The sequence below is a fragment of the Rhodobacter capsulatus genome, from assembly GCF_005144475.1.
Lineage (GTDB): Bacteria > Pseudomonadota > Alphaproteobacteria > Rhodobacterales > Rhodobacteraceae > Rhodobacter > Rhodobacter capsulatus_C.
On record NZ_SWJZ01000008.1, the window covers coordinates 54744 to 165266 of the forward strand.

Annotated in this window: 108 protein-coding genes and 2 tRNA genes (2 of these 110 running past the window's edge); 52 read left to right on the forward strand and 58 right to left on the reverse strand. The window is 66.3% G+C overall.

Annotated elements, in window-relative coordinates; translation table 11 throughout:
- Positions 1-560, reverse strand: the 5' portion of a protein-coding gene (gene map, locus FBT96_RS01485) for a type I methionyl aminopeptidase (RefSeq protein WP_169583116.1). Its footprint begins 250 nt before the window's first position; only the first 560 of its 810 coding nucleotides appear in the window; the start codon lies at positions 558-560; the stop codon falls past the left edge of the window.
- A gap of 111 nt (positions 561-671) precedes the next feature.
- Here map and FBT96_RS01490 point away from each other — a divergent pair, with 111 nt between their 5' ends.
- Genes FBT96_RS01490 through FBT96_RS01500 form a run of 3 tightly spaced genes read left to right on the forward strand, consistent with a single transcriptional unit; the run spans position 672 to position 3042 of the window.
- Positions 672-1400 carry a competence/damage-inducible protein A gene (locus FBT96_RS01490; RefSeq protein ID WP_136904630.1) on the forward strand — a complete coding sequence of 243 codons (729 nt, stop codon included), beginning with the start codon at positions 672-674 and terminating at the stop codon, positions 1398-1400.
- On the forward strand, positions 1397-2110 hold the full coding sequence (locus FBT96_RS01495) for a GNAT family N-acetyltransferase (protein WP_136904631.1): 714 nt from the start codon (positions 1397-1399) through the stop codon (positions 2108-2110). Before FBT96_RS01490 ends, FBT96_RS01495 begins: the two co-directional genes overlap by 4 nt.
- Positions 2107-3042, forward strand: a complete 936-nt coding sequence (locus FBT96_RS01500; protein WP_136904632.1) for an OmpA family protein — start codon at positions 2107-2109, stop codon at positions 3040-3042. The genes FBT96_RS01495 and FBT96_RS01500 overlap by 4 nt, the downstream gene beginning before the upstream one ends.
- 38 nt (positions 3043-3080) lie before the next feature.
- On the opposite strand, the gene FBT96_RS01505 is transcribed toward FBT96_RS01500, so the two are convergent.
- Positions 3081-3986 (reverse strand): LysR family transcriptional regulator, encoded by a 906-nt coding sequence (locus FBT96_RS01505; RefSeq protein WP_136904633.1) that lies wholly within the window; start codon positions 3984-3986, stop codon positions 3081-3083.
- A 282-nt stretch (positions 3987-4268) separates the two neighbouring features.
- Between FBT96_RS01505 and FBT96_RS01510 the strand changes: the two genes are divergently transcribed.
- Positions 4269-6281, forward strand: a complete 2013-nt coding sequence (locus tag FBT96_RS01510; protein ID WP_136904634.1) for an NADPH-dependent 2,4-dienoyl-CoA reductase — start codon at positions 4269-4271, stop codon at positions 6279-6281.
- A gap of 101 nt (positions 6282-6382) precedes the next feature.
- Here the strand turns inward: FBT96_RS01510 and FBT96_RS01515 are convergent, their stop codons facing one another.
- The 3 genes from FBT96_RS01515 to FBT96_RS01525 all read right to left on the reverse strand — a co-directional run bounded on the left by FBT96_RS01515 (position 6383) and on the right by FBT96_RS01525 (position 8315).
- Complete coding sequence (locus FBT96_RS01515) at positions 6383-6730, reverse strand: hypothetical protein (RefSeq protein WP_136904635.1); 348 nt, start codon at positions 6728-6730, stop codon at positions 6383-6385.
- 9 nt (positions 6731-6739) lie between these two features.
- Positions 6740-7519: a DUF6478 family protein gene (locus FBT96_RS01520; protein ID WP_346655930.1), complete on the reverse strand. Its 780-nt coding sequence runs from the start codon at positions 7517-7519 to the stop codon at positions 6740-6742.
- A 166-nt stretch (positions 7520-7685) separates the two neighbouring features.
- Positions 7686-8315: a hypothetical protein gene (locus tag FBT96_RS01525; protein WP_136904636.1), complete on the reverse strand. Its 630-nt coding sequence runs from the start codon at positions 8313-8315 to the stop codon at positions 7686-7688.
- Positions 8316-8447: 132 nt separating this feature from the next.
- Between FBT96_RS01525 and FBT96_RS01530 the strand changes: the two genes are divergently transcribed.
- Positions 8448-9272: a BadF/BadG/BcrA/BcrD ATPase family protein gene (locus FBT96_RS01530; RefSeq protein ID WP_136904637.1), complete on the forward strand. Its 825-nt coding sequence runs from the start codon at positions 8448-8450 to the stop codon at positions 9270-9272.
- The gene (gene nagA / locus FBT96_RS01535; RefSeq protein ID WP_136904638.1) at positions 9260-10420 is read left to right on the forward strand and encodes an N-acetylglucosamine-6-phosphate deacetylase; all 1161 of its coding nucleotides are present in this window, start codon (positions 9260-9262) and stop codon (positions 10418-10420) included. Before FBT96_RS01530 ends, nagA begins: the two co-directional genes overlap by 13 nt.
- Here nagA and serB read toward each other — a convergent pair.
- Complete coding sequence (gene serB, locus FBT96_RS01540; RefSeq protein WP_136904639.1) at positions 10396-11268, reverse strand: phosphoserine phosphatase SerB; 873 nt, start codon at positions 11266-11268, stop codon at positions 10396-10398. The genes nagA and serB overlap by 25 nt on opposite strands.
- A 156-nt stretch (positions 11269-11424) precedes the next feature.
- On the opposite strand from serB, the gene FBT96_RS01545 reads away from it, so the two are divergent.
- The 4 genes from FBT96_RS01545 to FBT96_RS01560 all read left to right on the forward strand — a co-directional run bounded on the left by FBT96_RS01545 (position 11425) and on the right by FBT96_RS01560 (position 16464).
- Positions 11425-12570 (forward strand): phosphoserine transaminase, encoded by a 1146-nt coding sequence (locus FBT96_RS01545; protein ID WP_136904640.1) that lies wholly within the window; start codon positions 11425-11427, stop codon positions 12568-12570.
- A 71-nt stretch (positions 12571-12641) separates the two neighbouring features.
- The gene (serA, locus tag FBT96_RS01550) at positions 12642-14237 is read left to right on the forward strand and encodes a phosphoglycerate dehydrogenase (protein ID WP_136904641.1); all 1596 of its coding nucleotides are present in this window, start codon (positions 12642-12644) and stop codon (positions 14235-14237) included.
- 63 nt (positions 14238-14300) lie between these two features.
- Positions 14301-15032 carry a metallophosphoesterase family protein gene (locus FBT96_RS01555; protein ID WP_136904642.1) on the forward strand — a complete coding sequence of 244 codons (732 nt, stop codon included), beginning with the start codon at positions 14301-14303 and terminating at the stop codon, positions 15030-15032.
- 256 nt (positions 15033-15288) lie between these two features.
- Positions 15289-16464: an acetyl-CoA C-acyltransferase family protein gene (locus tag FBT96_RS01560; protein ID WP_136904643.1), complete on the forward strand. Its 1176-nt coding sequence runs from the start codon at positions 15289-15291 to the stop codon at positions 16462-16464.
- 70 nt (positions 16465-16534) lie between these two features.
- Here the strand turns inward: FBT96_RS01560 and pbpC are convergent, their stop codons facing one another.
- Positions 16535-18589, reverse strand: a complete 2055-nt coding sequence (gene pbpC, locus FBT96_RS01565; RefSeq protein WP_136904644.1) for a penicillin-binding protein 1C — start codon at positions 18587-18589, stop codon at positions 16535-16537.
- Entirely contained in the window at positions 18586-24030 is a 5445-nt protein-coding gene (locus FBT96_RS01570; RefSeq protein ID WP_136904645.1) for an alpha-2-macroglobulin family protein, read from the reverse strand. The genes pbpC and FBT96_RS01570 overlap by 4 nt, the downstream gene beginning before the upstream one ends.
- A 138-nt stretch (positions 24031-24168) precedes the next feature.
- On the opposite strand from FBT96_RS01570, the gene FBT96_RS01575 reads away from it, so the two are divergent.
- Positions 24169-26400 carry a response regulator gene (locus FBT96_RS01575; RefSeq protein ID WP_136904646.1) on the forward strand — a complete coding sequence of 744 codons (2232 nt, stop codon included), beginning with the start codon at positions 24169-24171 and terminating at the stop codon, positions 26398-26400.
- Here the strand turns inward: FBT96_RS01575 and recQ are convergent, their stop codons facing one another.
- Both recQ and FBT96_RS01585 read right to left on the reverse strand, forming a co-directional pair.
- Complete coding sequence (gene recQ / locus FBT96_RS01580) at positions 26401-28464, reverse strand: DNA helicase RecQ (protein ID WP_136904647.1); 2064 nt, start codon at positions 28462-28464, stop codon at positions 26401-26403.
- Positions 28465-28468: 4 nt separating this feature from the next.
- On the reverse strand, positions 28469-28756 hold the full coding sequence (locus tag FBT96_RS01585) for a YggT family protein (RefSeq protein ID WP_081024449.1): 288 nt from the start codon (positions 28754-28756) through the stop codon (positions 28469-28471).
- Between the two features lie 162 nt (positions 28757-28918).
- Here FBT96_RS01585 and FBT96_RS01590 point away from each other — a divergent pair, with 162 nt between their 5' ends.
- The 8 genes from FBT96_RS01590 (at position 28919) to dxs (ending at position 36770) form a co-directional block, all read left to right on the forward strand.
- Positions 28919-29458 (forward strand): acyl-CoA thioesterase, encoded by a 540-nt coding sequence (locus FBT96_RS01590; RefSeq protein WP_136904648.1) that lies wholly within the window; start codon positions 28919-28921, stop codon positions 29456-29458.
- 54 nt (positions 29459-29512) lie between these two features.
- Positions 29513-30853 (forward strand): MFS transporter, encoded by a 1341-nt coding sequence (locus tag FBT96_RS01595; RefSeq protein WP_136904649.1) that lies wholly within the window; start codon positions 29513-29515, stop codon positions 30851-30853.
- Positions 30854-30868: 15 nt separating this feature from the next.
- Positions 30869-31771 (forward strand): penicillin-insensitive murein endopeptidase, encoded by a 903-nt coding sequence (gene mepA, locus FBT96_RS01600; RefSeq protein ID WP_136904650.1) that lies wholly within the window; start codon positions 30869-30871, stop codon positions 31769-31771.
- Positions 31744-32667, forward strand: coding sequence for an esterase-like activity of phytase family protein (locus tag FBT96_RS01605; RefSeq protein WP_136904651.1), 924 nt, complete (start codon positions 31744-31746; stop codon positions 32665-32667). Before mepA ends, FBT96_RS01605 begins: the two co-directional genes overlap by 28 nt.
- A 96-nt stretch (positions 32668-32763) precedes the next feature.
- Entirely contained in the window at positions 32764-33384 is a 621-nt protein-coding gene (locus FBT96_RS01610; RefSeq protein ID WP_136904652.1) for a queuosine precursor transporter, read from the forward strand.
- 356 nt (positions 33385-33740) lie between these two features.
- Complete coding sequence (locus tag FBT96_RS01615; protein WP_055210160.1) at positions 33741-33983, forward strand: exodeoxyribonuclease VII small subunit; 243 nt, start codon at positions 33741-33743, stop codon at positions 33981-33983.
- The gene (locus FBT96_RS01620; protein ID WP_136904653.1) at positions 33983-34849 is read left to right on the forward strand and encodes a polyprenyl synthetase family protein; all 867 of its coding nucleotides are present in this window, start codon (positions 33983-33985) and stop codon (positions 34847-34849) included. Before FBT96_RS01615 ends, FBT96_RS01620 begins: the two co-directional genes overlap by 1 nt.
- Before the next feature lie 10 nt (positions 34850-34859).
- A complete protein-coding gene (dxs, locus tag FBT96_RS01625; protein ID WP_136904654.1) occupies positions 34860-36770 on the forward strand; it encodes a 1-deoxy-D-xylulose-5-phosphate synthase in 1911 nt (636 codons plus the stop codon).
- 104 nt (positions 36771-36874) lie between these two features.
- Here dxs and FBT96_RS01630 read toward each other — a convergent pair whose 3' ends face one another.
- The 4 genes from FBT96_RS01630 to mbfA all read right to left on the reverse strand — a co-directional run bounded on the left by FBT96_RS01630 (position 36875) and on the right by mbfA (position 40400).
- Entirely contained in the window at positions 36875-37792 is a 918-nt protein-coding gene (locus tag FBT96_RS01630; protein WP_136904655.1) for an ornithine cyclodeaminase family protein, read from the reverse strand.
- On the reverse strand, positions 37789-38406 hold the full coding sequence (locus tag FBT96_RS01635; RefSeq protein ID WP_136904656.1) for an HAD-IA family hydrolase: 618 nt from the start codon (positions 38404-38406) through the stop codon (positions 37789-37791). Before FBT96_RS01635 ends, FBT96_RS01630 begins: the two co-directional genes overlap by 4 nt.
- Positions 38403-39320, reverse strand: coding sequence for an AEC family transporter (locus tag FBT96_RS01640; RefSeq protein ID WP_136904657.1), 918 nt, complete (start codon positions 39318-39320; stop codon positions 38403-38405). Before FBT96_RS01640 ends, FBT96_RS01635 begins: the two co-directional genes overlap by 4 nt.
- A gap of 102 nt (positions 39321-39422) precedes the next feature.
- Positions 39423-40400 (reverse strand): iron exporter MbfA, encoded by a 978-nt coding sequence (gene mbfA / locus FBT96_RS01645; RefSeq protein WP_136904658.1) that lies wholly within the window; start codon positions 40398-40400, stop codon positions 39423-39425.
- A 154-nt stretch (positions 40401-40554) separates the two neighbouring features.
- Between mbfA and FBT96_RS20520 the strand changes: the two genes are divergently transcribed.
- The 3 genes from FBT96_RS20520 to pncB all read left to right on the forward strand — a co-directional run bounded on the left by FBT96_RS20520 (position 40555) and on the right by pncB (position 42731).
- Positions 40555-40713: a hypothetical protein gene (locus tag FBT96_RS20520; RefSeq protein WP_157851434.1), complete on the forward strand. Its 159-nt coding sequence runs from the start codon at positions 40555-40557 to the stop codon at positions 40711-40713.
- Between the two features lie 103 nt (positions 40714-40816).
- On the forward strand, positions 40817-41422 hold the full coding sequence (gene pncA, locus FBT96_RS01650; RefSeq protein WP_136904659.1) for a bifunctional nicotinamidase/pyrazinamidase: 606 nt from the start codon (positions 40817-40819) through the stop codon (positions 41420-41422).
- A 1-nt stretch (position 41423) separates the two neighbouring features.
- The gene (gene pncB / locus FBT96_RS01655) at positions 41424-42731 is read left to right on the forward strand and encodes a nicotinate phosphoribosyltransferase (protein WP_136904660.1); all 1308 of its coding nucleotides are present in this window, start codon (positions 41424-41426) and stop codon (positions 42729-42731) included.
- Here pncB and FBT96_RS01660 read toward each other — a convergent pair.
- From FBT96_RS01660 to dapF, 7 genes are all read right to left on the reverse strand, one after another.
- Positions 42728-44200 (reverse strand): inorganic phosphate transporter, encoded by a 1473-nt coding sequence (locus tag FBT96_RS01660; protein WP_136904661.1) that lies wholly within the window; start codon positions 44198-44200, stop codon positions 42728-42730. The genes pncB and FBT96_RS01660 overlap by 4 nt on opposite strands.
- A gap of 97 nt (positions 44201-44297) precedes the next feature.
- Positions 44298-44744: an NUDIX hydrolase gene (locus tag FBT96_RS01665; protein ID WP_136904662.1), complete on the reverse strand. Its 447-nt coding sequence runs from the start codon at positions 44742-44744 to the stop codon at positions 44298-44300.
- Positions 44741-45715, reverse strand: coding sequence for a phosphotransferase enzyme family protein (locus tag FBT96_RS01670; protein WP_136904663.1), 975 nt, complete (start codon positions 45713-45715; stop codon positions 44741-44743). The genes FBT96_RS01665 and FBT96_RS01670 overlap by 4 nt, the downstream gene beginning before the upstream one ends.
- Entirely contained in the window at positions 45712-46974 is a 1263-nt protein-coding gene (locus FBT96_RS01675; RefSeq protein ID WP_136904664.1) for an aspartate aminotransferase family protein, read from the reverse strand. The genes FBT96_RS01670 and FBT96_RS01675 overlap by 4 nt, the downstream gene beginning before the upstream one ends.
- Positions 46967-47389, reverse strand: coding sequence for an alternative ribosome rescue aminoacyl-tRNA hydrolase ArfB (gene arfB / locus FBT96_RS01680; protein WP_055210191.1), 423 nt, complete (start codon positions 47387-47389; stop codon positions 46967-46969). Before arfB ends, FBT96_RS01675 begins: the two co-directional genes overlap by 8 nt.
- A gap of 93 nt (positions 47390-47482) precedes the next feature.
- On the reverse strand, positions 47483-48742 hold the full coding sequence (gene mtaB, locus FBT96_RS01685; protein ID WP_136904665.1) for a tRNA (N(6)-L-threonylcarbamoyladenosine(37)-C(2))-methylthiotransferase MtaB: 1260 nt from the start codon (positions 48740-48742) through the stop codon (positions 47483-47485).
- Positions 48739-49572, reverse strand: a complete 834-nt coding sequence (gene dapF / locus FBT96_RS01690; protein WP_136904666.1) for a diaminopimelate epimerase — start codon at positions 49570-49572, stop codon at positions 48739-48741. The genes mtaB and dapF overlap by 4 nt, the downstream gene beginning before the upstream one ends.
- A gap of 106 nt (positions 49573-49678) precedes the next feature.
- On the opposite strand from dapF, the gene FBT96_RS01695 reads away from it, so the two are divergent.
- The 3 genes from FBT96_RS01695 (at position 49679) to msrA (ending at position 50795) form a co-directional block, all read left to right on the forward strand.
- A tRNA-Lys gene (locus FBT96_RS01695) sits at positions 49679-49754 on the forward strand.
- A gap of 92 nt (positions 49755-49846) precedes the next feature.
- Entirely contained in the window at positions 49847-50293 is a 447-nt protein-coding gene (gene msrB / locus FBT96_RS01700; RefSeq protein WP_136904667.1) for a peptide-methionine (R)-S-oxide reductase MsrB, read from the forward strand.
- A gap of 4 nt (positions 50294-50297) precedes the next feature.
- Complete coding sequence (msrA, locus tag FBT96_RS01705; protein ID WP_136904668.1) at positions 50298-50795, forward strand: peptide-methionine (S)-S-oxide reductase MsrA; 498 nt, start codon at positions 50298-50300, stop codon at positions 50793-50795.
- Here the strand turns inward: msrA and fliP are convergent.
- Genes fliP through fliF form a run of 4 tightly spaced genes read right to left on the reverse strand, consistent with a single transcriptional unit; the run spans position 50786 to position 54089 of the window.
- Complete coding sequence (gene fliP, locus FBT96_RS01710) at positions 50786-51508, reverse strand: flagellar type III secretion system pore protein FliP (RefSeq protein WP_136904669.1); 723 nt, start codon at positions 51506-51508, stop codon at positions 50786-50788. The two genes, msrA and fliP, sit on opposite strands and share 10 nt — an antisense overlap.
- 1 nt (position 51509) lies before the next feature.
- Positions 51510-51782 carry a FliM/FliN family flagellar motor switch protein gene (locus FBT96_RS01715; RefSeq protein WP_136904670.1) on the reverse strand — a complete coding sequence of 91 codons (273 nt, stop codon included), beginning with the start codon at positions 51780-51782 and terminating at the stop codon, positions 51510-51512.
- Positions 51775-52380 (reverse strand): FliH/SctL family protein, encoded by a 606-nt coding sequence (locus FBT96_RS01720; RefSeq protein ID WP_136904671.1) that lies wholly within the window; start codon positions 52378-52380, stop codon positions 51775-51777. The genes FBT96_RS01715 and FBT96_RS01720 overlap by 8 nt, the downstream gene beginning before the upstream one ends.
- Positions 52377-54089, reverse strand: a complete 1713-nt coding sequence (gene fliF, locus FBT96_RS01725) for a flagellar basal-body MS-ring/collar protein FliF (RefSeq protein WP_169583117.1) — start codon at positions 54087-54089, stop codon at positions 52377-52379. The genes FBT96_RS01720 and fliF overlap by 4 nt, the downstream gene beginning before the upstream one ends.
- A gap of 78 nt (positions 54090-54167) precedes the next feature.
- Here fliF and FBT96_RS01730 point away from each other — a divergent pair, with 78 nt between their 5' ends.
- From FBT96_RS01730 to FBT96_RS01755, 6 genes are all read left to right on the forward strand, one after another.
- Entirely contained in the window at positions 54168-54662 is a 495-nt protein-coding gene (locus FBT96_RS01730) for a flagellar basal body-associated FliL family protein (RefSeq protein ID WP_136904673.1), read from the forward strand.
- 10 nt (positions 54663-54672) lie between these two features.
- Complete coding sequence (locus FBT96_RS01735; RefSeq protein WP_136904674.1) at positions 54673-55068, forward strand: hypothetical protein; 396 nt, start codon at positions 54673-54675, stop codon at positions 55066-55068.
- Entirely contained in the window at positions 55065-55679 is a 615-nt protein-coding gene (locus FBT96_RS01740) for a MotE family protein (protein ID WP_136904675.1), read from the forward strand. Before FBT96_RS01735 ends, FBT96_RS01740 begins: the two co-directional genes overlap by 4 nt.
- A gap of 62 nt (positions 55680-55741) precedes the next feature.
- Positions 55742-56611, forward strand: coding sequence for a flagellar motor stator protein MotA (gene motA / locus FBT96_RS01745; RefSeq protein WP_013069182.1), 870 nt, complete (start codon positions 55742-55744; stop codon positions 56609-56611).
- Positions 56608-58848 (forward strand): hypothetical protein, encoded by a 2241-nt coding sequence (locus FBT96_RS01750; RefSeq protein ID WP_136904676.1) that lies wholly within the window; start codon positions 56608-56610, stop codon positions 58846-58848. Before motA ends, FBT96_RS01750 begins: the two co-directional genes overlap by 4 nt.
- A 128-nt stretch (positions 58849-58976) precedes the next feature.
- Positions 58977-59876, forward strand: a complete 900-nt coding sequence (locus FBT96_RS01755) for a ChuX/HutX family heme-like substrate-binding protein (RefSeq protein WP_136904677.1) — start codon at positions 58977-58979, stop codon at positions 59874-59876.
- A 3-nt stretch (positions 59877-59879) separates the two neighbouring features.
- Here FBT96_RS01755 and hemW read toward each other — a convergent pair whose 3' ends face one another.
- The 4 genes from hemW to rph are packed head-to-tail and all read right to left on the reverse strand — an operon-like array spanning position 59880 to position 62745.
- Positions 59880-61037, reverse strand: a complete 1158-nt coding sequence (gene hemW / locus FBT96_RS01760; protein WP_136904678.1) for a radical SAM family heme chaperone HemW — start codon at positions 61035-61037, stop codon at positions 59880-59882.
- A 9-nt stretch (positions 61038-61046) separates the two neighbouring features.
- On the reverse strand, positions 61047-61427 hold the full coding sequence (locus tag FBT96_RS01765) for a RidA family protein (protein WP_136904679.1): 381 nt from the start codon (positions 61425-61427) through the stop codon (positions 61047-61049).
- Entirely contained in the window at positions 61424-62035 is a 612-nt protein-coding gene (rdgB, locus tag FBT96_RS01770) for an RdgB/HAM1 family non-canonical purine NTP pyrophosphatase (protein WP_136904680.1), read from the reverse strand. The genes FBT96_RS01765 and rdgB overlap by 4 nt, the downstream gene beginning before the upstream one ends.
- Positions 62032-62745, reverse strand: a complete 714-nt coding sequence (gene rph / locus FBT96_RS01775) for a ribonuclease PH (protein WP_136904681.1) — start codon at positions 62743-62745, stop codon at positions 62032-62034. Before rph ends, rdgB begins: the two co-directional genes overlap by 4 nt.
- Before the next feature lie 111 nt (positions 62746-62856).
- Between rph and hrcA the strand changes: the two genes are divergently transcribed.
- Positions 62857-63918: a heat-inducible transcriptional repressor HrcA gene (gene hrcA, locus FBT96_RS01780; protein WP_136904682.1), complete on the forward strand. Its 1062-nt coding sequence runs from the start codon at positions 62857-62859 to the stop codon at positions 63916-63918.
- A 5-nt stretch (positions 63919-63923) separates the two neighbouring features.
- Entirely contained in the window at positions 63924-64472 is a 549-nt protein-coding gene (locus FBT96_RS01785) for a nucleotide exchange factor GrpE (RefSeq protein WP_136904683.1), read from the forward strand.
- 54 nt (positions 64473-64526) lie between these two features.
- On the opposite strand, the gene mutS is transcribed toward FBT96_RS01785, so the two are convergent.
- Complete coding sequence (gene mutS / locus FBT96_RS01790) at positions 64527-67172, reverse strand: DNA mismatch repair protein MutS (protein WP_136904684.1); 2646 nt, start codon at positions 67170-67172, stop codon at positions 64527-64529.
- Positions 67173-67283: 111 nt separating this feature from the next.
- On the opposite strand from mutS, the gene FBT96_RS01795 reads away from it, so the two are divergent.
- Both FBT96_RS01795 and FBT96_RS01800 read left to right on the forward strand, forming a co-directional pair.
- On the forward strand, positions 67284-69551 hold the full coding sequence (locus FBT96_RS01795; protein ID WP_136904685.1) for an NADP-dependent malic enzyme: 2268 nt from the start codon (positions 67284-67286) through the stop codon (positions 69549-69551).
- A gap of 55 nt (positions 69552-69606) precedes the next feature.
- A complete protein-coding gene (locus tag FBT96_RS01800) occupies positions 69607-70485 on the forward strand; it encodes a ribokinase (RefSeq protein WP_136904686.1) in 879 nt (292 codons plus the stop codon).
- Here FBT96_RS01800 and phoB read toward each other — a convergent pair whose 3' ends face one another.
- From phoB to tsaD, 11 genes are all read right to left on the reverse strand, one after another.
- The gene (phoB, locus tag FBT96_RS01805; protein WP_055210238.1) at positions 70486-71178 is read right to left on the reverse strand and encodes a phosphate regulon transcriptional regulator PhoB; all 693 of its coding nucleotides are present in this window, start codon (positions 71176-71178) and stop codon (positions 70486-70488) included.
- Between the two features lie 3 nt (positions 71179-71181).
- The gene (gene phoU, locus FBT96_RS01810) at positions 71182-71892 is read right to left on the reverse strand and encodes a phosphate signaling complex protein PhoU (RefSeq protein WP_136904687.1); all 711 of its coding nucleotides are present in this window, start codon (positions 71890-71892) and stop codon (positions 71182-71184) included.
- Between the two features lie 11 nt (positions 71893-71903).
- Complete coding sequence (gene pstB / locus FBT96_RS01815) at positions 71904-72692, reverse strand: phosphate ABC transporter ATP-binding protein PstB (RefSeq protein WP_394347649.1); 789 nt, start codon at positions 72690-72692, stop codon at positions 71904-71906.
- 15 nt (positions 72693-72707) lie between these two features.
- Entirely contained in the window at positions 72708-74039 is a 1332-nt protein-coding gene (pstA, locus tag FBT96_RS01820; protein ID WP_136904689.1) for a phosphate ABC transporter permease PstA, read from the reverse strand.
- Positions 74036-75496 carry a phosphate ABC transporter permease subunit PstC gene (gene pstC / locus FBT96_RS01825; RefSeq protein WP_136904690.1) on the reverse strand — a complete coding sequence of 487 codons (1461 nt, stop codon included), beginning with the start codon at positions 75494-75496 and terminating at the stop codon, positions 74036-74038. The genes pstA and pstC overlap by 4 nt, the downstream gene beginning before the upstream one ends.
- A gap of 55 nt (positions 75497-75551) precedes the next feature.
- Positions 75552-76607 (reverse strand): substrate-binding domain-containing protein, encoded by a 1056-nt coding sequence (locus FBT96_RS01830; RefSeq protein ID WP_136904691.1) that lies wholly within the window; start codon positions 76605-76607, stop codon positions 75552-75554.
- Between the two features lie 109 nt (positions 76608-76716).
- The gene (locus tag FBT96_RS01835) at positions 76717-77379 is read right to left on the reverse strand and encodes a CbiX/SirB N-terminal domain-containing protein (protein WP_136904692.1); all 663 of its coding nucleotides are present in this window, start codon (positions 77377-77379) and stop codon (positions 76717-76719) included.
- A gap of 341 nt (positions 77380-77720) precedes the next feature.
- Positions 77721-78140: an EVE domain-containing protein gene (locus tag FBT96_RS01840; protein WP_136904841.1), complete on the reverse strand. Its 420-nt coding sequence runs from the start codon at positions 78138-78140 to the stop codon at positions 77721-77723.
- Positions 78140-78409, reverse strand: a complete 270-nt coding sequence (locus FBT96_RS01845; RefSeq protein WP_136904693.1) for a YciI family protein — start codon at positions 78407-78409, stop codon at positions 78140-78142. Before FBT96_RS01845 ends, FBT96_RS01840 begins: the two co-directional genes overlap by 1 nt.
- On the reverse strand, positions 78410-79366 hold the full coding sequence (locus FBT96_RS01850) for an NAD(P)H-dependent glycerol-3-phosphate dehydrogenase (RefSeq protein ID WP_136904694.1): 957 nt from the start codon (positions 79364-79366) through the stop codon (positions 78410-78412).
- Positions 79363-80448: a tRNA (adenosine(37)-N6)-threonylcarbamoyltransferase complex transferase subunit TsaD gene (gene tsaD / locus FBT96_RS01855; protein WP_136904695.1), complete on the reverse strand. Its 1086-nt coding sequence runs from the start codon at positions 80446-80448 to the stop codon at positions 79363-79365. The genes FBT96_RS01850 and tsaD overlap by 4 nt, the downstream gene beginning before the upstream one ends.
- 70 nt (positions 80449-80518) lie before the next feature.
- On the opposite strand from tsaD, the gene FBT96_RS01860 reads away from it, so the two are divergent.
- From FBT96_RS01860 to FBT96_RS01875, 4 genes are all read left to right on the forward strand, one after another.
- Complete coding sequence (locus FBT96_RS01860) at positions 80519-81217, forward strand: uroporphyrinogen-III synthase (RefSeq protein WP_169583118.1); 699 nt, start codon at positions 80519-80521, stop codon at positions 81215-81217.
- 154 nt (positions 81218-81371) lie between these two features.
- On the forward strand, positions 81372-82466 hold the full coding sequence (locus FBT96_RS01865; RefSeq protein WP_136904697.1) for a COG4223 family protein: 1095 nt from the start codon (positions 81372-81374) through the stop codon (positions 82464-82466).
- A 10-nt stretch (positions 82467-82476) separates the two neighbouring features.
- On the forward strand, positions 82477-83919 hold the full coding sequence (locus FBT96_RS01870) for a heme biosynthesis protein HemY (protein ID WP_136904698.1): 1443 nt from the start codon (positions 82477-82479) through the stop codon (positions 83917-83919).
- A gap of 43 nt (positions 83920-83962) precedes the next feature.
- Positions 83963-84038, forward strand: a tRNA-Thr gene (locus FBT96_RS01875).
- An 85-nt stretch (positions 84039-84123) separates the two neighbouring features.
- Here FBT96_RS01875 and FBT96_RS01880 read toward each other — a convergent pair.
- Genes FBT96_RS01880 through FBT96_RS01920 form a run of 9 tightly spaced genes read right to left on the reverse strand, consistent with a single transcriptional unit; the run spans position 84124 to position 88734 of the window.
- Positions 84124-84678, reverse strand: a complete 555-nt coding sequence (locus FBT96_RS01880; protein WP_136904699.1) for a flagellar basal body-associated FliL family protein — start codon at positions 84676-84678, stop codon at positions 84124-84126.
- 7 nt (positions 84679-84685) lie between these two features.
- Positions 84686-85411 carry a flagellar basal body L-ring protein FlgH gene (gene flgH / locus FBT96_RS01885; RefSeq protein WP_136904700.1) on the reverse strand — a complete coding sequence of 242 codons (726 nt, stop codon included), beginning with the start codon at positions 85409-85411 and terminating at the stop codon, positions 84686-84688.
- An 11-nt stretch (positions 85412-85422) separates the two neighbouring features.
- On the reverse strand, positions 85423-85848 hold the full coding sequence (flgA, locus tag FBT96_RS01890; RefSeq protein ID WP_136904701.1) for a flagellar basal body P-ring formation chaperone FlgA: 426 nt from the start codon (positions 85846-85848) through the stop codon (positions 85423-85425).
- On the reverse strand, positions 85848-86633 hold the full coding sequence (gene flgG, locus FBT96_RS01895; RefSeq protein ID WP_136904702.1) for a flagellar basal-body rod protein FlgG: 786 nt from the start codon (positions 86631-86633) through the stop codon (positions 85848-85850). Before flgG ends, flgA begins: the two co-directional genes overlap by 1 nt.
- A 12-nt stretch (positions 86634-86645) precedes the next feature.
- Positions 86646-87359, reverse strand: a complete 714-nt coding sequence (locus tag FBT96_RS01900) for a flagellar hook-basal body complex protein (RefSeq protein ID WP_136904703.1) — start codon at positions 87357-87359, stop codon at positions 86646-86648.
- Positions 87360-87362: 3 nt separating this feature from the next.
- Positions 87363-87629: a flagellar biosynthetic protein FliQ gene (locus FBT96_RS01905; RefSeq protein WP_013069213.1), complete on the reverse strand. Its 267-nt coding sequence runs from the start codon at positions 87627-87629 to the stop codon at positions 87363-87365.
- A 1-nt stretch (position 87630) separates the two neighbouring features.
- Positions 87631-87927 (reverse strand): flagellar hook-basal body complex protein FliE, encoded by a 297-nt coding sequence (fliE, locus tag FBT96_RS01910; protein ID WP_136904704.1) that lies wholly within the window; start codon positions 87925-87927, stop codon positions 87631-87633.
- Positions 87928-87949: 22 nt separating this feature from the next.
- Positions 87950-88345 (reverse strand): flagellar basal body rod protein FlgC, encoded by a 396-nt coding sequence (gene flgC / locus FBT96_RS01915; protein WP_136904705.1) that lies wholly within the window; start codon positions 88343-88345, stop codon positions 87950-87952.
- Positions 88346-88347: 2 nt separating this feature from the next.
- Positions 88348-88734: a FlgB family protein gene (locus FBT96_RS01920; RefSeq protein ID WP_136904706.1), complete on the reverse strand. Its 387-nt coding sequence runs from the start codon at positions 88732-88734 to the stop codon at positions 88348-88350.
- A 93-nt stretch (positions 88735-88827) separates the two neighbouring features.
- On the opposite strand from FBT96_RS01920, the gene FBT96_RS01925 reads away from it, so the two are divergent.
- Positions 88828-90150, forward strand: coding sequence for a FliI/YscN family ATPase (locus FBT96_RS01925; RefSeq protein ID WP_136904707.1), 1323 nt, complete (start codon positions 88828-88830; stop codon positions 90148-90150).
- 21 nt (positions 90151-90171) lie between these two features.
- Here the strand turns inward: FBT96_RS01925 and FBT96_RS01930 are convergent, their stop codons facing one another.
- From FBT96_RS01930 to FBT96_RS01955, 6 genes are all read right to left on the reverse strand, one after another.
- Positions 90172-90999: a DUF1217 domain-containing protein gene (locus tag FBT96_RS01930; protein ID WP_136904708.1), complete on the reverse strand. Its 828-nt coding sequence runs from the start codon at positions 90997-90999 to the stop codon at positions 90172-90174.
- The gene (flbT, locus tag FBT96_RS01935; protein ID WP_055210282.1) at positions 90996-91400 is read right to left on the reverse strand and encodes a flagellar biosynthesis repressor FlbT; all 405 of its coding nucleotides are present in this window, start codon (positions 91398-91400) and stop codon (positions 90996-90998) included. Before flbT ends, FBT96_RS01930 begins: the two co-directional genes overlap by 4 nt.
- Entirely contained in the window at positions 91397-91774 is a 378-nt protein-coding gene (flaF, locus tag FBT96_RS01940) for a flagellar biosynthesis regulator FlaF (RefSeq protein WP_055210283.1), read from the reverse strand. The genes flbT and flaF overlap by 4 nt, the downstream gene beginning before the upstream one ends.
- Before the next feature lie 87 nt (positions 91775-91861).
- The gene (locus FBT96_RS21405; RefSeq protein WP_136904709.1) at positions 91862-93058 is read right to left on the reverse strand and encodes a flagellin; all 1197 of its coding nucleotides are present in this window, start codon (positions 93056-93058) and stop codon (positions 91862-91864) included.
- Positions 93059-93267: 209 nt separating this feature from the next.
- Positions 93268-93612 carry a hypothetical protein gene (locus FBT96_RS01950; RefSeq protein ID WP_136904710.1) on the reverse strand — a complete coding sequence of 115 codons (345 nt, stop codon included), beginning with the start codon at positions 93610-93612 and terminating at the stop codon, positions 93268-93270.
- Positions 93602-93898, reverse strand: coding sequence for a rod-binding protein (locus FBT96_RS01955; RefSeq protein WP_136904711.1), 297 nt, complete (start codon positions 93896-93898; stop codon positions 93602-93604). The genes FBT96_RS01950 and FBT96_RS01955 overlap by 11 nt, the downstream gene beginning before the upstream one ends.
- Before the next feature lie 155 nt (positions 93899-94053).
- On the opposite strand from FBT96_RS01955, the gene FBT96_RS01960 reads away from it, so the two are divergent.
- Both FBT96_RS01960 and FBT96_RS01965 read left to right on the forward strand, forming a co-directional pair.
- Positions 94054-96846 carry a flagellar hook-length control protein FliK gene (locus FBT96_RS01960; RefSeq protein ID WP_169583119.1) on the forward strand — a complete coding sequence of 931 codons (2793 nt, stop codon included), beginning with the start codon at positions 94054-94056 and terminating at the stop codon, positions 96844-96846.
- Positions 96847-96857: 11 nt separating this feature from the next.
- Positions 96858-97544 (forward strand): flagellar hook capping FlgD N-terminal domain-containing protein, encoded by a 687-nt coding sequence (locus FBT96_RS01965; RefSeq protein WP_136904713.1) that lies wholly within the window; start codon positions 96858-96860, stop codon positions 97542-97544.
- Here FBT96_RS01965 and ubiB read toward each other — a convergent pair whose 3' ends face one another.
- Both ubiB and ubiE read right to left on the reverse strand, forming a co-directional pair.
- Entirely contained in the window at positions 97545-99068 is a 1524-nt protein-coding gene (gene ubiB, locus FBT96_RS01970; protein ID WP_136904714.1) for a 2-polyprenylphenol 6-hydroxylase, read from the reverse strand.
- Between the two features lies 1 nt (position 99069).
- Positions 99070-99822, reverse strand: coding sequence for a bifunctional demethylmenaquinone methyltransferase/2-methoxy-6-polyprenyl-1,4-benzoquinol methylase UbiE (ubiE, locus tag FBT96_RS01975; protein ID WP_055210291.1), 753 nt, complete (start codon positions 99820-99822; stop codon positions 99070-99072).
- A 75-nt stretch (positions 99823-99897) separates the two neighbouring features.
- Here ubiE and mutM point away from each other — a divergent pair, with 75 nt between their 5' ends.
- From mutM to FBT96_RS02025, 10 genes are all read left to right on the forward strand, one after another.
- Positions 99898-100743: a bifunctional DNA-formamidopyrimidine glycosylase/DNA-(apurinic or apyrimidinic site) lyase gene (mutM, locus tag FBT96_RS01980; RefSeq protein ID WP_136904715.1), complete on the forward strand. Its 846-nt coding sequence runs from the start codon at positions 99898-99900 to the stop codon at positions 100741-100743.
- 81 nt (positions 100744-100824) lie between these two features.
- A complete protein-coding gene (locus FBT96_RS01985) occupies positions 100825-101601 on the forward strand; it encodes an enoyl-CoA hydratase (protein ID WP_136904716.1) in 777 nt (258 codons plus the stop codon).
- 149 nt (positions 101602-101750) lie between these two features.
- The gene (gene rpsT, locus FBT96_RS01990) at positions 101751-102017 is read left to right on the forward strand and encodes a 30S ribosomal protein S20 (protein WP_013069230.1); all 267 of its coding nucleotides are present in this window, start codon (positions 101751-101753) and stop codon (positions 102015-102017) included.
- A 450-nt stretch (positions 102018-102467) separates the two neighbouring features.
- Positions 102468-103841: a chromosomal replication initiator protein DnaA gene (gene dnaA, locus FBT96_RS01995; protein ID WP_136904717.1), complete on the forward strand. Its 1374-nt coding sequence runs from the start codon at positions 102468-102470 to the stop codon at positions 103839-103841.
- A 103-nt stretch (positions 103842-103944) separates the two neighbouring features.
- Positions 103945-105063: a DNA polymerase III subunit beta gene (gene dnaN, locus FBT96_RS02000; RefSeq protein WP_136904718.1), complete on the forward strand. Its 1119-nt coding sequence runs from the start codon at positions 103945-103947 to the stop codon at positions 105061-105063.
- A 46-nt stretch (positions 105064-105109) separates the two neighbouring features.
- A complete protein-coding gene (recF, locus tag FBT96_RS02005; RefSeq protein ID WP_136904719.1) occupies positions 105110-106177 on the forward strand; it encodes a DNA replication/repair protein RecF in 1068 nt (355 codons plus the stop codon).
- A gap of 73 nt (positions 106178-106250) precedes the next feature.
- Positions 106251-108701, forward strand: a complete 2451-nt coding sequence (gyrB, locus tag FBT96_RS02010) for a DNA topoisomerase (ATP-hydrolyzing) subunit B (protein WP_136904720.1) — start codon at positions 106251-106253, stop codon at positions 108699-108701.
- Between the two features lie 33 nt (positions 108702-108734).
- On the forward strand, positions 108735-109286 hold the full coding sequence (locus FBT96_RS02015) for a flavin reductase family protein (protein WP_136904721.1): 552 nt from the start codon (positions 108735-108737) through the stop codon (positions 109284-109286).
- Between the two features lie 96 nt (positions 109287-109382).
- Positions 109383-110234, forward strand: coding sequence for a flagellar motor protein MotB (locus tag FBT96_RS02020; RefSeq protein ID WP_136904722.1), 852 nt, complete (start codon positions 109383-109385; stop codon positions 110232-110234).
- 107 nt (positions 110235-110341) lie between these two features.
- On the forward strand, positions 110342-110523 hold the 5' end (the start) of the coding sequence (locus tag FBT96_RS02025; RefSeq protein WP_136904723.1) for a flagellar hook protein FlgE. The gene runs 1177 nt beyond the window's last position; only the first 182 of its 1359 coding nucleotides appear in the window; its start codon is at positions 110342-110344; its stop codon lies beyond the right edge, outside the window.

The following is a 110523-nucleotide window of genomic DNA, read 5'->3' on the forward strand; positions in this document are numbered from 1 at the left end:
GCGTGGAACACCCGGCCCAGCCCGTGACCGCAGAAATCGCGCACGACGCTCATCCGTTGCGCCTCGACATAGGCCTGAATCGCGTAACCGATGTCGCCAAAGGTATTGCCCGGCTTCACCTGTTCGATCCCCAGCATCAGCGCGTCATGGGTGACCTGAATCAGCCGTTCCGCCTTGCGGGTCAGATTGCCCGCCACATACATCCGCGAGGTATCGCCGAACCAGCCGTCCAGGATCACCGTCACGTCGATGTTCAGGATGTCGCCATCGGTCAGCACCTTGGCCCCCGGGATGCCGTGGCACACCACATGGTTCACCGAGATGCACGACGCATGCTTGTAACCGCGATAGCCGATCGTTGCCGACACCGCCCCGAGTTCCGTGACCCGGTTGCGGATGAAATCATCCAGCGCCCCGGTCGTCACCCCCGGCACCACCAGCGGCGCGACCTCGTCCAGGATCTGCGACGCGATCTTCCCGGCCGCCTGCATCCCCGCGAAATCGGCACGGTCGTAAATGCGGATGCCATCCTTGGTCAGGCGGGGTCTTGCGTCGTTCACGGGCACTCTCCTGTTCGCTGGCCCCTAGATAGTCACAAATCCGCGGCTTGGCCAGACCCGGGCTTTTCCGCAAGGCCCGCGCCCCTTATACGTGGCCCAAGGAGGAGCCCCATGCCCAATCCCACCTGCGCGATCCTGATCATTGGCGACGAGATCCTGACCGGCCGCACCCGCGAGGGGAACGCGCATCATCTGGCGGGGGAACTGGTCAAGGCGGGCTTCGATCTGCGGCAGATCCGGGTGATTTCGGACGATCACCCGACCATCGTCGCCGCTGTGCAGGAGCTGTCCGGGGCGCATGACCATCTGTTCACCTCGGGCGGCATCGGGCCGACGCATGACGACATCACCGCCGATGCCGTGGCCGAAGCCTTCGGGCGCAAGATCGGCGTGCGCGAAGATGCCCGCGCGATCCTGGCCGCCCATTACGCCGCCCGTGGCGTCGATTTCACCGAAGCCCGTCTGCGCATGGCCCGCATCCCCGAGGGTGCCAGCCTGATCGACAACCCGGTCTCGGGCGCCCCCGGTTTCAGTGTCGGCAATTGCCACGTCATGGCGGGCGTGCCCAACATCTTTCAGGCGATGGTGGCGGGGCTTCTGCCGCGGCTTTCCGGCGGGCAGCCGCTTTTGTCGCGCACCTGGCAGATGATGGTGGCCGAAGCCGCGATCGCCGATGCGCTGCGCGATCTGGCCGCGGCGCATCCTGCCGTGTCCTTCGGCTCCTATCCCTTCGTCACCGAGGGGCAGTATGGCACCAACCTTGTCGCCCGTTCGACCGAGCCGCAAGCGCTGGACGCCGCCTTTGCCGCGCTGCAGGCCGCTTTCCCGGAGGGTCGATGACCGATCCGCTGTTCGAGGTGATCGACGCCACCTGGCCCGCCGTCTCGGTGCGGCAAGCCGGCGGCTTCGTGATCCGCGAAGGACAGGGCGGCGGCTCTCGGGTCAGCGCGGCCAGCCTGCTCGGGCGGTTTGAAACCGCCGACATCGACGCCGCCATCGCTGCGCAGCGACGCCTTGGGCAGGAACCGAAATTCATGCTGCGCCCCGGCGACGAGGCGCTGGATGCGGCGCTGGCCGACCGCGGCTTCGAGGCCTTCGATCCGGTGGTGATCCTGACCGCCGATCTGGCCGCCCTGCCCCGCGAGGTGCCGCCCGTCACCGCCTTTGCGCATTGGCCGCCGCTGGCCATCGCGCGCGAGATCTGGGCGGAAAACGGCATCGGCGCGGCGCGACAGGCGATCCTCGACCGCGCGGGCACACCGAAAGCCGTCGTTCTTGGCCGCAGCCGCGACCGTGCCGCCGGGGCGGCCTTTGTCGCGACCCACGGCGACACCGCGATGCTGCATGCCCTTGTCGTCGCCCCCGAGTTCCGCCGTCAGGGCCTGGCCCGCGCGATCCTGGCGGAGGCCTGCCGCTGGGCCGCGACCGAGGGCGCCGAGCGCCTGACGCTTGTCGTCACCAAGGCGAATGTCGCAGCCCTGGCGCTGTACCAGGCCCTCGGAATGACGCCCGTCTGCGCCTATCATTACCGCCGCGAGACCCGGACATGAGACGATTTTTCTGCGCAGCATTTTTTCTGGCCGCCCTGCCCGCGCAGGCCGATCCGCCGTCCCTGACCCTGCCGCAAGGCGCCGCGATCTCGGCCGCGCGGAGCCAGGCCGCCACCTCCTACGGGCTGCCGATCGGGCCGTGGCGCAATGACACGATGGCGCGCAGCGGGCTCGAAGGGGCGCGGTCAGACACCGCCTGGCGGTTGCGCGGCAATCAGCAGACGACGCTGCAGATCCTGGCGCCGCTGCGCGACCAGATCGCGGCAGCGGGCTATATCCTGATGTATCAATGCGAAACCGATGCCTGCGGCGGCTTCGATTTCCGCTATGCGCTCGATCTGATCCCGGAACCGGAAATGCATGTCGATCTGGGCGACTTCCGCTATCTTGCGGCGCAGAACGGCAATGACTGGATCGCGCTCACGGTGTCGCGCTCGTCGGAATCGGGCTTCGTGCATCTGACGACGATGACCGCCGAGGACACCACCCCGGCGACGCCCGGCAACGATCTGGCCGCGCCGCAGCCCAGCCCGGAACCCGAAAGCCCGGCCGCCGATCTGGCCAAGGCCCTGGACGGCACGGGCCGGGTGGCGCTGGATGATCTGGTCTTTGCCAGCGGCGCCTCGAAACTGGCCGAGGGCGATTTCGCCTCGCTTTCGGCTTTGGCCGATTATCTGGCCACCCGGCCCGAGGCGCGGATCGCGCTGGTCGGTCACACCGACAACTCGGGCGCGCTGGCTACGAATGTCGCGCTGTCGAAAGAGCGCGCGGCGGCGGTGCGCAAGCGGCTGATCGAGAAGCTGGGCGTTCCGGCCGGGCAGCTGAGTGCCGAGGGGGCGGGCTGGCTGTCGCCGCGGACCTCGAACCTGACGCCCGAGGGGCGCGACAAAAACAGAAGGGTCGAAGCGGTGCTCGCCTCGACCCCAAGGTGACGGCGCCGGACGGAAGGGCGCCGTGGGAGGAACAAAACTCACCAGTTGTCGGGGCCCTTGTCGGCAAAGGTCTCGGCCAGAAAGTCGATGAAGGCCCGCACCTTGGGCTGGGTGAAGCGACCCGGCGGATAGACGGCATAGATGCCGAGCGTCTCCATCGGCAGATCGGGCATCGCCTCCTCGACCTGCCCGTTTTTCATTGCATCGGCGTAAAGGAAGCTGGGCAGATAGGCGATGCCAAGCCCCGCGATCGCGGCATGAAGCAGCGATTGGCCATCGTTCACCGTCAGCCAGCCCGCAGAGCGCACCTGCCGCCGCTCGCCCGAGGGCGCGGTGATCTTCCAGACATTGCCGTTCGACTGGTTCGAATAATGCAGAAGCTTGTGATCGTTCAGATCGTCGATCTTCGTCGGGCGGCCGTATTTCTCGAAATAGCGCGGCGAGGCGATCATCCGCTTCGCCGTCTCGGTCAGCTTGCGCGCCTTGAGCGTGCTGTCTTCGAGTTCGCCGACCCGGATCGCCATGTCGAACCCTTCCGAAATCAGCTCGACGTAGCGGTTGTTCAGCACCATGTTCACGGTGACGTCCGGATATGCCTGCAGAAAATCGCCCAGCACCGGCGAAAGCAGGTTCACCCCGAAATCGGTGGCGACCGAAATCCGCAAAAGCCCTGACGGCGCCACCTGCATCGAGGTGACGAGCGCATCGGCCTCTCCGGCGTCATTCAGCACCCGCCGCGCCCGGTCGTAATAGGCCAACCCGATTTCCGTGGGCGAGACCCGCCGCGTGGTGCGGTTGAGCAGCCTTGCGCCCAGTCGCGCCTCCAGCGCCGAGACATGTTTGGAAACGGCCGATTTGGAAATCCCCATCTTCTTGGCGGCATCGGTGAAGCCACCTTGATCCACCACGGTGGCAAAGGCTTCCATTTCGGTCAGACGGTCCATCGGTCACCCATCGGGAATGTTTCGCGGTTGCCGAAGTCATCGGATTGAATTCGGGCGCAATTTGGACGCTCACGGGACAATACGGGGGAAATTGCAAAGTTCGGCCAAGACGGGGAAACGATTGTTGCCCGTCTTGGCGGGAAAGGGGCTCTGCCCCTCGCCCTTGCGGGCTCACCCCGAGGTATTTCGGGCAAGATGAAGACAATGACGTCGCGTTTGCCGTGACAGGGGGGGCGGCGCTTGTAAGGTGGCCCAAAACCGGAGCCAAAACGCGAGGACGTGATGAGCCATTATCCGCATCTGCTGGCGCCGCTGGATCTGGGCCATGTGGTGCTGCCCAACCGCGTGCTGATGGGCTCGATGCATACCAACCTGGAAGAGACCGGCGACTGGAACCGGGTGGCCGAATTCTACGCGACGCGGGCGCGCGGCGGCGTCGGGCTGATGGTGACGGGGGGGATGGCGCCGAACCGCGAAGGCGGGGTGTTTCCCGGCGCGGCCGGTTTGTTCACGCCGCAGGATATCACCAACCACCGGCTGGTGACGGACCGGGTGCATGCGGCGGGCGGGCGGATCGCCATGCAGATCCTGCATGCGGGCCGCTATGCCTATGGGGCGGAATGTGTGTCGGCCTCGGCGGTGAAATCGCCGATCTCGCCCTTTGCGCCGAAGGAACTGGATGCGGCGGGCATCGAAAAGCAGATTGCCGACATCGCCACCGCTAGCGCCCGCGCCCGCGAGGCGGGCTATGACGGGGTCGAGGTGATGGGCTCGGAGGGCTATTTCCTCAACCAGTTCCTGGTCCGCCACGTGAACCGCCGCACCGACGACTGGGGCGGGTCTTACGAAAACCGGATGCGGCTGCCGGTCGAGGTGATGCGCCGTGTCCGCGCCGCGGTCGGCCCGGATTTCATCGTGATCTTCCGCATCTCGCTGATCGATCTGGTGCCCGAGGGCTCGACCTGGGACGAGGTGGTGCGGCTGGCAAAAGCCATCGAGGCCGCGGGGGCGACGATGCTGAATACCGGGATCGGCTGGCACGAGGCGCGGGTGCCGACCATCGCCACCTCGGTGCCGCGGGCGGCGTTTTCCTGGCTGACGGCGCGGCTGCGCCCCGAAGTCGGCATCCCGGTCATCACCTCGAACCGGATCAACACGCCGGAGGTGGCCGAAGGGATCCTGGCGGCGGGAGAGGCCGACATGATCTCGATGGCGCGGCCGTTCCTGGCCGATCCGGAGTTCGTCGCCAAGGCCGCCAGCGGCCGCGCGGCGGAAATCGCCCCCTGCATCGGCTGCAATCAGGCCTGCCTGGACCACACCTTTTCCGGCAAGATTTCGTCGTGCCTGGTCAATCCGCGCGCCGGGCATGAAACCGAACTGCTGCTGACCCCCACCGAAAGCCCGAAACGCATCGCCGTCGTCGGCGCGGGACCGGCGGGCATGGCCTGCGCCATCGCCGCGGCCGAGCGCGGCCATGCGGTGAAGCTGTTCGAGAAAGACGCCGAAATCGGCGGGCAGCTGCGGCTGGCCCGCACCATCCCCGGCAAGGAAGAATTCGTCGGGCTGACCGACTGGTTCGCCACCATGCTTGCCCGCGCGGGCGTCAGCCTGCGGCTCAATACGGAAGCGAGCGTGGCCTCGCTCGGCGGCTTCGACGAGGTGGTGATCGCCACCGGCGTCACGCCGCGCCGCCCCGAAATTCCGGGCGCGGATCTGGCGATCAGCTATGCCGAGTTGCTCTCGGGCAAGGCCGTGGCCGGGCCGCGGGTGGCGGTCATCGGCGCGGGCGGCATCGGCTTCGACGTCGCCGAATTCCTGACCGTGACCGAGAGCCCGACGCTCCACCCCGAGGACTGGAGGCGCGAATGGGGCGTCGGCGATCCGGCGCAAACCCCGGGCGGTCTGGCCGAGCCCGCCCCCGCCCCGCCCGCGCGGATGGTGACGCTGCTGCAACGGAAACCGGAAAAGCCCGGCCGTCATCTGGGGAAAACGACCGGATGGATTCACCGCGCCGCGCTGGCGGCCAAGGGCGTGAAGATGCTCGGCGGGGTGAATTACGACCGCATCACCCCCGAGGGCCTGCACATCAGCTTCGGCCCGGGCCACGAAACCCCGACGCTGATCGCGGCCGATACGGTGGTGCTGTGTTCGGGGCAGGAAAGCCAGCGCACGCTGGCCGAGGCGCTGCGGGCGCAGGGCTTCACGCCCCATATCATCGGCGGCGCCGATGTCGCGGGCGAGCTGGATGCGAAACGGGCGATCGATCAGGGCACAAGGCTTGGCGCCCGGCTCTGATCCACCTTTCATCTTGCTCCAGATATCCCGGGGGGCCGAGGCACTGCCTCGGCGGGGCAGCGCCCCCCCCCGGCCTCAGGCTCCAGTCTCAGGCTCCAGTCTCAGGCGCCGGTCTCGACGCAATGGCGCCGGAACGCCCGCTTCAGCAGATCCAGTTCCGCCCGCAGCAGATCCAGTTCCGCCCGCAGATCCGCCTCGAGCGGCTGGCCGCTGATGATGGTGAAATGCCCCACCGTCTCCTCGCCCGCGCGCAAGACGAAGGTCTGCACCCCGTCCGAAATCAGCGCGACCGGGATCGGCAGGCTCAGCCGCCAGCGGCCCGGGCCCAGCGCGTCGCAGGTAAGATCGGGCAGCGCCCGGTCCTGATGCACGACCTTCAGCTCCGGTGCCGCCGCGCCGGTCCACAGACCTTCCCACCGCCCCGCCGCGATCCGCGATCCTTCCAGCATCCCGCCCCCTCAGATATCGGCGCGCGGATGGCGCGCAAAGGTCAGATCCCGCAGCAGGATCTGGTTCATCCGCGGCCCTTCGAAGATCAGATCGACCCAGACCTTCTCGACACGCTTTTCGTTCATTTTCGTATAGGCCAGATCGAATTCGACGAAATCCGTTCCGCTGCCCAGCGGCATTTCCCGCACCAGCTGATCGGTGTTCGGCCCGTGCTTGACATTCAACCGGCAGAAAATCTCGAGCGGCCGTTCCAGCTCGACCGACATCGCAAGCCGGATCAGATGGGTGCGCTTCAGCCCCGCCACGCCCTCCTCGGGCAGATCCAGCACCAGCGACAGGAACGAGCCGTCGAACCGGAAGACATCCAGCCGCAGCCCGAAAGGCGCAAGGTCCAGCGGCGGGCGGTTGCGGATCTGGCGCAAGGTGATGTCGCTGTCCCGGCAATCGTGAAACAGCGTCGCCTCGGCGCCGATCGGGGTCCGGCTCTCGGCCCCGACAACGCCCGCGGGCACCACCGGCCCCCGCCACAGATCCGGGCGCCAGACCCAGTCGCAGCCCAGCGGCCGGACGATCCCGTCTTCGCCATCGGGCGGCACAGCCAGACGCCCCTCGGCCAGAAACAGCACCCGGTCAAGCGCGCGGCGCAAGGTCCAGGCATCGTCGCGCAGCTGCCGCAGCTCGGCCCGGCCCAGGGCCGAAACAAGCCGCCCCGCCCGCGCCCAGCGTGCCAGCATCCGGCCCTGCGCCAGCCGCTCCAGAAACGAAGTCGACTTTCCTGACATCTTCATCTTCGCGATCCCGGGCCGTCGTCACCTTGGAAACAGTACGTCATATTCGTTTCCTTCTGTGCCACATAACGTCGGAAATGAAGCCGGAAATCCATCAAAATACCCGTATTTTTCGGCCCGGAACCACCCTGGGGCGACAGCCCGTCACGCCGCTCGCCCGCGGCGCTCAGTTCAGATCGTGTACCGTCTCGTCGAAGGCCGACAGCAGCTCCAGCTGCGTCGCGTCATCGAGCGCGCTGCCCGCCAGCGGCAGCACCGACAGCGCCGCGACATGGCCGCCAAGCCCGATGATCTCGCGCCAATAGACCGGGTCCACCGGGGCGGTGTCCGGGGCGGAGCGATCGGCGATTTTCAAAAGCAACCGCCGCTCCTCGCGCTTCACCGCCAGGATCTGCACATCCCGCGCCTTGCCCGACCGCGCCAGCGCCGCCCGTCCGGCCCGGCTTTTGAAAAAGGCCTCGTAGCTCTCGAAGGCGGTCTCGACCGGATCCTCGCTGAGCGGTCCGATCGTGGCGCTGAGCAGCGCCTTTTGCGCCGGCCGCGGCGCGCGCGGATCGTCGCCGATCGCGGCACAGCTGCCCCACAGCACGAAGCTGCCCTCGGGCCCGTCGCGGGTCGAGCCGGGATCGACGCAGAACCCGTCCGGCGCCATCAGCGTCATCGCGCCCTGCTGCAGCGTGACCCGGCCGGTGACCGGCTTGTGCTTCGGCAAGGGCAGCTCGAGTTTGAACGGAAGTGCCGTGACGCAGCCCGACAGGGCAAGGCTCAGACACAGAGTGATCAAGATCCGTCGCATCGTCCCCCCCTGCTCGGCGGCTCTTCCTAGCAAGGCCCGCGACCCGGGGACAAGCGCCGAGTTGCGACCCGGGCGGGTTTCGCCTTGCCGCTGCCGCCGGGCCACGGCATCTTGGGCCGAACGGAGGCGAACATGGTCTATCTTGCGATTGATGGCGGCGGAAGCGGCTGCCGGGCGGTGCTTTGCGATGCCGAAGGGCGCGAGCTGGACCGGGCCGAGGGCGGGCCTGCGAATATCGCCACGGATTTCGCCGCGGCGCTGGAAAGCCTGCGCGGTCTGGCGCTGCGGCTGATCGGGGATCGGCCGCGCGATCAGGTGCGGGCGATGCTGGGCGTCGCCGGGGCGAACCTCTCGGGCGCGGCACCGCGGCTTGAAGCGGCGCTGCCATTCCGGGCAAAGGTGGTGCAGGATGTGACCACCTCGCTGCGCGGTGCGCTGGGGACGGGCGACGGGATCATGGCGGCGATCGGCACCGGCTCGGTCTTTGCGCGGCAGCTGGGCGGGCAGGTCACGGCGATCGGCGGCTGGGGGTTCCGGCTGGGCGACGAGGCCTCGGGCGCCTGGATGGGGCGGCTGATGCTGAACCGGATCACCCGGATGCTGGATGGCTACGCGCCGCTCTCGCCCTTGGCGCAGGCGATCCTGGCCGATCTGGGCGGCGGGCCGGGGCTGGTCGCCTTCACGCTGCAAAAAACGCCCGCCGATCATGCGCTTCTGGTGCATCGCATGGCCGCCGCCTTTGACGATCCGCTGTCGCGTCATGTCCTGGCCGAGACCCGGGCCGAGCTGCGCGCGGCGATCGGGCTGTTGCAGACCGATCCGCCGCTGCCGGTGGTCTGGCTGGGCGGGCTGGGTCCGACGCTGGCGCTGACCGACTGGCCGCGGGCCGAGCCTTTGGGCACGGCCCTTGACGGCGCGATGGCGATGGCGCGGGATCCGGCAACATGGGCCGCATGATCCTGACCGGGGCGCGGCTGTTCGACGGGGCCCGGTGTCTCGACGGACAGGCGGTGGTGATCGAGGGCGACCGGATCGCGGCAATCCTGCCCGCCTCCGATTTGCCCGCCTCCGATTTCCCCGAAGCCGCCCGGATCGAGCTGGGCGGCGGTCTGCTTGCTCCCGGGCTGATCGATCTGCAGGTGAATGGCGGCGGCGGGGTGATGCTTTCAGGCGCCGACCCGCTGGCCGAGATCGCGGCGATCTGTGCCGCCCATGCGCGGCTGGGCGCGACCGGGGTCTTGCCGACGCTGATCACCACCTCGGCCCGGCTGACGCGGGCGGTTCTGGCGGCGGGGGTGGCGGCGGTGGGCCGGGTGCCGGGGTTCCTCGGCCTGCACCTTGAGGGGCCCCATCTCGACCCGAAACGCCCCGGCTGTCATCCCGCGCAGCACATCCGCCCGATGACCGAGGAAGATGTGCTGACGCTCTGCGAGGCCCGCGCCGGTCTGCCCGCGCTGCTGCTGACGGTTGCCCCCGCTTCGGTGACGCCCGATCAGATCGCCCGGCTGACCGAGGCCGGGGTGGTGGTGGCTTTGGGTCATGCCGACTGCAGCATGGCCGAGGCGCAGGCCGCTTTCGACGCGGGCGCGCGCGTCGTGACACATCTGTTCAACGCGATGAGTCAGCTCGGCTCGCGCGAACCGGGGCTCGTGGGCGCCGCCCTGTCGCTGCCCTTCGCCTGCGGCCTGATCGCCGACGGACTCCATGTTTCCCCCGAATCAGCGCGGCTGGCGGTGCGGCTGGCGGGGGAACGGATCTTTCTGGTCAGTGATGCGATGGCGGTCGCGGGCACCGATCTGACCGGCTTCGATCTGGCCGGGCAGCGCATCCATCGTGCCAACCGCGCCTTGCGGACGGAAAACGACACGCTGGCCGGGGCGGATCTGAGCCTGCCGCAGGCGATCCGATTCTGTGTAAAGGTTCTGGGACTGCCGCCCGAACAGGCGCTGGCCATGGCCACTGCGCGCCCGGCGGCGCTGATCGGGTCAAACCGGGGCGGCATCACCCCCGGCCTGCCCGCCGATCTGGTGCATTTCACCGAGGATTGGCAGGTGACCGGGGTCTGGCAGGGCGGCCAGCTTCAGGCGAAATCGCCCACCGCATAGCCCTGAATGTACAGCAGCGCCGAAAGATCGCCGTGGTTGATGCGGATGTCGCATTGCGCCGCGACCGAGGGTTTCGCATGCAGCGCCACCCCTGCTCCGGCCAGCTGCAGCATGCCCAGATCATTGGCGCCATCGCCCACCGCCATCACCTCGGAATGGGCCAGTTTCAGTCTTTTCGAAATTTCCAGAAAAGCATGAACCTTCGCCTCACGCCCCAGAATCGGCAGCACCGGCACCCCGGTCAGCTTGCCATCCTCGATGCCCAGAACATTCGCCCGGTTCTCGTCAAAGCCAAGCGTTTCAGAGACATAGCCGGTGAAAGCGGTAAATCCGCCCGACACCAGCGCACAGTAAGCCCCGTTCGCCTTCATCGTCCGAAGCAGGTAATGGCCGCCCGGCATGAAGGTGATCCGCTCGGCAATCACCCGGGCGATGACGCTTTCGGGCAGGCCGGTCAGCAGGCCCAGACGCTCGGTCAGCGCCCCTTCGAAATCCAGCTCGCCATTCATCGCCCGCGCGGTGATCGCACTCACCTGCGCGCCCACGCCCGCCACATCGGCCAGCTCGTCGATGCATTCCTGCTGGATCATCGTGCTGTCCATGTCGGCCAGCAGCATCTTTTTCTTCCGCCCCTCGGCCGGTTGCACCACAAGGTCGAAACCCAGCTTTTGCAGGTCTTCCCAGACCTGCCAGCGGTTCTCGGGCACGGCGTTCAACGGGAATTCGGCGGCGATGCCGGGGGCCAGCCAGCGGACCTCTCCGCCCCCCCAGGCATTGCGCAGCGACTCGGCCGTGACGCGGTCGAGATTGGCGGCTTTCGGGTCGGCGAGAAGCGTGGCGATGAACATGGATCAGGGGTCCCGGGGCTGGAGGGATGTCGCTTTTGATATCCGATGCGGCGCTTTAGCGTGATTTTCCATCTTGTGCCAGAGGGCCAAAGCCTGTAGCAGCGACGGCGGGACACCCTTCCCCAACGAAGGGCGTTTATCTGGAAGGATAGCGACATGACGAATACTGCCCCGGCCAACCGTCCGGCGAATGCACGTTTCTCTTCGGGCCCCTGCGCGAAGATCCCCGGTTTCTCCCTCGACATGCTCTCGGATGCGCCGCTTGGCCGGTCGCACCGCGCCGCCATCGGCAAGAACAAGCTGAAAGAAGCCATCGACCTGACCCGCGAAATTCTGGGCGTGCCCGCGGATTACCGCATCGGCATCGTGCCCGCCTCGGACACCGGCGCCGTCGAAATGGCGCTCTGGTCGCTTCTCGGCGCCCGCAAGGTGACGATGTGCGCCTGGGAAAGCTTCGGCTCCGGCTGGGTCACCGATGTCGTCAAGCAGCTGAAACTTGACGCCGAAGTGAAAGAGGCGGGCTACGGCGACATCGTCGATTTCGCCACGGTCGATTTCAACACCGATGTCGTCTTCACCTGGAATGGCACCACCTCTGGTGTGCGCGTGCCGAACGGCGACAAGATCCCGGCCGACCGCGAAGGCCTGACCATCTGCGACGCGACCTCGGCCGCCTTTGCGATGGACCTGCCCTGGGACAAGCTCGACGTCACCACCTTCTCCTGGCAGAAGGTGCTGGGTGGCGAAGGCGGTCATGGCGTGCTGATCCTGTCGCCCCGCGCGGTGGAACGGCTGGAAAGCTACACCCCGGCCTGGCCGCTGCCGAAGATCTTCCGCCTGACCTCCAAGGGCAAGCTGATCGAGGGCATCTTTGTCGGCGAAACCATCAACACCCCCTCGATGCTTTGCGTCGAAGATTACCTGGTGGCGATGAAATGGGCGCAAACCATCGGCGGGCTGAAAGGCCTGGTCGACCGCGCCGCCGCCAACGCCAAAGTGGTCTGGGACTTCTGCGCCGCCAATCCGTGGATCGCCAACCTGGCGAACGACCCGGCGACGGCCTCGACCACTTCGGTCTGCCTCAAGTTCAACGACGCCCGCATCAAGGACGGCGCCGCCTTTGCCAAGGCCGTTGCCAAACGGCTTGAAAAAGAAGGCGTTGCGCTGGATATCGGCGCCTATCGCGATGCCCCGGCAGGTCTGCGGATCTGGTGCGGATCGACGATCGAAAAAGCCGATGTCGAGGCCCTGATGCCCTGGCTCGCCCATGCCTTCGAGGCGGAAATCGCGGCGCAAGCCTGATTTCAGAAACGCGATGGGCGCAGGCAGCGCCCATCCTTTCCCACATTTCCGAAATTTCAGGAGCCCATGAAATGGCCCCCAAGGTTCTGATCTCTGACGAACTCTCCGACGCCGCCGTGCAGATCTTCCGCGACCGCGGCATCGAGGTGGATTTCCAGCCGAAGCTCGGCAAGGACAAGGAAAAACTGGCCGAGATCATCGGCAATTATGATGGCCTTGCGATCCGCTCGGCCACCAAGGCCACGGCCGCCCTGCTGGAAAAGGCCACCCGCCTGAAGGTGATCGGCCGCGCCGGGATCGGCGTCGACAACGTCGACAAGGAAGCCGCGTCCAAAAAGGGCGTGATCGTGATGAACACGCCCTTCGGCAACATGATCACCACCGCCGAACATGCGATCGCGATGATGTTCGCCGTGGCGCGGCAGATCCCCGAGGCCTCGGCCTCGACCCATGCGGGCAAATGGGAAAAGTCGAAGTTCATGGGCGTCGAGCTGACGGCGAAGACGCTCGGCGTGATCGGGGCGGGCAACATCGGCGGGATCGTCTGCGACCGCGCCAAGGGCCTGAAGATGAAGGTCATCGCCTATGACCCCTTCCTGTCGGAAGAAAAGGCCGAGAAGATGGGCGTGGACAAGGTCGAGCTGGAAGAGCTGCTCCGCCGCGCCGATTTCATCACCCTGCACGTGCCGCTGACCGACAGCACCCGCAACATCCTGTCGCGCGAAAACCTGGCGAAAACCAAGCCCGGCGTGCGGATCATCAACTGCGCCCGCGGCGGTCTGGTGGACGAAGAGGCGCTGGCCGACATGCTGAAATCGGGCCATGTCGCGGGCGCCGCCTTCGACGTGTTCTCGGTCGAACCGGCGGAAGCAAACCCGCTGTTCAACCTGCCGAACGTCGTCTGCACGCCGCACCTTGGCGCCTCGACCTCGGAAGCGCAGGAAAACGTCGCGCTGCAAGTGGCCGAGCAGATGGCGAACTATCTGCTGGATGGCGCGGTGGAAAACGCGCTCAACATGCCCTCGATGACCGCCGACGAAGCCCGCGTCATGGGCCCCTGGGTGAAGCTGGCCGAATATCTCGGCGCCTTCATCGGCCAGATGACCGACGAGCCGATCACCGCGATCAACGTCACTTATGATGGCACCGCCTCGACGATGAACCTGCGCGCGCTGGAATGCGCCGTCATCGCCGGGATCATGAGCCGCTCGAACCCCGACGTGAACATGGTCTCGGCCCCGGTCATCGCCAAGGAACGCGGGATCCAGCTCTCGACCACCACGCAGGACAAGTCGGGCGTGTTCGACGGTTACATCAAGATCACCGTCGTCACCGACAAGCGCGAACGCTCGATCGCCGGCACCTGCTTCTCGGATGGCAAGCCGCGCTTCATCCAGATCAAGGGCATCAATGTGGATGCCGAAGTCGGCCGCCACATGCTGTACACGACCAACAAGGACGTGCCCGGCATCATCGGCAAGCTTGGCACGCTTCTGGGCGAGCACAATGTCAACCTGGCGAACTTCACGCTGGGTCGCGCGGCCGCGGGCGGCGAGGCCATCGCCATCGCCTATCTCGACGAGGCGCTGGATGCCAAGGTTGTGTCCGAACTGGAAGCCACCGGCCTCTTCCAGCAGGTGAAACCGCTGGAATTCAACATCGCCTGAACTTAGATTCAGGACGTTACCAGGCCCTCCGCGACCGCGGGGGGCCTTTTCGTTGGAGAGACCATGCAAAGCTATGCCATCGGCGACATCCACGGCCAATATGACCTGATGATGCGCGCCTTCGACCGGATCGAGGCCGACCGTCGCCGCGAGGGCAGCCCAGAAAGCCCCGTGGTGGTGCTGGGTGATCTGTGCGACCGTGGCCCGAATTCGGCGGGGGTGATCACGCATCTGTTCGAGCGGCAGGCGGCGGGGGAAAATCTGATCGTGCTCAAGGGCAATCACGACCGGATGTTCTCGATTTTCCTCGATGATCCCTTCGGCCGCGATCCGCGGCTGCGCGCCGAATACACCTGGATGCATCCGCGGCTGGGCGGGCCCGAGACGCTGGCCTCCTATGGCATCCGCGAACCGGCGAACCGGCCCACGGCGCAGGTCCATGCCGAGGCGCTGGCCGCCGTGCCGCCCGCGCATCGCGGCTGGCTGGCCGGGCTGCCGCTGTTCCATCAGCACGACGAGGCGATCTTCGTGCATGCGGGCATCCGCCCCGGCGTGCCGCTTGCCGCGCAGACCGAGGATGACCTGCTCTGGATCCGCGCCCCGTTTCTGGAAGACCCCCGCGATCACGGCGCGCTGATCGTGCATGGGCATACGGCGCTTGAGGTCCCCAGCCATTACGGCAACCGGCTCAATCTGGACAGCTCCGCCGGGTATGGCGGCCCCCTGTCCGCGGCGGTGATCGAGGGGCGGAAGGCCTGGTTGCTGACCGACCGGGGCAGGGTGCCGCTGGGCTGAGAACGTCGCATTAACCAATTCGGCGCATGATTCCCGAAACAGCACCCCGGGGGCCCCGATGCGGAGACGATCGACACCACGCCTGCGAACCCATTGGATCGTCACCCATCCCGACGGAGAGGGGGGGCGCACGGAACTGCGACTGGTCTGGGCCTTCGGCTTCTGAGGGAATGACGTTCCGTCACGCCGGACCAAAGCCCTGTTCCCCGCCCCGGTGCCGGAGGTAACCTTTCCGCATTGCAGCGGAGGGGACCCCATGACCGGCATTGTCATTCTTTCGGGCGCACGGACCGCCATCGGCGCGTTCGGCGGCAGCCTTGCGGGCCTTGCGCCCGTCGATCTGGCCACGATCGCGGCGCGGGCGGCGCTGGACCGCTCGGGCGTCGCGCCTGAACAGATCAATCAGGTGGTGATGGGCCATATCCTGAACACCGAACCGCGCGACATGTATGTCAGCCGCGTCGCCGCGGTGCAGGCGGGCGTGCCGGTCGAAACGCCCGCGATGAACGTGAACCGGCTCTGCGGCTCGGGGGTGCAGGCGATCGTCTCGGCGGCACAGGCGCTGATGCTGGGCGAGGGTGATTTCGCCCTGGCGGGTGGCGTCGACGTGATGAGCCGCGCCCCCTACATCCTGCCCGCCGCCCGCTTCGGGCAAAAGATGGGCGATGCCAGCGTGATCGACATGATGCTGGGGGCGCTCTCGTGCCCCTTCGGCACCGGCCACATGGGGGTGACGGCGGAAAACGTCGCCTCCGAATGCGGCATCACGCGGGAGGATCAGGACGCTTTCGCGCTGCAAAGCCAGATCCGCGCCGCGGCGGCGATTGCGGCGGGCGCGTTCAAGGAGGAAATCGTGCCCGTCGAGATCGCCACGCGCAAGGGCACGGTGATTTTCGACACCGACGAACACCCCAAAGCGACGACGCTCGACAAACTCGCCGCGCTGAAGCCCGCCTTCCTCAAGGGCGGTTCGGTCACGGCGGGCAATGCCTCGGGCATCAACGACGGCGCGGCGGCGCTGGTGATCGCGCGCGAGGATGCCGCAATGGCGACCGGGCTGAAACCGCTCGCACGCATCCGCGGCTTTGCCACCGCGGGCGTGCGCCCCGAGGTGATGGGCCTTGGCCCGATCCCGGCGGTGCGGCTTTTGTGCGAAAGGACCGGGCTGAGGGTCACGGATTTTGACGTGATCGAAAGCAACGAGGCTTTCGCGGCGCAGGCTCTCGCAGTTTCGCGCGCGCTCGATCTCGACCCGGCGCGGGTGAACCCGAACGGCGGCGCCGTCGCGATGGGCCATCCGGTCGGCGCGACGGGGGCAATCCTGACGGTGAAGACGCTTTATCACCTGCACAGGACCGGCGGCCGCCTTGGCCTGATCACCATGTGCATCGGTGGCGGCCAGGGGATTGCGCTCGCGATCGAGCGCCTCTGACTTCTGTCGCAAGGGCGTATTTGAACCAAGAAGAAACATGCCGCTTCTTCTTGGTCCAAATACGCCCTTGTCACGGCTTCAGCACGATCTGACGCTGGTCGCTGCGCCCCTGCGCATCAAGCACGGTCAGCGACACGAAACCCGGGCCGGTCAACGCCAGCACGGTTTCCCGCGTGCGGCTGCCCACCAGCAGCGGCGCACCATTCGCCAGCCAGGTGAAGGGCGGCGCGCCGCCGCGCAGCTTCACCGTGAGCCCCTGCCCCGCCATCTCGATCTCGGCGCCTTCGGGCGGGAAGGTCACTTCCGGGGCCCCCGCAACGACGGTCGCAAAGGCCGCATCACGGGGGCGAAAGCGCTGCAGCGGTTGCGGCAGCCGGGCATTGGGCAGGATCAGCGTCGCGGGCGGCGGCGGCGGCAGGGGCGCGCGCGACGCGCCGATGCGGTCGAACAGCTCGAACAGCACCGGCGCCGCAAGGTCTCCGCCAAAGGCCCCAGGAACCGGCGTGCCATCGGCGCGGCCCATCCAGACGCCCGCCACATGGGCGCCGTCGAAGCCCAGCGCCAGCGCATCGCGATGCCCATAGGAGGTCCCGGTCTTGAAGGCGATCCGGTTCGGCGCGGCGCCGGGCGGCGGCGGAATGCGCGACAGGATATCGCTCACCTGCCAGGCAGCGACCGGTCCGAAAAGTGCGCCGTCACGCGGACCGGCCTTGCCCGCCTCGGCCGAAAGCCGCAAGGGACGGCCCAGCCGCGCCAGCGCCGCATAGGTCTGCACCAGATCCTGCAAGCTGATGCCAAGCCCGCCCAGGCTGACCGCCAGACCGGGCGGCGCGTCATTCGGCAGCAGCACCCTGGCCCCGGCCTTGCGCAGCGCGGAAAGCAGCCGGTCCGGCCCCAAGGCTTCGGTCAGGCTGACGACGGGAATGTTGAGCGACAGCGACAAGGCCTGCCGCACCGGCACGGTGCCGCGAAAGCTGCGGTCGAAATTCTGCGGCCGCCACGGGCCGAAAGCCACCGGGCGATCCTCGATCAGGGTTTCGGGATGGGCCAGACCGTCGTCGAAGGCCAGCGCATAGACGAAGGGTTTCAGCGTCGATCCGGGCGAACGCGGCGCCTGCGTCAGATCGACGAAGCCCGCCCGTTTCGCATCGGTCCAGGCCGCGCCGCCGACCGAGGCGAGGATCTCGCCCGTCCGGTGATCGGCCACCAGAAGAGCCACCGAGACCTGCCCGGCCTGCCCGGCCACCGCCCGGCCCGCCAGCGCCTCGGCCGCGCGTTGCAGACCGGGATCGATCGTCGTCTCGATCCGGGCGCCACGCGGCGCGGCGGCGAACAGCCGTTCGGTCAGATGCGGGGCGAGCGCGGGAAAATCCCGCCGCCGGGTCGGGATCGGCTCGGCCTTGGCGGCCTTTGCCGCGTCTGCGTCGAGCGCGCCTTCGGCCGCAAGACGATCCAGAACCCGGTCCCGCGCCGCCTTGGCGGCTTTCGGAAACCGGTCCGGGCGGCGGCTTTCCGGCGATTGCGGCAGGGCGATCAGCAGCGCCGCCTCGGCGGGGGACAGCCGCCGCGGTTCCTTGCCGAACCACGCGAGGGAGGCCGCCCGGACGCCTTCGACATTGCCGCCAAAGGGCGCCAATCGCAGATACAAATCAAGGATCTGCGGTTTCGTCAGATGCCGTTCCAGCGCCAGCGCCAGCCGCGCCTGCCGCAGCTTGCCATCCAGTCGGCCGGTCGAGCCTTCCTCCAGCAGTCGCGCCACCTGCATCGTCAGCGTCGAGGCCCCGGACACCACCTGCCCGTTCCAAAGCATCTGCGCCCCGGCCCGCAGCACGGCGACGCCATCGACGCCGGGATGGCGGTAAAACCGGCCGTCCTCATAGGAGACCAGCGCGGTCAGATAGGCCGGATCGACCGGACCGGGCGCCAGGCGCCAGCGGCCATCGGCGACCGGAAAGGCGCGCAGGATGGTGCCGTCACGGGCCAGAACCTCGGTGCCGACATCAACGCCCAGGGGCGGCAGCGGCACCGTCGCAATCCAGCGATCCAGCCCGTCGCGCAGGCCCGCCACCGACAGCAGAACAAGGGCGGCGGCGAAAATCCCCGCCGCCCGCAGGCGCGGTGTCATTCCACCGTCACCACCCCGGTTTCGCCATGCGCCCGCATCTCGGGGCGATACATGTCTTCGACCGAGGCCGCGGGATGCACGAACGTCCCCGGGCTGACGGCGCGCACGACATAGGCCAGCCGGAACGGTTGATCGCTTTGCCAATCCAGCGCAGCAAGGAACCGATCCTGCCGGAACTCGGTCGTCAGCGGATTTTCCTCGACCGAAAGCCAGTCGAGCGCCGCCAGATCGCCCGCACGGATCAGGTTCGGGTTGTCGATCTCGAAGCCCGCGGGCAAGGGATCGTTGACCATCAGCCGCGCTTCCTGACGGCCAAGCGGCTTGATTTCCAGCACCGTCACCAGCCGCGTGCCCTGTGCAACCTTCGTGGCATCGACCTCCTCGCCCTCCAGCGTGTAGTAGCTGCGCGCAATCGCCCAGCCCTTGCCACCGGCCTTTTCCGCCACTTCGGGCACGCCCACCGTGGTCAGGGTCAGGGTCTGCGGGGTTTCCCCGGTGTTGGCGATCGAAAGCGACCGCCCGGCGGTCTCGGCGTCGATCACCTTGACCAGCGGCCCGGTCACCGCCGCGCCATCGACGGTCAGATTTTCCGCCCCGGGCCGGTCGATCTGCGCATGGGCGGCGAGAAGCGTCCAGCTCGCCTCCTGCGTCGACAAGGGCGTGCGGCCCAGACGCGCGATCACCGATTGGCCCACCGTCTGGGCGTTCACCGCGGTCGAGCCCGCTTCGGACGCCAAGGCCAGCACCGCCGCCGCATCGCGCAGGTCGGTGCCATAATCATCGCGCCAGACCGGCTTTTCATCGCCCAAGGCCGAGACCGATTTCGCCGCCCGGGCAAACATCGCATCGGCCCGGGTCTGATCGCCATAAGAGGCCAGCGCCGCCCCCAGTTGCGCCATCGCGAGGGGCGTCGCGAAATCGTCGCCCTTCACATCGGCGAAATAGCGCAGATCGCCGATCGAGGCCGCGCCTTCCCGCGCCAGCACCATCAGCTGATAGGCCAGAACCCGGCCGCCGCCATTGCTGCTGCGGTCGAAATCGGGCGCGTAATTCACCTGATTGCGCAGGTTGTCCAGCGCGTTGCGGAAGGCCATGTCCGGCACCGCATGCCCGGCCTTGCGGGCGCGGCTGAGAAAATCGGTGACATAGGCATCGAGCCAGCCATCGCCCGACATCGGCCCCCAAAGCCCGAAGGCCCCGGTGGAATCCTGATTGGTCAGCACCTTGGAAATCGCCACTTCGATGCGCGCGTCGATATCCTTGGGCGTGCCCAGCTCCATCGCCTCGGCCACCGAGGAGAGATAGAGCAGCGGCAGCGCGGTCGAGGTGATCTGCTCGGTGCAGCCATAGGGGTATTGGTCGAGCGCCTGCAAAAGCGCCGGGGTGTCAAAGCGGGCGATCGGCCCCGCCGCCAAGGTCGCCCGCGCCGATCCGGGCAGGAAGCCCGCAAAGACATTGGCGTCGAAGGTGAAGCTCTTGCCTGCGGCCAGATCGAAGCGCGATTGCCGCGCCACTTCGGGGCTGTTGTCCTGCACCGGGATTTTCAGCACCTTTTCCAGCAACTTGCCATCGGGCGTGGTCAGCGCCACCCGGATCTCCTGCACGCCTTCGGCTTTCGGCGCGGTCACCGGCACGGCGATTTCCGCCTTGCCAAGATCGGCCAGATCCAGCCCCGAGGGACGATCCCCCAGCACCAGCCCCGCCGAGGTCACATCAAGCCCCATCCGCCCCGAAGGCCCGGTGGCATGGACGATTTCCAGCAGCAACCGCGAGCTGTCGCCGGGCGCCAGGAACCGCGGCACCGAGGCCGTCACCACCACCGGATCGCGCACCAGAACGTCCGAAGAGGCCTGCCCGACGCCGGTCTTCGACCAGACCACCGCGGAAAGCCGCACCGTGCCGTTGAAGGCGGGCATGTCGAAACTGGTGCGGATCACGCCATCTTCATCTGCCGTCAGCGCGCCCGAGAAATAAGCCACCAGCTCTTCCGTGGGCGGCGGCGCCTGAAGCGACATGTCCCGCCCGGCATCGCCGCCGGAACGGATCACCCCCATCTCGCCGCTGCGGCCATCGATCAGCCGCCCGTACACGTCGCGCAGCCCGACGCCCAGCCGCCGCTGGCCAAAGTAATGCGCCGCAGGATCGGGCGCCTTGAACCCGGTCAGGTTCAGAATACCCAGATCCACCGCCGCAATCGTCGCGTAAACGGTCTCGCCTTTCTTCACGCCCGCGACCTTCAGCGCCACCGGAAGCGCCGCGCGCGGATCGGAAGCGGCAGGCACGTCGAAGGCCGCCTTCAGCGCCCGTTCGCCCGGATCGACCGTGGCATAGGCCAGACCCATCGCCCGGTTCGGGGCCCGGTTCGGGGCCTCCTCGGCGAGCGGCCGCAGCACGGAGGCCGTCACATAGGCCCCCGCCCCCCATTCCTGCGTCACCGGCAGGTCAATGCTGTTTTCCCCGGCCTCGACCTCGACCGATTGCAGCGCCACCACCCGGTTCGACAGGACCGAAACCAGCGCCACCCCCCGGGCCGGGGCGACGATGCGCAGATGCGCGGTGTCGCCCAGCGCATAGGCGGGCTTGTCGAGCGCCAGTTGCAGCCGGTCCGGGCTGGCCAGAACATCGGCGGGCGCATACCAGCCCGCGTCGAAACTCGTGCTGGCCGCAATCGCGCCGCTGTCATCCTCGACGACAAGCTCGTATTGGCCCCAATCGACCTTGGTCGAGATCTTCAGCGGTTCGGCCGCAGTCAGATCGCCCTTGCCCTCGGCCACGCGGGACCGCCGGGTGATCGGCTCCCAGTTCCAATAGCCATCGACCGCATACCACTGATAGGTGGTCTCGATCTTGTTCACCACCCAATGCAGTGCCATCGGCACCGGCTGCAGATCCGGCCCCAGGGTCGTGACCTCGAACCCGGCCTCTGCGCCTTCGGGCACGGCGCCCTCGGCGAATTGCGGCTTGATCCCCAGAACCGGCGCCGCGGGCATCACCAGACGCTTGATCTCGCGGCTGATCGGACGGCCCGAGCCTTCGCGGACTTCCACCGCAAAGGTCGCCTCCAGCGGCCGGTCGGCGGTCAGCGCCGCCTCGGGCAGGGCAACGGCGATCTCGGCCGCGCCGGTCTCGTCGGTCTCGCCCGCTTCCAGACTGTCGTAGATCGTTTCAAACGGCGTGTCGTGACGGCCGAAGACATAGCCCGCAAAGCCCGGCACCGCCTCGGCGGTGCGCAGCGCGAAGCTGCCCTCGGTGCCCAGCCCGGCCCCCGGGGCGCCGAAGAGATAGCGTGCCTCAAGCCCGATCAGCGGCATGTCATCCCCGGCCAGAACGCCCTCGGGCAGGGTCAGGGTGGCATCGATCCGTTCGGGCAGAAAGTCCTCGACCAGGACTTTGCCCGAAGCCAGCGGCTCGCCCTTGGGATCGGCGAAGATATCGAGCCGCCAGGTGCCGCGCGGCGCCTGCGCCCCGATCGGCAGGGCGATCGTGTGCCCGCCTGCGCCCGCATCCTCGGTCAGGGCGCGGGAATATTCGACGCCATCGGGCCGCAGCAGAACGGCGGTCAGCGGCAGCCCGTCGATCGCCTGCGTGCTGGCATCGCGCGCCAGCACCGTCGCATGCACCGTCTCGCCCGCGCGATAGGCGCCGCGGTCGGTGGTCAGGAAAACGTCAATCGCAGGCGCGGGGGGCATGCCCTCGACGCCACGGTCGGACAGATCGAATTCCGCATCGGTGAGCGACAGATAGGCCAGATCCTCGCCGCGGCTGACCGCGATCAGCGCCGGGGCAGAATTGTCCTTGCCCGCCGCCTGCGCGGGGGCGAAATGCACCACGCCTTCGGCATCGGTCGTGGCCGTCGCGATCACCGCATTGGCCTTCGACACCAGCTGCACCTCGGCGCCCGCAACCGCGGCCGCATCCGAAAGGCCGCGCACCGCAACGGTCAGCCCGTCGGCGCCCGAATAGCTGGTCAGCCCCAGATCCGAGATCATGAACCACTGCGCCGCGGGCGGCTTCTCATAGGGATCGGCCCCCGGAACCGCCGCCACCAGCACGTAGATCCCCGCCCCCAGCGGCCCGGTCACGTCTTGCACCGGCAGACGGGTGGTCATGTCGCGGTTGACCTCCATCTTCACCTCGGCGCTGCCGTGCCATACCTCTTCGGCATATTGGTTGTTGAAATAATCGACCGACCAGCTGTCCATCGAGCGGGCAAAGTAATCCTCGCGCATCGCCGCGACGAGGTTGCGGTCCGACACCCGCAGGATCTTCAGATCCAGCCCCTTGAGGTTCACCGTCTGCACCGGCACGCCACTGTCGGCGCCGCGCGGCAGGATATAGGACCGGCCGGGGAAGCTGACCGAGGGCGCCCGGTCGCGCACATAGGCGGTGATCGTGACATCCTTGCCCAGCGTCTCGCCCGTTGCGGCGGGCAGGCCCTTGCGGAAGGTCAGCGCGTAACGGCTGCCGTGTTTCACCCCGCCGACGCAGATCTGGTTCGCCTCGGCCTCGACCGAAAGCCCGGTCTCGGGCAGCTGCACGAAGGGCGCGTAATCGACCCCGGTCTTCACCAGATCGGCGTTGAAATTCGCACAGATCCGGGGCGTTGCGCTGTCCGCCTCGACCGCGTGATCGGCGATGCGGAAACCGTATTTGCCCTCGGCATCACTCAGCGCGGCGGCAATGTCCTCACGCACCGACAGCGTCGCCGCCAGCCGCAGCGCCGCCAGCGCTTCCCGGGTCCGGTCGGCCTTTTCCAGCGCCCGCGCCAGAACGAAGAGCGCCTCGGCCTGACCGGCGGGCTTGGCGGCGCGCAGATAGCCGTTCACCGCCGCCGAGACCGAGCGGCCGACCGCCTCGGCCTCCTTCAGCCGCAGCCCCAGCGCCGCATAATCCGTCCATTGATCCGCGGCGTCGGACAGGACGATCATCGCCCCCTCCAAGGCCTGCGCCCGCGCCCAGTTCGCCTCTGCCCGGGCCTGTTTCAGCCCGGTGGCCAGCTCCTCGGGGCGGGTGAAATTCGTCAGATGCAGCCGCCCCATCGACGCGGCAAGCGCCGTCGCCTCGGACAGGCTGCCCTCGGACAGGAAATCAAGATCGGCGGCCCGGGTCTGCGCCCGCGCCTCGGCGCCCTTGTTCGCCGCCACCACCACGCCCGAAAACGCGCCCTGATAGGGCGTCATCGCCGTCACCCCGGCTTTCGGGAAACAGGCATTGCTGCGGGCATTGAAGGTCACCGCCTCACAGGCCGAATCGGACAGGCAGGCGGCCTCGCAGGCCTCCAGCGTGGTGTCGAAAATCTGTTTCAGATCCCGGCCCGAAAGGTCCATCCCCTCGGCGATCGACAACCGTCGTTCGGGGACGAGCGGGACCTCCTGCGCCACCGCAGGGCCGATACTGCAAATCACTGCACAGAAGGAAAGAAAGACCGAGGACAGACGCATGGAAACCTCCGGGCTGAATGCGCGGATGCTCTCATGCGGCGGGGTTTCGTTCAACAACGAAGCGGCGGGTTAAAGCTGTTAAGCAGATTTTCACCCAAGACTGGCATGGTGCGACAGGATTTTCGACAGGTGCCGGGAATGGACGCCGTCTTGGCAGAAAAATTGGCGCAGGAGCGGCGGGCTCGGCTGGCGGCGGAACGCCTGCTGGAGCAGAAAAAACGCGAGCTGTTTGCGGCGAACCAGAAACTGGCCCTGCATGCGCGGGCACTTTCCGAACAGATCGTGCAGCAGCGGCACGGGCTGCAGCAGGCGCTGACCGAGGCCGCCTCGCTCAAGGGCGAGAATTCGCGCGTGCGCGGCGATCTGCAGCGGGCGGAATCGGTGGCGATGATCGCGCAGCGGCGGCTGTGGGACGCGCTTGAAACCATCCGCGACGGCTTTGCGGTCTATGATGGCGATCTGCGGCTGGTCGTGGCGAACCGGGCCTATCTGTCGTTCTTTCATGGCGAAGTGGCGATCACCGCGGGCGTCACCTATGATGCCGTGCTGAAGATCGTCGCCAAGCATGAAATGGTGGACATGGCGGGCCGCGATCCGCTCGACTGGCACCACGAGATGATCGCCCGGATCCGGCGCGAGCATATCGAACCGATCGTCTTGCGCACCCGCAACGGCCACCACATCAAGCTGATCGACCGCTGGGGCGAGGATGGCGATCTGGTCTGTCTGGCGCAGGACATCACCCATATCATCGAGCGCGAGCAGGAGCTTGAGGAGGCGCGCAACAAGGCCGAGGCCGCGAACCGGGCGAAATCGGCCTTCCTGGCGAACATGAGCCATGAAATCCGCACGCCGATGAACGGTGTCGTCGGCATGGCGGAACTGCTGGGCGAAACCGTGCTGAACGAGGAACAGCAGCTTTACGTCGAGACCATCCGCTCCTCGGGCGAGGCGCTCCTGACGATCATCAACGACGTGCTGGATTATTCCAAGATCGAGGCCGAGCGGCTGAAGCTTTACCCGGTGCTGTTCGATCTGGAACGCTGCCTGCACGAGATCATGGTGCTGCTGCTGCCCTCGGCCAAGGACAAGGGCGTCAAGCTGCTGGTCGATTACGACCTGTTCCTGCCCACCCGCTTCATCGCCGATCCGGGGCGGATGCGGCAGATCCTGACCAACCTGATCGGCAATGCGGTCAAGTTCACCCACACCGGCCATGTGCTGGCCCGGGTCGTCGGCTTCGAGCGCGACGCCGAACATTACGAGCTGCATGTCACCGTGGAAGATACCGGGATCGGCATCTCGCCCGACAATCTCGACCATGTCTTCGGCGAGTTCAATCAGGTCGAAGCCGCCTCGAACCGCCGCTTCGAGGGCACCGGGCTCGGCCTCGCCATCACCCGGCAGCTGGTGCATCTGATGGGCGGCTCGGTCTGGGTCGACAGCCAGCTGGGCGAGGGCTCGTGTTTCGGCTTCCGCGTCATCCTGCCCCGCGCGGAACCCGTGGCGCCGCTCGACCGGCCGACGCCGCCGGTGACGCTGCGCGCGGCGCTCGTCGTGGATGATCTGCTGGTGAACCGGGTGATTCTGGAACGGCAGCTGCAAACCTACGGGCTTGAGGTGACGCTGTGCCGGTCGGGGACCGAGGCGCTGAAGGTGCTCGATGACGGCACCCGCTTCGATCTGGTGCTGACCGATCACCACATGCCCGACCTGGACGGGCTGGAACTGACGCGGCGGCTGCGGGCGATGGGCCATGAGACGCCGATCCTGCTTCTGACCTCGGACAGCGCGGCGCTGGATGCGGCGCAGGGCAATTGCGATCTGTTCGGCTGTCTCGAAAAGCCGGTGCTGCGCTCGGACCTGTTCCGCATGCTGCAGAAATTGTCGCTGCGGACGGAACCGAAGCCGGCTGACCCCGCCCCGCCCCCGCCCGTGCCCGCCCTGCCGCCGCAGAAACGGCAGATGCGGATCCTGGCGGCAGAGGACAACCGGACCAACCAGCTGGTCTTCGGCAAGATGGTGAAGGATTTCGACATCGAACTGCGGTTTGCGGCGAATGGTCTGGAGGCGGTCGAGGAATGGCGCCGCTTTCAGCCCGATCTGATCTTCATGGACATTTCCATGCCCGAGATGGACGGGCGCGAGGCGACGCAGACGATCCGCATGTACGAGCACGAAAAGGGCACGCGGGTGCCGATCTGCGCCCTGACCGCCCATGCGATGGAGGGCGACAGCGAGTCGATCTTTGCCGCGGGGCTCGATTTCTATCTGACGAAACCCCTGCGCAAGGCGTCGATCGCGGAACGGATCCTCGCGCATCAACCCGAAGACGCGCGTCCGGTGCTGCCCGCGGGGCTGGAGCTCTGATCAGCCGTGCTCGGCGATCAGCGCAAGGAACGTGTCGGCAAAACGATCGAGCTTGGCCTCGCCCATGCCGGTGATCCGCTCCAGATCGGCGCGGCTCTTCGGCTTCGTCTCGGCGATCCGGCGCAGCATCGTGGCGGGGCAGGACAGAAACCGGTCATGCCCGTCCTCGCCCCGCGCCAGCGCCCGCTGCGCGGCATCGAGCGCATCATAAAGGCTGGCCGCCGCCGTCCCCGCCAGCTTCATCCGCGCCGGATGCACCGGCTCGGCCGCGCCCGCCCCCGCGATCACCTCGAGGAAGGCGCGGCCATAGCTTTCCAGCTTCTTCGCCCCCACCCCGTTCACCTGCGCGAACTGGTCCAGCGTGCCGGGCCGCAGCTCGGCCATCTCGATCAGGGTGCGGTCGGGGAAAATCATGTAGGCGGGCAACCCCGCCGCCTCGGCCAGCGCGCGCCGTTTCGCCTTCAGCGCCGACAGCAGCGGCGCGTCTTCGTCGGACACCAGCGCCTTCGGCACATGCTTGACCTTGGCCTTGCGCACCAGATCGCGGCGCAGCGTGATGCGTTCCTCGCCGCGCAGGATCGGCCGCGCGCGGTCGGTCATCACAAGGGCGCCGTGCCGTGCCGCATCGGGGCGGATCAGGTCATGGCCCTGCATCTGCCGGAACACCGCCTGCCATTCGGTCCGGCTCAGATCCTTGCCGACGCCAAAGGTCGGCAGCCGGTCATGGCCGCGCGCGGTGATCCGGTCGTTGGTCTGGCCCAGCAGAACCTCGATCAGATGCCCGGCGCCATAGCTTTCATCCGTCCGCAGCGCGGCGGACAGCGCCTTGCGCACCGCTTCGGTGCCGTCGAACAGATCGGGCGGCGTCTCGCACAGATCGCAATTGCCGCAAGGGCCTGATGTTTCACCGAAATAGGCCAGCAACCGTTGCCGCCTGCAGCCCGTCGCCTCGGCCAGACCCAGAAGCGCATTCAGCCGCCCGTGATCGGCGGCCTTGCGTTCGGGGGGCGCCAGCCCCTCGTCGATCTGCTGGCGGCGATAGCGCACGTCATCGGCGCCATAAAGCGTCAGCGTCTCGGCAGGCGCGCCGTCGCGGCCCGCCCGGCCGATTTCCTGATAATAGCTTTCGATCGATTTCGGCAGATCGGCATGGGCGACCCAGCGGATGTCGGGCTTGTCGATGCCCATCCCGAAAGCCACCGTCGCCACCACGATCAGCCCGTCCTCGCGCTGAAACCGGGTCTCGACGCGGCGGCGGTCTTCGGCCTCCATGCCGCCGTGATAGTGACAGGCCGGGTGACCCGCCTCGATCAGCGCGGCGGCCAGTTGCTCGGTCTTCGCGCGCGAGGCGCAATAGACGATGCCCGACTGCCCGCGCCGCGCCGCGACATAGTCCAGGATCTGCCGCCGCGGCTGATCCTTGGGCTCAAACGCCAGCGCGATGTTCGGCCGGTCGAACCCGCGCAGAAAGGTCGCGGGGGGGATGCCGTCGAACAGCCGGGTGACGATTTCGGCCCGGGTTTCCTCGTCCGCGGTGGCGGTAAAGGCCGCCAGCGGCACATCAAGCGCCCGGCGCAGATCGCCGATGCGCAGATAATCGGGGCGGAAATCATGGCCCCATTGCGACACGCAATGCGCCTCGTCGACCGCGATCAGCCCGGTCTTTGCCCGCCGCAGCAGCGCCAGCGTCCCCGATCCGGCCAGCCGCTCGGGCGCGATGTAGAGCAGCTTCAGCCGCCCGGCGTCGATCGCCTCGAACACGGCCTCGGTCTCTTCGCCGGTATTGCCCGAGGTCAGCGCCCCGGCCTCGACCCCGGCTTCGCGCAAAGACCGCACCTGATCGCGCATCAGCGCAATGAGCGGCGAGATGACCACGGTCAGCCCCGGCAAGCACAAGGCAGGCAGCTGGAAACACAAGGATTTCCCGCCGCCCGTCGGCATGATCGCCAAGGTGTTGCGCCCTGCCAGAACCGCCCGCACGATTTCCTCCTGCCCCGGTCGGAAGGCATGGAATCCGAAAACCGAGGCAAGCCTTGCCTCGGGGCTGGGGTCGGGCAGGCTCATGCGGTCAGAGGCCAAGCAGCCGTTGCAGGAAGATCATCGCGATGATCACCACCATCGGCGTGAAATCGACGCCCTGAAACGACGGCAGGACCTTGCGGATCGGCGCGTAAATCGGCTCCAGGATCCGGTTCAGCAGATCCCAGATCTTGTAGACCATCGGCTGACGCAGGTTCAGCACGTTGAAATTGACCAGCCAGCTCATGATCACCTGCGCCAGGATCACCAGCCACAGGATCTGAAACACGAGGGCAAGGGCCACATGGACCCCGTCGAGCAGCATGTTAGGGTTCATTCGGACCTCCGTCGGATGCGTCTCACAGGTAAGCCACGCCGGGCGGGGTTGCAACTGCCCGCCGTGGCATTTGGGGGCCATCTCGCGGGGCATTTGCCGCAAGGTCGTTGTTGACGCCCCCGCCGCAGCGCGGCACGACAGGGGCGGCAACGGGGGGCAGACATGTATCCGATCATCCGCATGGGCAAGGCGATCCTGTCATCGCGCGGCCAAAGGATCGACATCCTTGATCCGCTGTCCACCTTTCACCGCGCCTGGCCCTGGGACATCGACCCCTGGCAGGATCTGAACAACGGCCGCATCGTGACGCTGTTCGATCTGGGCCGGATCGCGCTGGCACAACGGACGGGGCTGAACGCCTGCCTGATCCGCAACCGCTGGGGCATCGTCGTCGCGGGCAACACGACGCGCTACAGAAAGCGCATCACCATGCTGCAAAGCTTCGAGATGCGGACCCGCTGTCTGGGCTGGGACACGCGCTTTTTCTACATGGAGCAGGGGATGTGGCGCGGGGAGGAATGCTGCAACCACATCCTGATCCGCGGCGCCGTCACCTCGAAAGCGGGCATCGTCGCGCCGCAAAGGGTGGTCGAGGACATGGGCCACAAAGCGACAAGCCCCGCCCTGCCCGACTGGGTGCAGGCCTGGATCGCCGCCGATGCCAGCCGCCCCTGGCCGCCCGGGATGCCCGCTTCAAGGTAAATGTTGCGCTGCCCCCCGGTTTCGGGCTTGATCCGGCCAAACACGGGGGGCGACATGATCAGCGAACGCAAGCGCATCTGGGGCTGGTGGTTCTTCGACTGGGCCAGCCAGCCCTACAACACCTTGTTGCTGACCTTCATCTTCGCCCCCTTCATGGAGCGGCTGATGGGCGACGGCACCACGGCGCAGACGGTCTGGGGCTTCGGCATCGGCTTTTCCGGCCTGATCATCGCGGTGGCCTCGCCCTTCCTGGGCGCCATCGCCGACCGCTCGGGTCGGCGCATGCCCTTCATCTGGTTGTTTTCGTTTATGTATGTGGCGGGCGCCGCGTTCCTCTGGACGGCCGAGCCGGGCCATTACAACCTCTGGCTGGTGATGACCGCCTTTGCCATCGGCATGATCGGCATGGAATTCGCCACCTCCTTCACCAATGCCATGCTGCCCGACCTGACCGGCCGCGACAACATCGGCAAGGTGTCCGGCTCGGGCTGGGCCTTCGGCTATCTGGGCGGGATGGTGTCGCTGATCGTCATGCTGACGCTCTTGCAGGCCAGCCCGACCACCGGCAAGACGCTGATCGGGCTGACGCCGCTGTTCGGCCTTGATCCGGCGACGGGCGAGGATACCCGCGTCGTCGGCCCGCTGACCGCCGTCTGGTATGCGGTCTTCATGATCCCGTTTTTCCTTTGGGTGCGCGAGCCGCGCGTGCCCGGCGCCGTACCGGTGGCGCAGGCCACCCGCGAAGCCTGGCCCGAGCTGCGCAGCACCCTGAAATCGCTTCCGAAACGACCCAGCCTTTTCGCCTATCTGGTGTCGTCGATGTTCTACCGCGATGCGCTCAATGGCATCTTCACCTTCGGCGGGCTTTACGCGGCGGGGGTGCTGAACTGGTCGATCCTGCAGATCGGGCTGTTCGGCATTCTGGGCACGATCACCGGCGCCACCTTTTCCTGGCTCGGCGGCAAGGCCGATGACCGTTTCGGCCCGAAATCGGTGATCGTCTTCAGCCTGATCGCCCTTGCGCTGCTGACGCTGGGCGTCGTCTTCGTCTCGCGCGAGAGTGTCTTCGGCATCGCCGTCGCGGCCGACAGCACCCTGCCCGACATCGCCTTTTACCTCCTCGGCGGGCTGATCGGCGCGGGCGGCGGGGCGTTGCAATCGGCAAGCCGCACGATGATGGTGCGCCAGTCCGACCCGGACAAGATCACCGAATGCTTCGGCCTTTACGCGCTGACCGGCAAGGCCACCGCCTTCCTGGCGCCGCTCTCGATCGGGGCGGTCACGGCGATGACGCAAAGCCAGACTTTGGGCATCACTCCCGTCATCGTGCTTTTCGTTCTGGGGCTGATCCTGCTAGCCTTCGTCAAATCCGAGGGAGACCACGCCGCGGCGTGAAGCAAAGGAAAGCGCATGACGCCGATCCGCCTTGCCGTTGCCGCCGCTCTGGTGGCGCTTGCCCCGCTTTCCGCCACGGCCGAGCCGCTGGCGCGGCAGCTGTTCGGCGCCCAGGCCCGCCCGACCGAAGGCGCCGCCGCGCCGGTCGGCGCCTATTCCCGGGGCTGTGCCGCCGGGCTGGTGGCGCTGCCGGAAACCGGCCCGACCTGGCAGGCGATGCGGCTCGAGCGCAACCGTTTTTGGGGCCAGCCCGAGCTGGTCGCCTATCTGCAGGATCTGTCCGCCTTCGCCGCCACCCTGCCCGGCTGGCAGGGGCTTTACATCGGCGATCTGAGCCAGCCGCGCGGCGGGCCGATGACCGGCGGCCATGCCAGCCACCAGATCGGGCTGGATGCCGATGTCTGGATGCTGCCCGCGACGCGGCTGGATCTGTCGGCCAGGCAACGCGAGAAGATCTCCTCGATCTCGATCCGCACCAAGGATCAGACCCGGGTGAACGGCAACTGGACGCCGCAGCATGCGGCGCTGTTGCGCGCGGCGGCTTCGGACCCGCGGGTGGATCGCGTCTTCGTCGCGGCGGCGGCGAAGCTCGCCATGTGCGCCACCGCGACCCGCGCCGACACCGCCTGGCTGCAGAAGATCCGGCCGATCTACGGCCATAACGAGCATTTCCACGTCCGGCTGAAATGCCCGCCCGGCGCGCGGCTCTGCGAGGCGCAAAAACCCACGGTGGCCGAACTGTCAAAGGGCGGCAACGGCTGCGACGAGACCCTGACCTGGTGGGTGACGACCTATCTTGAGGAGCTGCGCCACCCGCCGAAACGGCAAAAACCTGCGGGCCCGGCGCCGAAAAACGCGAAAACCTATGTGATGTCGGATCTGCCTGCGCAATGTCAAAACATCCTCTCCGCGCGGTGATCGCCGGCCTTGCGCTGGCCGCGGTGCTGGCGACGCTGCCGCTTTGGCCGCTGGCACCGGCCCAGGCCGGGCAAGACCGCGCCGAATTCCTGCAGGCCTTTGTCTGGCGCAACCCCGATCCGGCGTTCGGCGGCTTCTCGGCGATCGATTTCGCCGATGACGGCACAAGCTTCGTCACCGTCTCGGACCGCACGACGATCTGGCGCGGCAGGCTGACGCGGGACGATGCGGGGCGGATCGTCACGGCGACCGCCACAAGCGGCCCGGTGCGGCTGCTCGACAGCAAGGGCAAGGCGCTGGGCCGGTTCAGCGGCGATTCCGAAGGCGTGGCGCTGGCCCCTGACGGCAGCGTTTTCATTTCCTTCGAGGGGATGGCGCGGGTCGTGCGCTATCCGCAGGACGGCGGCCCGGCGAAACCGCTGCCCCGCCCCGCCGCCTTCAAGCAGTTCCCGCTCAACGGCGCACTGGAATCGCTCGCCATCGCCGCCGACGGCACGCTTTACACGATGCCCGAACGCTCGGGCAGCCGCAGCGCGCCCTTTCCGGTCTGGCGCTTTCGCAACGGGCAATGGACGCAACCCTTTGCCATCCCGCGCGACGACGACTGGCTGCCGGTCGGCGCGGATTTCGGCCCCGACGGCCGGTTCTACCTGCTCGAACGCGATTTCTGGGGCCTTCTGGGCTTTCGCAGCCGGGTGCTGGTCTTCGAGATCACCGGCGACCGGATCGGCCCCGGCACCGAACTTCTGCGCACCACCGCAGGGCTGCATGACAACCTGGAGGGCCTTGCCGTCTGGCGCGACGCGCAGGGGGCGATCCGGCTGACGATGATCGCCGACGACAATTTCAACGCCTTTCAGCGCAGCCAGATCGTCGAATACCGCCTGAACCGCTGAGGTTTTCCTTGACCCGAAAGGGCCCGGGGCGTAAGGCCGCCGCGTCCGCATGCCGCGGGCCATGTCTCCGCGACCATGTAAAAACGGTGATCCTGAATGCGCTACTTGCCCGGCATCCTTGCCATGGCCACGATTGTCGTGGCCTCGAACATCCTCGTGCAGCATCTGCTCGGTCAATGGCTGACCTACGGGGCCTTCACCTATCCGCTTGCCTTCCTTGTCAATGACACCACGAACCGGCTGCAGGGCGCCCGCGCCGCGCGGATCGTCGTCGTCTCGGGCTTTTTCGTCGGCGTGATCTGCTCGCTGATCGGCTCGCAGATCGAGGGCGAGTTCGGCCCGCTCGTCAGCTTCCGCGTCGCGCTGGCCTCGGGGCTGGCCTTCCTGGCCGGTCAGCTGATCGACATCTCGGTCTTCAACCGGCTGCGCAACCGGGTCCGCTGGTGGCCCGCGCCCTTGGCCGCGACGCTGATCGGCTCCGTCCTTGACACCTGCGTCTTCTTCACCATCGCCTTTGCCGTCAGCCTGAGCTTCCTTGAACCGGGCAATGACGTGACCTGGGCGAACGAAACCCTGCCGCTTCTGGGCCTCGGCCCCGCCGCGCCGCTGTGGATTTCGCTGGCCGCAGCCGATCTGTGCGTAAAACTTGTGCTTGGCATCTTTGCACTGCTGCCTTTCCGGGCGATGGTCTGGCGGTTTTCGCCACGGATTGCGTAATTTAACTTGCCATACACCAAATCTGTGCCACCCTCCTCATATCGGCAACACGCATGAAAGGAGGTGGTCCAGTGTCTAGAGTGATATTGGAGAGAGGTGTCGGGACAGTCAGGGGGGCCGAGGCCTGAGGGCAACCCCAAGGGTCGCAGACCCTGGCTGGGACGGAGGATCTGATCCAGACCCTAACCGGACCATCTCCGTAGATCTCGGGGGTCGCAGGCCAAGCCCGCGACCCTTTTACTTTGCGACTTTTCGACCGCGGCGGGCCATTCGGCCCGCTTTTTCATTGCGGGGGCTGGATTTGCGGGGCCACCCGTGGCAATCCGGAACCGGCATCCAAGGGGGCGGAGGGCGCGATGGACGACAGCGACATTTCCGGCATGACGTTCGAGCAGGCGATGGCCGCGCTGGAACAGGTGGTCACGCAGCTCGAACGCGGCGAGGTGGCGCTGGATCAGTCGGTCCGGCTCTCCGAGCGCGGCGCGAAGCTGAAAGAGCGCTGCGCGATGTTGCTCAAGGAAGCCGAGGAACGGGTCGAAAAGATCCTGCTGGGCGAAGGCGGGGTGCCCGCGGGCACCGTTGCGGTGGAAGGACTCTGATGTTTTCCGAACGTTTGAAAGAAGTGCAGGACGCCGTCGAAGCGGCGATGGCGGCGGCGATCGGGCGTCTGCCCGCGGGCGATCTGCGCGACGCGATGGCCTATGCGGCGCAGGGCGGCAAGCGGCTGCGGGCCTTTCTGGCGATCGAATCCGCCGCGATCCACGGGATTTCGATGGCCCAGGCGATGCCCGCGGCGCTGGCGGTCGAGGCGCTGCATGCCTATTCGCTGGTGCATGACGACATGCCCTGCATGGACAATGACGACCTGCGCCGCGGCCTGCCGACGGTGCACAGGAAATGGGACGAGGCCACCGCCGTTCTCGCGGGCGACGCGCTGCAGACCCTCGCCTTTGACCTCTGCACCGATCCGGTGCTGGGATCGGCCGAAAACCGCGTCGCGCTGGTGGCCGCTCTGGCGCAGGCCTCGGGGGCCGAGGGGATGGTCTACGGTCAGGCCCTTGATATCGCCGCCGAGACCGCCGCGGTGCCGCTGACGCTTGACGAAATCATCCGGCTGCAGGCGGGCAAGACCGGCGCGCTGATTTCCTTTGCCGCGCAGGCGGGGGCGATCATCGCGGGCGCCGACCGCGCGCCGCTGGCCGCCTATGCCACGGCGCTTGGCCTTGCCTTCCAGATCGCCGACGACATTCTGGACGTCGAAGGCGACGAGGAAGCGGCGGGCAAGCGGCTCGGCAAGGATGCCGAGGCGCACAAGGCCACTTTCGTCTCGCTGCTGGGTCTGGAGGGGGCAAAAGCCCGCGCCGCCGATCTGGTCGCCGAGGCGGAAACGGCCCTTGCGCCCTATGGTGCCGCCGCCGCTACCCTTCGCGCCTGTGCGCGCTATGTGATCGAACGCGACAAGTGAAGCGAGCCCCATGAGCCAGCCCCCAGTGACCCCGATCCTCGACCGCGTGCGTCTGCCCTCCGACATGAAGGGGCTTACGGACCGCGACCTGCACCGACTGGCCGATGAATTGCGCGCCGAGACGATCTCGGCCGTGTCGGTCACCGGCGGCCATCTGGGCGCGGGGCTGGGGGTGGTGGAACTCACCGTGGCGCTGCATGCGGTCTTCGACTGCCCGCGCGACAAGATCATCTGGGACGTCGGCCATCAGTGCTACCCGCACAAGATCCTGACCGGACGGCGCGACCGCATCCGCACGCTGCGCACCAGGGGCGGGCTCTCGGGTTTCACCAAGCGGTCCGAAAGCCCCTATGACGCCTTCGGCGCCGGGCATTCCTCGACCTCGATTTCCGCGGCGCTGGGCTTCACCATGGCGCGGGAACTGGGGTCCGAATGCGGCGATGCGATCGCGGTGATCGGCGACGGCGCGATGACCGGCGGCATGGCCTTCGAGGCGTTGAACCACGGCGGCCATCTGGGCAAGCGGATGTTCGTCATCCTGAACGACAATGAAATGTCGATCTCGCCGCCCGTCGGCGCGCTCTCGTCTTACCTGACCCGGCTTTATTCCGAGGCGCCGATGCAGGATCTGAAGGCGATGGCCAAGGGCGCCGTCAGCCTTCTGCCGGAACCCTTCCAGGAAGGCGCGCGGCGGGCCAAGGAAATGCTCAAGGGCATGGCGATTGGCGGCACGCTGTTCGAGGAACTGGGCTTCGATTATGTCGGTCCGGTCGACGGGCATGATCTGGATACGCTGCTGCATCTGTTCCGCACGCTGAAGACGCGGGCGACGGGGCCGGTGCTGATCCATGCGCTGACGAAAAAGGGCAAGGGCTATGCCCCCGCGGAAAACCGCCCGGATCGCGGCCATGCGACGGCCCGGTTCGACGTGCTGACCGGGGCACAGGTGAAAGCGCCCTCGAACGCGCCCAGCTACACCAAGGTCTTCGCCGAAAGCCTGATCGATCAGGCGAGCCGCGATGAAAAGATCGTCGCGGTGACGGCGGCAATGCCCGAAGGCACCGGGCTGAACCTGTTCGCCGAGCGGTTTCCGCGGCGCTGCTTCGATGTCGGCATCGCGGAACAGCATGGCGTCACCTTCTCGGCCGGGCTGGCGGCGGGGGGGATGAAACCCTTCTGCGCGATCTATTCGACCTTCCTGCAACGCGGCTACGACCAGATCGTGCATGACGTGGCGATCCAGCGCCTGCCGGTGCGCTTCGCCATCGACCGCGCCGGTCTGGTGGGGGCCGATGGCGCGACCCATGCGGGGGCGTTTGACATCGGCTTCATGGCGAACCTGCCCGGCATGGTGGTGATGGCCGCCGCCGACGAGGCGGATCTGGTGCACATGGTCGCCACCGCCGTCGCCCATGACGAAGGTCCGATCGCCTTCCGCTACCCCCGCGGCGAGGGGATGGGGGTGGACATGCCCGCCCAGGGCGTGCCGCTCGAGATCGGCAAGGGCCGGATCATTTCCGAAGGGGCGCGCGTCGCGATCCTGTCCTTCGGCACCCGCCTCGCCGAAGTGCTGAAGGCGCGCGAGGCGCTCGCCGCCCGCGGCATGGCGCCGACAGTGGCCGATGCCCGGTTTGCGAAACCGCTCGACAAGGATCTGATCTTGCGGCTTGTGGCGGAACACGAGGCGCTCATTTGCATCGAGGAAGGCGCGGTCGGCGGCTTTGGCAGCCATGTGGCGCAGTTCCTGTCGGAAGAGGGCGTGTTCGACCGCGGCTACAAGTTCCGCTCGATGGTGCTGCCCGACACTTTCATCGACCACGCCAATGCCGAGGACATGTATGCCGCGGCCAGGATGAACGCGGCCGACATCGAGGCGAAGGTGCTCGATCTGCTGGGCGTCGCGGTCGCAAAACGCGCCTGAGGCGCGGGCTGAACCGTCGAGAAGAGCGTATTTGAGCCAAGAAGAAACCCATGGGCTTCTTCTTGGTGCAAATACGCAGCCTTCCTTGTGGAAGGGCGCGGCGGTCAGGCTTGCCGGGACCGCCAGCACGCGCGGATGAAGCTTGCCGTCATCAGATCCAGATGCGCGCCGCCGCCGTTCTTGCACAGCGTGATGTCCTCGGCGCTGTCGCGGGTAAAACGGCCCGCGGCGATGTCGTAGAAATCGGCGATCACATCGGCCTCGGCGATCACCCCGCGGGCGAGCGGATCGCGGAATTCGCCGATATGATGCAGCGTCGTCGCGCGGGAATCGCAAAAAAGCCGCGCCCGGCGCAGGGTCGCGTCATCGGCCTCGCGCATGTCGGGGCGGAAGGCGCCGATCAGGTCGATGTGGGTGCCCGGCTGCAGCCAGTCGCCGCGCAGCCAGGGCTCCTTCGCCATCGTCGTTCCGGCGACGATCTCGGCCGTGCCCAGCGCGGTTTCAAGGTTCAGCTTGACGCGCGCACCGGTGGCCGCGGCCAGCGCTTCGGCACCGGACGCAGAGCGGTTCCAGACGGTGAAGCGGGCGGCGGGGAAGGCCGCGCGATAGGCTTCTATCATCGCGGCGGCCACCTTGCCCGCACCGCAGATCAGAATTTCCCGCGCCTCGGGCCGCGCCAGAAGCCGCGCGGCGAGCAGACTGTCCCCCGCCGTCTTCCATTTCGTCACCAGCGCGAAATCGAGCACGGCCGACAACAGCCCCGTCCGGTCCTCCATCAGCATCACGCCGCCATTCACCGTGGGCAGATCCGGGGCATTCCCTGGCACGATCGTCGCGGCCTTCACCAGCATGCCCAGCCCGTCGATCAGCGCCGAGCGGGTCAGCAGCGTGTCGGCGCCGCGATAGAGGAAGCTGTCGGCGACCTCGGCCCGCGGCAGGCGGTGCCCGGCCAGGAAGGCCTCGGTCAGGCCGATCCAGTCAAGCTGCGCTTCGGCCTCGGGGCCGATCAGGGCGGGGGTCATGCAGCCTCTCCTTCGGTCAGGAAGCCCTCGGCGACGAGCCTTGCGGCCCAGCCTTCGGGCGTGGTGAAAAGATGCGTCTGCCAGCCCCGCGCGGCGGCGGCGGCGATGTTTTCCGCGCGGTCGTCGGCGAACAGAAGGTCGGCGCCGGAATAGCCCGTGCCCTCCTCCAGCGCCGCATAAAAGCGCGGGTCGGGCTTGATCAGCCCCAGATAGCCCGAGACGAAGAGCCGGTCGAAATCGGTCAGGAACGGATAGCTGCGGCAGGCGAGCTCGAAGGTGCCGACGCCGAAATTCGACAGCGCGAAGACCGGCACCCGCTTGGCGCGCAGGGCCGCCAGCAGACGCACGGACCGCGGAATGGCCGGGGTGCACATGTCAAGCCAGTGGTCGTGCCAGGCCATCACCTCGGCCCGCCAGTCAGGGTGCAGATCGGCATGGGCGCGCACGGTTTCGGCAAAGGGCGCCCCCAGATCGATACGCTCGTTCATCGCGGCGATGCCGGTTTCCGCCCAGAAGGCGCGGCGGCGTTCGGGACCGATCAGGCGGTCGTAAAACGCCTCGGGGTGCCATTCGACCAGCACCCTTCCGATGTCGAAAACCACGGCTTTAGTCATGTGTGCACCCATGCGATGACGGCGGGAATGGACAGGATCGAGACCGCGGTCGAAATCAGGATCGCGGTCGAGACGCGCTGCGGCGCGACGCCGAAATGCGCGGCAAGGATATAGACATTGCCTGCCACCGGCAGCGCGGCGGCGGCGACCATGACGCCGGCGGCAAAGGGCTCGACCGGGAAGATCAGGAAAGCGGCAATGGCGACGGCCAGCGGATGCAGCACCAGTTTCGCCGCGGAAAGCCAGAGCGCGGGGCCAAGCCTCTCGGCCGAGCGCCCGGCCAGCGAGGCGCCGATGGCAAAGAGCGCCCCGGGCGTGGCGGCACCGCCGAGGATTGTCATGAAGTCTTCAAGCGGCCCCGGCATCGGCAGATGCCAAAGCGCCCAGGCGAGCCCGGCCAGCATGGAAACGATCATCGGGTTCTTCGCCAGACCCAGCGCCAGGGGCGCGAGCGCCACGCGGCCATGCCGGGCATAGGTGACAATGAGCGTGATCAGCGTCGAAAACACGATCATGTCGGCAGCCAGCACCATCAGCACCGGCCCGGCCGCCTTCGGCCCCAAAAGCACGACCAGCATCGGCACGCCCAGAAAACCGGTGTTGCCGGTCATTGCGGTATGGGCCTCCATCGCCGCTTCCGCCAAGGGGCGGGCGCGCAGCTTCGCCACCGCAAAGCCCAAGGCCCAGACCGCGGTCGAGGCGGTCAGATAGGCGGCGAAAAAGGCCAGATCGAAAAGTTCCGCAATCGGCAGCGTCGCGGTGAAGCGAAACAGCATCGCCGAGAGCGCGAAGTAAAAGACGAATTTCGTCAGCCAGGCCGTCGCCTCGGGCGGGAATAAGCGCAGCCGACCCGCCGCCCAGCCAAGCCCGATCAGCGCGAAGAACGGCAGTGTCTTCAGGAAGATCTCGATCATGGTGCAGGGCTAACATGCCGCAGCACGCGGCACCAGCGACGCGATTTGCGTATTTGGACCAAGAAGAAACCCGCAGCTTCTTCTTGGCGCAAATACGCCCTTTCAACCGCCGCCAATCAGCGCCCCGGCGGCAAAGACCAGCGCGCCGCCCACCACCACCTGCAGCACGGCGCGGAAGAAGGGCGTTTCCATGTATCTGTTCTGGATCCAGGCGATCGCCCACAATTCGACGAAAACGACCACCATGGCGATCGCCGTCGCGGTCCAGAAATCCGGGATCAGATAGGGCAGCGCGTGGCCAAGCCCCCCCAACGTCGTCATCACCCCCGAGGCCAATCCGCGCTTGAGCGGGCTGCCGCGGCCCGAGATCACCCCGTCGTCATGCGCGGCCTCGGTGAAGCCCATCGAGATCCCCGCACCGACCGAGGCCGCCAGACCGACCAGCAGCGTCGTATGGGTGTCCTGCGTCGCGAAAGCGGTGGCGAAGATCGGCGCCAGCGTCGAGACCGAGCCGTCCATCAGCCCCGCCAGACCCGGCTGCACCCAGGTCAGCACGAATTGCCGATGCGCCGAGCTGTCTTCCGCGGTCTTCGCCGCGCCGGTCAGATTGTCCTCGGTCAGGGTTTCGGCATGGCGTTCGTGCCGCGCCTCGGCCGCCGCCAGATCGCCCAGAAGCTTGCGCGTCGCCGCATCCGTCGTGTGTTTCGCCGCCTGCACATAAAAGGCCCCGGCGGTGCGTTCCATCGCCTCGGCCTCGGCGCGGATCGTGGCCAGCGAGAGGGTCGCCGAAAGCCACATCGGCTTGCGGGCATAGAACCCCGCCACATGTTCGCGGCGAATGAGCGGGATCACCTCGCCGAACCGGGCCCGGTGCCGCTCGATCAGCGCCTTGCGGTGACCGTCCTCTTCCTCGGCCATGCCGTCGAAGACCGCCGCCGTCGCGGGATAATCGTCGCGCAGCCGTTCGGCGAAGCTGCGGTAGATCCGGGCATCGTCTTCCTCGGAGGAGATGGCGAGGGCCAGAACCTCGCGCTCGGAGAGGTCGGAAAAGCGGCGGCGGTTGGCGAGTGCGGAAAACATGGCGGCCCCAGTTTAGAATGATTCCAACATAGACGCTGTGTCGCATCTTGCAACCGATTGATGTGAACCGTCCAGTTCAAATTGCCCTTGAATAACTGAACGACTCGGTTCATATACCACCATGTAAACCGAACGGTTCAGATTGGAGACCCAGATGAAACGCTTCTTCCTTGGCCTTGCGCTTGTCACGATGACCGCGTCTGCCGCCGCGGCCGGAGGCATGAGCTTCGACCTGCCGCGCCTCGACTTTCCGGGGGCTGGCGCCGAGGTCACGCAGACCTGCAACCTGCTGACGCAGACCTGCAGCCAATAAGTCCGACGCAAGCGCCGTGCCCCGACGGCATGCCACGAATGGTTGACCGTGCCGCCCCTGCACCCTACGCATGGGCGGACAGGTTAACCGAACGGGGCAAGCCATGGCCGGACCGCACGACGCGCTGATCGTCATCGACATTCAGAACGACTTCTGCCCGGGCGGCGCGCTTGCGGTGGCGGGGGGCGACGAGATCATCGCGCGCGTCAATGCACGGATGGCGGAAACCCCCGTCACCGTGCTGACGCAGGACTGGCACCCGGCCGATCACGCCTCTTTCGCGGAAAACCACCCGGGTCTGGCGCCGTTTTCGCAAATCGACATGCCCTATGGCGCGCAGACGCTGTGGCCCGCGCATTGCGTGCAGGGCACCAGGGGCGCCGACTTCCACCCGGGGCTGCGCACCGATGCCGATCTGATCCTGCGCAAGGGCTTCCGCCCCGCGATCGACAGCTATTCGGCCTTCTTCGAGAATGATCGCACCACCCCCACCGGCCTTGCGGGCTATCTGCGCGAGCGCGGCATCACCGAGCTGACCCTTGTCGGGCTGGCGCTGGATTTCTGCGTCGCCTGGTCGGCGATCGACGCGGCGAAGCTGGGCTTCCGCACCCGTGTTCTGGAAGGCGCCTGCCGGGCCATCGACCTGAACGGCTCGCTTGACGCCGCGCGGGCGCAGATGCTTGCGGCGGGCGTGGGGCTGGAGCCCTGAGATGGTCGATATCGCCACCCGCGTCTACAACCACCGCTGGCAGATCGACCCGATCGTCCGCTCGCTGATCGACACCGATTTCTACAAGCTTCTGATGTGCCAGTCGGTGTTCCGCCACCGGCCCGCGACGCAGGTCACCTTCAGCCTGATCAACCGCACCAAATCCATCCGCCTTGCCGATCTGATCGACGAGGGCGAGCTGCGCGAGCAGCTGGATTACGCCCGCGGCCTGCGGCTGACGCGCGGCGAAAGCACCTGGCTGCGCGGCAACACCTTTTACGGCAAACGGCAGATGTTCCGCCCCGATTTCATGGAGTGGTTCGAGGCCTTCCGCCTGCCGCCCTATCACCTGGAAAAACGCGACGGCCAGTATGAGCTGACCTTCGAGGGCGCCTGGCCCGAGGTGATGATGTGGGAAATTCCGGCGCTGGCGATTCTGATGGAGCTGCGCTCGCGCGCCGTGCTGCGGGGCATGAAACGCTTTGAATTGCAGGTGCTTTATGCCCGCGCGATGACCCGGGTCTGGGAAAAGATCGAACGGCTGAAGCGGATCGAGGGGCTGAAGATCGCCGATTTCGGCACCCGCAGGCGGCATGGCTTCCTGTGGCAGGACTGGTGCGTGCAGGCGATGGTCGAAGGGCTTGGCGATGCGGCGCAGGGCGGCTCTTTCACCGGCACCTCGAACTGTCTGATCGCGATGCGCCGCGATCTGGAAGCGGTGGGGACGAACGCGCATGAACTGCCGATGGTGATGGCCGCGCTGGCCGAGACCGACGCGGAATTGCGGCAGGCGCCCTATCGCGTGCTGGAAGACTGGCACGAGGAACACGACGGCAATCTGCGCATCATCCTGCCCGACACCTACGGGACGAAAGGGTTTTTGCAACGCGCGCCGGACTGGCTGGCCGCCTGGACCGGGATCCGGATCGATTCCGGCAATCCCTATGAGAGCGCCGAGACCGCGATTTCCTGGTGGCAGGCGCGCGGCGAGGACCCGACGAAGAAGCTGGTGATCTTTTCCGACGGGCTTGATGTCGCGCAGATCGAGGCGCTGCACGCCCGGTTTCGCGGCCGGGTCAAGGTCAGCTTCGGCTGGGGCACGCTTTTGACCAACGATTTCCGCGGCCTGGTGGAGGAGGACGAGCTGTCCCCCTTCAGCCTTGTGTGCAAGGCGGTGGCGGCGAACGGGCGCCCGACGGTCAAGCTGTCGGACAACCCGGAAAAGGCCACCGGCCCCGCCGCCGAAATCGCCCGCTATCGGCAGGTGTTCGACACCGGCGCCCAGGCCTCGATGCCGGTCGTCGTTTAACCGTCGAGCGCGTTCATCAGCCAGTAAAGCCCGGCCGACAGCACCGCCGAGGCGGGCACGGTGATGATCCAGGCCGCAACGACCGTGGTGATATGCGAGCGCCGCACCAGCAACCGGCGCGAGCGTTCCTCGGGCGGGATCACCTTGCCCTTTTGCAGACCCAGCATCCGCGCCCGGCGTTCCGCATGCCATTCGCGGTAAAAGCCGACGCCGAAGACGCCGCCCACCGCGATATGGGTCGAGGACACCGGCAGACCCAGCCACGAGGCGACGATGACGGTGATCGCCGCCGACAGAGCGACGCAATAGGCCCGCATCGCATTGAGCTTGGTGATCTCCGATCCCACCAGCTTGATCAGCCGCGGCCCGAACAGCGTCAGCCCGACCGAAATGCCGAAAGCGCCGACCGCCATGATCCAGAACGGCACCTCGACCTTGTCGGTCAGCGTGCCGTCCTGCACCGCATGGACGATCGCCGCGAGCGGCCCGACCGCATTGGCCACGTCATTCGCCCCATGCGCAAAGGACAAAAGCGCCGCCGACACGATCAACGGGATGGTGAACAGCTTTTTCAGCGTCTTCTTGCGGTTCTCCTGGCCCTCGGATTGCGCGCGCACCAGCGGCACCGAAACGCCCCAGGACACGAACCCGACCAGAGCGCCGATCAGCAGCGACGCGCCAAGCGAGAGGTCCAGGATCCTCGTCAGCCCCTTGAGCGCCAGATAGGCGGCGAAGGTGCCGGACATGAAGCCGATCAGCATCGGCACCCATTTGCGCGCCGCGGTGATCTTGTCCTCGACATAGAGGATCTTCGCCTTGATGAAGGCAAGGAAAAGCGCGGCAAAGATCCCGCCCAGCACCGGCGAAATCACCCAGCTCGCGGAAATCGTCGCGATCGCGGGCCAGTTCACCGCGCCAAAGCCTGCCGCGGCCACGCCCGCGCCGACGACCCCGCCGACGATCGAATGGGTGGTGGACACGGGCGCCCCCATCCAGGTCGCCACATGCAGCCACAGCGCCGAGGCCAGCAGCGCCGCCATCATCGCCCAGATGAAATGCGCCGCATCGGGCACGGCCTCGGGCGCCAGAATCCCGGTCGAGACGGTCTTGACCACGTCGCCCCCGGCAATCAGCGAACCCGCGATCTCGAAGATCGCGGCGATGATCAGCGCCCCCCCCAGCGTCAGCGCATTCGCACCGACGGCCGGGCCCATGTTGTTGGCGACGTCATTGGCACCGATGTTGAGCGCCATATAGGCGCCGATCGCGGCGGCGAAGACCACGATCAGCCCGCCCGGCTGCGCCCCCATCAGGATCGCGGCGAAAACCCCGGCCAGCACGATGAAGGCCAGACCGATCCCCGGCGCCACCAGCGGCCGGGCCACGAATTGCGTCGCCTCTTCCAGAAGACCGATCCGGCTCAGATCCTTGTCGAGCGTCTTCCATTGGTTGATCGGCGGTGTAGCCACGGTCTTTCCCCTGCCCGACGCCCGTCACAAAACTGACAGCCGTCCGTTACGTTCGCGCGTGGGTTAGACCTGATGCCCGCTCAAGGCAATGCGACCTTCACGAAAACGTGCGCAAGATCTGCTTCAATTCGCGTTCCTGCACCCGTTTCGCCGCCGCCTTGGGCGGGACGAATTGTCGCGCCCGACGCCCGACCTCGGGATAGTCGTCATCTAGCCCCTCGACATCGACGACGAAGCACAGCACCTTGCAGCGCTGTTCAAGCCCGTTCTTGCGCCGCTTCGTGTAATGAAAGGCGCCGACCGGATCGGCATTCACCCGGCCGCGCACCCCCGCCTCTTCCCAGGCTTCGCGCAGCGCCGCCTCGGCCAGGGTCTTGCCGCGCATCGGCCAGCCCTTCGGCACGATGCAGCGCTTGGTGTCCAGCGAGGAGACCAGCAGCACCTCGGTTTCGCGGCCCTTGCCGCGCCGACAGATCGCCGCCACCTGCAGGGCCTCGGGGCGGTGGCCCAGCAGATTGCGCAAAAACGGGGGCAGGCCGATCATCCGATGTCCCCCCAGGGGCTGCCGTCGTCCAGCAGCATCCGCGCCAGTGCCACCGCCCGATAGGCATAGGCGCGCTGGCGGCGGCTGTCGGCGGGCGCCCGGGTGACGACCCATCCGGCAGAAACGAAGGCCCGCACCGCAAGGAACAGCGGCAGCAGCTCCAATTGATTAACAGTCAATTGTCTTCGGCTGCGATAGCCCGCGACCAGACGGCGGGCATGTTCGGGCAACAGCGGATCGCCCCAGCTTTGCACCAGCGCCGAGGCCAGATCGTAAAGCCGCCAGCCCGGGCCGCTGTCGTCGAAATCGATCAGCCGCAGGCCCTGCCGGGTGATCATCGCATTCGAGCGCAAGGTGTCGGCGTGGATCGGTCCGAAATCGGTGGCACGGGGCAAAAGCCCCCGCGCCTTGTCGCGCGCGGCGCGCAGAAGGGCGCTTTCCTCGGGCGTCAGCGTCGGCGCCTCCCAGAACCGGCCCAGCCGCGGGGTCTCGCCCAGAAGCGCCTCGGCGTCCCAGCCCGCGCGCGGGAAGGGCCGGGGGCAGGCGCCCGCATCGGTGGCATTGTGCAGATCGGCGATCAGCGCGCCGAAATCCTCGGCCCGGGCCAGAACGGCACTGTTTTCCAAGGGGGCCACGGCCTCGCCCATCGGCCGCCCCTCGATCCAGCGCAGGCAGGAAAAGGTCAGCCCGCGCGCCTGCACCACCCAGGCGCCATTCGCCGCCGGGATCGGTTCGGCCACCGCCACGCCATGGTCGCACAGCCGCGCCGACCAGGCCAGCTCGGCGGCAATCGCGGAGGCATCCTGATAGCCGGGACGGTGCAGCCGCAGCGCCGCCTTGGTGCCGGTGGGCAGGATGGTGCCGAAGACGATGTTTTCGGATCGCCAGACCAGCTGCAGCGGCGCGCCCCTGCACAGCCAGGCGCGTTGCGCCTCGGCGGCGATCTCGTAGGCGGCGGCGTCATCCATCATGCGGGGATCTTTCGCAAGATCGCATCAAGCGTCTCGACCAGTTGCGCGGCATTGTCGCGTGAAAACGGCATCGGCGGCCGCATCTTGAGAATATGCTGACCGCGCCCGACCCGGCCCAGCAGGATGCCTTCCTCCTTGGCGGCCTCGACCACCCGGCCGCAGAAATCGGTGGCGGGCTGGCCATCGGCGGCAAATTCGATGCCGAAGAAAAGGCCGAAGCCGCGGGTGTCGGCGATCAGCGGATGGCGCAAGCCGCGCAAAAGGTCGCGCGCATGCTGGCCGACATCGCGGGCGTTTTCGACCAGGCCCTCGTCTTCGATCACGTCCAGCACGGCATTGGCCGCGGCACAGGAAACGGGATTGCCCGCGAAAGTGTTGAAATAGCCGAAGGCGGTGCGAAAGGCCGCCATCACCTCGGGACGCGCGATCACCGCGGCGACCGGATGGCCGTTGCCCATCGGCTTGCCCAAGGTCACCACATCGGGGGCAAAGCCAAGAAACTCATGGCCCCACCAATGCGACCCCACCCGGCCAAAGCCCGGCTGCACCTCGTCGCACAGGATCAGCCCCCCAGCCTTGCGCACCACCTCGACGGTCGGAGCAAGGAACCCGGGGCCGATACCCGGCGTCCCCTCGTTCGCGAAGATCGGGCAGAGCATGAGGCCCGCAAAACCGTGGCCGGAAGCCTCCAGATCGGCAATCGCCCGGGCCACGCCTGCGGCAAAGGCCTGCGGCTGCGCGGCCAAGGAGCCGCCCAAGGGCGCCAGACTGTCGGGCGCGGGCACGCGGCGGATATGGGGCGGGTAGCCGCCGATCGGCGGACGCCGGGTCGACAGATGCGCGACGGCCGTGGTGTTGCCGTGATAGGTGTTGTCGGTGGCAATCAGCCCGGTCTTGCCGGTCGCCGCCTGCGCCATCCGCAGCGCGACATCATTCGCCTCGGAGCCGGTGCAGGTCATCAGCATCTGGCGGAGATCGTGACCGAATTTCGCGATGAGCCGCTCACCGTAATTCAGGATCCCGTCATGCAGATAGCGGGTGTGGGTGTTCAGCACCGAAGCCTGCGCCGCAATCGCCGCGACCACGCGGGGATGTCCATGGCCGACATGCGCGACGTTGTTGTAGCAATCCAGATAGCGCCGCCCGGTCTCGTCAAAAAGCCAGACGCCCTCGCCGCGCACGATCTGCAAGGGGCGCTCGTAAAAGGTCGGCACATTCGGCCCCAAAAGCCGCGTGCGGCGGGCCAGCAGGTCACTCATCCTCGCCCACCCTGCCCCGCAGCGCCTTCACCTCGCCCCGCACCGTCTTCGCCGCCAGCCGCCGCCGCTGACTGCCCAGGGTCGGCTTCGTCGCCACCCGCCGCTTCGGCGCCACCAGCGCGGCGCGGATCATCTCGGCCAGCCGTTCCCGCGCCAGCTCGCGGTTGCGCAGCTGACTGCGTGTCTCCTCGGCCCGGATCACGATGGCGCCGTCCAGCGTCCATTTCCGCCCCGCCAGCCGCTGCAACCGCGCCTTCACCGGGGGCGTCAGATGCGGGCTGCGCGCGGCCTCGAACCGAAGTTCCACCGCAGTCGAGACCTTGTTGACATTCTGCCCCCCCGGCCCCTGCGAGCGCGTGAAGCTTTCCGACAGTTCCCAGTCGGCAATCGCCAATGTGTCGTCAATCCACAGCATGGACCCAACCTAAACACCGATCCGAAAAACAAAAGCCCCCGGCCCTTTATCTTGCCGAAAATATCCAAGGGCGTGCGGGGCAGAGCCCCGCTCTCAGGCCAGCAGACGGGCACCATCCTGCCCGGAAATGCGCAAGGACATCACCGTGCCCTCCGGCATATCACGGTCAAACGACACTTCGGTGAAATATTCGGTCCGACCGAGCCGCGGCCCCTCGGTCAGCACCTGCCGCAGCTGCCCCACCTCGGCCGCCAGATGCCGGAGAAGCGCCGCCTCGCCCGCCGCCCGCAGCCGCGCCGCCCGGTCCTTGATCAGCGGCCCCGCCACCCGCGGCATCCGCGCGGCGGGCGTGCCCTTGCGCGCCGAATAGGGGAAGACATGCAGGAAGGTCAGGCCGCAGTCCGCGACCAGCCGCAGGGAGTTTTCGAACATCTCCTCGGTCTCGGTCGGAAAGCCCGCGATGATGTCGGCGCCAAAGACGATGCCGGGGCGCAGCCGCCGCGCCTCCTCGCAAAAGGCGATCGCATCGTCGCGCAGATGCCGCCGCTTCATCCGCTTCAGGATCATGTCATCGCCATGCTGGAGCGACAGATGCAGATGCGGCATCAGCCGGGGCTCGGTCGCGATCGCCAGCATCAGGTTGTCATCCGCCTCGATGCTGTCGATCGAGGAAATCCGCAGCCGCGCCAGATCGGGCACCAGCCGCAGGATCCGCATCACCAGATCGCCAAGCCGTGGGCCGCCCGGCAGATCGGCCCCCCAGGAGGTGAGATCGACCCCGGTCAGCACCACTTCGGCAAAGCCGCGATCGACGAGCCGCTTGATCTGCTCGACCACCACCCCGGCCGGGACAGACCGCGAATTGCCGCGCCCGAACGGGATGATGCAGAAGGTGCAGCGATGATCGCAGCCGTTTTGCACCTGCACATAGGCGCGGTGCCGCCCGAAACCGTCGATCAGATGACCGGCAGTTTCCTTGACCGAGAGGATGTCATCGACCATCACCCGCTCGGTTTCGCCAATGAAATCCGCCCCTTTCGGCGCCAGCGCCGCCCAGGTTTCGGGCTGCATCTTCTCGTGATTGCCGACGACGCGCGTCACTTCGGTCATCGCCGCGAAAGTCTCGGGTTCGGTCTGCGCGGCGCAGCCGGTGACGATGATCGCCGCACCGGGATTTTCGCGCGCAAGCTTGCGGATCTCCTGCTTGGCCTTGCGCACCGCCTCGGCGGTGACGGCGCAGGTGTTCACGACGACCGCGCCGGAAAGACCGGCCTGCGCGGCCAGCTCTTTCATCGCCTCGGTCTCATAGGCATTCAGCCGACAGCCGAGCGTGGAAAAGACCGGCGGTTTCATAGGGTTGTAAGGAAGGCGGGGGACAGCTGCGCCTCGAAGACCAGCGCGGTCGGGCCGGTCATCCAGACGCCGTCTTCGCGCCAGTCGATTTCCAGCCGCCCGCCATCGACATCGACGATCACCTGCCGCCCGGTCAGGCCGCGCAGATGCGCCGCCACCGCCGTCGCACAGGTGCCCGAGCCGCAGGCCAGCGTGATGCCCGCGCCGCGTTCCCAGACCCGCATCCGCAGATGATCGGGCCCGACAAGCGCGGCGAATTCGACATTGGTGCGTTCGGGGAAGAGCGGATGATGCTCGATCTTCGGGCCAAGGCCCGAAACATCGGCGGCCTCGGCATCCTCGACGAAGAAGATGCAATGCGGATTGCCCATGCCGACGGCGACGGGATCGCCCGCCAGCGGCAGCGCCAGCGGATCCCCCGCCACGGGAATCGCCGCGGCCTCCAGAATCGGGGCGCCCATGTTGACGGACACCAGCCCGTCCGCGCGCCGCCGCGCCGAAAGCCGGCCGCGCGCCGTGGTCAGCGTGACGCGATCCTTGCCCAGATCGCGCATCATCAGATCCGAGACGCAGCGCGTGGCATTGCCGCAGGCCCCCGCCTTCGAGCCATCCGAGTTCCAGAATTCCAGCGTGAAATCCGCGCCCTCGGCGGGCAGGATCACCGCAAGCTGGTCGAAGCCGACGCCGCGATGCCGGTCGCCCAGCGCCCGCGCCAGCGCAGGCGTCACCGGGTTTTCACCGCTGCGCGCGTCGATCACGACGAAGTCGTTGCCAAGGCCGTGCATCTTCAGAAAGCGCAGGCCGGGTTCGGAAAGGGGTCTGTTGTCCATGCGCGCCCTCTACACCCCGTCCGCAGTTTTTTCCAGTGCCGCGATTTTTTTCGCGTTTTGGCCCTTGACCCCCCCGACGCAGGCCTTTAGAGAGCGCCGCAGTGATGGGCCGTTAGCTCAGTTGGTAGAGCAGCTGACTTTTAATCAGCGGGTCGCAGGTTCGAATCCTGCACGGCTCACCATCACTCTCTCCGCGGATCGCGAAAAGAAACAACCCCTTCGGGGGCTGGACTTTTCGTGCCCCCGGACCATCTGGGCCGCAGGAGGCCGAAAGATGGACAAGAAATATCACAAGACCCCCGAAGCGCTGGCCCGGCTGACACCGGAGCAATTCCGCGTCACGCAGGAAAGCGGCACCGAGCGTGCCTTTACCGGGGCATTCTGGAATACCACCGACCCCGGGCTTTATGTCGATGTGGTTTCGGGCGAGCCGCTGTTTTCCTCGCGCGACAAGTTCGACAGCCACTGCGGCTGGCCCTCGTTCACCCATCCGGTCGCGCCTGCGCATGTCCGCGAGCATCGCGATCTCAGCCATGGCATGATCCGGACCGAGGTGCGCTCGGCCCATGGCGACAGCCATCTGGGCCATGTCTTCCCCGATGGCCCGCGCGATCGCGGCGGGCTGCGCTATTGCATCAACTCGGCCAGTTTGCGGTTCATCCCGAAAGATCGCATGGAGGCCGAGGGTTACGGCGACTGGCTGGCAGAACTGGAGGCGTGAGACGATGGAAAAGGCGATACTGGCGGGTGGCTGCTTCTGGGGGATGCAGGATCTGATCCGCAAGCTGCCCGGGGTGATCTCGACCCGCGTCGGCTATTCGGGCGGCGACGTGGCGCAGGCCACCTATCGCAACCACGGCACCCATGCCGAGGCGATCGAGATCGTCTTTGATCCGGCTCGGATCAGCTTTCGGCGGCTGCTGGAATTCTTCTTTCAGATCCACGACCCGACGACGCCGAACCGGCAGGGCAATGACATCGGCCTGTCCTATCGCTCGGCGATCTATTTCGCGAATGAAGACCAGGAACGCATCGCGAGGGACACCATCGCGGATGTCGACGCCTCGGGGCTCTGGCCGGGCAAGGTGGTGACCGAACTCGCCCCCGCCGGACCGTTCTGGCAGGCCGAGCCGGAGCATCAGGATTATCTGGAGCGGATCCCGAACGGCTACACCTGCCACAGGATCCGCCCGAACTGGGTGCTGCCGAAGCGTCAGGAATAACTGCGCACCAGCGCCCCCGAGAGCAGAACCCAGCCGTTCGCCACCACGAAGAAGGCCAGCTTGAACGGCAGGGCCACCACGGCGGGCGGCACCATCATCATCCCCATCGACATCAGGATCGCCGAGACGACCAGATCGATGATCAGGAACGGCAGGAAGACCAGAAAGCCGATCTCGAAGGCGCGGGTGATCTCCGACAGCATGAAGGAGGGCACGAGGATCGACAGCGGCGCCTCGCGCGCGGTGCCGGTGTAGGTGGCGCCTTCGCGGATCGCGGCCAGCTGGGTGAAGGTCTCGGGATCGGTGCGGCCCGCCATAAAGAGGCGGAACGGCTCGACGCCGCGTTCAAAGGCGGTGACGATGTCGATCTTTTGCGCGATCAGCGGCTCGATCCCGGCCTGATAGCTGGCCATGAAGGTCGGCTCCATCACGAACCAGGTCAGGAACAGCGCCAGGCTGATGATCAGCATGTTCGGCGGCGACTGTTGCAGCCCCATCGCCTGCCGCAGGATCGAGAGCACGGTGACGATGAAGGGAAAGCACGTCACCATGATCGCCAGACCCGGCGCCAGGCTGAGCAGCGTGATCCCCGCGATGAGAATCAGCGAGGAATTCGTCAGGCTTCCGTTCCCGCCCATGTCGAGCGTGATCTCCTGCGCGCCTGCAGGCGCCGCAAGGATCATTAACGTTAATGCAAGGGCAAGACCGCGCATGTCAGAGCCCGTTCTGCAGATCGACGACCTCGGTCAGGCGCACGGCGAGCTGGCCGTTCGATTCGCCTTCCATCTCGGTCAGCTCGCCGCGGGCAATGAGCTTGTCGCCGACATAAAGCTCGACCGGATCTTCGACCCGACGATCCAGCGGCAGGATCGAATCGCGCTTCATCCGCAACAGATCGCGCACCAGCGGCCGGGCCTTGCCCACCGAAATGGTGATCTCGATCGGAACTTGCGCAAACGGGTTGCTGGACGGGGGGGTGTCATCCATGAGCGGCCTCCTGCTGGTTGGCGCTGAAATAGGTGTCGATCGCGTCCGCGATCAGCCGGATCACCCCATCGAGGTCGATCCGGGTCTCGGTTTCGGCAAATTTGAGATAGACCTGACCTTCGCCAAGGGTCGTGTCGCCCACGAAGACAAGCGGCAGGCTGGAGCGGTTGCCCAGAACCTCCTCGATCACCTGCAGGCTGAGCGGGCTGGCCAGAATGGCGATCGGCACCGAGGTCGCCGATTCGGCCAGCGGCTGCAGCTGCTCGGCCACCATCTGCGCCAGCGTCTGCCGCGCCATCGCGGGCAGCAGCTTGGCGGCGATATCGACCAGAAGCGGGCGCAGCGCCATCAGGATCTCCTGCCGCGCCTCGTGATAGGTGAAGGACAACTCCTGCAGGTTCTGCCCCAGATCCGAGCGCAGCTTGGCGCCCTCGGCCTCCTGCGCCGCGATCGCATCGTCCCAACCGGCAGCGTAGCCCTTTTCAAAGGCCGCCAGACGTTCCTCCTCGAAGGCGCCCGGATCGATCTCGATCTGCGGCGGCGGCGGCGGGGCGGGCTCCGCCTCGAAGGATTCCAGTTGAACCCGGCTCCGGCTCATGCGCGTTCCTCCGCCTCATCCATCCAGCTGCGCAGGATCTCGACCGATTCGGCCTGACGTTCCTCGATCAGCTTCTTCAGGCGTGCCACCGGATCGCTGGGCTGGTCGGACCCGCCGCCCATGCCGCCGCCCATGCCCATGTCGCCGAAGTTCCCGGTGCCCATCGTCATCGGCATGTCACCAAGGTCGAAGTCCGAGACCACGTTCATCGATCCGATCGGCATGTCGCCATCGGCGATCTCTCCGGTCAGCGCCCGGCCGGTGCCTTCGTCCGAGCCGATCATGCCGCCGGGCAGGTTCATCGCCCGCTCCGCCTCGGCCGCCGCAGCCCGTTGCGCCAGGATCGGACGCATCACGAAGAGGCCGAGAATCAGCGCCACGATGGCAAGCACCGCGATCTTGATCAGCTGCATCGTATCGAGGGGCGCCGAGGCAAAGAGGCTGCTGGTCGCCTCGGTGCCGGTTTCGGCAAGCGGCTCGAAGGCCATCGAGCGGATGGTGATGACGTCGCCGCGCTTTTCGTCGAAGCCCACGGCCGAAGCCACCAGCTCCTTCAGCGCCGCCAGTTCCTCGTCGGTGCGCGGCGTGATCGCCGTGACGCCATTCGCGTCCTTGCCCTCGACGCCATCGACCAGAACCGCGACGGTCAGCCGCTTGATGTCGCCCGGATTGCGCAGCACTTCGCGCGTCGTCTCGGAGACTTCGAAATTCACCTGTTCGCGGGTTTCCGAGGCCTGGCTCTGCGATTTGCCGCCATTCGCGGCATCGCCCTGCGGCAGGTTCGAGGCCACCGTCACGGCCCCCGGCTTGGTATCGTCGGATTTCTCGGAACGCTCCTGCGTTTCGGTCGAAATCGCCACCCGGCTGTCGGGTTCGATCCGCTTTTCGGTGATCGCCTCGCGTTCGGTCACCGTCTGCACCGAGACCTCGACCACCGCATTGCCATAGCCCACCCGCGCCTCGAGCAGCCGCTCGACATTGCTGCGCAGCTCCTCGGCGCGGTCGTTCGCGGCCGGGTTGAAGGCGTCATCGCCGGTCGAAATCAGCCCCGCCACCGAATCGATGATCGAGACATCATCCGGGCTCATCCCCTGCACCGCAGAGGACACAAGGAATTTCAAGGCCTTGGCATGTGTGGGCGAGAGCCCGCCCGAGGCTGTCGTCACGGTGACGGAGGCGGTCGGATGGCTCTCCTTGCGGAAGGATTGCCCGGAGGGCGGGGCAATATGCACCCGCGCCGCGCGGATCATCGGATTGGCCACGATGGTCCGGGCCAGTTCGCCCTCTTTCGCGCGCCAATAAGCAGCGTCGAACATCTGCGAGGTGGTGCCGAATCCCGACAGGCCGTCGAGCAGCTCATACCCCGCGCCGCCCGTCGCCGGCAGACCCTCGCCCGCCAGCGCCATCCGCAACTCGTCGCGCCGCGCGGCATCGACATAGATCGAATCGCCGCGCACTTCATAAGGAACCGCGCGGGCTTCCAGCGCGGTCACCACTTCTCCGGCCCGCGCCCCTTCAAGACCCGCGTAAAGAAGCGCCATATCGGACCGCGAAGCGAAGCTCGACAGCGTCAAGATCGCCGCGAACATCAGAATCGTCGCCCCGGCCACAAGCACGCGTCGCGTCGTGTCCAATCCCTGCCATAAGGCCATCAACTGCTGCAAGACGCACCTCCATCGAGCGGACTTCTGCCCCGTCGTCCTGTGCATCTTTCTCCGATCGCCCTTAACAATCGGTTAGTGGGTGCGGGGGTATAGCAGGATGGATCGAAGAAATCGGGGACCGCCATGGCCGAGCCAGAAGCTGAAGGCGAAGAAGCGCCAAAGAAGAAATCGAAACTGCCGATTCTGATCGGGCTGGTGCTGATGCTCCTGCTCGGCGGGGGGGCGTTCTATGCCGTCTATTCCGGCATGATCCTTGCACCGGCGCATACGGACGGCGCCGAAGCCGCCGCCGAGGAAGAGCATCCCGAGGCGACCGAACCGCAGATCGCTTTCGTCGCGCTCGATCCGATGGTGATTTCCCTGACCGAAGGCACTGCGCGGCATCTGCGGTTTTCCGCCCAGCTTGAAGTGCCGCTGCCGAAGCAAAAGGAAGTCGAGCTGCTCAAGCCGCGCGTGATGGATGTTCTGAACGGCTTCCTGCGCGCGGTCGAGGTGACCGATCTCGAAGACCCCGCCGCGCTGCTGCGGCTGCGCGCGCAGATGCTGCGCCGGGTCCAGATCGTGGTCGGCGAGGGCATGGTCAACGACCTGCTCGTGATCGAATTCGTGATGAACTAGGGAGAGAAAAATGCAGATGATCGCAGATATTCTCATGGGTCTGGGCGCCTTGGGCGCCAGCGTTTATTGCATGGTTCTGGCCCGCAGGCTGAAGCGGTTCAACCAGCTGGAAAGCGGCATGGGCGGCGCCATCGCCGTGCTCTCGGCCCAGGTCGACGACATGACCAAGGCGCTCAACCGGGCGCAGGCGACGGCGGCCACCTCGGCGGAGCAGCTGCGCAGCCTGACGGAACGTGCCGAGCAGAGCGCGCAGCGGCTGGAACTGCTGATGGCGATGTCGCAGGCCGCGGCCACGCCGACGGCAGCCCCGGCAGCGCCCGCGGCGCCCATGCCGGACCCGGAACCGCAACGTCAGCGCGTGTTGCGCCGCCGGGTGCGCCCGTCCGATCTGGAGGCCGCCGAATGAAGACGCCCCGTCCGGCGCCCGTGCCCACGCCCAAACCGGCTGCGAAGAAAGTGCGCAGACGGATCGGCCGCGGCTCTCTCGTGCTGATTGCGGCGCTGTTCGCCGCCTCGGCCCTGGTCCGATTCGGCTCGGGCTTCGCGCTGGCGCTCGACAGCGCCGAGGCCACGCCCGCCGCGTCCGAAACCGCGGAATGCGTCACCGAACCCGGCGTGATGCAGCTTTACTCCGAGGTCCAGACGCGGGAACGCAAGCTGGCCGAGCGCGAAAAGGTGCTGTCGGACCGGTCGCAGGCGATCAACCTGGCGGAAAAGCGCATCGAGGAGCGACTCGCCTCGCTGGTCGAGGCGGAACGGAATCTGGCGCAGACCGTGACCATTGCGGACAATGCGGCTGACGAAGATGTGACCAGGCTGGTGACCGTCTACGAGAACATGAAACCGAAGGACGCGGCGCCGCTGTTTTCGGCCATGTCCCCGGATTTTGCGGCCGGATTCCTGTCGCGGATGCGCCCGGAGACCTCTGCGGCGGTGATGGCGGCCCTGGATCCGAAGGTTGCCTACACGATCAGCGTGATCATGGCCGGTCGCAACGCCGGGGCGCCGCAAAACTGACTTTGAAGAGCTTTTGTTAAGCGAACTCTGCCAAGGTCTCGGCAAGAGCATGGAGAACTTCAATGATAGGCATCGTCGGGATCGTCATCATTTTCGCAATGGTGTTCGGCGGCTACGTCGCCGCAGGCGGCAAGATGGGGATCATCCTCAAGGCCCTGCCGTTCGAGATGATCATGATCGGCGGCGCAGCCGTCGGCGCCTTCGTCCTGTCCAACGACCTGCCCTCGATCAAGCATACGGTGAAGGACATCGGCAAGGTCTTCAAGGGCGCGAAGTGGAAACCCTCCGATTACCGCGACCTGCTGTGCCTGCTGTTCGAGCTGATTCGTCTTGCCCGACAGAACCCGGTCGCCATCGAAGAGCATATCGAAGCACCTGAAAATTCGTCGATCTTCGGGAAATATCCGAAAATCCTGCATGATCACGAAGCGGTCGAGATGATCTGCGACACGATGCGCTCGGCCTCGATGAACTATGACGACCCCCATCAGGTCGAGGAAGTTCTCGAAAAGCAGCTCGAGGCGAATTATCACCATGCGATGCATTCGAGCCATGCGATGCAGTCGATCGCGGATGCGATGCCCGCGCTCGGTATCGTCGCCGCCGTGCTCGGCGTGATCAAGACCATGGCCTCGATCGACCAGCCGCCGGAAATCCTCGGCAAGATGATCGGCGGGGCGCTTGTCGGGACCTTCCTCGGCGTGTTCCTGGCCTATGGCTTCATCGGCCCCTTCGCCACCCGCATCAAGGCGGTCGTCGACGAGGACGCCCATTTCTACAAGCTGATCCGCGAAGTTCTGGTGGCCAACCTGCACAATCACGCGACCAACATCTGCATCGAGGTCGGGCGTCAGAACACCCCGCATCACATCCGTCCCAGTTTCTCGGAACTCGAAGAGGCGCTCAAGGCGGTGAAATCGGAGGCGGCATGACCCGGTTCATCCTCACGCTCGGGGTGATCCTGCTCCTCGGGGGTCCGGCGGCGGCGCAACAGATCGCCGTCCGTTCGGGCGAACACGAGACCTTCTCCCGTCTGGTCTTCATGTTGCCGCCGGGGACCGCCTGGACGACCGAACGCGTGCCGGGCGGCTATCGGCTCACCACCCCCGGGCAGGAAACCCGGTTCGACCTTTCCCGGGTGTTCGATCTGATCCCGAAAACGCGCATCCTCTCGGTCACGCCCGATGTGGATGCGCGCTCGGTCTTCATCGCAACATCGCCCTCGGTACGTCTCGAGTCCTTTCCGCTGCCGATCGGCGCGGCGGTGATCGACATCGTCGACGGCCCGGAACCGGCGACGCCGATCCCGGTGGCCCCTGCGGCGCAGAGCTTCCGGCCGCTCCCCGATCGCGGCTATCTCGATCTTTACTGGGCGAAACCCAGACCGGAAGCCCCGGCAGCGGATCCCGCGCCCGAAGCCGCCCCCGCGCGGCTCGTCTCGCCGCTCGCCTTGCCGGATGCGCGGGTCAGCACCGCGGAGCGCGACCTGGTCGATCAGCTGGGACGCGCGGCCTCGCAGGGGCTGATCACGATGGAATTGCCGAAACAGGCCCCGAAAGAGGCGTCGGACCCCGCCGCCCGGACCGCGTCCGAACAGACCGCGCCGCCGGACGCGGAAACCAAGACGCTGGCCCTGCAATCGGAAACGGTGATCGATCGCGACACCGCCGCCGCTTTTGCCCGGCATCAGCTGTCCGAGTCCGGTCACAGCTGTCCGCCGGATGAGACCTTCGACATCCTGTCATGGCAGACCGACAAACCGGCGCATGAACAATTGACCGATGCGCGGCGGGATCTGATCGGGGAATTCGACCGTCCCCGACCGGAAGCGGTCCTGAAACTGGCCCGGGTCTATGTCGCCTTCGGATTCGGCGCCGAAGCCAAGGCGACCTTGCGCAGCTTCGGCATCAGCCCCGAAGAGGCGGGGCCGCTGCCGGTCATGGCCGACATCATCGAGGGAAATCCGCATCAGACCGCAGAGAGCCTCTCGGGCCTGACCGCCTGCGACGGCAAGGTGGCGCTCTGGGCAGTTCTGGCGCAGGACCAGACCCCCCGCAAGGAGGACGTGAACTTCGGCGCCGTGCTGCGCGCCTATTCCGCCCTGCCCCCGAATATCCGTGGCCTTGTCGGCCCCGCGCTCAGTGCCCGGCTGATCGACATGGGGGCGCCTGACGTGGCGACGACGGTCCGCTCGATGCTGGCCCGCGCGCCGAAGACCGACAAGGGGGCGCTCGCCGAAATCGATGCCCAGATCGACATGAATGCCGGTCGCAAGGAAGAGGCGGCACGGCTGCTGGACGGGCTGGCGCTCTCGAGCAGCCCGGCCGCGGCAGAGGCGCTGGTCACCTCGATCGAAACCAAGCTGTCCCTTGGTGCGGCGATCCCGGCGGCCGATGTCGACAATGCCGGCGCCTTGGGGCGGCAGCTGCGCGGCTCGGAATCCGGTGCACGGCTGATTCGCGCCGAAGTGCTCGGGCTTGGTTCGACAGCGCGTTTCGACGAGGCGTTCCACACCCTGTCGACCTGGGAGGCGTCGCAGTTTGACGCGTTGAAGCAATCCGCAACCAGCGATCTGGCCGACCTGCTGGGCAAGGTGCCGGACGACGGACTCTTCATCGAGACCTTTTTCCGGCATCGCGACCAGATCCCGCCGACGGCGCTGGACGACGGGGTGCAGGTCGCGCTGGCCGATCGGCTCTCGGCAGCGGGATTCTGGCAATCGGCCCGCGACATCCTTTCGGCCCAGACCCGTCGCAGCCCCGCGGGCCGTCTGGCCCTGGCGCGGGCGGCGCTGGCCGGTCGGGATGCGGCGGCGGCCTATTCCTATCTGGGCGATCTGCCCGGCGAGGAATCCGCGAAGCTGCGCGGCGAGGCGATGAGCATGCTGGGCCAGCACAGCAGCGCAGAAGGCGAATTCGCCGAGGCCGGGCAGAGCCAGGCACGGCTGGACGAGGCCTGGCGCGCGGGGAACTGGACGCTGGTCGCACAACAGGGGTCGGAGACGCAGAAGCGATTCGTGGAACTGTTCGCGCCGGAAACGACCCCGCCAACGGATCCGCAGGATATCGTGCCGCGGGGGCCGTTGTCCGAAGCGCAACAGCTGATCAGCCAGAGCCAATCCGAGCGGGAGGCCTTCACCAAACTGATGGAGGAGTTGAAGGCCCGCTGATCCCGGCCGCGCCGCTTCGGGGCAGATACGAATTGCCACGCCCGGCCTTGCGGGTCACCTCCGGCCTTTCGGTGGCGGCGGCTCTGCGGTAGCTGTTCAGGCGACCGAAGCCCACCGGAGGGACCGCCATGACGGCCATCACCCCAGAGCAGATCCGCACCGCCCGCGCCCGCAAGCCGCGGATCTACGCCCGCGATTTCGCCGAAGAGCTTGGCATCCCCGAAGCCACGCTGTGCGCCGCTTTCGTCGGCACCACCGCAACCCGGATTTCCGCCGATCCGGACCGGATCCTGCCGGGCCTTGCCGCGCTGGGTCAGGTCATGGCGCTGACCCGCAACGACAGCTGCGTGCTCGAAAAAGTCGGCACCTACGACAATTATCAGCCCGGCGAGATCGCCCGGATCGTCCACCCGCCGATCGAGCTGGCGTTGCTTTGCGCAAAGTGGCAGCATGCTTTCGCGCTTGACGAGGCGGGGCCGAAGGGGCCGAAACGCTCGATCCAGATCTTCGATGCCGCGGGCGAGGCGGTGCACAAGATCCACCTGCGCGACGAAACCAAGGCCGAGGCCTGGGCGCCGCTGGTCGCTGCGCTGCGTCTGCCGGATCAGGGCCAGAGCTTCACGCCCGCGCCCACCGATCCCGCGGGCGATCTCTGGGCGGATCTGAGCCGGATCGCGCCCCTGCGCGAAGGCCGTCTGTCTGCGCGTCGGCTGGCCAAAGGCGCGATTGAACGGCTGATGGTTCGGGCCGCCGAAACCGCCGTTCCGGTGGATTTCGCGGTCGGCAACCCCGGCTGCATCGAACGGCATTCGGGCGTGATCGTCCGGGTGCTGGAGGCCGGTCCCTGGATCAATGTCCTTGATCCGGGGCTGGAGCTGCATCTGCGCATGGATCACATGGCCGAAGTCTGGGCGCAGCCCGATGGCTCGGTCGATGCTTTCGGCGCGGCCGGTCAGCTGATCGTGCGGATGTCGGGGGCGGAGGGCTGGGCCGATCTGCTCGCGGCCGAGGGTGATTTCCAGCCCTGAGCTTCAGGGCATCAGCTCGCGAATCACCGCATTCAGCACTGCGCGCCCCGGCGCGGTGGCGCGGATCCGCCCGGCGTCCTGCGCGATCATCCCCATGGCCTCCAGATCGGCCAGGGCCTGCGCGGGCAGCGCCTGCCCCGAGAGCCGCTCATACCGGGCCGGGTCGATCCCCTCGGCCAGACGCAGCCCGAAGAGCAGGAATTCGGTCGCCTGTTCCTGCCGCTCAAGCGGCTCGCGCGGCATCTCGCCATTGCCCTGCCGCTCGACAAGATCCAGCCAGTCGGCGGGCGACTTCGGCGCCTCGGTGGCGTGACGCAGACCGCCCAGCGTCAGCCGCCCATGCGCCCCGGGGCCGATCCCGGCATAATCGCCGTAACGCCAGTAAACCAGATTGTGCCGACATTCGGCGCCGGGCCGCGCGTGGTTCGACACCTCATAGGCGGGCAGCCCGGCCGCATCGCAGATTTCTTGCGTTTTCAGATACATGTCGGCGGCCAGATCATCCTCGGGCAGATCGCGCAGCTTGCCCGCCGCGAAGAGCCGCCCGAAGGCCGTGCCGTCCTCGATCGTCAGCTGGTAAAGCGAGAAGTGATCGACCGCCATCGCCAGCGCCCCACGCAATTCGCGCGCCCAATCATCGAGGCTTTGCCCCTGTCGCGCATAGATCAGATCGAAGCTGACGCGCGGAAACTGCGCCCGGGCGATGTCAAAGGCCGCCCGGCCCTCGGCCGCGGTATGCATCCGGCCCAGACGGCGCAGGCTGTCATCGTCCATCGCCTGCATGCCCATCGACAGCCGCGTCACGCCCCCCTGCGCGAAGGCGCGGAACTTGCCCGCATCGATGCTGGTCGGATTGGCCTCGAGCGTGATTTCCAGATCATTCGCCGTGGGCCAGGTGGCGCGGATGCGGTCGATCACCGCCGCCACCGTTTCGGGCGCCATCAGCGACGGCGTGCCGCCACCGAAAAACACCGTGTTCAGCACGCGGCCCTGCGTTTGCGCGCCGATCCGGTCGATTTCCGCCAGATAGGCGCGCAGCCAGCGGTCGTGATCAATCGTCGCCGCAACATGGCTGTTGAAGTCGCAATAGGGGCATTTGGCGGCACAAAAGGGCCAGTGGACGTAAAGGCCAAAACCCCCGTGCCGCCAGTCGTCGGTCATCCCCAAAACCTACCCTTTGAACGCCGTGACTTCGATCTCGATCTTCATCGCCGGATTGACCAGCCCCGCCACGATCATCGTCGCCGCCGGACGGATCTCGCCGAAGGTTTCCGACAGCGCCGGGATGATCTGTTCCATATAGGCGGCGTCGGTGATGATGTAATTCGCCCGCACGACGTTGCTCAACGAAAAGCCCGCGCCTTCCAGCACCGATTTGATCGTGGCCAGCGTGTTTTGCGCCTGTTCCAGCACCGAATCCGGGAAGGTTTTCGTCACCGGATCGACGCCGGTCGTGCCCGCGACAAAGCACCAGTCGCCCTGCACCACGGCGCGGGAATAGCCAAGCTTGGGTTCGTAGGGCGAGCCGCCCGAAATGTTGACACGAGTCATTTTGCCTCCATGACCTTGACGAATTTGCGGAACGCATCCGCACGATGGGAAATCTCGTTCTTCTGCGCCGGGTCCATTTCCGCGAAGGTCACCTCGAATCCCTCGGGCTGGAACATCGGGTCATAGCCATGCCCCTGCGCGCCGCGCATCGGCCAGACCAGCTGCCCCTCGGCGCTTCCCTCGAACACCTCGTCATGCCCGTCAGGCCAGGCCAGAACCAGGGTCGAGCGGAACCGGGCCCTGCGCGGAAACGGCGCGTTCTTCGCCTCGCATTCGGCCCAGGTCCGGGTCATCGCCAGCCCGAAATCGCGCCCGTTCGGCGTCTCCGCCCAATCGGCGGTGTAGACGCCCGGGGCGCCTTCCAGCGCATCGACCTCGATGCCGCTGTCATCCGACAGCGCGGGCAGCCCGGTGGCTTTTGCCGCCGCATGCGCCTTGATCCGCGCATTGCCGACAAAGGTGGTTTCGGTTTCCGCCGGTTCGGGCAGGTTCAGCTCGGCCGCACCGACGACCTCGACCCCGTAAGGGGCCAGAAGATCGCGCATTTCCGCCAGCTTGCCCTTGTTGTGGGTGGCCACCAGCAGACGCTTTTCGGTGAAAGCCCTCATGCGACCGCCGCCTTTTGCGCCGCCACCAGCTGCGCCACCCCGGCTTCGGCCAGATCGAGCAATTTCCCCATCTCGTCGCGCGAGAAGGTCGAGCCCTCGGCGGTCATCTGCACCTCGACCAGACGGCCGCGCCCGGTCAGGATGAAGTTGCCATCGACGCCGGCCTCGGAGTCCTCGGCGTAATCCAGATCGGCGATCGGCTGACCCGCATAGATGCCGCAGGAAATCGCCGCCACATGGTCGATGATCGGATCGGACACGATCAGCCCCGATTTCAGAAGCTTGTTCACGGCGAGACGCAGCGCCACCCAGCCGCCGGTGATCGAGGCGCAGCGGGTGCCGCCATCGGCCTGCAGCACGTCGCAGTCAACGACGATCTGCCGCTCGCCCAGCGCGGACCGGTCGATCCCCGCCCGCAAAGCCCGGCCGATCAGGCGCTGGATCTCCTGCGTGCGGCCCGATTGCTTGCCCGCCGCCGCCTCGCGCCGGTTGCGCGAATTCGTCGCGCGCGGCAGCATCCCGTATTCCGCCGTCACCCAACCGAGGCCCGAGCCCTTGAGGAACGAGGGCGCCTTGTCCTCGATCGTCGCGGTGCACAGAACATGGGTGTCGCCCATCTTGATCAGCACCGAGCCTTCGGCATGTTTCGTCACGCCGGTTTCGATGGAAATGGAACGGATATCGGCAAGATTGCGGCCAGAGGGGCGCATGGGCTGTCCTTTCGCTGGATTTGACCCCATTTGAAACGGCAGAAGACCCGATGCAACCCCGAAGGCACGATTGACGGAAAAGCTTTCCCCGCAATAATGCAAAGCGTGGCCATGACGAACCAGAACCAGCTGATCTCGGACTTGAACGACCGCTCCCGCGAAGTGTTTCGCCGGGTGGTCGAGGGCTATCTGGAATCCGGCGATCCGGTCGGCTCGCGCACGTTGACCCGGATGATGAGCGAAAAGCTCTCGGCGGCGACGATCCGCAACGTGATGCAGGATCTGGAATATCTGGGGCTGCTCGGCAGTCCGCATGTCTCCGCGGGGCGGGTGCCGACGCAGTTGGGGCTGCGGATGTTCGTCGATGGCTTCATGGAGGTGAGCGAGGTTCAGGCGACCGACCGTGCCGCGCTTGAAGCCACGGTGGGCGGGGCCGAACCCGATGTGGGCTCGCTGCTGGATCGGGTGGGCTCGGCGCTCTCGGGGCTGACGCATGGGGCAAGCCTTGTGCTGGCGCCGAAGACCGAGGCGCCGATCCGCCATATCGAATTCGTCTCGCTGGCGCCGGACCGGGCCTTGGTCGTGCTGGTTCTGGCCGATGGTCAGGTGGAAAACCGCGTCTTCACCCCGCCTTTGGGGCAGACGCCGTCCTCGATGCGGGAGGCGGCGAATTTTCTCAATGCCTTGGCCGAGGGCAAGACGCTGTCCGATCTGCGCCGCGAAATCGCCGTGGAAATCCTGGCGCGGCGGCAGGAACTGGATGCGCTGGCGGCCGAGATGGTCGAAAGCGGTCTGGCGCAATGGGCCGATCAGGGCGAGCCCTGGGAGCGGCTGATCGTCCGCGGCCGCGCGAATCTGCTGGAGCCCGAGAGCGATCTGGACCGGATCCGGACACTTTTCGACGATCTGGAACGCAAACGCGACATCGCCGAATTTCTCGATCTGACCGAGGACGGCGAGGGCGTACGCATTTTTATCGGCTCCGAGAACAAACTCTTCTCACTTTCGGGTTCCTCTTTGGTCGTGTCTCCCTATATGAACGCGGATCGAAAGATCATCGGCGCGGTGGGGGTCATCGGCCCCACCCGGCTCAACTACGGGCGGATCGTGCCGATCGTGGATTATACGGCGCAACTGGTCGGGCGCATGCTGGCCGGCCGGGGCAAAGGGTGAAACGGATGACCGAGAAGAAGGACGAAATGGCAGAGGATCAGGCGCAGCTCGACGAGGCGCTGGCCGCGGCTCTGGGCGACGAGCAGGACGAGATCGAAATGCTGCGCGCCGAACGCGACGAGCTGCGCGACCGCTTCATGCGGGCGCTCGCCGATGCCGAAAACTCGCGCAAGCGGGCGGAGCGGGATCGGCGCGAGGCCGAGCAATATGGCGGCTCGAAACTGTCGCGCGACATGCTGCCGGTGTTCGATGCGCTCAAGCGTGCGCTGGATGCGGCGGGCGACGAGGTCCGCGCCGCGGCCCCCGCGCTGATCGAAGGGGTCGAGCTGACCCAGCGCGAGCTGCTGAACGTGTTCGCGCGGCACGGGATCGTGGCGATCCAGCCGAAGGTGGGCGACAAGTTCGACCCGCTGCTGCATGAAGCGATGTTCGAGGCGCCGCTGCCGGGCACGGTTTCGGGCGACATCATTCAGGTGATGGACGACGGGTTCCTGCTGCACGACCGTCTGCTGCGTCCGGCGAAAGTCGGCGTAAGCTCGATGCCGAGATCGTAAGGCAGGCCGGGGGCTTTGCCCCCGGACCCCCAGCGTATTTGCACCAAGAAGAAATCAATCATTGAGAAGGGCGCGCAGCGCGTAAAGCGCGTCCATCGCTTCGCGGGGCGTCATCTCGTCGGGATGCAGGGCGCGAAGCTGGTCCTCGACCGCGGATTTCGCAGGCGGGGCCGCGGGCGCGGGCGGCGGTGGGGCCGTCATCGCGAACAAGGGCAGATCGTCGATGATCGCCTGTTTCTTGCCGCCCTCGCGTTCGCCCTTTTCCAGCGCATCCAGCACGACCCGGGCGCGGGCGACAACGCTTTCGGGCAAGCCCGCCAGTTTCGCCACCTGCACGCCATAGGAGCGGTCGGCCGCACCCTTTTTCACCTCGTGCAGGAAGATCACCTCGCCGTGCCATTCCTTGACCGAGACGGTGGCGTTTTCGACGCCGTCAAGCTTCGCCGAAAGCGCCGTCATTTCATGGTAATGGGTGGCGAAAAGCGCGCGGCAACGGTTTACCCCGTGCAGATGTTCCAGCACCGCCCAGGCGATCGAGAGCCCGTCATAGGTCGCCGTGCCGCGGCCGATTTCATCGAGGATCACTAGCGCCCGGTCGTCGGCCTGATTGAGGATGGCGGCGGTTTCGACCATCTCGACCATGAAGGTGGAGCGGCCGCGCGCCAGATCGTCGGCGGCGCCGACGCGGCTGAAAAGCTGGCTGACAAGGCCGATATGGGCGCGGCGCGCCGGGACGAAACTGCCCGCCTGCGCCAGCAGCGCGATCAGCGCATTCTGTCGCAGGAAGGTCGATTTGCCCGCCATGTTCGGGCCGGTCAGCAACCAGATCGCCGGGGTGGCGCCCGAGGTCAGGGCGCAATCGTTCGCAATGAAGGGCTCGCCCTGGCGTTTCAGCGCGGCTTCGACCACCGGATGACGACCGCCTTCGATCTCGAAGGCGTGGCTGTGATCGACGGTGGGTTCCACCCAGTCTTCGGCGGCGGCCAGATCGGCGAAGGCGGCGTTCAGGTCGATTTCGGCCAGCGCCCGCGCGGTTTCGGAAATCGGTCCGGCGGCGGCCAGAATCGCGCCTTTCAGGCTTTCATAGAGCCGCTTTTCGATCTCCAGCGCATGATTGCCCGCATTCAGGATCCGGGTTTCCAGCTCGCTCAATTCCAGCGTGGTGAAGCGGACCTGATTGGCCGTCGTCTGCCGGTGGATGAAGCGGGCCGAAAGCGGCGGGGCCAGCATGCGCTCGGCATGGGTCGAGGTCGTTTCGATGAAATAGCCCAGCACGTTGTTGTGCTTGATCTTCAGCGACGAAATCCCGGTTTCGCTGATGTAATCGGCCTGCATCCGGGCGATCACGCCGCGGCCTTCGTCGCGCAGCTGCCGGGTGTCATCGAGGTCCGGCTCGTAGCCCGGCGCGATGAAGCCGCCATCGCGGGCCAGCAGCGGCGGTTCGGCCACCAGCGCGGCATCAAGGAGCGCCACAAGGTCGTCGTGACCCAGCAGCCTTTGCCCGGCCTCGGCCAGAAGCGCGGGGGCCTCGGTCTTGGCCAGACGGTCGGCGATGCGGCCCGCCTGTTCCAGCCCGTTGCGGATCGCGGCCAGATCGCGGGGACCGCCGCGATCCAGCGCAAGGCGGCTGAGCGCCCGGTCGATATCGGGGCAACGGCGCAGCGCCTCGCGCAGATCCTCGGCAAATCGACCCTGTTGCGCCAGAAAACGCACCGCATCATGGCGGGCCGCGATCTGCGCCAGATCGCGCGAGGGCGCCGAAATCCGCCGTTCCAGCAGCCGCGCCCCCGCCGCCGTCACGGTGCGGTCGATCGTGGCCAGAAGCGAGCCCTCGCGCCCGCCCGAAAGCGCCTGCGTCAGTTCCAGATTGCGCCGCGTCGCCGCGTCGATCTGCACAAGGCTGCCCGCCTCTTCCCGCAGCGGCCGCGCCAGAAGCGGCAGTTTCCCCCGCTGCGTCAGGTCAAGATAATCGACCAAGGCGCCCATCGCCGAGACTTCGGCGCGCGAAAAGGCGCCAAAAGCATCGAGCGAGCCCACCGCGAAGAGATCGCAAAGCCGCTTTTCCGCGCCCTGACTGTCGAAACTCGACCGGGCGAGCGGGGTCAGCGACGCGCGCAGATCAGAGACGATTCCAGCACAATCGGCCTCTTTCGCCTCGCTCACCAGCACTTCGCGGGGGGCAAGACGGGCCAGCTCGGGCCCCAGACGCGAGAGCGGACAGGGCATCACCCGGAATTCGCCCGTCGAAATATCGGCCCAGGCCAGCGCGCCTTCGTCGCGCAGCTCGGCCCAGGCGGCCAGATAGTTGTGCCGCCGGGCTTCCAGCAGGCTTTCCTCGGTCAGGGTGCCGGGCGTCACCAGCCGCACCACGTCGCGCCGCACCACCGATTTCGCGCCGCGCTTCTTCGCCTCGGCCGGGTCTTCGAGCTGCTCGGCGATCGCCACGCGGAAGCCCTTGCGGATCAGCGTCAGCAAATAGCCTTCGGCGGCATGGATCGGCACGCCGCACATCGGGATGTCCGCCCCCAGATGCAACCCGCGTTTGGTCAGCGCGATATCCAGCGCCGCCGCCGCCGCCACGGCATCGTCAAAGAACATCTCGTAGAAATCGCCCATCCGGTAAAACAGCAGCGCCCCGGGGTTCGCCTGCTTGATCGCCAGATATTGCGCCATCATCGGCGTCACGGTTTCGCTTGTCATGGTTTCCCCCTGCCGCGCGCAACTTATTAAACGCCGCACCCCCGTGCAAACCGATTGAGGCAGCGACGCAAGGGGGATAAGGAAAAAGCGCCCACTGGAGGAGTTCGGCCCATGTCCACCAAGAACCGCGTCACGCCCGAAGAGGCGCTGGCCTATCACCTCGACCCCGTGCCGGGGAAATACGAGGTCGTCGCCTCGAAGCCGATGACCACGCAGAGGGATCTGAGCCTGGCCTATTCCCCCGGCGTCGCGGTTCCGGTCGAAGCCATCGCCGAACGGCCCGAAACCGCCTATGACTACACCAACAAGGGCAACCTTGTGGCGGTGATTTCGAACGGCACGGCGATCCTCGGTCTGGGCAACCTTGGCGCGCTGGCCTCGAAACCGGTGATGGAAGGCAAGGCGGTGCTGTTCAAGCGCTTCGCCGACGTGAACGCGATCGACATCGAACTGGCCACCGAAGACCCGGAAGAAATCATCAAGGCGGTCAGCCTGATGGGCCCGACCTTTGGCGGCATCAACCTTGAGGACATCAAGGCCCCCGAATGTTTCATCATCGAGCAGCGGCTGAAAGAGATGATGGACATTCCGGTGTTCCATGACGACCAGCACGGCACGGCGGTGATCTGCGCGGCGGGCTTGCTGAACGCGCTCGAAATCTCGGGCAAGAAGATCGAAGACTGCAAGATCGTGCTGAATGGCGCGGGCGCCGCCGGGATCGCCTGTCTGGAACTGATCAAGACCATGGGCGCACGGCATGACAACTGCATCATGTGCGACACCAAGGGCGTGATCTATCAGGGCCGCACCGAGGGCATGAACCAGTGGAAATCGGCGCATGCGGCCAATACCGAGGCCCGGACGCTGGAAGAGGCGATGCGGGGCGCGGATGTGTTCCTGGGCGTCTCGGCCAAGGGCGCGGTGACGCCGGAGATGGTCGCCTCGATGGCGGACAATCCGGTGATCTTCGCGATGGCGAACCCGGACCCGGAAATCACCCCGGAAGAAGCGCATTCGGTCCGCCCCGATGCGATCGTCGCCACCGGGCGCTCGGATTATCCGAACCAGGTCAACAATGTGCTGGGCTTCCCCTATCTCTTCCGCGGTGCCTTGGACATTCATGCCCGCGCGATCAATGACGAGATGAAGATCGCCTGTGCCAAGGCGCTCGCCGCGCTGGCGCGCGAGGACGTCCCCGACGAGGTGGCGATGGCCTACGGCCGCAAGCTGACCTTCGGGCGCGATTACATCATTCCGACGCCGTTCGACCCGCGGCTGATCTATCTGATCCCGCCTGCCGTGGCCAAGGCCGGGATGGATACCGGTGTGGCCCGCCGCCCGATCATCGACATGGAGGGTTATGCGCAAAGCCTGAAGGCGCGGATGGACCCGACGGCGGCGATTCTGCAGGGCATCCATGCCCGGGCCCGTCAGGCGCAGGCGCGGATGATCTTTGCCGAGGGCGACGATCCGCGGGTGCTGCGCGCGGCGGTCGCCTATCAGCGCGGCGGCATGGGCACGGCGCTGGTCGTCGGCCGCGAGTCGCATGTGAAGGAACAGCTCGAAGCCGCCGGGATCGGCGACGCTTTCCGCGAATTGCAGATCGTCAATTCGACGAATTGCAAGCACATGGATACCTACAAGGATTTCCTGTATCGCCGCCTGCAGCGGCAGGGGATGGACCGGGAAGACGCGCACAAGCTGGCCACCCGCGACCGGCATGTCTTTGCCGCGCTGATGCTGGTGCATGGGCACGGCGACGGCATGATCACCGGGGCGACGCGGAAATCGGCGCATGTGCTCGAACTGATCAACAAGGTGATCGACGCCAAGCCCTCGGATGGGGCCGTGGGGATCACCGCGCTGCTGCACAAGGGCAAGGTCGTCTTCATCGGCGATACGCTGGTGCATGAATGGCCCGATGAAAACGATCTGGCCGATATCGCCATGGCCGGGGCCCGGGTGGCGCGGGGCTTGGGCATCGATCCGCGCGTCGCTTTCGCCTCGTTCTCGACCTTCGGTTACCCCGTTTCCGAACGCGCGATGAAGATGCATGTGGCGCCGCAGATCCTGGACGAACGCGGCGTCGATTTCGAATATGATGGCGAGATGGCCGTCGATGTCGCGCTGAACCCCGAGCAGATGAAGCATTATCCGTTCTGCCGTCTGACCGGGCCCGCGAACATCCTTGTGGTGCCCGCGCGGCATTCGGCCTCGATCTCGGTGAAGCTGATGCAGGAAATGGCCGGGGCGACGGTGATCGGCCCGATCCTGACCGGCATTCAGCATTCGGTGCAGATCTGCTCGAATCGTGCCACAGTGAACGACATCCTGCATATGGCGGCCCTTTCGGCCAGCCGTCTGGGGTTGAAACGCTGAACGATCCCTCCGGGCCGGGGCGTCTCGGCCCGGGTCAAGACCCCGGAGAAGACCCATGACCATCTTCAACCTCGGCTCGATCAATGCCGACCACTTTTACCGCCTGCCGCATCTGACCCTGCCCGGCGAGACCCTGGCCGCGACCTCTTATGACCGGGGGCTGGGCGGCAAGGGGGCGAACCAGTCGGTGGCGGCGGCGCGGGCCGGGGCGGTGGTGCGCCACATCGGCGCGACCGGGGCCGATGGCGCCTGGATGCGGGCGGAACTGGCGGCGGATGGCGTCGATTGCGCCCATGTCGCCGAGGCCGAGGTGGCTTCGGGTCATGCGATCATCATGGTCGATGCCTCGGGCGAAAATTCGATCGTGCTGTTTCCGGGGGCGAACCGGGCGGTGCCGCTGACGGCCGTCGAAGAGGCGCTGACCGGGGCCGCAGCGGGCGACTGGCTGCTGATGCAGAACGAGACCTCGGCCCAGGTCGAGGCGGTGGCGCTGGCCAAGGCCCGCGGCGTCAAGGTCGCCTATTCCGCCGCGCCCTTCGAGGCCGAGGCCGTGCGCAAGGTTCTGGCGGATCTCGATCTTCTGCTTTTGAACGCGGTCGAGGCGGCGCAATTGTGCGAGGCGCTGGGCACGACGCTTGACGCGCTGCCGGTGCCGGCGGTCTGCGTGACGCATGGCGCGAAAGGCGCGGTCTGGCACGATCTGGAAGCCGGGACGGCCCAGGAACAACCGGCCTTCAAGGTCACGCCCGTCGATACCACGGCGGCGGGGGATACGTTCGCGGGCTATCTGGTCGCCGGTCTGGCCGAGGGGATGACCCCGCCGCAGGCGCTGCGGCTGGCGACCGGGGCTTCGGCGCTGAAAGTGACGCGGGCCGGAACGGCCGCCGCCATCCCGACCCGCGCCGAGGTCGATGTCTTTCTGCAGGACCGCTGATCAGCCGAGACTGTAGCCGGTTCCGCGCACGGTACGCACGGGATCGGCGCCACCATTCACCATCAGCGCCTTGCGCAGCCGCCCCACATGCACGTCGATGGTGCGGGTGTCGACATAGATGTCGCGCCCCCAGACCCGGTCGAGCAGCTGATCGCGGGTCCAGACCCGGCCCGGCTTTTCCATCAGCGTCGACAGAAGCCGGAACTCGGTCGGACCCAGTTTCAGCGGCTGGCCGTCGCGAAAGACCCGGTGCTCGGCGGCATCCAGAATGATGTCGTCGAACACCAGCCGCTCGCCCATCGTCGCGGGCCGGGTGCGGCGCAGCTGCGTGCGCAGCCGCGCCATCAGCTCCACCACCGAATAGGGCTTCACCACGTAATCATCGGCGCCGGTTTCCAGCCCCCGCACCCGGTCGGTTTCCTCGGACCGGGCCGAAAGCATGATGATCGGGATCGACCGGGTTTCGGGATTGGCCTTGACCCGACGGCAGATCTCGATGCCCGAGACATTGGGCAGCATCCAGTCGAGCACGACCAGATCCGGCTTTTCCTCGCGCAGGAACAACAGCGCCTCGTCACCGTTCACCGCCATCACCACCCGAAACCCTTCGGCTTCAAGGTTGTATTGCAGAACTTCGCGCTGCGCCGACTCGTCCTCGACCACCAAAACACAGGGCTGTTGCGCGGGACTCATCGATCAGCTCTCCAGCGGCTTGACGGCCACCACGCCATCGGATTTCGGCCGCGGCTCCTCGGGCATCTGGCCGGTGACAAGATAGGTCACCTGCTCGGCGATCGAGGTGCACAGATCCCCCATCCGCTCGATGTTCTTGGCGATGAAATGCAGATGCATGCAGGGGGTGATGTTGCGCGGATCTTCCATCATGTAGGTCAGGAATTCGCGAAACAGCGCATTGTACATCTGGTCGATGGCGACATCGCGGGCGCGGACATCGGCGGCCAATGTCGCATCGCGCTGGATGAAGCTGTCGATCGAATCCTTCAGCATCCCCTCGACTTCCGAGGCCATGCGCCGGATCGCCCCCGAAGAGCCGTTGATCGACGGCAGATCCGCGATCACCTTGGACCGTTTCGCGATGTTCTTGGCGTAATCGCCGACGCGTTCCAGATGGCCCGCGACCTTGATCACCGTCAGCGCGATGCGCAGATCGGTGGCATGCGGCGCCCGCAGCGCGATCAGCCGCGCCGCCTCGATGTTGATCTGCTCTTCGAGCACATCCACCTGCTTGTCGCGCAGGCGCACGGTCTCGGCCAGATCCTCGTCGCGTTCTTCCAGCGCCTGGGCGGCATCCAGAACCTGGGTTTCGACAAGGCCCCCCATCTTGACGACCATCGCCTGAACCGACTCGAGGTCGCGGTCGAAGGATGAAACGATATGCTGTGACATGGGGTCTTTCCTCAACCGATGCGGCCGGTGATGTAGCTTTCCGTGCGGGGATCGCGCGGATTGGTGAAGATCTGCCCGGTCTCGCCGAACTCGACCAGATTGCCGAGGTGGAAGAAGGCCGTGCGCTGGCTGACCCGGGCGGCCTGCTGCATCGAGTGGGTGACGATGACGACCGAGAAATTCGAGCGCAGCTCGTCGATCAGCTCCTCGACCTGCGCGGTGGCGATCGGGTCGAGCGCCGAACAGGGTTCGTCCATCAAAAGCACCTCGGGCGAGGTGGCGACGGCGCGGGCGATGCAGAGCCGTTGCTGCTGGCCGCCCGAAAGCCCGGTGCCGGGGGCGGCCAGACGGTCCTTGACCTCGTTCCAGAGCGCGGCCTTGCGCAAAGCACTTTCGACGACTTCGTCCAGCTCGGCCTTGTTGCGGACAAGGCCGTGGATCTTCGGCCCGTAAGCCACGTTGTCATAGATCGATTTCGGGAACGGGTTCGGCTTCTGGAACACCATCCCCACCCGGGCGCGCAATTGCACCGGATCGACCTTCTTGTCGTAGATATCCTCGCCATCCAGCTGGATCGCGCCTTCGACGCGGCAGATGTCGATCGTGTCGTTCATCCGGTTCAGACAGCGCAGGAAGGTCGACTTCCCGCAGCCCGAAGGCCCGATGAACGCCGTCACCGTCTTGTCGAGGATGTCGATGTCCACATCCTTGATCGCATGCGAGGCCCCGTAATGGACCTGCACCTTGCGGGCGGTGAATTTCGTCACGTCGGTGGTCACGGCTCTCTCCGTCAGTCGCATGTTGTTCATGATGTCTTACCACCGCCGTTCGAATTTGCGCCGCAAGATCACGGCAAGGGAGTTCATCACCAGAAGGAAGACCAGGAGCACGATGATCGCCCCCGAAGCCCGTTCGACAAAGGCCGGATCGGCGCGCTGGGTCCAGTTGTAGATCTGCACCGGGATCGCCGAGGCCGGATCGAGGATGCCCTCGGGCGGGGCGCCGGGGTAATCCTTGACGAAGGCGACCATGCCGATCAGCAAAAGCGGCGCGGTTTCGCCCAAAGCCTGCGCCAGACCGATGATCGCCCCGGTCAGGATGCCGGGCACGGCCAGCGGCAGGACGTGATGGAAGATCGTCTGCGTCTTCGAGGCGCCGACGCCCAGCGCGGCCTCGCGGATCGAGGGCGGCACGGCGCTTAACGCCGCGCGGGTCGGAATGATGATCCGCGGCAGCGTCATCAGCGTCAGCACCAGCGCGCCGACCAGCGGCGAGCTTTGCGGCATGCCGGCGAAGTTGATGAAGGCGGCGAGGCCCAGGATGCCGTAGACGATCGAGGGCACGGCGGCCAGGTTGGCCACGTTCACCTCGATCAGGTCGGTGAAGCGGTTCTTCGGCGCGAATTCTTCCAGATAGATCGAGGCGGCAACGCCGATCGGCAGCGCCAGACACAGCACCAGCACCATCATGTAGATCGAGCCGAGGATGGCGACGCCGAGACCGGCGGATTCGGGCCGCAGTTCCGACGCATCCGGGTTGGTCAGGAAGCCGGTGTTGAAGGCCAGTTTCAAAAACCCCGCGTCGCGCAGCTTTTCGGCCAGTTGCAGCTGTTCGGGGGTGATGTTGCTGTCCAGCGCGGCGCTTTCCATCGTCACCCGGCCCTTGAAGAAGCCGTCGACCCGGCCCGAGGCCAGCACGTCATAGGTGATCGTGGTGCCGAGCAGATCGGGATTGGCCAGAACCATGTCGCGCAGCCCGGCGGGCGCCTCCTTGGAGATCAGCTCGCCGATCGTCTTGGTCTTCATGCCCGGGGCCAGGTTCTGTTCGATCACCACCGCTTCCAGCGCCTTGGTGATCAGCTTTCCATAGGTAACGGTCGTCGCCTTGGCCATCTCGGCCGGATCGCGGTTGCCCTTGGGGTCAAGCGCCTTGGCGTCCAGCGTGATCGGCAGGCTCAGCACGGTCTGGCGGAAGGCGCCCAGACCCGAGCCGAGCACCGAGGACAGCAGAACCACAAGCGCCAGCAGGCCGATGACGACGGCGGTGATGCCGTAGATGCGGAAGCGCTTTTCGGCGGCATTGCGGGCCTTGGTGCGGGCATCGGCGGCATAGAGCGACCGCGGCGCGGAAGTCTCGACCATGGTCATTCGTATTGCTCCCGGTATTTGCGCACGATCACCAGCGCAAGGACGTTCAGCACCAGCGTGAAGATGAACAGCGTCAGCCCCAGCGCGAAGGCGACAAGAGTTTCAGGCGAGGCGAATTCGGTGTCGCCGGTCAGCTGGCTGACGATCTTCACCGTGACGGTGGTCATCGCCTCGAACGGGTTCATCGAGAGTTTCGCGGCGGCCCCGGCCCCCAGAACCACGATCATCGTTTCGCCGATGGCGCGCGAGGCGGCCAGCAGCACGGCGCCGACGATGCCGGGCAGCGCGGCGGGCAGGATCACCTGTCGCACCGTCTCGGATTGCGTCGCGCCCATGGCGAAGGAGCCGTCGCGCAGCGACTGCGGCACCGCGTTGATGATGTCATCGGACAGCGAGGAGACGAAGGGAATGATCATCACCCCCATCACCAGACCGGCCGTCATCACCGAGGAGGAGGAAGAGCCAAGCCCCAGCGGCTGGGCGACCCAGTCGCGCAGCAGCGGCCCGACGGTGATCAGCGCGAAGAGGCCGTAAACGATGGTCGGGATGCCCGCCAGAACCTCGAGCAGCGGCTTGGCGATGGAGCGCACCTGTTTCGAGGCATATTCGGCCAGATAGATCGCCGCGAAAAGCCCCACCGGCACCGCCACGGCCAGCGCGATGAAGGAAACGTAGAGCGTGCCCCAGACCAGCGGCCAGATCGACAGATCGGAGCCACCGCCGAATTTCGGGTTCCAGCTCAGCGAGAAGAAGAAGTCCCGGAACGGATAGAGCTGGAAGAAATGCACGGTCTGGAAGACCAGCGACAGCACGATGCCGACCGTGGTGCCGATCGCCACCAGCGAGGCGGCGATGAGCAGCCAGCGCAGGAAGGTCTCGGAGACGTTGCGGGCGCGGAATTCCGGGCGGATGCGCAGGAATGCAAAGGCGAAGCCGCCCAGCGACGCGGCCAGCGTCAGCGCCGTCATCGCCAGACGGCCAAAGCCGGTCAGAGCGCGCCAGTCCTTGGCCGCCTCGAAGACCGAGGGCTGCACATTCGCGCCCAGCGCGACGCCGACATCGGCCATGCGCGAGCGGATGTCGCTGAAATCGGCGCGCATGTCGCGCAGGTCAGCCTCGGTCAGGCTGCCGTCGGCCAGCATCAGGTCGATGCCGCCGGCGATGCGACGCACGTCCGCCATCACCAGATCGCGGCTGGAGCCCTGCGGCAGATCGGCGGCCGGGATCATCGCGGAGATCCGGCTGTCGATCACCACCGGCTGCGCCAGCAGCCAGGCCGCCATCAGCGCCAGGGCGGGCACGGCGGCGAACAGCGCCACCGTCTGGCCATAATAACCGGGAAGGGAATGCAACAGGCGCAGATCCTTGCCGACCAGTTGCAACGCCCGAAAGCGGCCCAGAAAAAAGCCGCCGCAGGCAAGGGCGAGCACGATCAGCGCAAGAAGACCGGGGGTCATGTGTTCATCCGCAACAAGGGAAGGGAGGCGCCCGCAGGCGCCCCCCGAGATCAGGTTATTTCAGCGGCCCCATCGGGGTTTCCGCCTCGACCATCGCCTGGGTCGCGGCCAGTTCCGGGTCCGAAACAAGGCCGTAAGCAGCCAGCGGGCCTTCCGGGCCGGCCATTTCGTCCGAGACGAAGAAGGTGATGAATTCCTTCAGGCCCGGGATCACGCCCAGATGCGCCTTCTTGACGTAGAAGTAGAGCGGACGCGAGACCGGATAATCGCCCTTGGCGATCGACTCGGTCGAGGGGACGACACCATTGATGGTGGCGACGCGCAGCTTGTCGGTGTTGTTCTGGTAGAACGACAGGCCGAAGACGCCGATGGCGTTCTTGTTGGCGTCGATGCGCGACAGCGTCTCGGTGTAGTCGCCGTCGATGTCCACGGCCACGCCATCGGTGCGCAGCGCGCCGCATTTCTTCACGACGTCTTTTTTCTTCGCATCCTCGTCGGCGCCTTCGGCCGTCGCCATGTAAAGATCATAGGCGCCGGTGGCCTTGCAGCCTTCTTCCAGCACTTCGATGTCGAAGACCTCGCGGGTGCCATGTTTGGTGCCCGGGATGAAGGTCAGGATGTCTTGCGCGGGCAGCTTGGCGTTCACCTCGGCCCAGGTCTTGGCGGTGTTGTCGACCAGCGCGCCGTCCTTCACCACTTTCGCCGAGATCGCGCCGAAGATGTCGGCGGGGGTGAAGGCGAATTCCGGGCCCTTGATGTCGCTGGCGAAGACGATGCCGTCATAGCCGATGCGGACTTCCATGATGTCCTCGACGCCGTTCGCCTTGCAGGTGTCGATGTCCGACTGCTTGATGCGCGACGAGGAGTTGGCGATGTCGATGGTGTTTTCGCCCACGCCTTCGCACAGCTTCTTGCGGCCAGCGCCAGACCCGCCGCCTTCGACGACCGGGGTCTTGAAGTCGAAGTTTTCGCCAAAGGCTTCGGCGACGATGGTGGCATAGGGCAGGACGGTCGAAGACCCGGCCGCCTGAATCTGGTCACGCGCGGCGGCACCGGTGGCCGAGGCGGCAACGATGGCAAGCGCCGAGACGCCGAATTTCACGAAAGTCATGGATCACTCCTGAAGATCTGGAAGGGCCGTTAAGACCTTGGCAACCCCTCTAGGCTCGGGTCGTGACGCTTATGCAAAAGATATATGACAGCTGTGTGACAAACGCTCGTCACGCCCGGCGCAGCGCGGCGGCGATCAGATCGGCGACCTCGGACCGTTCGCCGATGGCGGGCAGCAGGCGGCCGCGAAACCCCGCAAGGACAAGCGCTTCGGGAATGTCGCGCGCGACATGACCGGCGCGCAGGGCGAAAAAGGGCAGACAGATCGCCTCGGGATGCTGCGCCGCAATGTCGCGCAGATGCGGATCTTCCTCAAGAAAGGCCGGCACGATGCGCCGACCGGGCAGATGGGCGCCGATTCGTTCGGCCATCGCCATCGTCGCCATCCGCGAGCTGCGCGCCACCTGAGAACCATGCGCGCAGAGAATCAGATCCCCCGGACCGGCCTCGGCCACGGCCTTGATCACCAGCGCGGGCAGGCCCGGATCGGCGCCGAAGGGCGAAAGGATCTCGGCCCGGCTGCCCAGATCGGCCAGCCGCCGCGGCAATTGCCGCGAGGTGAACCAGCCCTCGGCCATGAAAAACGGATAGATCCGCGCCCGCGGCAGGGTTTCCAGCACGCGGGCCAGCGCACCCGGTTTCGCCAGCGTCGCCGCCAGCACCCGCGTCCCGGGCAGGCGCGCGCCGACCTGCTGCGCCAGCGCGGCCAGCGCGGCCTCGGCCGGGTCGGGGTTCGAGGGGAAACCATGGGCGACGAGGATGAAATCGGACATCCGCAAGACCTAGCGCGAAAGCCCGGCCTGACAAGTCGGCCGCCGCGCGACGCCGCGGCGTAGTTAACCAATCCCTGAGAACAAGCCCCTGAAATTGCATCATATTGTCAGGAATGCGCGATTGCGGGGAATCACCCCTTCCCGTAGAAAGAGAGCTACGGCCAGTATGGCCAGGACCCGAATACAGTTTCACGTGTGGTGCGTAGGGGAGCACGTGGGGTGAAGGAGGGTCCTGGTAGGGGTGCCGGGACCCTCCGGTTTTTTCGGGGGGACGTTTGCGTTTCCTGGCGCAAGGATCGCAGCCCGATCCGCTCAGGGATCAACGTCGCAGCCCGATCCGCTCAGGGATCGATCCCGCCCAGGTCGCAGACGATCTTCCATTCTTCTTCCGTCACCGGCTGCACCGAGAGCCGCATCGAGGTCACCAGCGCCATCTGCGCCAGCCGCGGATCGGCCTTGACCGTGGCCAGCGTCACCGGCGTCTTCAGGGGCCGCAGCGCGCGGATGTCGACGCAATCCCAGCGCGGATCCTCGGTGGTCGAATCGGGGTGGCTCAGCGCGCAGACCTCGACGATGCCGACGACTTCCTTGCCGATGTTCGAGTGGTAGAAGAACCCCTGATCCCCCAGCTGCATCGCCCGCATGTTGTTGCGCGCCAGATAGTTGCGCACCCCATGCCACTCTTCGCCGACCGCGCCCTTGGCCACCTGCATGTCCCAGGACCAGACATCGGGCTCGGATTTGAAGAGCCATTTCGCCATCAGCCGATCACCTTTTTCCATTCGGTGACGCTGACGCTGTCGAACAGACCGGCTGCCGCATAGGGATCGCCCGCCGCCCAGGCCTGCGCGGCATCCAGGCTGTCACAATCAAGGATCACCAGCGAGCCGCACATTTGCCCCGCCTCCAGAAACGGCCCGGCCATCGTCACGATGCCGGTCGTCTCGATATAGGCCAGATGCGCGGCGCGGGTGTCGAGCCGGGTTTGCAGCGCCCCGGGCTTGTCCTTGCAGATCACGGCGTAAAGCATTCATTCCTCCTTCAGCGGGCGAGAGAGCAGCGCCGTAACGGCGTCGGAAACGGAAATCTTTTGCGCACAAAGCGCGGCGATCATCGCGGCGATCGGCATCTCGATGCCGTGGCCCTGCGCAAGGTTCGTGACCGCCCGCGCCGTGGCGGCACCTTCGACCGTCACGCCCGGATCAAAGGCGGAGCCGCTGCCCAGCGCAATCCCGTAACGAAAGTTGCGCGATTGCAGCGAGGTGCAGGTCAGCACCAGATCGCCAAAGCCGGACAGGCCCATCAGCGTCTCGGGCCGGGCGCCCAGTTTCATCGCCAGCCGGTTCATCTCGGCAAAGCCGCGCGTCATCAGCGCGGCGCGGGCGGAATCGCCAAGCTCCGCCCCGATCACCACGCCCGCCGCAATCGCGATGACATTCTTCAAGGCGCCGCCCAGTTCGGCGCCGATCGTGTCGGTGGTACGGTAAAGCCGCAAGGTCGGGGTGGAGAGCCGCGCCTGCAGCCCGGGCGAATCGGTCCGGCAGGCCAAGGTCAGCGCGGTGGGCAGGCCGCGGGCGATATCGGCGGCGAAGCTTGGGCCGGTCAGAACCGCCGCCGCGGCGCCCGGACAGGCCGCCTCGATCAGCGCGACGGAGCCGCGTCCGGTCGCCAGATCGATCCCCTTCGAGCAGGAGACCAGCACCTTGCCGTCAAGCAACCCGGCGTTTTCGCGCAAAAACCCGCCCATCTTCTGCATCGGCACGCCCAGCAGCACGACCTCGCAGCCCGCGGCATCCTCGATCCGGTCGGTGACGGTCAGGCTGTCGGGCAGCACGGCCCCGGGCAGACGGCGGTCATTGCGACGGCTTTCCCGCATCTCGCGCACATGGGCGGCATCGCGGGCCCAGAGCAGCACCGGCCCGCGTTGGGCGAGCGAAATCGCCAAGGCGGTGCCGAAAGCCCCTGCCCCCAGAACCGCGACCGTCATGCCTTGGCCCCCTTCTTGCCAGAGCCAAGCATCGCCGGCGCCGTGGCATCCAGCGGCCAGCGCGGCCGGGCGATCAGATCGGCCGGGCTCGTAAGACCCAGGCGGAACCGCTCGATCCCCGCCCAGGCGATCATCGCCGCATTGTCGGTGCAAAGCCGCAAGGGCGGCGCGGTGAAACGCACGCCCAATCCGGCGCAGACCTGCTCCAAAGCCCCCCGGATGGCCCGGTTCGCCGCCACCCCCCCGGCCACGGCCAGGGCGGGCTGGTCCGGCGCGGTGTCGAGATAAACCGCCAGCGCACGGCGGGTCTTTTCCGCCAGCACATCGGCAATCGCCTGCTGAAACCCTGCGCAAAGATCGGCGCGGGTCTGCCGGAAAAGCCCGCCATGTGCCGAAATTTCCGTATCGCGGGCGCGCAAAAGCGCGGTCTTCAGCCCGGAAAAGGACAGATCGCAGCCGGGACGGTCGAGCAGCGGACGGGGAAACCGGAACGCCTTCGGATTGCCCTTGGCGGCCTCGGCCTCGACCGCGGGGCCGCCGGGCTGCGGCAGGCCCAGAAGCTTCGCCGCCTTGTCAAAGGCTTCGCCCGGGGCATCGTCGATCGTGCCGCCCAGCCGCGCGAAACTGTCCGGCCCGCGCACCAGCAGGAACTGGCAATGCCCGCCGGAAACCAGCAGCATCAGATAAGGAAAGGCGAGCCCGTCAGTCAGCCGCGGCGTCAGCGCATGACCCGCCAGATGGTTCACCCCCACCAGCGGCAGCCCGGTCCCGGCCGCCAGCCCGCGCGCGCACATCACGCCCGACATCACCCCGCCGATCAGCCCCGGCCCCGAGGTCACCGCGATGCCATCGAGATCGGCGAAGCCCAGCCCGGCCTCGGCCAAAGCCTCCGCGACGCAGGTATCGAGCTTTTCGGCATGGGCCCGCGCGGCGATCTCGGGCACGACGCCGCCAAAGGGCGCATGCAAAGCCACCTGCCCCGCCACGACCGAGGCCAGAACCGTGCCATCGGCACGCACCACCGCGGCGGCCGTGTCGTCGCAGCTCGATTCAAGGCCAAGGAAAGTCAGGGGTCTGGTCATGCCGATGTCGTTGCGCGGGGTCTTTCCTGCAGGTAACACCGGCTCAGGCATCGCACAACCCGAGGCGCCGATGAGCCCTGTTTCCCGACCGCCGCTTTTGTTGACCCGTCCCCGCGCCGGGTCCGAACGATTCGCCGCGCAGTTCCGCGCCCGGATGGGCGAGGACTGGCCGGTGCTGATCGCGCCGCTGCTGGAAACCGAACCGACCGGGGCCGCTTTGCCCGCGGCAAATGCGCTCATCTTCACCTCGGAACAGGCGGTGAAACCGCTGGCCGAATCGGCGCTGGCGGGCCTGCCCGCCTTTTGCGTCGGCGCGCGCACGGCGGCGATGGTGCGGCAGGCGGGCTTCCCGGTGCTGGCCGTTGCCCCCGATGCCGAACATCTGTGCGACGTGATCCTGACCGCCGCCGATCCGGGGCCGATCCTGCATGCGCGCGGCAGCGAAAGCGCCTTTCCCCTGGCCGAACGGCTTTGCGCGGCGGGGCGGAGGGTGGCCGAGGCGATCGTCTATGCGCAGCTGCCCCGCCCCCCCGGCCCCGAGATGCTGGCGCTTTTCGCGCAGCCCGGCCCGGTTCTGGTGCCGGTCTTTTCGCCCAACAGCGGCAAGTTGCTGACGCTTGCCGCGCAAGGGGCGCGCGCCGAGTTGCGTCTGGTGGCGATTTCCGAAAAGGCGGCCCGGGCCTGCACCGGCCTGCCTGCGACAAAGCTGCAGATTGCCGCGCGCCCCGATGCCGAAGCGCTGCTGGACGCACTTGTCGCACTGGCCTGAGAGCGGTTGAGGTTGAGCAGCACCGAGCCGCTCAATAGACTGCGGCAAAATGAAGACATCGCGCCGCGTTGCGCGACTTGGAGGAGTGTCCATGGCGAACCCGGACGAGACGGAGCGTGACAGCACCGCAGAAACCGCTGCGCAAACCCCTGAAATGTCTGACAAAGACGCAGGCGGCCCGGACGCGGACGTGACCGGCGCCAAGACCGAGGCCGCAGCGCAGGCGGCGCCCGAACCGGCGCCGAAACCCGCGACCGAATCAGCCCCGGCGAAACCGAAGCCCGTGCAGCCACCGCCGCGCGGGGGGATGTCGGTGGTCTGGGGGGGCATCATCGCCGCGGTGATCGGCTCGGTCGGCACGCTGGTGGTGCTGCCGAAACTGCCGCCGGAGCTGCGCGAAAAGGTGCTGCCGGGCGCGCAAAGCACGGTGGAGAAAGATCTGGCGGCGCAGGCGGCGAAGCTTGAGGCCGTGGTGAAGACGATGGCCGAGCTGCAGGCGGGCAATGCCGGCGTGGCGGCGCTGCAGACCGCGGTGGGGGAACTTTCCGGCAAGGTCCAGGCGCTGGAGACGCAGGGCGGCACCGCCCCCGCCGCGCCGGTCGATCTGTCCGGCGTGCAGGGGCAGATCGACGCGCTCAAGGCGATGGTCGAGAAGAGCCCGGCCTTTGCCTCGCAACAGCAGCTGGAGGTGGCGACCGCCGAAGCCAAGGCGAAGATCGCCGAGGCCGAGGCCGAGACCGCGAAGATCCGCGCCGACTCGGAGGCCGCGGCGAAAAAGGCGATCGCCCAGGCGGCGGTGGCCCGACTGCTGGCGGCCTTTGAAACCGATGCGCCGATCGATGGCGCGCTGGGCGATGTGGCGGCGGCGGGCGTTTCGGTGCCCGCGGCGCTGAAGGGCGATCTGCCCTCGATCGCCGCGCTCAAGGCGGCCTTCCCGGAGGCGGCGCGCAAAGCGCTGACCACCGCGCGCAAGGTCACGGCGGGGGAGACGATGACCGACAAGCTCGGCTCGTTCCTGCTGGCGCAGACCGGGGCCCGGTCGCTGACCGCGAAGGACGGGACCGGCCCGGATGCGGTGCTGTCGCGGGCGCAAACCGCGGTCGATGCGGCGCAATTCGATGCGGCGCTGACCGAGATCGCGGCCCTGCCCGAAGCGGCGCAGGCCGATCTGCAATCCTGGAAGGACATGGTGGCCAAGCGCGCAATCGCGCAGACCGCCATCGCCGACCTGACGCAATCCGTGCAATGAGGGGACGGCGATGATCTGGTCTTTCATTAAAATCTCGCTCTTCGTCGCTGTCGTGGTCGGGCTTGCCTTTGGCGCCGCCTGGCTTTCGGATCTTGGCGAAACCATCCGCATCATCGCCTTCGGGATCGAGCTGAACCTGGGCGCGCTGCAGGCGGTGATCCTGATCGGGCTTGCCATCGTGGCGATCTGGCTGGCGCTGAAGGTGCTGGGCTTCGTCTTCGCCTTCATCCGCTTCGTGACCGGCGATGAAACCGCGATCAGCCGCTATTTCGACCGCAACCGCGAGCGCAAGGGCTACGAGGCGCTGGCCGAGGGGATGCTGGCCGTCGCCTCGGGCGAATCGAAGCTGGCGGCGTCGAAGGCGAGCAGGGCCGAGCGCTACCTGCGCCGTCCCGAGCTGACGAACCTTCTGACCGCGCAGGCGGCGATGATGAACGGCGACACCCGCAAGGCCGAAGAGGTCTATCGCAAGCTTCTGGCCGATCAGCGCACCCGCTTTGTCGGCGTGCAGGGGCTTTTGTCGCAGAAACTAGCCGAGGGCGACACCGATACCGCGGTGAAGCTGGCGCAAAAGGCCTTTGCGCTCAATCCGAAGAACCTCGAGGTGCAGAACACGCTGTTCAAGCTGCAGACCGAGGTCGGCGACTGGAAGGGCGCGCGCGACGTGCTGCTGGCGAAGATGCGTCAGGGGCAGCTGCCGAAAGACGTGCACAAGCGTCGCGATGCCGTTCTGGCGCTGCAGGAGGCCAAGGCGGTGCTGGATGGCGGCACCTCGATCGAGGCGCAGGAAGCGGCGATTGCCGCGGCCAAGGCCTCGCCCGACCTGATTCCCGCGGCGGCGATGGCGGCCAAGGCGCATTACGACAAGGGCGATGCGAAATCGGCAACCCGCGTGCTGCTGAAGGCCTGGGAGGCGCAGCCGCACCCGGATCTGGCCGCCGTCTTCGCCTCGATGGTGCCGGGCGAATCGGCGACCGAACGGCTCAAGCGCTTCGAAAAGCTGCTCTCGCTGCGCCCCGATCACGAGGAAACCCGGCTTTTGCGCGCCGAGCTTTGCATCGCGGCCGAGGATTTCCCGGCGGCGCGGCGGGCTTTGGGCAATCTGGTCGAGACCAACCCGACCTCGCGCGTGCTGACGCTGATGGCGGCGATCGAGCGCGGCGAGGGCGAGGATGACGCGGTGGTCCGCGGCTGGCTGGCCAAGGCGCTGACGGCGCCGCGCGGCAAGCAATGGTGCTGCGACAAGTGCCAGAACATCCAGTCGCAATGGGGTCCGGTCTGCGACAATTGCGGCGGTTTCGACACGCTGAGCTGGCGGGAACCGGCGCATAACAACATGCCCCTGCCCAATGGGGCCGAGATGCTGCCGCTGATCGTGGCGAAGGGCACGAAAGCCGATACGGGCGAAACCCTTGAAGGAACCGCCCGCGCTTTGAGCGAACGCGAAAAATAGGGCTACACATCCCCGCAAGGGCGTGCTATCCGCGCGCCACAGTGCCGGTGTAGCTCAGCTGGTAGAGCACGTCATTCGTAATGATGGGGTCGGGGGTTCGAGTCCCTTCACCGGCACCACTGAACAGGAAAGGCTGGCAACCCTGCGGTTGCCAGCCTTTTCCTTTGGGCCCTGGCCGATTCGTTTCGACCCTGTCCGGGCCGGTCAGTTCGAATCCTGCCGCGCGATATCCGAGATCAGCACGTTCAGCACCAGATCGCCCAGAACGCTCTGCGAAGCCTCGGTCAAGGCGCGGCGCAGATCGGTCATGTTGGCCGTATCGGTGAACGACCCTTCGAAACCGCCCGCATTGGCGTGATCGAACAGAACCTGCAGCAGAACATCGCGCAGCTTCGGTTCCACGGCATAGACCTTTTCGGTGCTGCCCACCGTCACTTCAAGGCTGAGCGACAGGACCACCAGCGAAGCCACCGCGCCCTTCTTGATCACCGGAATGACGAACTGGTTGTTCATCTTGACATATTCGATGGTCGGAGCAGCCTCTTCGCCCTCGGCAGTTTCGCCCTCGGCGGCGGCATGGTCGCCCGCCGCCTTCTCGGGCGCAGGTTTGGCCGCGGCGGGGGCGGCTTCGCCCTCGGCACCGGCTTCGGCCGCGACCTCTTCGGGCGGCGGCGGCGGCGGGCGCAGGAAATACCCGGCCGCCCCGCCTCCGGCGAGCCCGATCACTGCAAGCACAACGGGGAGAATGATCTTCAGCATGGCACCCTCAGAACGGAAGAAGGATATCGGCGACCTGCTGGCCGTACCGCGGCTGCTGCACGTCGGTGATCTGGCCACGGCCGCCATAGGAGATCCGCGCCCCGGCGATCTTGTCGTAGGTGATCTCGTTCTGGCGGCTGACGTCTTCAGGCCGCACGAAACCGGTCACGATCAGTTCGCGCACTTCGAAATTGACCCGGACTTCCTGGCTGCCCTGGATCCGCAGCACGCCGTTCGGCAGCCGGTCCAGCACCGTGGCCGCCACCCGCAGCGTCAGCTTTTCCTTGCGCGCCACCGAGCCATCGCCCTTGTAGGACGAGGCCGAGCCGGTTTCATAGGCCTCGGCCATGCTGGCGCCTTCGGGCAATTGCGCGTCCAATCGCTGCGGGATGCCGAACAGCGAGGGAATCCCCATCTTGTCCGAGCTTGCGCGCGAACGGTCGGAGGTGTTCGAGATCTCCGCCTTGTCGTCGATCTCGATCACCACGGTCATGATGTCGCCCCGCGTCGCCGCCCGACGGTCGCCCAGAAGCGAGCCGCGGTTGCCCGACCACAGCGACGCTTCCTGCGCCCGGGTCTGTCGCAGCACGTCTTCGGGCAGCGGCGGGCTGTTCATCGCGAAAAATTCGTCGCTGCCTTCAACGGTATTGAACTCGGGCGCCTTGCCGACCTGTTCGAGCCGACCGCAGGCCGCCAGCGAAAGGGCCATGAAAACGAAAAGGATGGAACGCATGAGACAGGCTTTCAGTGAGGTTGGACGTAGGCGACGCCATCGGCGCCGAGCTGGGCGAACAGCGTCGCCTTGGACGTGATGTTCATCACCCGGATCGTGTCGCCCACAGCGCCGCGATCCAGCGCCCGGCCCTCGGTGAGGATCGAGAGGCTGCCGTCGCGATAGGCCAGCGGCACCATCTGATTGCGTTCGATCACCGCGGGCGCCACCAGATCGGCGGCGCTGATCGGCTGTTGCGGATAGATCGCGGTCCGGGTCTCAAGGCCGACCGCCGCCAGCGGATCGGTGAGCGCCCCGGGCACGGTGTCTTCGGAAATCGCCAGATCCGATTCGGTGATCACGGTCTGCGCCCGCAAGGTGCGCGCGGCGACGACGGAGCCGGCCTCGGCAAGGGCGGGCAGCGTCGCCAGAACAAGGGCAAGGGTCAGACGGATCATCAGCGCACCTGTGTCGTCGCTTGCAGCATCTCGTCGGCGGCGGTGATCACCTTGGCGTTCATCTCGTAGCCGCGCTGCGCCTTGATCAGTTCGGTGATCTCGCGCACCGCATCGACCGAACTTTCCTCGAGATAACCCTGCTTGAGCACCCCGAGCCCGTCGGCTCCGGGCGTGGAGACGGTCGGCGCCCCCGAGGCCTCGGTTTCGAGAAACAGGTTCGAGCCGATCGCTTCGAGCCCTTTTTCGTTGGTGAACCCGGCCAGCGTGATCTGCCCCAGCAGCTGCGGCTGCACCTGATTGGTGAAATAGGCGTAAACCTCGCCCGCGGCATTGATCGAGATCGTCGTCGCATCGTCGGGCAGGGTGATTCCCGGCACCACCGGATAGCCGTCCGAGGTGACGATCTGCCCGTCGGCCGAGCGTTTGAGCCCGCCGTCGCGGGTATAGGCGGAGGCCCCCGAGGGCAGGGTCACCTCAAGGAAGCCATAGCCGTCGATCGCCAGATCGAGATCGCCGCCGGTGGAGGCCAGCGAGCCCTGCGCCAGGGTGACACTGACCGCGGTCGGGCGCACGCCCAGACCGATCTGCACGCCCGCAGGAACGATGGTGCCGTCGTTGGCGGTGATCGTGCCCGGGCGGGTCGCCTGCTGATACATCAGATCGGCGAATTCGGCGCGGCGGGCGTTGTAGCCCGTCGTCGACATGTTGGCGAGGTTGTTCGAGATGACTTCGACCCGCATCTGCTGGGCGCTCATCCCGGTGGCGGCAATCTGCAGGGCGCGCATCGGGTGTTTCCTTTACTTCAGCGTCGAGATGACGTTGCGAATCCGTTCGTCTTCGCGGTCGAGGAAGGTCTGGCCCAGCTCATAGGCCCGTTGCACCTCGACCATCCGGGCGATTTCCCGCACCGGATCGACGTTCGACTGTTCGACCGCGCCCTGCATGACGCGGGCGTTTTCGGCCGGAACCGTGCCTTCGGGCACGGCGAATCGGGTGCCCGCCTGCAGGCTGATCGAGGTGGAATTCTGCGGCTCGTAAAGGCCGAGCTGCGCCAGCGGCTGCCCCTTGGCCGAAAGCGTGCCATCCTCGCCGACGGCGATCGGCCCCTGATCGGCGGGCAGGAAGATCGGCGAGCCGCCGTTGTCGAGCACGCGGAACCCTTCGGGCGTGACCAGCTCGCCCTCGGGCGAGCGCAGGAAACTGCCCGCGCGGGTCAGCTGATTGCCCTCGGGCGTCTCGACCATGAAGAAGCCCTTGCCCTGAATGGCGAAATCGAGCTGGTTTCCGGTCGAGGCGATCGCCCCGTCTTCGAAATCGATGGTGCGGCCGCTGGCATGGGCCATCGAGAGGGAGGCCTCGTCCCCCTCGAGGGAGTCGACATATTCCGAAAACACCACCCCTTCGCGGCGGAAGCCGGTGGTGTTGACGTTGGCCATGTTGTTGGCGACCACCTGCATCTCGCGCATCAGGCCGGATTGGCGCGACAGGGCGGCATAGATCGTATTGTCCATGGCTCAGCTTCCGACGATGAGCGGGATGATCCCGGAGGTGAAGAAATCCACGAGCGTCTCGGACATGAAGGACATCGACACCCAGTAGACGACCAGCATGGCCCCCACCTTCGGGACGAAGGTCAGCGTCATTTCCTGAACCGAGGTGAGTGCCTGGAAGAGGCCGATGGCGACCCCGGCGACGAGTGCCACGACAAGCATCGGCGCCGAGATCATCACTGCTATCCAGAGCCCTTCCCGCATCGCGTCAAAAAAGACGAGATCGGGCATCTTACACCGGCATCCGGAGGATTTCCTGATAGGCCTCGACGACCTTGTTGCGCACCGTCACCGCGGTCTCGACCGCAAGTTCGGTCTGGGCGAGCGCCTGAACGAGCGTATGCGGATCGGCATTGCCAAGCATGGCGGCTTTCGCCGTATCCTCGCTTTGCTGCATCGTGTCGAGGAAGCTCGTGGCGATCTTGCCCAGCCCCCCGTCCCGATCCGCGTTGGAATTTCCGGCAAGCGGGGTGGCCGCCGAACGCGCCTGGGCATAGCCCTGGGTCGCAAGAGAAGTCTTGATGTCCATTCTGGACCTCCGTCTTCAGGTTTCAACGACGCAGCAGCTCCATCAGCGCCGACGACATCTGCCGGGTCTGATCGAACATTCTGAGGTTCGCCTCGTAGCTGCGCTGCGCTTGACGCGCGTCTGCAACTTCGACCACCAGATCGACATTCGAGCCGTCGTAGTAGCCGTTCTCGTCGGCCAGCGGGCTGCCCGGATCATAGATTCGGGCCAGTTCCTTCTGGTCGAGTTCGACAGGACCGAGTTGAACCCCGGTCGCCCCGCCGTCCTTCTGCGCCGCAAGCTCCTCGAAGCTGACCACCTTGCGGTGGTAGCCGGGGGTGTCGACGTTCGCGATGTTCTCCGAGACGTGGCGCAGGCGCATGGATTGCGCCTTCAGACCCGAGGCGGAGACCGAAAGAGTGGAAGTGAAATCGCCCATGATCAGCCCCGGCCAAGGCTGGCGCGCAGCACGTTGAGGGAGGATTTGTAGATCGCAAGGGCGCGGTCGTGCTGCCGTTTGACATCGACGGCCTTGACCATCTCGTCTTCAAGCGACACCCCGTTGCCGTCGGGCGAGGTGGCGTCCGGCGCCCGATCCTCGGTCACGGAGACGGCGTAAGAGCCGCTGGCGCCGATATGACCGGGCCGGGTGGCCCGCATCGGCTGCGCATGTTCGGTCCGGTAGCTGTCGGCAAAGGACACGACATCCTTGGCGCGGTAACCGGGGGTATCGGCATTGGCGATGTTGGTCGCAACCGCCCCTTCACGCAAGGCTGCATGGCGGGCCATGGCTTGCGACATCTGGAAGACTTCGAGTTTTTCGAACATCGGGGTTTCTCCTCCGAGCTATCAACCAAGGCTTAAGAGAGAATCGTTTAAAAAACGTTTCAAGAACACCGAACCGAAGACACGGGGGCCAGAATGGCGTTGAACGGACTCGAACGACTGCAGGCAGAGATCGCGGATGTGGGGGCAGTGCACCCCGTCGGGCGGGTCTTCGAGGTGGGCAAGGGCACGATCGAGGTCAGCGGCCTGACCGCACGGGCGACGCTGGGGGACAGGGCGCGAATCCATGCCCAGTCCGGTCCGGTCTTCGGGGCCGAGGTGATCGCGCTGCGCCGGGGCGCGGTGACACTGCTGGCCGATTGCGCGGTCGAGGGCGTGGCCATCGGCGACCGCGTCGAGGTGCTGGGACAGGCGGGGATCGCCCCCGACGACAGCTGGATCGGGCGCATCGTCGACCCCTTCGGACGTCCGCTGGATGGTCGGCCGCTGCTGCGCGGCGGTCACGACCGCAACATCCGCGCCACCCCCCCGCCCGCCGCCTTCCGTCGCCGTCTGGGGGACAGGGTCGAGACCGGCCTTGATGCGTTCAACACCCTGTTGCCGCTGGTGCGCGGGCAGCGCATCGGCCTCTTTGCGGGCTCGGGCGTCGGAAAATCCTCGCTTCTGGCGAAATTCGCCAAGGGGGTCGCCGCCGATGTGGTGGTGATCGCCCTGATCGGCGAGCGCGGCCGCGAGCTGCGCGAATTCGTCGAAAAGACGCTGGGACCAGAGGGCATGGCGCGGTCGGTGATCGTCGCCGCGACCTCGGACCAGTCACCGCTGGTCCGGCGCCGCTGCGGCTGGGCGGCGATGACGGTGGCCGAATATTTCCGCGATCAGGGCAAACATGTGCTGTTTCTGGCCGACAGCGTGACGCGCTTTGCCGAGGCGCATCGCGAAGTGGCGCTGGCGGCGGGGGAACCGCCCAGCCTGCGCGGCTATCCGCCCTCGACCTCGCATCAGATCATGTCGCTGGCGGAACGGTCCGGCCCCGGGATGGAGGGGGCCGGCGACATCACGGCGGTGTTTTCGGTGCTGGTGGCGGGATCGGACATGGAAGAGCCGGTGGCCGACATCCTGCGCGGGACGCTTGATGGTCACGTGGTGCTGGATCGGGGCATCGCCGAACGTGGCCGATTCCCGGCCATCGATCTGCTGCGCTCGGTGTCGCGGTCGCTGCCGGATGCCGCGACCCCGGCCGAGAACGAGCTGATCGCCAAGGCGCGCAAGCTTCTGGGCGCCTACGACCGGGCCGAGATGATGATTCAGGCGGGTCTTTATGCGGCAGGCAGCGATCCGGTGATCGACGCCGCGATCAAGGTCTGGCCTGCGCTGGACGGTTTTCTGGCCCGCGATGCGGCGGATGGCACGCGTTCGAGCTTTTCGCGGCTCAGCGTGGCCCTGGCACCTGCCGGGTGAGCCACCCGGCCGCTGGCGCCTTCAGACGCGTTTCGACAGCAGGGAGGTGACGGAGCCGCCTGCCTGCAGCAATTGCAGGGCGACGCTGCCGGAGGAGATGGTGCTGTTCGTCTCGAGCTGCGAGCGCACCAGATAGAGCCGGATGGTCTTTTCCATCACCGCACTGTCCGAGAAGGTGGAAAAGTCGGAACTGCCCAGAACGGATTTCGCCTTCTGGGTATAGATGACCAGCTGCTGATCGACATCAAGCGAACTGACGCTCTCGGGCAGGCCAAGGGCCGTCCGCATTACCGTGCTCAGCGACTTCGAGCCGATCACCGAATACCATTTCGCATTGTTGGTGCTGGAGGAGGCGACCAGTTCGCCCAGATCGCGCTGCGCCGCCATCGCAAGGCGATAGCTCTCGTCACTCTCGCCGACGGCGGTTTCGAACTGCCGGGTCTCGTATTTGGCCAGGATCTCGTCGGCAAAACCGCTGGTCTGCGTGCGCGGCGCATCGGGATTGTCGCCAAAGCCGAAGGCGGTCGCCAGCTTGAGATAGGTCTTGTCGGCCAGCTTGTTGGCAAGGCCGGTCTTGTCGTCCGCGGCGGTTTCCAGAACCTTGCGGATGAAGAACTTGTTGTCGATGTCGGAGTCGAGCCCGAAGGCGCCCAGCGCCACTTTCAACAGCCGACGATCCGAGACCAGATCCTCCGCCGTCGTGATCGAGCCGATCTTGGCGCGAAAGTAATCTTCGTCGCGCTTGATGTCGGCAGAGGCGGCAAAGGCCGCCTTCTGCTTTTCCATGGTCCGGTTCAACAACTTCCAGCCCGCATAACCGCTGGCCGGAATGACCGGCGTGTAGCTCATGCGCTGCCGGCGGCGAGGAGCCGCTCCTCCCGTGGCAAGAGCGCCCGCAGCGATTTCAGCGCCTGATAATGCTGATCCTCCAGCACGGCGGCCGTCGCCTGCGTCAGATGGGCCCGGCTGTCGTGATCGGTCAGAACCTGGCTGAGCTGCTCGATGCCGCGCAAAAGCTGCATCCGCGCTTCCGAGGATTCGGCGTCGCCGGACAGAACCAGCTGCGCGATGTAGCAGACGCGCCGCACCGGGGTATTGACTTCCTCGGGGTGGATCGCGTCGCGCAGGCGCAGGATATGGGCATTGGGCGTCATGATCGCGAGACGGGAGCGGCGATCGCCATTTTCAATGACGGCGCCGTTGATCAGAACGCGTTCCTTCGGGGCAAGTTTCAGGACAAGACCGGTCATTCCGCACCGCCCTCGCGACGCAGGCCGCGCATGATCGCGGTGTTGATGTCGATCAGAACATCGACCGAGGCCTCGCCCTTGAGAACCTTGGCGCTGTGCGCCTGGGTGAACTGGTTGAGGTAGAAGATGCGCGCCCGGAGCGTATCGGGAAGCTCGTTGTCGGGCAGGGCGACATCGACCGCAAGGGTCGTCCACAGACGACGATTGTCATAAAGGGCACGCACAACTGCGGGAAAGTTTGATTTTTCCAGACCGGCCGCCTGTTTCAGGCGGTGCGTCACGCGCGCGAAGATTTCATATTCGGTGCCGCGCAGGGTACGGGTGGGCTGACCGGGGTTTGCATAGGCCGTTTTGGCCAGAATCGTGGCGTTCACAGGAATACCTTCCAGTGGCGAGAGGGGTCAGATCGCGGCTTTGCCGCGGGAAGAGGGGGCGCCGTCAAGGCGCCCCCGAGAAGGTCATTACTTGAAGAGCGACAGGATCGATTGCGGCTGCTGGTTGGCGATCGAGAGCGACTGGATGCCCAGCTGCTGCTGCGTTTGCAGCGCCTGCAGACGCGCCGAAGCCTCTTCCATGTCGGCGTCGACAAGGGCGCCGATCCCGGTCTTCAGCGCATCGCCCAGATCGCTGACGAAGGTCGCCTGGCTTTCGATCCGCGATTCGACGGCACCGAAGGCCGCAGCGGCATCGATGGCCCCGTTGATCATCGACTCGATCTCGGCCACGGTGTTGGACGAGGTGAAGCCGTTCAGCCCCGCCAGCGGACCGGACCCCGCCGCGTTGATCGCAACGCTCATGTTGACACCAAGCGTGTTGGCGGCATCGACGTTGATCGTCAGGTCGGCCGGGTTGGTCGCGGGATCGTAGGTCGCGGTGATCCCGCTCATCCCGGCGCCCATCACCTGGCTGAACAGGTTCGCGGTCGCGACTTCGTTCACATCCGAGCCCGAGTCCACATCGGCTTGCGAGACGGTGTAGCTGAAGCTGCGATCCGCGATCGCCAGGGTCACGGTCTCCCCAACGGCCATACCGGACAGCGCGAAACCTTCCGAAGCGCCCGCGGCAATCGCCGAAGCCCCCTTGTTCGTCCCGGCCGCGACGAAGTTGGTCGCGTTGGCACCGGCAGCCACCGCACCGGTCGCAACCGTGGTGGCGGTGGTGCTCATGTCCTGACGGGCGATGTTGATCGTGTTCGTCGAGACGGTGTTGCCCGAGCGGTCGAGCGAGCCGAGGATCGTTTCGTTCCCCGCCGAGCTGATCAGGTTGACGCCATTGAACTGCGCGCCGCTGATCTTCGATTCGATCATGCTGACAAGTTCGCCGATCTCGTCGTCGAGCTTGCCGGTATCGGCCGAGGGATCCTGCGCCGCGACGATCTTCTCCTTGATCGTCTTCAGGTCTTCGGTGATCGATTCAACGGCGGTCCGGGCCACCGACACCATCGACTGACCGGTGGCGAGGCTGGTCGAGACCGACTCAAAGCCGCTGACGTCCGATTCCATCACTTTCGAGATGGCCCAGACGGCCGAGTTGTCCTTGGCCGAAGCCACGGTCTTGCCGGTCGAGATTTCCGACTGGGTCTTGGCGAGGTTCGAGTTGATGCCCTTGAGGGTCTGCAGCGCGACCATCGCGCTGGTGTTGGTGTTGATGCTGGACATGTCAGGTCCTTCGTCTTTGGCGCTTTGCGCCGGGTTTCACTTGCCGTCGGTAAAACGGCGCCTACGGCTTTCTGACCCGTGCGGCCGCATCGCTGCAGAACCGCGCCACCCCTCGGGATGCAGGGGAACCTTGGCATGCGAAGACCTAACGAAGTGCTAAGGCCGCCCTTTCGGACGGCCTTGGATAGTTCGGATTTTCTGAGAATGGTTTACGCCCGTCGCTCGACCGAGCCGCCTTCGGGGCTGATCTTGCGGGCCTTTCCGTGCTGATCGTAGCTGGTATAGCTTTTCGAGGCCTCGCGGATCTCGGCCAGACGCGCCTGCACCGACCGCACCCCCTTGATCGCCGCATCGAGCAGACGCTGGTTCTCGATCGCCATTTCCTGCGCCGCCAGCAGCAGACGCGCGGGCGTGCCCTTCAGCTCCTCCATCAACTCTTCCTTGCGGGTGACAAGATCCGGCAACGCCGCGAATTCGGCATTGCGGATCACATCCTTCTCAAGGCGCAACAGGTCGATCAGCCGGGTGATCCGGTCCTCGGTTTCATTCTGCATGCTCCGCTCCTTTCTGCAGCGACTGGAAAATGCTCTCGGCAAGACCGATGCCACCGGACTTGACCATCATGCTGGCGTATTCATCGACAAGAAACGAGGCGAACTGCTCTTCTCCGACGCCGCCGTTGAAACCCTCCTGCGTCTTGCCAAGGCCGCTGTGCTTCAACATTTCGGCCAGAAAACTGGCCTCGAGTTCCTGCGCCTTCAGACGCAGGGCCTTTTCATCTGCAGCCTTGCGGTCGGGCAAGGCCTGCGGGGGGGAGGCCATGAGAGGCCGGGTATCCATGGGAATCGCTCCAATTGAACCGATTTCGTTTTGTTCTCCCACAACGAGGTAAAGAAGCAGTAACCTCCTGCTGCCATTCTGCCCGGGTCACAGGCAGAAGTCGTGAGGCCATGAAAACACTCGCTCTCTCGGATCAGATCTCGTTCCTTTCCCCGATGCCCCCGGCGGAGGGGGGTGGCCCCGCACGGGCCGCCGATGCCCGTATCCTGCCCGAGGGCCAGGAGGCCTTCGAGACGATCCTGGCCGAATCGCCCGGGCTTCCGCAGGGCCCTGTCGGTCCCGCAACGGCGTCGGCAACGCCCCAGCAGGCCCCCGCGCAGAGCTTCGAGGCCGCTGCGGGCGTGCTGGATCTGGCCCGCCCGACGGCTGAGGCGGCGGTTGAGGCGGCGGTCGTCGCCAGCATGCAGGGCAGCCTGCAGATCCCGTCGGTCGCTTCCGACGCGGCCACTCTGTCGCAAGCCGGTGTCGGCATGACCCTTGCGGTTTCGGCAGACACGGCCAGGGCCGGGGCGAGGGTCGCACCGGATCTGCCGCATCGGCAGAAACCGGTCACGGCCGATTCGGCCACCACCGCGGCGGACGCTTCCGCGAAAGACACCTCGGGCGGCCCGACGAGAGAGGCGCGCGGCGTCCCCCTCGACACCTCCGCCCCGATCGCGGAGAATCGTCGCGCGACAGAGGGCGCGGAAGCCGCTGCGACGCCTGAGCCGATCGGCGAAGCGGCAACGCTCAAACCGTCGACCGAGACCGAGTCCCGCACGAAAGCCGCACAAGCCTTCGCCGCCATGGCCTCGATCGGCGTCGCGCCCCCCCCTGCCGCATCGACGGCGCCGGTGATCCGGTCCGAAACCACGCAAGGCGCCGCGCCGATCAAGATCGCCCAGACGCAACAGGCGATCCCGGCCGCGGTCCCGCCGCGCGCCGACACGATCAAGGGCGTCCAGACCCAACAGCCGGTCCCGGCCGCGCCGCATGCAGACACGGTCAAAGGCGTGCAGAGCCAGCAGCCGGTCCTGGCCGCGGTTCCGCCGCAGGCGGGTCCGGTCAAGGGTGTTCAGACCCAGCAGCCGGTCCCGGCCGCGGTCGCGCCGCAGGCGGGTCCGGTCAAGGGCGTCCAGATCCAGCAGCCGATCCCGGCCGCGGTCGCGCCGCAGGCGGGTCCGGCCCAGGGCGTCCAGACCCAGCAGCCGGTCCCGGCAGCAGTCGCGCCGCAGGCGGGTCCGGCCCAGGGCGTCCAGAGCCAGCAGCCGATCCCGGCCGCGGTCGCGCCGCAGGCGGGTCCGGTCCAGGGCGTCCAGACCCAGCAACCGATCCCGGCCGCGGTCGCGCCGCAGGCGGGTCCGGCCCAGGGCGTCCAGACCCAACCGCCGATCCCGGCCGCGGTCCCGCTGCGCGCGGGCACGGCCGACAGCGCCCAGACCTGGCAGTCGATCCCGGCCGCAGACACGCCGCGCGCGGATACCGCCGAGGTTGACCCGCAACGGTCGACGCTTCGGGCGCCTGCCGAAGATCCGCCCATGGCCGCCGCACAGAAGACGGCGACCGACGACGCCCCGATTCTCAAAACCGACGCGCCGGTCACGCGCCCGTCCGAGATCGCGTCGGACGAGCCGGAGGCAACCCGGCAAGATTCGGCGGATGCCAAACCGGCGTCAGACGAAGCGGCAAAGGCCGCTCGTAGCGCAGATATGCCGCCCGCCCCCTTCGCGGCGACGGCGACCTCGCCTCAAACGCCTCTCGCCGCAGGCGCGCGGACCGCGCAAGGTCCCGGGATGACCGGCGTTGTCGCGGCACAACAGCCGCAACAGCTTGCCGCGGCACAGGCCGGGCCGAAGCCACTGGCCGAGGCCGGGCAAAACGGCGCAGGCAAGACCCTCTCTGGCGCAGACACCTCTGCGACCGGAACCGGGCGGGTCGTCGAACAGGCCCAGGACAAGGCGCAAGCGGTGAAGGCGGCCGAGCCGACCCCGCAGCTCGGCGCTGTCGCAGTCAGCGTCCAGACGGCCGCCGCGGCAGAGGCGGCGGTGCAGGCGACGTCACGCCCCGCCGCCGAGACCGCCGCCGCGACGGCGGCCGGCCCGGCGACAAAGGTGTCGCTCGCCGAATCGCGGATCAAGGCGGCGCTGGCGGCGCTGCCGACCGAAACCGAGGCCAGCCCGGAGCCCGTCACGGCAGGCGCACCGGTTCCCGCCGCGGACAAGGCGGGCGCCGCGGCACCGATCGTGGCATCCGCTCCGCTCGCGGCCTCTCAGCCGCCCCCCGGCCCGGTCGAGGAAACACCGCAACGCGACGCGCGCCTGCGCGAGAGCCCGGAGGCCGAACCGGTTCGCAACCGCGCGGCGGCCCCGGCACAGGCCTCTGTCGCGGAAATGGTCGTCAAGGCGACGGAGACCGCTGCGGGCCCCGCAACCCCTACGCTGGAGGGGGCCGCGCAGACCTCTTCCAGCGCGCCGATGTCCTTCTCCACGACCGGGGCACCGGAGCGGGCCGGGCATCTGACGGGCGGCGGCGAGGCGGCGGCGGCACAACGGGCCGCCAGCCCGCATGCGATCGCCCATCAGATGTCGCAAGCGCTTGCAGATGCCGGAAACCGCACCGTCGAACTGACGCTCTCCCCCGAGGAACTGGGCAAGGTGCGGATGACCCTGACCAGCAACGATGGCGCGATCACCGTCACCGTGCAGGCCGAGCGTCCCGAAACCCTGGATCTGATGCGCCGCAACATCGACAGCCTGGCCCGCGATTTCCGGGACATGGGCTATTCGAACGTCGGCTTCGATTTCGGCCAGCAGACCGATCAGCGCCCCTCGGCGCAGGAACGCGCCGCCGAATCGGCCCTGCAACCGGCCGCGCCAGAGCGTGACGGCCTGGCCCGTTTCGAAACCTTCCCCACCCCCCTGCAAGCCGCGCCCGGCACCGCTTCGGGCGGACTTGACCTGCGAATCTGAAAGAGAGCCCCATGACCACCGTTTCCAACACCAATACGTCCTCGAACACGAGCAGCTCGAGCAGCTCGAGCAGCTCGCGCACGTCCTCCTCGACCGCGACCAGCGTCAGTTCGGATTACCAGATGTTCCTGAAGCTGCTGACGACGCAGATGACGAACCAGGATCCGACCAGCCCGATGGACAGCGCCGATTACGCGGTGCAGCTTGCCACCTTCTCGCAGGTGGAACAGCAGGTGAAGACGAACACCCTGCTGACCAGCCTCGCCACGCAGATGGGCGTGATGGGGATGAGCGAATATGCCAACTGGGTGGGCATGGAGGCCCGTTCGGAATCGCCCGGTTATTTCGACGGCACCAATCCGGTGACGATCTCGCCGAACCCGGTCAAGGGCGCCGATGCGACCACGGTGGTGGTCAGCGATGCCGAGGGCAACGAGGTGTCGCGCTACACGATTCCGGTCTCGAGCGATTCGCTCGAATGGAACGGGACCGATGCCGAGGGCAACGCGCTTCCGGCCGGCAGCTACACGTTCGAGCTGGAAAGCTACGACAACGGCAAGCTGGTTTCGACCGACACGATCGAGACGTACAACCGGGTCATCGAAGCCCAGGGCACCAGCGATGGCGCGGTTCTGGTTCTGGCCGGAGGCGCCACGGTCTCGACCGGGTCGATCTCGGCGCTGCGCGAGCCTGACTGATCAGATCAGCAGGCCCAGCGCGACGCCCGCCGCCAGAATCAGCACCGCACTGACCGCGCCAAGAGCCTGAGCCGATTTCGGCTCGGGCTTTGCTTCGGGCTGCACCTGACGTTCCAGCGCCTTTTGCATCAGCTCGGGCAGTTGCGGCCCGAACCGGCCCAGAACCCGCGCCGTGCGGGTCAGATCGCGCAGGATGCCGCGCGGCCCGACATTCTCGCGGATGTAGCTTTCCACCACCGGCTTCGCGGTTTCCCACATGTTGATCCCGGGGTTGAGCGAGCGCGCCACCCCCTCGACCACCACCATCGTGCGTTGCAGCAAGATCAGCTCGGTCCGCGTCGCCATGCCGAAACGCTCGGTCACCTCGAAAAGATAGGCCAGAAGCCGCGCCATCGAGATCTGCTTCGCATTCATCCCGAAGATCGGCTCACCCACCGCTCGCAGGGCGAGCGCGAATTGCACCACGTCCTGATCGGGCGGGATGTAGCCCGCCTCGAAATGCACCTCGGCCACCCTGCGGTAATCGCGATGGATGAAGCCCATCAGAATTTCCGCATAGACATGCCGGGTATACTGGTCGATCTGGCCCATGATGCCGAAATCGAAGGCGATGATGTCGCCGTTTTCCGCCACCTTCAGGTTGCCCTGATGCATGTCGCCGTGGAAATAGCCGTCGCGCAGCGCGTGGGACAGGAACAGCTGCAAGACCCGGGTGCCGATCGCCGTGACGTCATGGCCCGCCGCCTTCAGCCGGTCCGGGTCGCCCATCGGCAGGCCCTCGGCCCAGTCGATCACCATCACCCGACGGCTCGACAGCGACCAGACCGGCAGCGGCACGCGGAACCCCGCGTCCTTTTCCGTGTTGGCGGCGAATTGCGACGCCGCCGCCGCTTCCAGCCGCAGATCCAGTTCCCCGGCCACAAGGTCTTCGAAATGCTTGATCACATCCGAAGGCCGCAGCCGCCGCGAGGCGGGCGAGAGCCGCTCGATCATGTTCGCGGCGAAATGGAAGGCGTCGATGTCGCGCTTGAAGGCCTTTTCGATGCCCGGGCGCAGCACCTTGACCGCGACCTTCTCGCCGGTCTCGAGCAGCCGCGCCGAATGCACCTGCGCGATCGAAGCCGCCGCGACGGGCTCGGAAAATTCGGAGAAGAGCTCGTCGAAGGGACGGCCGAATTCCTCGACCAGCGTCGCCTTGGCCAGCGAAATGTCAAACGGCGGCAGACGGTCCTGCAGCACGCGCAACTGATCGGCCAGCTCCTCGCCCACCACGTCGGGGCGGGTCGAAAGCACCTGACCCAGCTTGATATAGGCCGGGCCGAGCGCGGTGATCGCCCGCGTCACCGGCGGCAGCGTGGGATCGCCCGCATAGCCCAGCCATTTGAACGGCCAGCCCATGATGCGCGCGACAAGGCGCAGCCGCGGCGGCGCCTCCATGGCTTCCAGCGCCACGCGCATGGCACCGGTCCGCTCGAAGGTTGCCCCCGTGCGGATCAGCCGCCACAGATTGTGCGGGCCGCGCATATTACACCTTCCAGCCCGAGTGCAGCGCCGCGATGCCCATGGAAAGATTGCGATATTTCACCTGGCTGAAGCCCGCCTCGCGGATCATCGAGGCGAACAGCTCCTGGTTCGGGAACTTGCGGATCGACTCGACCAGATATTGGTAGCTGTCGCGGTCATTCGCCACGACCTGCCCCATCACCGGGATCACGTTGAAGGAATAGGCGTCATAGACCGCCTGCATCAGATCGTTCGGGATCTGGCTGAATTCGAGCACCATCAGCCGCCCGCCCGGTTTCAGCACCCGGTAGGCTTCCGCCAGCGCATCGGGAATGCGGGTGACGTTGCGGATGCCGAACGAGATCGTGTAAACGTCGAAGGTATTGGATTCAAAGGGCAAATCCATCGCATCGCCGACGACCCAATTCAGCCGCGCGGCCATGTTCTCGGCATCGGCGCGTTTCTGGCCCTCGATCAGCATCGATTCCGTCATGTCGCAGACGGTCGCGGTCGAGCCCTTGGCACGTTTCAGGAACCGGAATGCGATGTCGCCGGTGCCGCCCGCCACATCGAGCAGCTTCTGCTCGGGGCGCGGCGCCAGCCAGTCCATCATCGCATTCTTCCAGATCCGATGGATGCCCATGCTCATCAGATCGTTCATGATGTCGTATTTCGAGGCCACGCGCGAAAAGACGCCATGGACCATGCCGGCCTTGGCCTCCTCGTTCACCGTCTGGAACCCGAAATGAGTCGTCTTGGTCTGATCCGTGCTCATCTGCCCTTGCCGATCTTGAACTGTCCCCCTCCTTATAGGGTCGGTTTCAGCCATGACAATGCGACAGGAGCGAAAATGCCCGAACTGCCCGAGGTCGAAACGGTCCGACGCGGCCTTGCCCCCGCGATGGAGGGGCGGGTGATCGACCGGGCCGAGGTGAACCGCCCCGATCTGCGCTGGCCCCTGCCCGAGGCCATGGCCGAGCGGCTGACCGGCGCCCGGGTCGAGCGGCTGCGGCGGCGCTCGAAATACATCCTCGCCGATCTGTCGAGCGGGGAGAGCCTGCTCATCCACCTGGGCATGTCGGGGCGGATGCTGGTCTCGGGCGTGATGCTGGGCGATTTCCACCTCGATCATCCGGCGGCGCAAAAGCATGACCATGTGGTGCTGCATATGGAGGGCGGCGCCCGGGTCACCTTCAACGATGCGCGGCGGTTCGGGGCGATGGATCTTGTCCGCACCGACCGCGAGGCGGCGCATTGGCTTTTGGCCGGGATCGGGCCGGAGCCTTTCGGCAATGACTTCCACGAGGCCTATCTGGTCGAGGCGCTGAAGACCCGCAAAAGCCCGATCAAGACCGCGCTTCTGGATCAGCACACGGTCGCCGGGCTGGGCAATATCTATGTCTCGGAGGTGCTCTTTCGTGCGGGCATCGACCCGCGCCGGGCAGCGAACCGGATTGCGGCGGCGCGGCTGGCCGGGCTGGTGCCGCTGATCCGCGAGGTTCTTTCCGAGGCGATCGAGGCGGGCGGATCATCCCTGCGCGATCATCGGCAGGCGGATGGCGAGTTGGGTTATTTCCAGCACAGCTTCCGCGTCTATGACCGCGAGGACGCGCCCTGCCCCCTTTGCGCCACCCCGATCAAGCGCATCGTGCAATCGGGGCGCTCAAGCTATTTCTGCCCCGCCTGCCAGAAGTGACGCAGCGGCACTTGCGCGACGGTCGATTGAGTTTCGCCCCCTGCCTGATACCTCTTTCCCATCACCAGCAAAGGGAATCCCATGTCTTACCAGACCCTGATCGTGGACATCGCAGACGGCGTGGCGCTGATCCGGCTCAACCGGCCCGAGGCGCTGAATGCGCTCAATTCGCAGCTGCTGGGGGAACTGGCCGAGGCGCTGAAGCTTCTGGACGCCGATCCGGCGGTGCGCTGCTTCGTGCTGACGGGGTCAGACAAGGCCTTTGCCGCTGGCGCCGACATCAAGGAAATGGCGGACAAAAGCTTTGTCGACATGCTCAAGCTCGATTTCTTCGGCACCGAGGGCGATGCGATCCTGCGCACGCGCAAACCGATCATCGCGGCGGTGGCGGGCTATGCGCTCGGCGGCGGCTGCGAACTGGCGATGATGTGCGACTTCATCCTTTGTGCCGAGAACGCGAAATTCGGTCAGCCCGAGATCAATCTGGGCGTCGTCGCGGGCATCGGCGGCACGCAAAGGCTGACCCGTTTCGTCGGCAAGTCGAAATCGATGGAAATGCACCTGACCGGCCGGTTCATGGACGCGGCCGAGGCGGAACGGTCGGGGCTGGTCAGCCGCGTGCTGCCTGTGGCCGAGCTTGTGCCCGAGGCGCTGGCCACCGCGCGCAAGATCGCGGCGAAATCGGCTATCGCAACGATGGTGGCCAAGGATTGCGTCAACCGCGCCTATGAAACCACGCTGCGCGAAGGCGTGCTTTATGAACGCCGGGTGTTTCATGCGCTTTTCGCCACCGAGGACCAAAAGGAAGGCATGGCCGCCTTTGCCGAGAAGCGCCCGGCGAAATTCGCCGACAAATAAGGCCGAAAGGGGCTTTCCTTCATGCCCCTTTTGGCCTAAGGACCGCCGTTACATGCGCGTGAAGCCCGCTCAGGCTAGAATCATCCGGTTCGCTGGGACGACCGGGCTTTGCGCTATATATATTCGCTTCAGCCCGGGAATAGGGAAACATGGCCAACACGCCCCAGTCCAAGAAACGCGCTCGTCAGAACGAGCGTCGCAACGACATCAACAAAGCCCGCCGTTCGCGCATTCGCACCTTCCTGCGCAAGGTCGAAGAAGCGATCGCCTCGGGCGACGCCGGTGTGGCCAAGGCCGCCCTTGAAGCCGCGCAACCCGAACTGGCGCGGGGCATCACCAAAGGCGTGCTGCACAAGAACACCGTGGCCCGCAAAATGTCGCGTCTTTCGTCGCGCGTGAAGGCCCTGTCGAACTGATTTTCCGATCTCGGAAGTTAATCCTCGCAAACGGCGTCCCATCTTTGGGGCGCCGTTTTATTTCTTTAGTTTCAATGCTTTGGCAATAGTGTTGCGGCCCGGTGAGGGGGCAACAGATTCGATTTGGGGAAAGTGGGCGTCAAGCGCGAAGTTCGGTTGCAGAAGCCCTCGCCGCCTTGCTAGCGTCACGGGGCGATTCACGTCGTCTTGGGGGACAAGACGCATCCGAAGGTCGAAGCGGGGCCCTGTGCTGCCGTACGATAAGAAGCCGTAAGCTTCGAGCTCAGGATGTGATCCGTTTCAAATGGGAGCAGATGCTCCGGTTTGGCAGGTGATGCCGACACCGGTTCAGCCGGGCTGTCGGCATGTCTTCATTCCCGACCCTGCCGCAAGGCGGGGGGCTATGTGCTGTGTGGTAAGTGTCGGTACGAAACGCTGATGGAAAAAGACATGACGAACGAACTCTGGGGGCAGGTGTGCAATGAACTTCAAAGGACCGTCGGCCGGACCAATTTCAACACCTGGATTGCGCCCCTGCAGCTGATCGAGCTGTCGGACGGCATCGTCTCGTTCGAGGCGCCGACGAAATTCATGTGCGACTGGGTCTCGCGCAATTATGGTGAACCGATTCTGCGCGAGCTGCGCAACTCCGGCCTGGCGGTCGAGCGCGTGGCGATCCGCGTGCCCGAGGGCCGTCCGATGCCCGCGCCCGAAGCCCGTCCGGTGGCGGAAAAGCCCCCTGCCCCGGCGCGCAAGGCCGCGCGGGTCAGCGACGACCAGGATCTTCCCGGGGCGCCTCTGGATGCCCGCTTCACCTTTGACAGCTTCGTCGTCGGCAAGCCGAACGAGCTGGCCCATGCCGCCGCCCGCCGCGTCGCCGAGGGCGGTCCGGTGACCTTCAACCCGCTGTTTCTGTATGGCGGCGTCGGGCTGGGCAAAACCCACCTGATGCATGCGATCGCGCATGAGCTGCAGACCCAGCACGGCGAGCTGCGGGTACTGTATCTCTCGGCCGAGCAGTTCATGTATCGCTTCGTGCAGGCTTTGCGCGACCGGCAGATCATGGATTTCAAGGAGCTGTTCCGCTCGGTCGACGTGCTGATGGTCGATGACGTGCAGTTCATTGCCGGCAAGGACAGCACGCAGGAAGAATTCTTCCATACTTTCAATGCGCTGGTCGATCAGGGCAAGCAGATCGTGATTTCGGCCGACCGCGCGCCGGGGGAAATCAAGGATCTGGAGGAGCGGATCAAGAGCCGGTTGCAATGCGGTCTGGTCGTCGATCTGCATCCGACCGATTACGAGCTGCGTCTGGGCATCCTGCAGACCAAGACCGAGATCCACGCCGCCCGCAATCCGGGGCTCATCGTGGCCTCGGGCGTGCTGGAATTCCTCGCGCATCGGATCACCACGAACGTGCGCGTGCTGGAAGGCGCGCTGACGCGGCTGTTCGCCTTTGCCTCGCTCGTCGGGCGGGAGATCACCCTTGATCTGGCACAGGAATGTCTGGCCGATATCCTGCGCGCCTCGGACCGCCGGGTGACGATCGAGGAGATCCAGCGCAAGGTGGCGGAACATTACAACGTTCGGCTGTCTGACATGATCGGGCCGAAGCGGCTGCGCACCATTGCCCGGCCGCGGCAGGTGGCGATGTATCTGTCGAAACATCTGACCACCCGCTCGCTGCCCGAGATCGGGCGGCGCTTCGGCGGCCGCGATCACACGACGATCATGCATGGCATCCGCAAGATCGACGAGCTGATGGCGACCGATCGGCAACTGGCCGAGGATATCGGGCTGCTGAAGCGGCTGATGGAATCCTGAAACCCTTGACGCCCCGCGCAAAGCGGCGGAATGTCCGGAAAAATCTTGTTCCGGCGCGGCGGCATGTTACCTTGCCGCCCCCGGGAACCGGCGAGGAATGGATATGAAGATCAGCATCGAACGCGCCGCCCTGCTCAAGGCGGTGTCTCAGGCCCAGTCCGTTGTCGAGCGGCGCAACACCATTCCGATCCTGGCGAACGTGCTGATCGAGGCCGAGGGATCGACCGTGTCCTTCCGCGCCACCGATCTGGATATCGAGGTGGTGGACAAGGCGCCTGCGCAGGTCGAGCGCGCGGGCGCGACCACGGTTTCGGCGGTGATGCTGCACGAGATCGTGCGCAAGCTGCCCGACGGCTCGCTGGTGCAGCTGTCGGATGATGCGGCGGCGGGGCGGCTTTCGGTCATGGCCGGGCGCTCGAGCTTCAACCTCGCGACCTTGCCGCGCGAGGATTTCCCGGTGATGGCCTCGTCGGAATATGCCGCGAATTTCGCCGCCAAGGCGGGCGTGCTGAAGCGGCTCTTCGACAAGTCGAAATTCGCGATCTCGACCGAGGAGACGCGCTATTATCTGAACGGCGTCTACATGCATGTGGCGACCGGCGAAGACGGCCCGGCGCTGCGCTGCGTCGCGACCGACGGGCACCGGCTGGCGCGGATCGATGCCGCCCTGCCCGAAGGGGCGGCCGGCATGCCGGGCGTGATCGTGCCGCGCAAGACGGTGAACGAGCTGCGCAAGCTGCTGGATGATGACGAGGCGCAGATCGCGGTCTCGGTTTCGGAAACCAAGGTGCGCTTTGCGACGCCGGAAATCACCCTGACTTCGAAGGTGATCGACGGCACTTTCCCCGATTACACCCGCGTCATTCCGATGGGGAATTCGCGGCGTCTGGAAGTCGATGCGCAGGAATTCGCCAAGGCGGTGGACCGGGTGGCCACCGTGTCTTCGGAACGCTCGCGCGCGGTGAAGCTGAGCCTGGATGAAGACCGGCTGGTGCTCTCGGTCAACGCCCCCGATGCGGGCGCCGCCGAGGAAGAACTGGCCGTGGCCTATGCCGATGAACGGCTGGAGATCGGTTTCAACGCGAAATACCTGCTGGAGATCGCGTCTCAGGTCGATCGCGAGAATGCGGTGTTCCTGTTCAACTCTTCGGGCGATCCGACGCTGATGCGCGAGGGCAATGACACGTCGGCGGTCTATGTCGTGATGCCGATGCGCGTGTGACGCGGGCGGCAAGGGCGTATTTGGACCAAGAAGAAACGGGGCGGCGATGCTGCGGGATCTGACGTTGCTGCAGTTCCGCTCGCATCGGCGTGGTATTCTGACGGTCGATGCGCGGCCGGTGGCGCTTTACGGGCCGAACGGGGCGGGCAAGACCTCGGTTCTGGAGGCGGTGTCGCTTTTGTCCCCTGGGCGGGGGCTGCGCCGCGCCTCGGCCGAAGAACTGATCCGGCGCCAGGAACAGGTCGGCTGGAAGATCCGCGCGACGCTTTCCGAGGTCGAGATCGAGACGTCGGCCCTGCCCGGGTCGTCACGCGAGGTGCTGATCGACGGCAAGGCGGCGGCGCAGGTCGCGCTGGGGCGGTTCTTGCGCGTGCTGTGGCTGGTGCCCGCGATGGACCGGCTCTGGATCGAGGCGGCCGAGGGGCGGCGGCGGTTTCTGGACCGCATGACGCTGTCGTTTTTTCCGACCCATGCGGAAGCCGTGCTGGCCTATGAAAAGGCGATGCGCGAACGCAACCGGCTTTTGAAGGACGAGATCCGCGATGCGGCCTGGTATGGGGCGCTGGAAAGCCGGATGGCGGAAGCCGGGGCGCTGATGACGGCGCATCGGCGGCAGGCCCTGGCGCAGATTGCGACGGCGCAGCGGGGCGCGGCGACGGCCTTTCCGGCCGCCGATCTGGGTCTGACGGCCGAGGGGCCCGAGGATCTGGCAAGCGCGCTTTCCGAGGGGCGGCGCCGCGACATGGCCGCCGGGCGGACGCTCGAGGGCCCGCATCGGGTCGATCTGACGGCTGTTTATGCCGAAAAGGCGATCCCGGCCGATCAATGCTCGACTGGCGAGCAAAAGGCGCTGCTGATTTCGCTGCTGCTGGCCAATGCCCGGGCGCTGGCGGGAGAAAACACCGTGCTGCTTCTGGATGAGGTGGCGGCGCATCTGGATGCCGGGCGGCGGGCGGCGCTTTATGATGAAATCTGCGCCCTGCCCGCGCAGGTTCTGATGACCGGCACCGGGGCCGAGCTTTTCGACACGCTTGGCGACCGCGGGCGGTATTGGCAGGTGACCGAGGTGCAGGGAACCTCGGAATTGGTGGAAAGCCCCCCGCAAAACCGCTGAATATTGTGCCCAAGGCGTGACATTCCCCGGCCGAAACTCTATAAGTCCGCAACGATCAGCAGGATAGGCGCGGATGACCGAAACCCCGAAGAACAAAGCCGAATATGGCGCGGAGTCGATCAAGGTCCTGAAAGGCCTCGAAGCGGTGCGCAAACGCCCCGGCATGTATATCGGCGACACCGACGACGGCTCGGGCCTGCATCACATGGTCTATGAGGTCGTCGACAACGGCATCGACGAGGCCTTGGCAGGCCACGCCAATTACGTTGCGGTGAAGATCCACGCCGACAGCTCGGTTTCCGTGCGCGACAACGGCCGCGGCATCCCGGTCGACATCCACCAGGAAGAGGGCGTCTCGGCGGCCGAGGTCATCATGACCCAGCTGCATGCGGGCGGCAAATTCAACAACACCGATGACAGCGGCAATGCCTACAAGGTCTCGGGCGGGTTGCACGGCGTCGGCGTTTCCGTGGTCAACGCGCTGTCGGACTGGCTGGAGCTGAAGGTCTGGCGCAACGACAAGGTCTATTTCGCCCGGTTCGAAAAGGGCGATTGCACCGTGCATGTGCACGAGATCGGCGAGGCTCCGGGCGAAAAGGGCACCGAGGTCCGGTTCATGGCGTCCTCCAAGACCACCGACCCGGAGGGGACGTTTTCGAACCTCGATTACGTCTTCAAGACACTGGAAACCCGGCTGCGGGAACTGGCCTTCCTGAACTCGGGCGTGCGGATCATTCTGGAAGACGAGCGCCCCGCGGAACCGCTGCGCAGCGAGCTGCATTACGACGGTGGCGTGCGGGAATTCGTCAAATACCTCGACCGCTCGAAAACCCCGGTGATGCCTGACCCGATCTACATGGTCGGCGAGGTCCGCGGCATCGGCGTCGAAGTGGCGATGTGGTGGAACGACAGCTATCATGAAACCGTGCTGCCCTTCACCAACAACATCCCGCAGCGTGACGGCGGCACCCACCTTGCCGGGTTCCGCGGCGCGCTGACCCGCACGATCACCAAATACGCGCAAGACAGCGGCATCGCGAAACGCGAAAAGATCGACTTCACCGGCGATGACGCCCGCGAAGGCCTGACCTGCGTTCTGTCGGTGAAAGTGCCCGATCCGAAATTCTCCAGCCAGACCAAGGACAAGCTGGTGTCCTCGGAAGTCCGTCCGGCGGTCGAGAATCTAGTGAACGAAAAACTTGCGGAATGGTTCGAAGAACATCCGACCGAGGCCAAGGGCATCGTCGGCAAGATCATCGAAGCCGCGCTGGCACGGGAAGCGGCGCGCAAGGCCCGCGAACTGACCCGGCGCAAGACCGCGATGGATGTGGCCTCGCTGCCCGGCAAGCTTGCCGATTGTCAGGAAAAGGACCCCGCGCTGAGCGAGGTTTTCCTTGTCGAAGGGGATTCGGCCGGTGGCTCGGCCAAGCAGGGGCGCGAGCGGAAGAACCAGGCCGTGCTGCCGCTGCGGGGCAAGATCCTGAACGTGGAACGGGCGCGGTTCGACCGGATGCTGTCCTCGGACCAGATCGGCACGCTGATCACCGCGCTGGGCACCGGCATCGGCCGCGACGAATTCAACATCGCGAAGCTGCGCTACCACAAGATCGTCATCATGACCGATGCCGACGTCGACGGGGCCCATATCCGGACGCTGCTGCTCACCTTCTTCTTCCGGCAGATGCCGGAGCTGATCGAGCACGGCTATCTTTATATCGCGCAGCCGCCGCTCTACAAAGTCGCCCGCGGCAAATCCGAGGTCTACCTGAAGGATCAGGCCGCGCTGGAAGATTATCTTGTGCATCAGGGTGTCGAGGGGGCGATCCTGCGGCTGGGCGACGGCACCGACATCACCGGCGCCGACCTGACGCGGCTGGTCGAGGAAGCGCGGCAGGTGCGCCGCATCCTGCAGGCCTTCCCGACGCATTACCCGCAGCGCATCCTGGAACAGGCGGCGATCGCCGGGGCGCTGCTGGCCGGACGGATCGACGCCGATGCGCAGGGCGTGGCCGATGAGCTTTCGGCGCGGCTCGACCTGATCGCGCTCGAATATGAACGCGGCTGGATGGGACGGCCGACGCAGGACCACGGGCTGCGGATGTCGCGCATCCTGCGTGGCGTCGAGGAGGTCCGCACGCTGGATGGCCCGGTGCTGCGTTCGGGCGAGGCGCGGCGGCTGTCGCAATTCACCACCAGTCTGCAGGAAAGCTACCGAGCCCCGGCGCGGCTGGTGCGCAAGGATCGCGAGCAGTTCATCCATGGTCCGCTCGATCTTTTGACGGCGATCCTGCAGGAGGGCGAAAAGGGCCTGACGCTGCAGCGCTACAAGGGTCTGGGCGAGATGAACCCGGAACAGCTGTGGGAAACCACGCTGGATCCTTCGGCGCGGACGCTGTTGCAGGTGCGGGTCGATGACGTGGCCGAGGCCGAGGACATCTTTTCGAAGCTGATGGGCGATGTGGTGGAACCGCGGCGCGAATTCATCCAGCAAAACGCGCTGAGCGTGGAAAACCTCGATTTCTGAGGCCCGTCCGGGCCGCGACGAAAGGGGACTATCATGAGCGAGAGCGACCGGATCGACGCGGCCAGTCAGGCAGAGGCACCGGCCGACGGTCACCTGCCCGACCCCGCGGACCCGCGGCTTTTGCGCGATGCGCTCGGCCGCTTTGCCACCGGGGTGGCGCTGGTCACCGCCCGGGATATCGATGATGGCAGCCCGATCGCCATCGTCGTCAATTCCTTTGCCTCGGTCTCGCTCGATCCGCCACTGGTGCTGTGGTCGGTGGCCTGCAGTTCGATGCGGCATCGGCATTTCACCGCGGCGCCCGCCTTTGCCATTCATGTGCTGACCGAGGCGCAGCGCGATCTGACCGCGCGATTCTCGCGCTCGGGGCCCGGCTTCGAGGGTCTGGCCCTTGCCAGCAACGGCGAGGGCGTGCCGATCCTGTCCGAAGCTCTGGCCCGATTCGACTGCGTGACCGAAGCGACGCATGCGGGCGGCGATCACACCATCATCCTTGGCCGCGTCACCCGCTTCGATTTGCGGCGCGAGGGCCAGCCCTTGTGCTTCTTCGGCGGCGCCTTTGGCGGTTTCGCCACGCGGGATTGACCCGAACCCCCAAGGATTGCTTGCGATTTTATCCGTTAAGCCGGCTTTAAGCGGCACCTGCTATCTCTGGTTCCGGGTGAAATAGAGGTGGTGGGAATGGGCGCACACGATGGTGTCGCACCAGTCATCATCAAGCGCAAGAAGGTCGTCGGGGGCGGCGGGCACCACGGTGGGGCGTGGAAAGTTGCCTATGCCGACTTCGTCACTGCCATGATGGCCTTCTTTCTGCTGATGTGGCTGCTGAACGCGACAACAGAAAAGCAACGCAAGGGAATCGCGGATTACTTCAACCCGACGATTCCGATCAACCGGATCTCGGGCGGCGGCGAAGGCGCCTTTGGCGGCGATTCCGTGTTTTCCGAAGATCAGGTGGCACAGAATGGCACCGGGGCTTCGGGGCAATCGCCGACCGAGGAACGGCAGGCCCGCGGCGACAGCGGGGCCGCCAAGCAGGAGCAGAAGCAAGATCAGGCCGAGTTCGACCGCATGGCCAAGGAAATCGAAAAGGCGCTGTCGGCAACCTCCGGCGAATCGATGGTCAGCGAGCAGCTCGCCCGTCACATCGTGACGAAGGTGACCGACGAGGGATTGATCGTCGAATTCTTCGATCTGGAGGACGAGCCGCTTTTCGTGCCCGATAGTTCCGAGCCGGAACCGATTCTGGGCGAAATCGCCGGTATGCTGACGCGGGTCTTCGGCCTGACGAAGAACAATGTCGCGATCAACGGTCACACCCGGTCCTATCCTTCGATGCTGCGCACCAATCCGGTCTGGGATCTGTCCTCGGAGCGCGCGCAAAGGATGAGAATCCTTATGGAAACCGCGGGATTCGATGCTGCGCGGCTGCAACGGGTCTCGGGGTTTGCCGATCGCAAGCCGGCCGTCGAAACGCGGATGTCGGTGCGCAACAACCGGCTTGAACTGATCTTGTTGCGCAACGGGCGCTGAGCCGTGCGAAGAAGAAATCGGACGTATTTTACGCGTTAGGCCGATCTTAACGGCGATTGCGGCAAGGTGGCTTCAATCAAGGGACGCAGCAGCAGAAAGGCGCTTACATGTCCATTTCTTCTTCGCTCAACGCGGGTGTGGCAGGCCTTGCAGCCAACGCGACGCGCTTGGCAACGATTTCCGACAACATCGCCAACTCGGGCACTTACGGCTACAAGCGGGCGACGGCGGATTTCGAAAGCATGGTGCTGACCCAGGCGCGCAGCTCCGGTACCTATTCGGCCGGGGG

What these genes read in the sequence shown, in the direction of transcription:
- FBT96_RS01490 (WP_136904630.1), top strand. Translation starts at nt 672, where the DNA reads ATGCCCAATCCCACCTGCGCGATCCTGATCATTGGCGACGAGATCCTG.
- FBT96_RS01495 (WP_136904631.1), top strand. Translation starts at nt 1,397, where the DNA reads ATGACCGATCCGCTGTTCGAGGTGATCGACGCCACCTGGCCCGCCGTC.
- FBT96_RS01500 (WP_136904632.1), top strand. Translation starts at nt 2,107, where the DNA reads ATGAGACGATTTTTCTGCGCAGCATTTTTTCTGGCCGCCCTGCCCGCG.
- FBT96_RS01505 (WP_136904633.1), bottom strand. Translation starts at nt 3,986, where the DNA reads ATGGACCGTCTGACCGAAATGGAAGCCTTTGCCACCGTGGTGGATCAA.
- FBT96_RS01510 (WP_136904634.1), top strand. Translation starts at nt 4,269, where the DNA reads ATGAGCCATTATCCGCATCTGCTGGCGCCGCTGGATCTGGGCCATGTG.
- FBT96_RS01515 (WP_136904635.1), bottom strand. Translation starts at nt 6,730, where the DNA reads ATGCTGGAAGGATCGCGGATCGCGGCGGGGCGGTGGGAAGGTCTGTGG.
- FBT96_RS01520 (WP_346655930.1), bottom strand. Translation starts at nt 7,519, where the DNA reads ATGAAGATGTCAGGAAAGTCGACTTCGTTTCTGGAGCGGCTGGCGCAG.
- FBT96_RS01525 (WP_136904636.1), bottom strand. Translation starts at nt 8,315, where the DNA reads ATGCGACGGATCTTGATCACTCTGTGTCTGAGCCTTGCCCTGTCGGGC.
- FBT96_RS01530 (WP_136904637.1), top strand. Translation starts at nt 8,448, where the DNA reads ATGGTCTATCTTGCGATTGATGGCGGCGGAAGCGGCTGCCGGGCGGTG.
- nagA (WP_136904638.1), top strand. Translation starts at nt 9,260, where the DNA reads ATGGGCCGCATGATCCTGACCGGGGCGCGGCTGTTCGACGGGGCCCGG.
- serB (WP_136904639.1), bottom strand. Translation starts at nt 11,268, where the DNA reads ATGTTCATCGCCACGCTTCTCGCCGACCCGAAAGCCGCCAATCTCGAC.
- FBT96_RS01545 (WP_136904640.1), top strand. Translation starts at nt 11,425, where the DNA reads ATGACGAATACTGCCCCGGCCAACCGTCCGGCGAATGCACGTTTCTCT.
- serA (WP_136904641.1), top strand. Translation starts at nt 12,642, where the DNA reads ATGGCCCCCAAGGTTCTGATCTCTGACGAACTCTCCGACGCCGCCGTG.
- FBT96_RS01555 (WP_136904642.1), top strand. Translation starts at nt 14,301, where the DNA reads ATGCAAAGCTATGCCATCGGCGACATCCACGGCCAATATGACCTGATG.
- FBT96_RS01560 (WP_136904643.1), top strand. Translation starts at nt 15,289, where the DNA reads ATGACCGGCATTGTCATTCTTTCGGGCGCACGGACCGCCATCGGCGCG.
- pbpC (WP_136904644.1), bottom strand. Translation starts at nt 18,589, where the DNA reads ATGACACCGCGCCTGCGGGCGGCGGGGATTTTCGCCGCCGCCCTTGTT.
- FBT96_RS01570 (WP_136904645.1), bottom strand. Translation starts at nt 24,030, where the DNA reads ATGCGTCTGTCCTCGGTCTTTCTTTCCTTCTGTGCAGTGATTTGCAGT.
- FBT96_RS01575 (WP_136904646.1), top strand. Translation starts at nt 24,169, where the DNA reads ATGGACGCCGTCTTGGCAGAAAAATTGGCGCAGGAGCGGCGGGCTCGG.
- recQ (WP_136904647.1), bottom strand. Translation starts at nt 28,464, where the DNA reads ATGAGCCTGCCCGACCCCAGCCCCGAGGCAAGGCTTGCCTCGGTTTTC.
- FBT96_RS01585 (WP_081024449.1), bottom strand. Translation starts at nt 28,756, where the DNA reads ATGAACCCTAACATGCTGCTCGACGGGGTCCATGTGGCCCTTGCCCTC.
- FBT96_RS01590 (WP_136904648.1), top strand. Translation starts at nt 28,919, where the DNA reads ATGTATCCGATCATCCGCATGGGCAAGGCGATCCTGTCATCGCGCGGC.
- FBT96_RS01595 (WP_136904649.1), top strand. Translation starts at nt 29,513, where the DNA reads ATGATCAGCGAACGCAAGCGCATCTGGGGCTGGTGGTTCTTCGACTGG.
- mepA (WP_136904650.1), top strand. Translation starts at nt 30,869, where the DNA reads ATGACGCCGATCCGCCTTGCCGTTGCCGCCGCTCTGGTGGCGCTTGCC.
- FBT96_RS01605 (WP_136904651.1), top strand. Translation starts at nt 31,744, where the DNA reads ATGTCAAAACATCCTCTCCGCGCGGTGATCGCCGGCCTTGCGCTGGCC.
- FBT96_RS01610 (WP_136904652.1), top strand. Translation starts at nt 32,764, where the DNA reads ATGCGCTACTTGCCCGGCATCCTTGCCATGGCCACGATTGTCGTGGCC.
- FBT96_RS01615 (WP_055210160.1), top strand. Translation starts at nt 33,741, where the DNA reads ATGGACGACAGCGACATTTCCGGCATGACGTTCGAGCAGGCGATGGCC.
- FBT96_RS01620 (WP_136904653.1), top strand. Translation starts at nt 33,983, where the DNA reads ATGTTTTCCGAACGTTTGAAAGAAGTGCAGGACGCCGTCGAAGCGGCG.
- dxs (WP_136904654.1), top strand. Translation starts at nt 34,860, where the DNA reads ATGAGCCAGCCCCCAGTGACCCCGATCCTCGACCGCGTGCGTCTGCCC.
- FBT96_RS01630 (WP_136904655.1), bottom strand. Translation starts at nt 37,792, where the DNA reads ATGACCCCCGCCCTGATCGGCCCCGAGGCCGAAGCGCAGCTTGACTGG.
- FBT96_RS01635 (WP_136904656.1), bottom strand. Translation starts at nt 38,406, where the DNA reads ATGACTAAAGCCGTGGTTTTCGACATCGGAAGGGTGCTGGTCGAATGG.
- FBT96_RS01640 (WP_136904657.1), bottom strand. Translation starts at nt 39,320, where the DNA reads ATGATCGAGATCTTCCTGAAGACACTGCCGTTCTTCGCGCTGATCGGG.
- mbfA (WP_136904658.1), bottom strand. Translation starts at nt 40,400, where the DNA reads ATGTTTTCCGCACTCGCCAACCGCCGCCGCTTTTCCGACCTCTCCGAG.
- FBT96_RS20520 (WP_157851434.1), top strand. Translation starts at nt 40,555, where the DNA reads ATGAAACGCTTCTTCCTTGGCCTTGCGCTTGTCACGATGACCGCGTCT.
- pncA (WP_136904659.1), top strand. Translation starts at nt 40,817, where the DNA reads ATGGCCGGACCGCACGACGCGCTGATCGTCATCGACATTCAGAACGAC.
- pncB (WP_136904660.1), top strand. Translation starts at nt 41,424, where the DNA reads ATGGTCGATATCGCCACCCGCGTCTACAACCACCGCTGGCAGATCGAC.
- FBT96_RS01665 (WP_136904662.1), bottom strand. Translation starts at nt 44,744, where the DNA reads ATGATCGGCCTGCCCCCGTTTTTGCGCAATCTGCTGGGCCACCGCCCC.
- FBT96_RS01670 (WP_136904663.1), bottom strand. Translation starts at nt 45,715, where the DNA reads ATGATGGATGACGCCGCCGCCTACGAGATCGCCGCCGAGGCGCAACGC.
- FBT96_RS01675 (WP_136904664.1), bottom strand. Translation starts at nt 46,974, where the DNA reads ATGAGTGACCTGCTGGCCCGCCGCACGCGGCTTTTGGGGCCGAATGTG.
- arfB (WP_055210191.1), bottom strand. Translation starts at nt 47,389, where the DNA reads ATGCTGTGGATTGACGACACATTGGCGATTGCCGACTGGGAACTGTCG.
- mtaB (WP_136904665.1), bottom strand. Translation starts at nt 48,742, where the DNA reads ATGAAACCGCCGGTCTTTTCCACGCTCGGCTGTCGGCTGAATGCCTAT.
- dapF (WP_136904666.1), bottom strand. Translation starts at nt 49,572, where the DNA reads ATGGACAACAGACCCCTTTCCGAACCCGGCCTGCGCTTTCTGAAGATG.
- msrB (WP_136904667.1), top strand. Translation starts at nt 49,847, where the DNA reads ATGGACAAGAAATATCACAAGACCCCCGAAGCGCTGGCCCGGCTGACA.
- msrA (WP_136904668.1), top strand. Translation starts at nt 50,298, where the DNA reads ATGGAAAAGGCGATACTGGCGGGTGGCTGCTTCTGGGGGATGCAGGAT.
- fliP (WP_136904669.1), bottom strand. Translation starts at nt 51,508, where the DNA reads ATGCGCGGTCTTGCCCTTGCATTAACGTTAATGATCCTTGCGGCGCCT.
- FBT96_RS01715 (WP_136904670.1), bottom strand. Translation starts at nt 51,782, where the DNA reads ATGGATGACACCCCCCCGTCCAGCAACCCGTTTGCGCAAGTTCCGATC.
- FBT96_RS01720 (WP_136904671.1), bottom strand. Translation starts at nt 52,380, where the DNA reads ATGAGCCGGAGCCGGGTTCAACTGGAATCCTTCGAGGCGGAGCCCGCC.
- fliF (WP_169583117.1), bottom strand. Translation starts at nt 54,089, where the DNA reads ATGCACAGGACGACGGGGCAGAAGTCCGCTCGATGGAGGTGCGTCTTG.
- FBT96_RS01730 (WP_136904673.1), top strand. Translation starts at nt 54,168, where the DNA reads ATGGCCGAGCCAGAAGCTGAAGGCGAAGAAGCGCCAAAGAAGAAATCG.
- FBT96_RS01735 (WP_136904674.1), top strand. Translation starts at nt 54,673, where the DNA reads ATGCAGATGATCGCAGATATTCTCATGGGTCTGGGCGCCTTGGGCGCC.
- FBT96_RS01740 (WP_136904675.1), top strand. Translation starts at nt 55,065, where the DNA reads ATGAAGACGCCCCGTCCGGCGCCCGTGCCCACGCCCAAACCGGCTGCG.
- motA (WP_013069182.1), top strand. Translation starts at nt 55,742, where the DNA reads ATGATAGGCATCGTCGGGATCGTCATCATTTTCGCAATGGTGTTCGGC.
- FBT96_RS01750 (WP_136904676.1), top strand. Translation starts at nt 56,608, where the DNA reads ATGACCCGGTTCATCCTCACGCTCGGGGTGATCCTGCTCCTCGGGGGT.
- FBT96_RS01755 (WP_136904677.1), top strand. Translation starts at nt 58,977, where the DNA reads ATGACGGCCATCACCCCAGAGCAGATCCGCACCGCCCGCGCCCGCAAG.
- hemW (WP_136904678.1), bottom strand. Translation starts at nt 61,037, where the DNA reads ATGACCGACGACTGGCGGCACGGGGGTTTTGGCCTTTACGTCCACTGG.
- FBT96_RS01765 (WP_136904679.1), bottom strand. Translation starts at nt 61,427, where the DNA reads ATGACTCGTGTCAACATTTCGGGCGGCTCGCCCTACGAACCCAAGCTT.
- rdgB (WP_136904680.1), bottom strand. Translation starts at nt 62,035, where the DNA reads ATGAGGGCTTTCACCGAAAAGCGTCTGCTGGTGGCCACCCACAACAAG.
- rph (WP_136904681.1), bottom strand. Translation starts at nt 62,745, where the DNA reads ATGCGCCCCTCTGGCCGCAATCTTGCCGATATCCGTTCCATTTCCATC.
- hrcA (WP_136904682.1), top strand. Translation starts at nt 62,857, where the DNA reads ATGACGAACCAGAACCAGCTGATCTCGGACTTGAACGACCGCTCCCGC.
- FBT96_RS01785 (WP_136904683.1), top strand. Translation starts at nt 63,924, where the DNA reads ATGACCGAGAAGAAGGACGAAATGGCAGAGGATCAGGCGCAGCTCGAC.
- mutS (WP_136904684.1), bottom strand. Translation starts at nt 67,172, where the DNA reads ATGACAAGCGAAACCGTGACGCCGATGATGGCGCAATATCTGGCGATC.
- FBT96_RS01795 (WP_136904685.1), top strand. Translation starts at nt 67,284, where the DNA reads ATGTCCACCAAGAACCGCGTCACGCCCGAAGAGGCGCTGGCCTATCAC.
- FBT96_RS01800 (WP_136904686.1), top strand. Translation starts at nt 69,607, where the DNA reads ATGACCATCTTCAACCTCGGCTCGATCAATGCCGACCACTTTTACCGC.
- phoB (WP_055210238.1), bottom strand. Translation starts at nt 71,178, where the DNA reads ATGAGTCCCGCGCAACAGCCCTGTGTTTTGGTGGTCGAGGACGAGTCG.
- phoU (WP_136904687.1), bottom strand. Translation starts at nt 71,892, where the DNA reads ATGTCACAGCATATCGTTTCATCCTTCGACCGCGACCTCGAGTCGGTT.
- pstB (WP_394347649.1), bottom strand. Translation starts at nt 72,692, where the DNA reads ATGCGACTGACGGAGAGAGCCGTGACCACCGACGTGACGAAATTCACC.
- pstA (WP_136904689.1), bottom strand. Translation starts at nt 74,039, where the DNA reads ATGACCATGGTCGAGACTTCCGCGCCGCGGTCGCTCTATGCCGCCGAT.
- pstC (WP_136904690.1), bottom strand. Translation starts at nt 75,496, where the DNA reads ATGACCCCCGGTCTTCTTGCGCTGATCGTGCTCGCCCTTGCCTGCGGC.
- FBT96_RS01830 (WP_136904691.1), bottom strand. Translation starts at nt 76,607, where the DNA reads ATGACTTTCGTGAAATTCGGCGTCTCGGCGCTTGCCATCGTTGCCGCC.
- FBT96_RS01835 (WP_136904692.1), bottom strand. Translation starts at nt 77,379, where the DNA reads ATGTCCGATTTCATCCTCGTCGCCCATGGTTTCCCCTCGAACCCCGAC.
- FBT96_RS01840 (WP_136904841.1), bottom strand. Translation starts at nt 78,140, where the DNA reads ATGGCGAAATGGCTCTTCAAATCCGAGCCCGATGTCTGGTCCTGGGAC.
- FBT96_RS01845 (WP_136904693.1), bottom strand. Translation starts at nt 78,409, where the DNA reads ATGCTTTACGCCGTGATCTGCAAGGACAAGCCCGGGGCGCTGCAAACC.
- FBT96_RS01850 (WP_136904694.1), bottom strand. Translation starts at nt 79,366, where the DNA reads ATGACGGTCGCGGTTCTGGGGGCAGGGGCTTTCGGCACCGCCTTGGCG.
- tsaD (WP_136904695.1), bottom strand. Translation starts at nt 80,448, where the DNA reads ATGACCAGACCCCTGACTTTCCTTGGCCTTGAATCGAGCTGCGACGAC.
- FBT96_RS01860 (WP_169583118.1), top strand. Translation starts at nt 80,519, where the DNA reads ATGAGCCCTGTTTCCCGACCGCCGCTTTTGTTGACCCGTCCCCGCGCC.
- FBT96_RS01865 (WP_136904697.1), top strand. Translation starts at nt 81,372, where the DNA reads ATGTCTGACAAAGACGCAGGCGGCCCGGACGCGGACGTGACCGGCGCC.
- FBT96_RS01870 (WP_136904698.1), top strand. Translation starts at nt 82,477, where the DNA reads ATGATCTGGTCTTTCATTAAAATCTCGCTCTTCGTCGCTGTCGTGGTC.
- FBT96_RS01880 (WP_136904699.1), bottom strand. Translation starts at nt 84,678, where the DNA reads ATGCTGAAGATCATTCTCCCCGTTGTGCTTGCAGTGATCGGGCTCGCC.
- flgH (WP_136904700.1), bottom strand. Translation starts at nt 85,411, where the DNA reads ATGCGTTCCATCCTTTTCGTTTTCATGGCCCTTTCGCTGGCGGCCTGC.
- flgA (WP_136904701.1), bottom strand. Translation starts at nt 85,848, where the DNA reads ATGATCCGTCTGACCCTTGCCCTTGTTCTGGCGACGCTGCCCGCCCTT.
- flgG (WP_136904702.1), bottom strand. Translation starts at nt 86,633, where the DNA reads ATGCGCGCCCTGCAGATTGCCGCCACCGGGATGAGCGCCCAGCAGATG.
- FBT96_RS01900 (WP_136904703.1), bottom strand. Translation starts at nt 87,359, where the DNA reads ATGGACAATACGATCTATGCCGCCCTGTCGCGCCAATCCGGCCTGATG.
- FBT96_RS01905 (WP_013069213.1), bottom strand. Translation starts at nt 87,629, where the DNA reads ATGCCCGATCTCGTCTTTTTTGACGCGATGCGGGAAGGGCTCTGGATA.
- fliE (WP_136904704.1), bottom strand. Translation starts at nt 87,927, where the DNA reads ATGGACATCAAGACTTCTCTTGCGACCCAGGGCTATGCCCAGGCGCGT.
- flgC (WP_136904705.1), bottom strand. Translation starts at nt 88,345, where the DNA reads ATGGGCGATTTCACTTCCACTCTTTCGGTCTCCGCCTCGGGTCTGAAG.
- FBT96_RS01920 (WP_136904706.1), bottom strand. Translation starts at nt 88,734, where the DNA reads ATGTTCGAAAAACTCGAAGTCTTCCAGATGTCGCAAGCCATGGCCCGC.
- FBT96_RS01925 (WP_136904707.1), top strand. Translation starts at nt 88,828, where the DNA reads ATGGCGTTGAACGGACTCGAACGACTGCAGGCAGAGATCGCGGATGTG.
- FBT96_RS01930 (WP_136904708.1), bottom strand. Translation starts at nt 90,999, where the DNA reads ATGAGCTACACGCCGGTCATTCCGGCCAGCGGTTATGCGGGCTGGAAG.
- flbT (WP_055210282.1), bottom strand. Translation starts at nt 91,400, where the DNA reads ATGACCGGTCTTGTCCTGAAACTTGCCCCGAAGGAACGCGTTCTGATC.
- FBT96_RS21405 (WP_136904709.1), bottom strand. Translation starts at nt 93,058, where the DNA reads ATGTCCAGCATCAACACCAACACCAGCGCGATGGTCGCGCTGCAGACC.
- FBT96_RS01950 (WP_136904710.1), bottom strand. Translation starts at nt 93,612, where the DNA reads ATGCAGAATGAAACCGAGGACCGGATCACCCGGCTGATCGACCTGTTG.
- FBT96_RS01955 (WP_136904711.1), bottom strand. Translation starts at nt 93,898, where the DNA reads ATGGATACCCGGCCTCTCATGGCCTCCCCCCCGCAGGCCTTGCCCGAC.
- FBT96_RS01960 (WP_169583119.1), top strand. Translation starts at nt 94,054, where the DNA reads ATGCCCCCGGCGGAGGGGGGTGGCCCCGCACGGGCCGCCGATGCCCGT.
- FBT96_RS01965 (WP_136904713.1), top strand. Translation starts at nt 96,858, where the DNA reads ATGACCACCGTTTCCAACACCAATACGTCCTCGAACACGAGCAGCTCG.
- ubiB (WP_136904714.1), bottom strand. Translation starts at nt 99,068, where the DNA reads ATGCGCGGCCCGCACAATCTGTGGCGGCTGATCCGCACGGGGGCAACC.
- ubiE (WP_055210291.1), bottom strand. Translation starts at nt 99,822, where the DNA reads ATGAGCACGGATCAGACCAAGACGACTCATTTCGGGTTCCAGACGGTG.
- mutM (WP_136904715.1), top strand. Translation starts at nt 99,898, where the DNA reads ATGCCCGAACTGCCCGAGGTCGAAACGGTCCGACGCGGCCTTGCCCCC.
- FBT96_RS01985 (WP_136904716.1), top strand. Translation starts at nt 100,825, where the DNA reads ATGTCTTACCAGACCCTGATCGTGGACATCGCAGACGGCGTGGCGCTG.
- rpsT (WP_013069230.1), top strand. Translation starts at nt 101,751, where the DNA reads ATGGCCAACACGCCCCAGTCCAAGAAACGCGCTCGTCAGAACGAGCGT.
- dnaA (WP_136904717.1), top strand. Translation starts at nt 102,468, where the DNA reads ATGACGAACGAACTCTGGGGGCAGGTGTGCAATGAACTTCAAAGGACC.
- dnaN (WP_136904718.1), top strand. Translation starts at nt 103,945, where the DNA reads ATGAAGATCAGCATCGAACGCGCCGCCCTGCTCAAGGCGGTGTCTCAG.
- recF (WP_136904719.1), top strand. Translation starts at nt 105,110, where the DNA reads ATGCTGCGGGATCTGACGTTGCTGCAGTTCCGCTCGCATCGGCGTGGT.
- gyrB (WP_136904720.1), top strand. Translation starts at nt 106,251, where the DNA reads ATGACCGAAACCCCGAAGAACAAAGCCGAATATGGCGCGGAGTCGATC.
- FBT96_RS02015 (WP_136904721.1), top strand. Translation starts at nt 108,735, where the DNA reads ATGAGCGAGAGCGACCGGATCGACGCGGCCAGTCAGGCAGAGGCACCG.
- FBT96_RS02020 (WP_136904722.1), top strand. Translation starts at nt 109,383, where the DNA reads ATGGGCGCACACGATGGTGTCGCACCAGTCATCATCAAGCGCAAGAAG.